The organism is Rhizobium vallis, assembly GCF_003985155.1.
Lineage (GTDB): Bacteria > Pseudomonadota > Alphaproteobacteria > Rhizobiales > Rhizobiaceae > Rhizobium > Rhizobium vallis.
The window spans coordinates 1-110,007 of the sequence record NZ_ML133687.1; the positions used below are offsets into that span (position 1 = coordinate 1).

General features: G+C 60.7%; 112 protein-coding genes, 2 tRNA genes and 2 pseudogenes (1 of these 116 only partly in view). 64 read left to right on the forward strand and 52 right to left on the reverse strand.

What is annotated here, in order from left to right; genetic code table 11:
- On the reverse strand, positions 1–278 hold a 278-nt coding region (locus tag EFQ99_RS05225), incomplete at its 3' end, for a helix-turn-helix domain-containing protein (RefSeq protein ID WP_164736334.1).
- 254 nt (positions 279–532) lie between these two features.
- On the opposite strand from EFQ99_RS05225, the gene EFQ99_RS05230 reads away from it, so the two are divergent.
- Positions 533–1,336 carry a hypothetical protein gene (locus tag EFQ99_RS05230; protein ID WP_245441440.1) on the forward strand — a complete coding sequence of 268 codons (804 nt, stop codon included), beginning with the start codon at positions 533–535 and terminating at the stop codon, positions 1,334–1,336.
- Here the strand turns inward: EFQ99_RS05230 and EFQ99_RS05235 are convergent.
- Positions 1,333–1,611: a hypothetical protein gene (locus tag EFQ99_RS05235; RefSeq protein WP_126919606.1), complete on the reverse strand. Its 279-nt coding sequence runs from the start codon at positions 1,609–1,611 to the stop codon at positions 1,333–1,335. The two genes, EFQ99_RS05230 and EFQ99_RS05235, sit on opposite strands and share 4 nt — an antisense overlap.
- Before the next feature lie 427 nt (positions 1,612–2,038).
- On the opposite strand from EFQ99_RS05235, the gene EFQ99_RS05240 reads away from it, so the two are divergent.
- Positions 2,039–2,419 carry a VOC family protein gene (locus EFQ99_RS05240; protein WP_126919607.1) on the forward strand — a complete coding sequence of 127 codons (381 nt, stop codon included), beginning with the start codon at positions 2,039–2,041 and terminating at the stop codon, positions 2,417–2,419.
- A 54-nt stretch (positions 2,420–2,473) separates the two neighbouring features.
- Here EFQ99_RS05240 and EFQ99_RS05245 read toward each other — a convergent pair whose 3' ends face one another.
- On the reverse strand, positions 2,474–4,480 hold the full coding sequence (locus tag EFQ99_RS05245; RefSeq protein WP_126919608.1) for a methyl-accepting chemotaxis protein: 2,007 nt from the start codon (positions 4,478–4,480) through the stop codon (positions 2,474–2,476).
- Positions 4,481–4,902: 422 nt separating this feature from the next.
- On the opposite strand from EFQ99_RS05245, the gene EFQ99_RS05250 reads away from it, so the two are divergent.
- A complete protein-coding gene (locus EFQ99_RS05250) occupies positions 4,903–5,778 on the forward strand; it encodes a transporter substrate-binding domain-containing protein (RefSeq protein WP_126919609.1) in 876 nt (291 codons plus the stop codon).
- Between the two features lie 14 nt (positions 5,779–5,792).
- On the opposite strand, the gene EFQ99_RS05255 is transcribed toward EFQ99_RS05250, so the two are convergent.
- The 5 genes from EFQ99_RS05255 to EFQ99_RS05275 all read right to left on the reverse strand — a co-directional run bounded on the left by EFQ99_RS05255 (position 5,793) and on the right by EFQ99_RS05275 (position 8,944).
- Positions 5,793–6,206, reverse strand: a complete 414-nt coding sequence (locus EFQ99_RS05255; protein WP_126919610.1) for a tellurite resistance TerB family protein — start codon at positions 6,204–6,206, stop codon at positions 5,793–5,795.
- 48 nt (positions 6,207–6,254) lie between these two features.
- Positions 6,255–7,010, reverse strand: a complete 756-nt coding sequence (locus EFQ99_RS05260) for a thermonuclease family protein (protein WP_126919611.1) — start codon at positions 7,008–7,010, stop codon at positions 6,255–6,257.
- 11 nt (positions 7,011–7,021) lie between these two features.
- The gene (locus EFQ99_RS05265) at positions 7,022–7,687 is read right to left on the reverse strand and encodes a S24 family peptidase (RefSeq protein ID WP_126920834.1); all 666 of its coding nucleotides are present in this window, start codon (positions 7,685–7,687) and stop codon (positions 7,022–7,024) included.
- A 123-nt stretch (positions 7,688–7,810) separates the two neighbouring features.
- Positions 7,811–8,458, reverse strand: coding sequence for a response regulator (locus EFQ99_RS05270; RefSeq protein ID WP_126919612.1), 648 nt, complete (start codon positions 8,456–8,458; stop codon positions 7,811–7,813).
- A 90-nt stretch (positions 8,459–8,548) separates the two neighbouring features.
- Positions 8,549–8,944 (reverse strand): hypothetical protein, encoded by a 396-nt coding sequence (locus tag EFQ99_RS05275; protein ID WP_126919613.1) that lies wholly within the window; start codon positions 8,942–8,944, stop codon positions 8,549–8,551.
- 117 nt (positions 8,945–9,061) lie between these two features.
- Here EFQ99_RS05275 and EFQ99_RS05280 point away from each other — a divergent pair, with 117 nt between their 5' ends.
- Positions 9,062–9,415, forward strand: a complete 354-nt coding sequence (locus EFQ99_RS05280; protein WP_126920835.1) for a DUF952 domain-containing protein — start codon at positions 9,062–9,064, stop codon at positions 9,413–9,415.
- A complete protein-coding gene (locus tag EFQ99_RS05285; RefSeq protein ID WP_126919614.1) occupies positions 9,412–10,500 on the forward strand; it encodes a quinone-dependent dihydroorotate dehydrogenase in 1,089 nt (362 codons plus the stop codon). The genes EFQ99_RS05280 and EFQ99_RS05285 overlap by 4 nt, the downstream gene beginning before the upstream one ends.
- Here EFQ99_RS05285 and EFQ99_RS05290 read toward each other — a convergent pair.
- Genes EFQ99_RS05290 through EFQ99_RS05300 form a run of 3 tightly spaced genes read right to left on the reverse strand, consistent with a single transcriptional unit; the run spans position 10,476 to position 12,616 of the window.
- Complete coding sequence (locus EFQ99_RS05290) at positions 10,476–11,822, reverse strand: MATE family efflux transporter (protein ID WP_126919615.1); 1,347 nt, start codon at positions 11,820–11,822, stop codon at positions 10,476–10,478. The two genes, EFQ99_RS05285 and EFQ99_RS05290, sit on opposite strands and share 25 nt — an antisense overlap.
- 7 nt (positions 11,823–11,829) lie before the next feature.
- The gene (locus tag EFQ99_RS05295) at positions 11,830–12,348 is read right to left on the reverse strand and encodes a CAP domain-containing protein (protein WP_126919616.1); all 519 of its coding nucleotides are present in this window, start codon (positions 12,346–12,348) and stop codon (positions 11,830–11,832) included.
- Between the two features lies 1 nt (position 12,349).
- Positions 12,350–12,616, reverse strand: a complete 267-nt coding sequence (locus EFQ99_RS05300; protein WP_126919617.1) for a DUF6460 domain-containing protein — start codon at positions 12,614–12,616, stop codon at positions 12,350–12,352.
- A 192-nt stretch (positions 12,617–12,808) separates the two neighbouring features.
- Here EFQ99_RS05300 and EFQ99_RS05305 point away from each other — a divergent pair, with 192 nt between their 5' ends.
- From EFQ99_RS05305 to EFQ99_RS05315, 4 genes are all read left to right on the forward strand, one after another.
- Positions 12,809–13,741 (forward strand): class I SAM-dependent DNA methyltransferase, encoded by a 933-nt coding sequence (locus EFQ99_RS05305; RefSeq protein ID WP_126919618.1) that lies wholly within the window; start codon positions 12,809–12,811, stop codon positions 13,739–13,741.
- Positions 13,742–13,951: 210 nt separating this feature from the next.
- Positions 13,952–14,587 (forward strand): YitT family protein, encoded by a 636-nt coding sequence (locus EFQ99_RS05310; protein WP_126919619.1) that lies wholly within the window; start codon positions 13,952–13,954, stop codon positions 14,585–14,587.
- A 98-nt stretch (positions 14,588–14,685) separates the two neighbouring features.
- Positions 14,686–14,853: a hypothetical protein gene (locus tag EFQ99_RS34910; protein ID WP_164736333.1), complete on the forward strand. Its 168-nt coding sequence runs from the start codon at positions 14,686–14,688 to the stop codon at positions 14,851–14,853.
- A gap of 235 nt (positions 14,854–15,088) precedes the next feature.
- Positions 15,089–15,820 carry a hypothetical protein gene (locus EFQ99_RS05315; protein WP_126919620.1) on the forward strand — a complete coding sequence of 244 codons (732 nt, stop codon included), beginning with the start codon at positions 15,089–15,091 and terminating at the stop codon, positions 15,818–15,820.
- A 24-nt stretch (positions 15,821–15,844) separates the two neighbouring features.
- On the opposite strand, the gene EFQ99_RS05320 is transcribed toward EFQ99_RS05315, so the two are convergent.
- Together EFQ99_RS05320 and EFQ99_RS05325 are read right to left on the reverse strand one after the other, a co-directional pair.
- Entirely contained in the window at positions 15,845–16,306 is a 462-nt protein-coding gene (locus tag EFQ99_RS05320) for a carboxymuconolactone decarboxylase family protein (protein ID WP_126919621.1), read from the reverse strand.
- A gap of 22 nt (positions 16,307–16,328) precedes the next feature.
- Positions 16,329–16,829, reverse strand: a complete 501-nt coding sequence (locus tag EFQ99_RS05325; protein WP_126919622.1) for an RrF2 family transcriptional regulator — start codon at positions 16,827–16,829, stop codon at positions 16,329–16,331.
- Between the two features lie 97 nt (positions 16,830–16,926).
- On the opposite strand from EFQ99_RS05325, the gene EFQ99_RS05330 reads away from it, so the two are divergent.
- On the forward strand, positions 16,927–19,437 hold the full coding sequence (locus tag EFQ99_RS05330; RefSeq protein WP_126919623.1) for a ligase-associated DNA damage response DEXH box helicase: 2,511 nt from the start codon (positions 16,927–16,929) through the stop codon (positions 19,435–19,437).
- A 21-nt stretch (positions 19,438–19,458) separates the two neighbouring features.
- Positions 19,459–20,187: a ligase-associated DNA damage response endonuclease PdeM gene (pdeM, locus tag EFQ99_RS05335; protein WP_208722722.1), complete on the forward strand. Its 729-nt coding sequence runs from the start codon at positions 19,459–19,461 to the stop codon at positions 20,185–20,187.
- 41 nt (positions 20,188–20,228) lie between these two features.
- Here the strand turns inward: pdeM and EFQ99_RS05340 are convergent, their stop codons facing one another.
- Positions 20,229–20,810: a transglycosylase SLT domain-containing protein gene (locus tag EFQ99_RS05340; protein ID WP_126919624.1), complete on the reverse strand. Its 582-nt coding sequence runs from the start codon at positions 20,808–20,810 to the stop codon at positions 20,229–20,231.
- Between the two features lie 158 nt (positions 20,811–20,968).
- A complete protein-coding gene (locus tag EFQ99_RS05345) occupies positions 20,969–21,526 on the reverse strand; it encodes a dihydrofolate reductase family protein (protein ID WP_126919625.1) in 558 nt (185 codons plus the stop codon).
- 218 nt (positions 21,527–21,744) lie between these two features.
- Here EFQ99_RS05345 and EFQ99_RS05350 point away from each other — a divergent pair, with 218 nt between their 5' ends.
- Positions 21,745–22,353: a TetR/AcrR family transcriptional regulator gene (locus tag EFQ99_RS05350; protein WP_126919626.1), complete on the forward strand. Its 609-nt coding sequence runs from the start codon at positions 21,745–21,747 to the stop codon at positions 22,351–22,353.
- Positions 22,354–22,364: 11 nt separating this feature from the next.
- A complete protein-coding gene (locus EFQ99_RS05355; protein WP_126919627.1) occupies positions 22,365–22,652 on the forward strand; it encodes a YciI family protein in 288 nt (95 codons plus the stop codon).
- Positions 22,653–22,673: 21 nt separating this feature from the next.
- Here the strand turns inward: EFQ99_RS05355 and EFQ99_RS05360 are convergent, their stop codons facing one another.
- From EFQ99_RS05360 to EFQ99_RS05385, 6 genes are all read right to left on the reverse strand, one after another.
- Entirely contained in the window at positions 22,674–23,474 is an 801-nt protein-coding gene (locus EFQ99_RS05360; RefSeq protein ID WP_126919628.1) for a TIGR02186 family protein, read from the reverse strand.
- Positions 23,474–24,397, reverse strand: a complete 924-nt coding sequence (locus EFQ99_RS05365; RefSeq protein WP_126919629.1) for a sulfite exporter TauE/SafE family protein — start codon at positions 24,395–24,397, stop codon at positions 23,474–23,476. Before EFQ99_RS05365 ends, EFQ99_RS05360 begins: the two co-directional genes overlap by 1 nt.
- A gap of 352 nt (positions 24,398–24,749) precedes the next feature.
- Positions 24,750–28,532 (reverse strand): peptidoglycan-binding protein, encoded by a 3,783-nt coding sequence (locus EFQ99_RS05370; RefSeq protein WP_126919630.1) that lies wholly within the window; start codon positions 28,530–28,532, stop codon positions 24,750–24,752.
- Between the two features lie 311 nt (positions 28,533–28,843).
- Positions 28,844–29,209, reverse strand: a complete 366-nt coding sequence (locus EFQ99_RS05375) for a VOC family protein (RefSeq protein WP_126919631.1) — start codon at positions 29,207–29,209, stop codon at positions 28,844–28,846.
- A gap of 97 nt (positions 29,210–29,306) precedes the next feature.
- Positions 29,307–30,008 (reverse strand): SDR family NAD(P)-dependent oxidoreductase, encoded by a 702-nt coding sequence (locus EFQ99_RS05380; protein WP_126919632.1) that lies wholly within the window; start codon positions 30,006–30,008, stop codon positions 29,307–29,309.
- A 73-nt stretch (positions 30,009–30,081) separates the two neighbouring features.
- A complete protein-coding gene (locus tag EFQ99_RS05385; RefSeq protein ID WP_126919633.1) occupies positions 30,082–30,765 on the reverse strand; it encodes a DNA-3-methyladenine glycosylase I in 684 nt (227 codons plus the stop codon).
- 254 nt (positions 30,766–31,019) lie between these two features.
- Here EFQ99_RS05385 and EFQ99_RS05390 point away from each other — a divergent pair, with 254 nt between their 5' ends.
- From EFQ99_RS05390 to EFQ99_RS05410, 5 genes are all read left to right on the forward strand, one after another.
- Positions 31,020–32,816, forward strand: coding sequence for an acyl-CoA dehydrogenase C-terminal domain-containing protein (locus EFQ99_RS05390; RefSeq protein ID WP_126919634.1), 1,797 nt, complete (start codon positions 31,020–31,022; stop codon positions 32,814–32,816).
- Between the two features lie 200 nt (positions 32,817–33,016).
- Positions 33,017–34,225 carry an acetyl-CoA C-acetyltransferase gene (locus tag EFQ99_RS05395; protein WP_126919635.1) on the forward strand — a complete coding sequence of 403 codons (1,209 nt, stop codon included), beginning with the start codon at positions 33,017–33,019 and terminating at the stop codon, positions 34,223–34,225.
- A 2-nt stretch (positions 34,226–34,227) separates the two neighbouring features.
- The gene (locus EFQ99_RS05400; protein ID WP_126919636.1) at positions 34,228–34,611 is read left to right on the forward strand and encodes a cupin domain-containing protein; all 384 of its coding nucleotides are present in this window, start codon (positions 34,228–34,230) and stop codon (positions 34,609–34,611) included.
- A gap of 15 nt (positions 34,612–34,626) precedes the next feature.
- Complete coding sequence (locus EFQ99_RS05405) at positions 34,627–36,840, forward strand: 3-hydroxyacyl-CoA dehydrogenase NAD-binding domain-containing protein (protein WP_126919637.1); 2,214 nt, start codon at positions 34,627–34,629, stop codon at positions 36,838–36,840.
- Between the two features lie 270 nt (positions 36,841–37,110).
- A complete protein-coding gene (locus EFQ99_RS05410; protein WP_003545273.1) occupies positions 37,111–37,320 on the forward strand; it encodes a cold-shock protein in 210 nt (69 codons plus the stop codon).
- Positions 37,321–37,501: 181 nt separating this feature from the next.
- Here EFQ99_RS05410 and EFQ99_RS05415 read toward each other — a convergent pair whose 3' ends face one another.
- Positions 37,502–38,002 carry a MarR family winged helix-turn-helix transcriptional regulator gene (locus tag EFQ99_RS05415; protein WP_126919638.1) on the reverse strand — a complete coding sequence of 167 codons (501 nt, stop codon included), beginning with the start codon at positions 38,000–38,002 and terminating at the stop codon, positions 37,502–37,504.
- 58 nt (positions 38,003–38,060) lie between these two features.
- On the opposite strand from EFQ99_RS05415, the gene EFQ99_RS05420 reads away from it, so the two are divergent.
- Together EFQ99_RS05420 and EFQ99_RS05425 are read left to right on the forward strand one after the other, a co-directional pair.
- Positions 38,061–38,465: a GFA family protein gene (locus EFQ99_RS05420; protein ID WP_126919639.1), complete on the forward strand. Its 405-nt coding sequence runs from the start codon at positions 38,061–38,063 to the stop codon at positions 38,463–38,465.
- Positions 38,466–38,620: 155 nt separating this feature from the next.
- Positions 38,621–39,016 (forward strand): YybH family protein, encoded by a 396-nt coding sequence (locus EFQ99_RS05425; RefSeq protein ID WP_425376268.1) that lies wholly within the window; start codon positions 38,621–38,623, stop codon positions 39,014–39,016.
- Between the two features lie 13 nt (positions 39,017–39,029).
- Here EFQ99_RS05425 and EFQ99_RS05430 read toward each other — a convergent pair whose 3' ends face one another.
- A complete protein-coding gene (locus EFQ99_RS05430; protein WP_126919641.1) occupies positions 39,030–40,232 on the reverse strand; it encodes an MFS transporter in 1,203 nt (400 codons plus the stop codon).
- A gap of 135 nt (positions 40,233–40,367) precedes the next feature.
- On the opposite strand from EFQ99_RS05430, the gene EFQ99_RS05435 reads away from it, so the two are divergent.
- Positions 40,368–40,925: a TetR/AcrR family transcriptional regulator gene (locus EFQ99_RS05435; protein WP_126919642.1), complete on the forward strand. Its 558-nt coding sequence runs from the start codon at positions 40,368–40,370 to the stop codon at positions 40,923–40,925.
- Positions 40,926–40,929: 4 nt separating this feature from the next.
- Here EFQ99_RS05435 and EFQ99_RS05440 read toward each other — a convergent pair whose 3' ends face one another.
- Positions 40,930–44,433, reverse strand: coding sequence for a PAS domain-containing hybrid sensor histidine kinase/response regulator (locus tag EFQ99_RS05440; protein ID WP_126919643.1), 3,504 nt, complete (start codon positions 44,431–44,433; stop codon positions 40,930–40,932).
- A gap of 302 nt (positions 44,434–44,735) precedes the next feature.
- Between EFQ99_RS05440 and mscL the strand changes: the two genes are divergently transcribed.
- The 5 genes from mscL to EFQ99_RS05470 all read left to right on the forward strand — a co-directional run bounded on the left by mscL (position 44,736) and on the right by EFQ99_RS05470 (position 51,153).
- On the forward strand, positions 44,736–45,173 hold the full coding sequence (mscL, locus tag EFQ99_RS05445) for a large conductance mechanosensitive channel protein MscL (protein WP_126919644.1): 438 nt from the start codon (positions 44,736–44,738) through the stop codon (positions 45,171–45,173).
- Between the two features lie 122 nt (positions 45,174–45,295).
- A complete protein-coding gene (locus EFQ99_RS05450; protein ID WP_126919645.1) occupies positions 45,296–46,462 on the forward strand; it encodes a pyridoxal phosphate-dependent aminotransferase in 1,167 nt (388 codons plus the stop codon).
- A 431-nt stretch (positions 46,463–46,893) separates the two neighbouring features.
- Complete coding sequence (galE, locus tag EFQ99_RS05460) at positions 46,894–47,928, forward strand: UDP-glucose 4-epimerase GalE (RefSeq protein ID WP_126919646.1); 1,035 nt, start codon at positions 46,894–46,896, stop codon at positions 47,926–47,928.
- A gap of 116 nt (positions 47,929–48,044) precedes the next feature.
- The gene (locus EFQ99_RS05465; RefSeq protein WP_126919647.1) at positions 48,045–50,006 is read left to right on the forward strand and encodes a putative bifunctional diguanylate cyclase/phosphodiesterase; all 1,962 of its coding nucleotides are present in this window, start codon (positions 48,045–48,047) and stop codon (positions 50,004–50,006) included.
- An 82-nt stretch (positions 50,007–50,088) separates the two neighbouring features.
- Entirely contained in the window at positions 50,089–51,153 is a 1,065-nt protein-coding gene (locus tag EFQ99_RS05470) for an enoyl-CoA hydratase/isomerase family protein (RefSeq protein ID WP_126919648.1), read from the forward strand.
- A gap of 11 nt (positions 51,154–51,164) precedes the next feature.
- Here EFQ99_RS05470 and EFQ99_RS05475 read toward each other — a convergent pair whose 3' ends face one another.
- Both EFQ99_RS05475 and EFQ99_RS05480 read right to left on the reverse strand, forming a co-directional pair.
- The gene (locus EFQ99_RS05475) at positions 51,165–53,225 is read right to left on the reverse strand and encodes an ATP-dependent helicase (protein ID WP_126919649.1); all 2,061 of its coding nucleotides are present in this window, start codon (positions 53,223–53,225) and stop codon (positions 51,165–51,167) included.
- 96 nt (positions 53,226–53,321) lie between these two features.
- Positions 53,322–53,588 (reverse strand): hypothetical protein, encoded by a 267-nt coding sequence (locus EFQ99_RS05480; protein WP_126919650.1) that lies wholly within the window; start codon positions 53,586–53,588, stop codon positions 53,322–53,324.
- 135 nt (positions 53,589–53,723) lie between these two features.
- On the opposite strand from EFQ99_RS05480, the pseudogene EFQ99_RS05485 reads away from it, so the two are divergent.
- Positions 53,724–53,985: pseudogene (locus EFQ99_RS05485) on the forward strand (BON domain-containing protein).
- 111 nt (positions 53,986–54,096) lie between these two features.
- Complete coding sequence (locus tag EFQ99_RS05490; protein WP_126919651.1) at positions 54,097–54,360, forward strand: hypothetical protein; 264 nt, start codon at positions 54,097–54,099, stop codon at positions 54,358–54,360.
- 239 nt (positions 54,361–54,599) lie between these two features.
- Here EFQ99_RS05490 and EFQ99_RS05495 read toward each other — a convergent pair whose 3' ends face one another.
- Complete coding sequence (locus tag EFQ99_RS05495; RefSeq protein ID WP_126919652.1) at positions 54,600–54,842, reverse strand: DUF982 domain-containing protein; 243 nt, start codon at positions 54,840–54,842, stop codon at positions 54,600–54,602.
- 123 nt (positions 54,843–54,965) lie between these two features.
- On the opposite strand from EFQ99_RS05495, the gene EFQ99_RS34915 reads away from it, so the two are divergent.
- Complete coding sequence (locus EFQ99_RS34915; protein WP_164736335.1) at positions 54,966–55,112, forward strand: hypothetical protein; 147 nt, start codon at positions 54,966–54,968, stop codon at positions 55,110–55,112.
- A gap of 60 nt (positions 55,113–55,172) precedes the next feature.
- On the opposite strand, the gene EFQ99_RS05500 is transcribed toward EFQ99_RS34915, so the two are convergent.
- Both EFQ99_RS05500 and EFQ99_RS05505 read right to left on the reverse strand, forming a co-directional pair.
- Entirely contained in the window at positions 55,173–56,270 is a 1,098-nt protein-coding gene (locus EFQ99_RS05500; RefSeq protein WP_126919653.1) for an acyltransferase family protein, read from the reverse strand.
- 324 nt (positions 56,271–56,594) lie between these two features.
- Positions 56,595–56,669: transfer RNA gene (locus tag EFQ99_RS05505), tRNA-Thr, on the reverse strand.
- Between the two features lie 156 nt (positions 56,670–56,825).
- On the opposite strand from EFQ99_RS05505, the gene EFQ99_RS05510 reads away from it, so the two are divergent.
- From EFQ99_RS05510 to EFQ99_RS05555, 10 genes are all read left to right on the forward strand, one after another.
- Positions 56,826–57,020, forward strand: a complete 195-nt coding sequence (locus EFQ99_RS05510) for a hypothetical protein (protein ID WP_126919654.1) — start codon at positions 56,826–56,828, stop codon at positions 57,018–57,020.
- Positions 57,021–57,126: 106 nt separating this feature from the next.
- Positions 57,127–58,419 (forward strand): UDP-N-acetylglucosamine 1-carboxyvinyltransferase, encoded by a 1,293-nt coding sequence (murA, locus tag EFQ99_RS05515; protein WP_126919655.1) that lies wholly within the window; start codon positions 57,127–57,129, stop codon positions 58,417–58,419.
- 97 nt (positions 58,420–58,516) lie between these two features.
- On the forward strand, positions 58,517–58,948 hold the full coding sequence (locus tag EFQ99_RS05520) for a DUF2948 family protein (protein WP_126919656.1): 432 nt from the start codon (positions 58,517–58,519) through the stop codon (positions 58,946–58,948).
- A 55-nt stretch (positions 58,949–59,003) separates the two neighbouring features.
- Complete coding sequence (hisD, locus tag EFQ99_RS05525) at positions 59,004–60,302, forward strand: histidinol dehydrogenase (protein ID WP_126919657.1); 1,299 nt, start codon at positions 59,004–59,006, stop codon at positions 60,300–60,302.
- 4 nt (positions 60,303–60,306) lie between these two features.
- Complete coding sequence (locus EFQ99_RS05530; RefSeq protein WP_126919658.1) at positions 60,307–60,780, forward strand: UPF0262 family protein; 474 nt, start codon at positions 60,307–60,309, stop codon at positions 60,778–60,780.
- A gap of 5 nt (positions 60,781–60,785) precedes the next feature.
- Positions 60,786–61,262, forward strand: a complete 477-nt coding sequence (locus EFQ99_RS05535; RefSeq protein WP_126919659.1) for an arsenate-mycothiol transferase ArsC — start codon at positions 60,786–60,788, stop codon at positions 61,260–61,262.
- Positions 61,263–61,385: 123 nt separating this feature from the next.
- Complete coding sequence (gene infA, locus EFQ99_RS05540) at positions 61,386–61,604, forward strand: translation initiation factor IF-1 (protein WP_003545338.1); 219 nt, start codon at positions 61,386–61,388, stop codon at positions 61,602–61,604.
- Positions 61,605–61,659: 55 nt separating this feature from the next.
- Positions 61,660–62,280: a Maf-like protein gene (locus tag EFQ99_RS05545; RefSeq protein WP_012755992.1), complete on the forward strand. Its 621-nt coding sequence runs from the start codon at positions 61,660–61,662 to the stop codon at positions 62,278–62,280.
- A gap of 141 nt (positions 62,281–62,421) precedes the next feature.
- Positions 62,422–62,634, forward strand: a complete 213-nt coding sequence (gene yacG / locus EFQ99_RS05550; RefSeq protein ID WP_126919660.1) for a DNA gyrase inhibitor YacG — start codon at positions 62,422–62,424, stop codon at positions 62,632–62,634.
- Between the two features lie 178 nt (positions 62,635–62,812).
- A tRNA-Phe gene (locus EFQ99_RS05555) sits at positions 62,813–62,888 on the forward strand.
- Between the two features lie 121 nt (positions 62,889–63,009).
- On the opposite strand, the gene EFQ99_RS05560 is transcribed toward EFQ99_RS05555, so the two are convergent.
- The 5 genes from EFQ99_RS05560 to EFQ99_RS05585 all read right to left on the reverse strand — a co-directional run bounded on the left by EFQ99_RS05560 (position 63,010) and on the right by EFQ99_RS05585 (position 67,828).
- On the reverse strand, positions 63,010–63,336 hold the full coding sequence (locus EFQ99_RS05560) for a YrdB family protein (protein ID WP_126919661.1): 327 nt from the start codon (positions 63,334–63,336) through the stop codon (positions 63,010–63,012).
- Between the two features lie 352 nt (positions 63,337–63,688).
- Positions 63,689–64,756 (reverse strand): cyclic nucleotide-gated ion channel, encoded by a 1,068-nt coding sequence (locus tag EFQ99_RS05570; RefSeq protein ID WP_126919662.1) that lies wholly within the window; start codon positions 64,754–64,756, stop codon positions 63,689–63,691.
- 197 nt (positions 64,757–64,953) lie between these two features.
- Entirely contained in the window at positions 64,954–65,940 is a 987-nt protein-coding gene (locus EFQ99_RS05575) for a PDR/VanB family oxidoreductase (RefSeq protein ID WP_126919663.1), read from the reverse strand.
- A gap of 80 nt (positions 65,941–66,020) precedes the next feature.
- Positions 66,021–66,761 (reverse strand): GntR family transcriptional regulator, encoded by a 741-nt coding sequence (locus EFQ99_RS05580; protein WP_245441441.1) that lies wholly within the window; start codon positions 66,759–66,761, stop codon positions 66,021–66,023.
- 5 nt (positions 66,762–66,766) lie between these two features.
- Positions 66,767–67,828, reverse strand: coding sequence for an aromatic ring-hydroxylating dioxygenase subunit alpha (locus EFQ99_RS05585; protein ID WP_126919665.1), 1,062 nt, complete (start codon positions 67,826–67,828; stop codon positions 66,767–66,769).
- 554 nt (positions 67,829–68,382) lie between these two features.
- Here EFQ99_RS05585 and EFQ99_RS05590 point away from each other — a divergent pair.
- Positions 68,383–70,680 carry a PBP1A family penicillin-binding protein gene (locus EFQ99_RS05590; RefSeq protein WP_126919666.1) on the forward strand — a complete coding sequence of 766 codons (2,298 nt, stop codon included), beginning with the start codon at positions 68,383–68,385 and terminating at the stop codon, positions 70,678–70,680.
- A 402-nt stretch (positions 70,681–71,082) separates the two neighbouring features.
- On the opposite strand, the pseudogene EFQ99_RS05595 reads toward EFQ99_RS05590, so the two are convergent.
- Positions 71,083–71,328 (reverse strand): annotated as a pseudogene (locus EFQ99_RS05595) (SOS response-associated peptidase family protein); the annotation flags it as partial.
- 304 nt (positions 71,329–71,632) lie between these two features.
- Here EFQ99_RS05595 and EFQ99_RS05600 point away from each other — a divergent pair.
- Genes EFQ99_RS05600 through EFQ99_RS05615 form a run of 4 tightly spaced genes read left to right on the forward strand, consistent with a single transcriptional unit; the run spans position 71,633 to position 74,472 of the window.
- Positions 71,633–71,899, forward strand: coding sequence for a PepSY domain-containing protein (locus tag EFQ99_RS05600; RefSeq protein ID WP_126919667.1), 267 nt, complete (start codon positions 71,633–71,635; stop codon positions 71,897–71,899).
- 2 nt (positions 71,900–71,901) lie between these two features.
- Complete coding sequence (locus tag EFQ99_RS05605) at positions 71,902–72,492, forward strand: cytochrome b/b6 domain-containing protein (RefSeq protein ID WP_126920838.1); 591 nt, start codon at positions 71,902–71,904, stop codon at positions 72,490–72,492.
- Positions 72,467–73,144, forward strand: coding sequence for a response regulator (locus tag EFQ99_RS05610; RefSeq protein ID WP_126919668.1), 678 nt, complete (start codon positions 72,467–72,469; stop codon positions 73,142–73,144). Before EFQ99_RS05605 ends, EFQ99_RS05610 begins: the two co-directional genes overlap by 26 nt.
- The gene (locus tag EFQ99_RS05615) at positions 73,141–74,472 is read left to right on the forward strand and encodes a sensor histidine kinase (protein ID WP_164736336.1); all 1,332 of its coding nucleotides are present in this window, start codon (positions 73,141–73,143) and stop codon (positions 74,470–74,472) included. Before EFQ99_RS05610 ends, EFQ99_RS05615 begins: the two co-directional genes overlap by 4 nt.
- Before the next feature lie 38 nt (positions 74,473–74,510).
- On the opposite strand, the gene EFQ99_RS05620 is transcribed toward EFQ99_RS05615, so the two are convergent.
- The 3 genes from EFQ99_RS05620 to adhP form a co-directional block, all read right to left on the reverse strand.
- Complete coding sequence (locus tag EFQ99_RS05620; RefSeq protein ID WP_126919669.1) at positions 74,511–75,476, reverse strand: ABC transporter transmembrane domain-containing protein; 966 nt, start codon at positions 75,474–75,476, stop codon at positions 74,511–74,513.
- Between the two features lie 92 nt (positions 75,477–75,568).
- Entirely contained in the window at positions 75,569–75,760 is a 192-nt protein-coding gene (locus EFQ99_RS05625) for an SPW repeat protein (RefSeq protein ID WP_245441443.1), read from the reverse strand.
- A 52-nt stretch (positions 75,761–75,812) separates the two neighbouring features.
- Entirely contained in the window at positions 75,813–76,886 is a 1,074-nt protein-coding gene (gene adhP / locus EFQ99_RS05630; protein WP_126919671.1) for an alcohol dehydrogenase AdhP, read from the reverse strand.
- Between the two features lie 230 nt (positions 76,887–77,116).
- On the opposite strand from adhP, the gene EFQ99_RS05635 reads away from it, so the two are divergent.
- From EFQ99_RS05635 to EFQ99_RS05650, 4 genes are all read left to right on the forward strand, one after another.
- Complete coding sequence (locus tag EFQ99_RS05635; protein WP_126919672.1) at positions 77,117–78,100, forward strand: zinc-dependent alcohol dehydrogenase family protein; 984 nt, start codon at positions 77,117–77,119, stop codon at positions 78,098–78,100.
- Between the two features lie 307 nt (positions 78,101–78,407).
- A complete protein-coding gene (locus EFQ99_RS05640) occupies positions 78,408–80,708 on the forward strand; it encodes a heavy metal translocating P-type ATPase (RefSeq protein WP_208722723.1) in 2,301 nt (766 codons plus the stop codon).
- A gap of 344 nt (positions 80,709–81,052) precedes the next feature.
- The gene (locus EFQ99_RS05645; RefSeq protein ID WP_126919673.1) at positions 81,053–81,355 is read left to right on the forward strand and encodes a hypothetical protein; all 303 of its coding nucleotides are present in this window, start codon (positions 81,053–81,055) and stop codon (positions 81,353–81,355) included.
- Between the two features lie 176 nt (positions 81,356–81,531).
- On the forward strand, positions 81,532–81,879 hold the full coding sequence (locus EFQ99_RS05650) for a TraR/DksA family transcriptional regulator (protein ID WP_126919674.1): 348 nt from the start codon (positions 81,532–81,534) through the stop codon (positions 81,877–81,879).
- Between the two features lie 186 nt (positions 81,880–82,065).
- Here the strand turns inward: EFQ99_RS05650 and EFQ99_RS05655 are convergent, their stop codons facing one another.
- Positions 82,066–82,791 carry a response regulator gene (locus EFQ99_RS05655; protein ID WP_126920841.1) on the reverse strand — a complete coding sequence of 242 codons (726 nt, stop codon included), beginning with the start codon at positions 82,789–82,791 and terminating at the stop codon, positions 82,066–82,068.
- 226 nt (positions 82,792–83,017) lie between these two features.
- Positions 83,018–83,344, reverse strand: coding sequence for a hypothetical protein (locus EFQ99_RS05660; protein WP_126919675.1), 327 nt, complete (start codon positions 83,342–83,344; stop codon positions 83,018–83,020).
- 242 nt (positions 83,345–83,586) lie between these two features.
- On the opposite strand from EFQ99_RS05660, the gene hemN reads away from it, so the two are divergent.
- The gene (gene hemN, locus EFQ99_RS05665) at positions 83,587–84,939 is read left to right on the forward strand and encodes an oxygen-independent coproporphyrinogen III oxidase (RefSeq protein WP_126919676.1); all 1,353 of its coding nucleotides are present in this window, start codon (positions 83,587–83,589) and stop codon (positions 84,937–84,939) included.
- A gap of 177 nt (positions 84,940–85,116) precedes the next feature.
- Positions 85,117–85,611 carry a hypothetical protein gene (locus EFQ99_RS05670; protein WP_126919678.1) on the forward strand — a complete coding sequence of 165 codons (495 nt, stop codon included), beginning with the start codon at positions 85,117–85,119 and terminating at the stop codon, positions 85,609–85,611.
- A 115-nt stretch (positions 85,612–85,726) separates the two neighbouring features.
- On the opposite strand, the gene EFQ99_RS05675 is transcribed toward EFQ99_RS05670, so the two are convergent.
- The 3 genes from EFQ99_RS05675 to EFQ99_RS05685 form a co-directional block, all read right to left on the reverse strand.
- Positions 85,727–86,170 (reverse strand): pseudoazurin, encoded by a 444-nt coding sequence (locus EFQ99_RS05675; protein ID WP_126919680.1) that lies wholly within the window; start codon positions 86,168–86,170, stop codon positions 85,727–85,729.
- Positions 86,171–86,408: 238 nt separating this feature from the next.
- Positions 86,409–88,334 carry a hybrid sensor histidine kinase/response regulator gene (locus tag EFQ99_RS05680; RefSeq protein ID WP_126919682.1) on the reverse strand — a complete coding sequence of 642 codons (1,926 nt, stop codon included), beginning with the start codon at positions 88,332–88,334 and terminating at the stop codon, positions 86,409–86,411.
- Positions 88,335–88,360: 26 nt separating this feature from the next.
- Complete coding sequence (locus EFQ99_RS05685; protein ID WP_126919684.1) at positions 88,361–89,092, reverse strand: Crp/Fnr family transcriptional regulator; 732 nt, start codon at positions 89,090–89,092, stop codon at positions 88,361–88,363.
- Between the two features lie 236 nt (positions 89,093–89,328).
- On the opposite strand from EFQ99_RS05685, the gene ccoN reads away from it, so the two are divergent.
- The 13 genes from ccoN (at position 89,329) to hemA (ending at position 101,113) form a co-directional block, all read left to right on the forward strand.
- Entirely contained in the window at positions 89,329–90,951 is a 1,623-nt protein-coding gene (gene ccoN, locus EFQ99_RS05690) for a cytochrome-c oxidase, cbb3-type subunit I (protein WP_126919686.1), read from the forward strand.
- An 8-nt stretch (positions 90,952–90,959) separates the two neighbouring features.
- Positions 90,960–91,694 carry a cytochrome-c oxidase, cbb3-type subunit II gene (gene ccoO, locus EFQ99_RS05695; protein WP_126919688.1) on the forward strand — a complete coding sequence of 245 codons (735 nt, stop codon included), beginning with the start codon at positions 90,960–90,962 and terminating at the stop codon, positions 91,692–91,694.
- Positions 91,695–91,702: 8 nt separating this feature from the next.
- Positions 91,703–91,855: a cbb3-type cytochrome c oxidase subunit 3 gene (locus tag EFQ99_RS05700; protein ID WP_088681566.1), complete on the forward strand. Its 153-nt coding sequence runs from the start codon at positions 91,703–91,705 to the stop codon at positions 91,853–91,855.
- A 1-nt stretch (position 91,856) separates the two neighbouring features.
- Positions 91,857–92,720 carry a cytochrome-c oxidase, cbb3-type subunit III gene (ccoP, locus tag EFQ99_RS05705; protein ID WP_126919690.1) on the forward strand — a complete coding sequence of 288 codons (864 nt, stop codon included), beginning with the start codon at positions 91,857–91,859 and terminating at the stop codon, positions 92,718–92,720.
- Between the two features lie 11 nt (positions 92,721–92,731).
- Positions 92,732–92,917 (forward strand): hypothetical protein, encoded by a 186-nt coding sequence (locus EFQ99_RS05710; protein ID WP_126919692.1) that lies wholly within the window; start codon positions 92,732–92,734, stop codon positions 92,915–92,917.
- Between the two features lie 191 nt (positions 92,918–93,108).
- Positions 93,109–94,677 carry a cytochrome c oxidase accessory protein CcoG gene (gene ccoG / locus EFQ99_RS05715; protein WP_126919694.1) on the forward strand — a complete coding sequence of 523 codons (1,569 nt, stop codon included), beginning with the start codon at positions 93,109–93,111 and terminating at the stop codon, positions 94,675–94,677.
- Positions 94,674–95,159: a FixH family protein gene (locus EFQ99_RS05720; RefSeq protein WP_126919696.1), complete on the forward strand. Its 486-nt coding sequence runs from the start codon at positions 94,674–94,676 to the stop codon at positions 95,157–95,159. The genes ccoG and EFQ99_RS05720 overlap by 4 nt, the downstream gene beginning before the upstream one ends.
- Positions 95,156–97,444, forward strand: coding sequence for a cation-translocating P-type ATPase (locus EFQ99_RS05725; protein WP_126919698.1), 2,289 nt, complete (start codon positions 95,156–95,158; stop codon positions 97,442–97,444). The genes EFQ99_RS05720 and EFQ99_RS05725 overlap by 4 nt, the downstream gene beginning before the upstream one ends.
- Positions 97,441–97,599 carry a cbb3-type cytochrome oxidase assembly protein CcoS gene (gene ccoS / locus EFQ99_RS05730; RefSeq protein WP_126919700.1) on the forward strand — a complete coding sequence of 53 codons (159 nt, stop codon included), beginning with the start codon at positions 97,441–97,443 and terminating at the stop codon, positions 97,597–97,599. Before EFQ99_RS05725 ends, ccoS begins: the two co-directional genes overlap by 4 nt.
- A 32-nt stretch (positions 97,600–97,631) precedes the next feature.
- The gene (locus EFQ99_RS05735) at positions 97,632–98,297 is read left to right on the forward strand and encodes a Crp/Fnr family transcriptional regulator (RefSeq protein WP_126919701.1); all 666 of its coding nucleotides are present in this window, start codon (positions 97,632–97,634) and stop codon (positions 98,295–98,297) included.
- A 29-nt stretch (positions 98,298–98,326) separates the two neighbouring features.
- A complete protein-coding gene (ccmE, locus tag EFQ99_RS05740) occupies positions 98,327–98,809 on the forward strand; it encodes a cytochrome c maturation protein CcmE (protein WP_126919703.1) in 483 nt (160 codons plus the stop codon).
- Positions 98,810–98,940: 131 nt separating this feature from the next.
- Entirely contained in the window at positions 98,941–99,618 is a 678-nt protein-coding gene (locus EFQ99_RS05745; RefSeq protein ID WP_126919705.1) for a CBS domain-containing protein, read from the forward strand.
- A 280-nt stretch (positions 99,619–99,898) separates the two neighbouring features.
- Complete coding sequence (gene hemA, locus EFQ99_RS05750; protein WP_126920842.1) at positions 99,899–101,113, forward strand: 5-aminolevulinate synthase; 1,215 nt, start codon at positions 99,899–99,901, stop codon at positions 101,111–101,113.
- Between the two features lie 54 nt (positions 101,114–101,167).
- Here the strand turns inward: hemA and EFQ99_RS05755 are convergent, their stop codons facing one another.
- Positions 101,168–101,386 carry a hypothetical protein gene (locus EFQ99_RS05755; protein WP_126919707.1) on the reverse strand — a complete coding sequence of 73 codons (219 nt, stop codon included), beginning with the start codon at positions 101,384–101,386 and terminating at the stop codon, positions 101,168–101,170.
- A 126-nt stretch (positions 101,387–101,512) separates the two neighbouring features.
- Here EFQ99_RS05755 and EFQ99_RS05760 point away from each other — a divergent pair, with 126 nt between their 5' ends.
- Positions 101,513–102,070, forward strand: coding sequence for a threonine transporter RhtB (locus EFQ99_RS05760; RefSeq protein ID WP_126919709.1), 558 nt, complete (start codon positions 101,513–101,515; stop codon positions 102,068–102,070).
- 104 nt (positions 102,071–102,174) lie between these two features.
- Here the strand turns inward: EFQ99_RS05760 and EFQ99_RS05765 are convergent, their stop codons facing one another.
- The 8 genes from EFQ99_RS05765 to EFQ99_RS05800 form a co-directional block, all read right to left on the reverse strand.
- Positions 102,175–102,588: a curlin gene (locus EFQ99_RS05765; protein WP_164736337.1), complete on the reverse strand. Its 414-nt coding sequence runs from the start codon at positions 102,586–102,588 to the stop codon at positions 102,175–102,177.
- A 173-nt stretch (positions 102,589–102,761) separates the two neighbouring features.
- Entirely contained in the window at positions 102,762–103,160 is a 399-nt protein-coding gene (gene csgH, locus EFQ99_RS05770) for a curli-like amyloid fiber formation chaperone CsgH (protein ID WP_126919711.1), read from the reverse strand.
- A 62-nt stretch (positions 103,161–103,222) separates the two neighbouring features.
- On the reverse strand, positions 103,223–103,660 hold the full coding sequence (locus EFQ99_RS05775) for a curlin (protein ID WP_126919713.1): 438 nt from the start codon (positions 103,658–103,660) through the stop codon (positions 103,223–103,225).
- Positions 103,661–103,911: 251 nt separating this feature from the next.
- The gene (locus EFQ99_RS05780) at positions 103,912–105,291 is read right to left on the reverse strand and encodes an aspartate aminotransferase family protein (RefSeq protein WP_126919715.1); all 1,380 of its coding nucleotides are present in this window, start codon (positions 105,289–105,291) and stop codon (positions 103,912–103,914) included.
- A 37-nt stretch (positions 105,292–105,328) separates the two neighbouring features.
- Positions 105,329–105,460: a capsid protein gene (locus tag EFQ99_RS05785; protein ID WP_245441445.1), complete on the reverse strand. Its 132-nt coding sequence runs from the start codon at positions 105,458–105,460 to the stop codon at positions 105,329–105,331.
- Positions 105,457–106,815, reverse strand: coding sequence for a glutamine synthetase family protein (locus EFQ99_RS05790; protein WP_126919717.1), 1,359 nt, complete (start codon positions 106,813–106,815; stop codon positions 105,457–105,459). The genes EFQ99_RS05785 and EFQ99_RS05790 overlap by 4 nt, the downstream gene beginning before the upstream one ends.
- A 149-nt stretch (positions 106,816–106,964) precedes the next feature.
- Positions 106,965–108,398, reverse strand: coding sequence for an aldehyde dehydrogenase family protein (locus tag EFQ99_RS05795; RefSeq protein WP_126920845.1), 1,434 nt, complete (start codon positions 108,396–108,398; stop codon positions 106,965–106,967).
- A gap of 50 nt (positions 108,399–108,448) precedes the next feature.
- On the reverse strand, positions 108,449–110,007 hold the 3' portion of the coding sequence (locus tag EFQ99_RS05800; RefSeq protein ID WP_126919719.1) for an amidohydrolase. 115 nt of this gene lie beyond the right edge of the window; the window shows 1,559 of its 1,674 coding nt (coding positions 116–1,674); its start codon lies off the right edge, out of view; the stop codon is at positions 108,449–108,451.

Sequence of the window (110,007 nt, forward strand, 5' to 3'; positions counted from 1 at the left end):
TCCCTGATCTTCCTGGCACCCCAATGCGGCTTCTCCTTCTTGAGCCGCACGATCATTGCCTCCACCGGCTCGGGCAACTGGTTGGCGTAGCGCACCGGCCGTCGAGACCGGTCCGTCAGTGCCTCCAGGCCGTCGTCCTTGTAGCGGTTGAAGATCTTGTAGCCGGTCTTGCGCGAGATGCCGAACTCCCGGCACACATCGCTCATCCCTTCGCCCTCCAGCAGTCGGGCGACAAATCGTAGACGTTCCTCCATCACCGAAGTCTCTTTCCACGGCATCAACACCTCCCGCCAAAAAGCGAAAAGTGTTACCCATGTCTCCGGTACGAAACGTCACCTATCTCTCAGGTCGAGCATCAATAGTTAAGCATCGTGACGTTTCACTTGTGTGCCTGCCGTTTCACTTGCGATCTGGGCGACGGTGGCGATTTTGCGACTAGCTTCCCGTCGATCACCACGCATTCGGTTAGTTGACGGTTGAACGTGATAAAATCATCTTCCAGCCAGTCGCGTAGCCAGCCTAGGTCAGATAAATGACAATGCTAGTTGCTTCCATGGACCATAGTCCACAGGAGATTCCGAATGATCGTGGGGGCTGGCATACGACCGCCCTCCTGGTGTCTGAGAGCGCCGAACAGTGGGGATGGGAGAGTACGCTAGGGCCGTTGTTGAACCGTCAGAGCAAGACGTTGAAGAAATGGGCCGCGAACCGCAATCACCGATACCGCGAAGAATTCCGCGGGCAGTTTCCCAAAATCCTTGCGAGCAGTGAGGTCTTCGGTCTGGCTTTTAGCGTCCAAGGTGGCACAGTTGCAGATTCACTCTCTGAGTTGATCGTCAATCTGGGCTTAAGCCAGCATATTTTGATTTCTGAGCGGGAAGTATCGGTGGTCGGCTTATCATCAGGCCGTGAGTTCGCGATTTCGATCGTTCAAGCTTCCTATGTTATCTACCTTCTATATTTTCTCTGTCGAATGCACGCTCTGATTCTTGATCAATTGCGAGACCAGGGTGGAAGCCCTCTTCCGTATTGTGATTGGCAGATTAGCCCTGATAACTTTCCTCTTGGGCTGACCGGGCCGATGGCCGAATTGTTTTCCATATCTGCCAATAGCGCTTCAGTCCTACGTCTCATACGCGGCAATTTCCGTGTATCGACACACCTCAGAGGTGACCCCGGGGCGGAGGTTTGCGATAATCTTGCTGGGATGCTTCGGCAAGATTTGCAACGAGGAGTCTGCAATTTTGACCTCGCCGCGAGACCTAAGAAGGGCGCGCTATACTGGGAAATCCATTCACCCACTCCACATATCTTTTCCACAGCGACGTCGATCTAATCCCCAAAGAACCGGATCGGCTTGTATTGGCGATGCGCGATGATCAGGCTTCGGTCGGGCTGGATGATGTAGGTTTCCTCCACCTGCCGGCCGTATTGGTCGATGAAATCATGCGGGAAGGCGGAACCGACGGGTGATTTGGTGAGCTTGGTGCGCGGCTGGCCACTATAGGTGATGCTTCCCGGGATGGGTTCGAGGCCGGGGCCGCTGTAGCTGACGGTGTTGCATCCCGCGAGAGCGAGTGTGCCGATAAGGCCGATGATTGCAGGTTTCATATCCATCCCCTCCCAATGTCATGATTGACATAACTCTACGCCTTGCCGGAGAGAGTTCACGACACAAGTGCCCATGCCGCTCTTCAATCCTTCGGGAAATGTCCCTGGGGACGTCGTGATCGCGCGGTCGGCGCAACGCGACATCTACCTATTGATATTAGGGCGAAAATTCCGTTCCGCCAGTCGTGTGGCAACCCATCCATTGCCGAAACCGATGCCGTCTGCTAGATCGGCATGGTCGAAAAAGGCAGGATCGGTTGAGGTAAGCCCGATCCCTTCCGCGAGAGCGTAAACAGCGCCCTCAAGAAGCTCTGCTCCGTGCCATGGCACGAGAACCCGCGACGTGGTCCGCATGAAGATGCGGGATCCCGGCGGCGTGCGGAGACAGCAAATGGCAGTCCCGGGATTTTTTCGAACGGAGACTGTTATGCGCCTGAACCATCTTGATTTCTACGTGCCCGATATCGCCGCTACGGCGGATTTCTTCATCCGTCATTTCGGCCTGAGGCTCAAGGATATGCGTGGCCTGAACGGCCTCGCCATCCTGGAGGATGATGCCGGGCTCGAAATCGTCCTTAGCCACGCGATCGCCAAGTTCGGCACTGCCGATCAGGTCGAACTGCAGCGCCAGACCTATCATATCGGCTTCATCCTGCCCGAAAGGGCGGATGTCGATGCTGTTCATGCCAGGCTCGTTGCAGCCGGTGCTGATCTGTCCGGACCGCCTGCCGCCATTCGCGGCGGCTGGCTGTTTTATTGCACGGCGCCCGGAAACATCCTCGTCGAGATTGGCTGGCGGCCGGGTTAGTGCAAAAACAAAGGGCGGCCGCAGCCGCCCTTTCCAATGCCTGATTGGACCGCCTCAGAACTCGGTCCAATCAGCGTCCTTGCTTGACGATGTGCTGTTGCCTGCACCAAAAGCGTTGGCGATCTTCTGGCCGAGCGCCCGGGCCGGCGACGCGGTCGGGCGGGCAGCGCCTTCCCGGGCGACGCGGATCGGTGCCTTGGCAGCCGGGCGCGCGGTAGCGCGCGGCGCCATCGCCGTTGGCCGGGCCGACGCGATCGGTGCGGCGGCGGCGAAGCCGCCGGTGCCCGTCAGCCTGAATTGGCCGAGCAGATTGTTGAGCGCTGCTGCCTCCGTGGCGAGGTTGTGGCTGGCGGCCGTCGATTCCTCGACCATTGCCGCATTCTGTTGCGTGCCCTGATCCATGGTGTTGACGGCGGTGTTGATCTCCTGCAGCCCGATCGACTGCTCGCGGGAGGCTTCGGCGATCGCGTGGACGTGCTGGTTGATCTCCTGCACCTCCTGGACGATCGCGTCGAGCGCCTTGCCGGTCTCGCCGACCAGCGAAACGCCGGTCTGCACATGCGTGCCGGAGTTGGTGATCAGCGCCTTGATCTCCTTGGCAGCATTGGCCGAGCGCTGGGCGAGTTCGCGCACTTCCTGGGCGACGACCGCAAAGCCTTTGCCCGCTTCGCCGGCGCGCGCCGCTTCGACACCGGCGTTCAGCGCAAGCAGGTTGGTCTGGAAGGCGATGTCGTCGATGACGCCGATGATATTGCCGATCGCGACCGAGGATTGTTCGATCTGCTGCATGGCGGAGACGGCCTTGCGGACGATCTCGCCGGATTTTTCGGCGCCGAGGCGGGTATGGGCAACGAGCTGGCTCGCTTCCTCTGCACGCTTGGCGGCGTCGCGCACCGTCGTGGTGATCTCTTCCAGCGCTGCCGCCGTCTCTTCGACGGAGGCCGATTGCTGCTCCGTCCGCTTGGAAAGCTCGTCGGCGGAAGAGCGGATCTCGTTGGCCCCGGCGCCGATCGCCCGGGCGTTGGCGCCGACCGTATGCATGGTCTCGTTGAGTTTCTCGACCGAATTGTTGAAATCCTCACGCAGTGCATCGAGATGCGCGACGAAGGGCTCATTGATATGCGAGGCGAGATCGCCAGCGGCAAGGCGGCGCAGGCCGTCGCCGAGTGCCGCGACGGCGCGTTCGAGTTCGGATGCCTCGCGGGCCTTCTGCGCCTCGCTTTCACGGCGCTCGTTGTCGCTGACGTTGCGGTCGGCTTCGGCACGCACCTCGATCTGGACGCGCTCGATTGCGTTGTCGCGGAAGGTCGAAACGGCCTTTGCCATCTGGCCGACTTCGTCACGGCGGTCGAGGCCACCGACATCGCTTGCGGTATCGCCCTCGGCAAGCCGGGTCATGCGCTGGCGCAGCTGCGTCATCGGACCGGCGATGCCGATCTGGGCCACAACAACGCTGAAGCCGACCGCGGCGAGCACGGCGATGCCGATCAGCACGAAACAGAAGACGATCCGCCCGTTGATCGAAGCCGAAAGCGCGTCGCCGCCATCGGTGAGCATCGCCATCATCGCATCATTGTTGGCGATCATTTTCGGCGTCAGCGCATTGAGCTTGGCATTGATCAGGGCAACGTTCGAAAGCGCGCCGGCGCTGTCCTTAGCCTTGCTCTGCTCGATGATCTTGTTCGCCACCGTTTCGATTTCATCGATGCCGGCCTGGATCTCATCGATCGCCGGCTTGCGGCTGGGCACCAGCGCCAGCGCCTGCTTCATGCGATCACGGGCCTGCGGCAGCTTGCTCGGCGTGGCGAGCGCCGTCTGGAATTCCGGCGTATCGGGTTTCATCTCGGCAAGCAGCGTTACCTGCAGCACCGAGGCAACCGCCGATGCGCTGGCGCGCGCGCTGAGCATCGAGGCCTGCGCCTCGTGATCGATGAAGGCGCTGTAGGCGGCGTCCGCGCGGTGGAACTCGGAGATGACATAGGTCAGCCCGGCCATCGTGATGAGCCCGAGCAGCGCCACGACCGAAATGATTTTCGTGCGGATTTTCAGATGCTTCAACATGGAAATGTCACCCGATTGACGGGCACGTCGCGCGCCCGGTGCTTTTGAAATCAATTGCTGCAGAAAAAAGCGCTGCTTCAATATCGCGGTTCAAGGATAGGTTTGGACTGACGCGTGCATCATGCGATCGGCTGGCGGGGTCCGATGTCGTCGCCACAAATAAAAGGCGATATTCTTTAATTCCGCGCTAACAGCGGGCGGCGGATGCCCGCAATTTTTAGGGGCTGAATTGTTAGCCCCGGACGGCGCCTCAAGTCTCTTCTCTCCTCGGGGAGAAGAGGGAAGCAAGGCATTGCCGCATATCCCTTTGAGGTCCGAAACCGAAGCCATCCGCACTCCCCCGCATATTCCCCGCCGGGCATGACTCTGATACATCTCGCCGGCGCGGCAACGCTTCCCGCTTAACCCGAGACCGGATCACAATGATGCAATCCAAGCTGGCATCCCTGGCCCTGAAGGGTTTTCTCGCGTGCGGGCTGTTTCTCGGAGCGCTCTTTTCGACTTTTACCGCATCCGCCCAGCAGGCAGCACCCTCGCTGCCGCTGCTCTTCGATGCACGCGAACGCCTGGCCAAACCGGATCTTTCCTCGCTGGTCCGCCTTCGCTTCCTGACCTCGGTCGATTTTCCGCCCTTCAATTTCACCGATCAGAACGGCAAGCTGTCCGGTTTCGACGTCGACCTTGCCCGCGAAATCTGCAGTGAGCTCGAGATATCGGACAAGTGCCAGATCCAGGCGATCCCCTTTGTCGATCTCAAGGATGCGCTCGCCGCCTCGCAGGGCGACGCCGTCATCGCCGGCCTTGCCGTAACCCCGGAACTACGCCGGCGGTTCGTCTTCTCCAGGCCCTATCTGATGCTGCCGGCGCGCTTCGTGCGCAATCTCGCGGCGCCGATCGATGGAAAGACGGCTGCGGCACTTTCGGGCCGGCCGGTCGGCGTCGTCAGGGGTACGGTGCACGAAGCGATGCTGGCCGCCTTCTTCCCGGCCCTCAAGGCAGAGCCGTTCGATACCAAGGAAGCTCTGCTTGCCGCACTCAAGGACCGCAAAGTCGATGCCGCCTTTGCCGATGCGTTGCAGCTTTCCTTCTGGGTCTCTTCGCCGGCTTCGGCCAAATGCTGTTCGCTCTTCGACGGTCCTTATCTCTCCGAACATTTCCTCGGCGAGGGCATGACGATCATGCTGCGGCAGAAAGACAGCGTGCTGACATCGGCCATCGATCACGCGCTCGCCGCGCTTTCGCGCAACGGCCGACTCCAGGAAATCTATCTGCGCTATTTCCCTTACGGACTCTATTGAGCCGCAACTGGACTTCAGCCCTTGCGGAAACGGGCAATCGCGCTGCGCTCGATTGCCGCGCAGGTGAGTTTGTCGAGGCCGAGCCGGTCGCGCAGCAGGCTGAGCAGCCGCAGTTCCTCCGCCTTGACCGAAAGATCGGCAGAGGCGACCTCGACGGCGAGTGCATAGGCCGTGTCGTAGAGTTTTGCCGGCAGGGTGTCGCGCACGGTTTCCAGAACGACGTCGAGGCCTTCCGGCCCGGCAAGCAGCGAGGCGCAGTCGCGCGCCACGGAAATCAGGTTGTCGTCATCGAAATCCCTGAAAACCGGCAGGAATCCGATCAGCTGGCCAATCCTCTCCATTTCCCTGTCGTTCATCGTGCTGTCGACGGCGGATGCCATCACCATCACGTATATCAGCGCATCATGGGCGGAAAGCGGCTTGTTCATTTCTGATTCCTTCTTCGATCAGCCCAGATTAGGAACTGGCGGCGGCCTTTACAAGGGATCGGCAGCATTGCGCAGCTGCCGGGCCGCCGGCTGTTTGCGGCGCGGATCGTCGCCGTAAAGGCCTTTTCCGGCCTGTCTGGCCTTCTCGGCGGCGGTTGCAAGCGGCGAGCCCGCCGCCGCTTCCGCCCAGCCGTTTTCAGCGAGCCATGCGCCGAGGTCCTCTGTGCCGAGCCGGCACGCAGCCGTCGCCGTTCCCTGCCCTTCCACTGTCTCGAGATCGCAGGTGATGCTGCGGTTGCGCAATAGCAGGCGCAATGCCGTCTTCGCCATCATGCCGCAGGGCCATTGCCGGCTTGCCGGTCCGCATATCCTGTCGACCGGCGTCGAGACGATACCGGCAAGCTGAAGCCTGCGCTCGCCGAAGGAAAGAATGCCGGCATTTTCAACCGCCGGCCGCGACAACTCCATCGTCTTTTTCGTGCCGAGACTGGCCGTTTCGTCCTTCAGCGTCCCCGCTTGGTGTTTGACATCGGCGGCTTTGGGCGCAGTGCCGCCAGATGCAGTCGGGGAGGGCGGGACCGGCGGTTCCGCCGAACGGGCGATCATTTCGGCGTGTTCGTCCGATATCGCCGCCGGCTGCCCGGCTGTCTCAGGAACAGCATCCGCCGTTGCGGTCGTTACCTCTTCTGCTGGTGCGATCTCTTCTCCGCCCGCGCCGCCGCCAAGCTTTGCTTCGCCCGCCATCAGCAGGCCGGCCACCACCGCAATCCCTGAAATACCCGTGAGCAAGGCGGCAGGGCGCATGGAATATCTTCCTATTGGCTGGCCCAGATGATGCGGGCAATCCAGTCAACGTCGGAAAGATCGAGGACGCGGTTGGGATGTTCGGGATTGAGCGACATGAGCTCGATCGACCGCGGGCTCTGACGCAGCAGCACCTTGGCCATCACCTCGCCCTCGCGTGTCCGTACGACGACGCGGTCGTTGCGGCGCACCTGCGCCCCCGGCTCGACGATCAGCACATCGCCGTCGCGGTAGAGCGGCATCATGCTCTCGCCCTGCACCTCCAGCGCATAGACGCCAGCCTTCTGTGATGGCGCCGCCGGAAATTCCACCACGTCCCAGCCTTGGCCGGCCGGAAAACCGCCATCGTCGAAGAAGCCGCCAGCGCCTGCCTGTGCAAAGCCGAGCAGGGGGATCGAGCTGCCTGGAGGCGCAAATGCTGCGTCCGGGAGCCCGGAAGGGCTGGTGCCCGGCCGCATGAAGGCGAGAAACTGTTCCATGCTCGCCCCTGTCGCCTCAAGCACCTTGGCGATCGATTCCGTCGAGGGCCAGCGCAACCGCCCGTCGGCGGAAAGCCGTTTCGATTTATTGAAGGAGGTCGGGTCCAACCCGGCGCGCCGCGCAAGACCGGACGGCGTCAGGTCATGCCGTTCGGCAAGCCTGTCGATCGCCCCCCAGATCTGCTCGTGTGACAGCATGATGCGCCCGATCCCGTGCGGCTCATCCAATGCCGCGCTTCAACCGAGCGGAATATTAACCGACCGCTCCGCCCGAGTAAAGACGGGAAAGGAATAAAATCCTGTCATCGGCGCGTGCCGGATTCAGGCGACCATTGCCATATTGATCTTGCCGAGCTGGATGACCGCCTGCGTCCGGCTGTCGACATCGAGTTTCAAGAGGATCGCTGAGACATGCGCCTTGATCGTCGCCTCGGAGACCCCGAGTTCGTAGGCGATCTGCTTGTTCAGCAGCCCTTCGGCAAGCATGGTCAACACCCGGCTCTGCTGTGGCGTCAGGGTATGCAGGCGGTGGATCAGGTCCGCGACATCGGGATCCTGTTCCTGGCCGTCGCGATAGCTGTCCGGCGTGGCGATATCGCCGGCAAGCACCGTCTGGATGCTGCGGCGAATGTCTTCGATACCGGAGGATTTGGAAATGAAGCCGGAAGCGCCGAGTTCCAGCGCGCGGCGGATCGTCGTCGCATCGTCGGTTGCCGAGACGATAATGATCGGCAGGCTGACAAATTCGGAGCGCAATGCCATCAGGCCGGAAAAGCCGCTGACCCCAGGCATGGCGAGGTCGAGCAGCATCAGGTCCGCGTCCGCATGGGCGCCTGCCGCCTTGCGCGCGGCGGCAAAATCGCCGGCTTCGACGATCGCCTGCCGGCCTTCCATGCCGATCACCGCCTGGCGCAGCGCATCCCGGAAAAGCGGATGATCGTCCGCGATGATGATGGTCTGTTCGTGCATCGAAAACTCCCTCCCAAGAGTCCGATCATGCCGCACGCGCCGCCATCCCCTCAGCGCCGCATGCATGCCTGCTGACGCGACTATACCAGATCAGGTCTTCTGCGGAAGGGGATTGGTGTTTTCCTCAGCCTGGAACTCCTTCACCATCCCCATGAAACTCTTCATCATCCGCTCCATGATGCTGATCGAACGGTCGACCTCGGCATCGCTCGGCAGCGCGCGCTGGGCGGTATTTTGCTCCAGCGCCGTCACCCGCTTTGCCAGCCGGTCGAGTTCGTCCTCATAGGCCGCCCGCTCGTCGGCCGCCATCCGGCAGACGAGGGCGCCGTCCTTGTCCTGGCAGATCGACATCGCCCCGGTCTGCCGGTCGAGCCGGACGAAATGGTCGCCGCTCTTCTCCAGCTGGAAGCGGCCCGCATCGGCTTCGGCGGCTGCGGCCGCAAACGGCAGGAGAAAAACGCCAAGCGTAATAACCAATGCCTTCATCGTCTCATCCTCCGGAATTTGTTTCCGCCAGTCCCGTTTTTCGCGCCGGGGCGTGGACATCGTCGCCTCTTTCCGGCAAAGCCCTCGTGACCGAGGACCAGCAATCGCGAGGCCATGATGAGCGTGACACCGACCCTTTACAAGATCGTGACGGAAACGCTCTGGCAGCAAGCCAGACAAACCGGCATTTTTCATGGCGCCGGTATCGATCTCAACGACGGTTTCATCCATTTCTCGACCGCAGGCCAGGTGAAGCAGACCGCCGCTCTGCATTTTGCCGGCCAGTCCGGCCTGCTGCTGATTGCCGTCAATGGCAGTGGCTTCGGCGACAAGCTTATCTTCGAGCCCTCGCGCGGCGGTGATCTCTTCCCGCATCTTTATGCCGATCTGCCGCTTTCCGCCGTACTCTGGGAGGCGCCGCTGCCGCTCGATGAGGCAGGAGCTCATGTCTTCCCGGAGCTGCAGCCATGATCGATCCCTTCAAGCGTATTGCCCGCAAGGGGCTCTTCCTGTTCGATCCGGAAACCGCGCACGGCATGTCGATCGCCGCACTGAAATCCGGCCTCGTGCCTGCCTGCCACATCGCTCCCGATCCGCGCCTGCGCCAGACCGTTGCCGGCCTCGTCTTCGAAAACCCGCTCGGCATGGCCGCCGGCTACGACAAGAATGCCGAGGTGCCGGAGCAGCTGTTGAAGCTCGGTTTCGGCTTTACCGAGATCGGCACGGTGACGCCGAAGCCGCAATCCGGCAATCCGCGCCCGCGCATCTTCCGCCTGGTAGAGGATGAGGGGGTCATCAATCGCCTCGGCTTCAACAATGAAGGCCATGACGCCGCCTTCGGGCGCCTCTCCGCACTGACGGGCAATGGGATCGTCGGCGTCAATATCGGCGCCAACAAGGACAGCGAGGATCGTATCGCCGACTATGTCGCCGGCATCCGCCGCTTTTATTCCGTCGCGCGCTATTTCACCGCCAACATCTCCTCGCCGAACACGCCTGGCCTGCGCGACCTGCAGGCGCGTGAAAGCCTTGCCGCGCTGCTGTCATCAGTGCTTGCCGCGCGGGACGAGGAAGCGAAGAAATCGGGCCGGAAAATCCCCGTCTTCCTGAAGATCGCTCCAGATCTCACCGAGGAGGGCATGGACGACATCGCCGCCGAGGCGCTCTCACATGCGCTTGATGGGCTGATCGTCTCCAACACCACGCTCTCCCGCGACGGGCTTAAGGATCAGCGCCAGGCGAAGGAAGCGGGCGGCCTCTCGGGCGTGCCGCTTTTCGAAAAATCGACGGCTGTGCTCGCGAAAATGCGCAAGCGTGTCGGCCCCGCCCTGCCGATCATCGGCGTCGGCGGCGTCTCTTCGGCTGAGACCGCGCTGGAGAAAATCAGGGCGGGCGCCGATCTCGTCCAGCTCTATTCCTGCATGGTCTATGAAGGCCCCGGCTTGGCTGGCGATATTGTTCGCGGCCTCTCCAAGCTCGTAGACCGAGAAAAGGCCGGTTCGATCCGCGAGCTGCGCGACACCAGGCTGGACTACTGGGCCGCGCGAAAGGTCTGATCGGCCCGCGGCTTCACCAGCATGGCCAGGAAGAAGCCGCGGAAGAGCAGGAAGGCGTTCATCGCCAGCCACAGGCCGTGATTGCCGAAGAGCGGCACGAAGACGGCGAGCATCGCCAGATAACCGGCAAAGGACATCAGCATCCGGTTGCGCATCTCGACCGACCATGTCGCGCCGATGAAGACCCCATCCATCAGGAAGGCGAGCGCGCCGGTCAGTCCCGTCACCGCAGCCCAGGGCAGATAGGTTTCGGCCGCCTGCCGAACCTCGGGCGAGGTCGTCAGCACCGAGATCAGCCAGGGACCGGCGAGGAAGAAGAAGGCGGAACCGATCGCCGCCAGTCCGAAGGACCAGAAGATCGTAAGTTTCAGCCCGCGGTCGAAGGCCGGCCGGTAGCGCGCGCCGATCGCCCGGCCGATGATCTGTTCGGCGGCATTGGCAAGCCCGTCGAGATAATAGCCTGACAGCAGGAAGAAATTCATCAATACGGCATTGGCGGCAAGCGTCACCGCACCGAAGCTGGTGCCGATCCGTGTCATGATGGTGAAGGCGCCGATCAGCACGAAGGTACGGATCAGGATATCGCGGTTGAGCGCGAAAAGCTCGGCCAGCCGGTGCCTGGAAAAGATCTCCGCCCATGCCGGCCGCTCTGCCTTGTCAAAGCCGCTGAACACGATGAAAAGCCCGACGAGCGCACCTGCCGTCTCGCCGGCCATCGTTCCCCAGGCAACGCCCGCGACACCCCAATCGAGCGTCAGGCCGAGATAGATGGAAAGCAGGATGTTGATGCCGTTGATGATCGCCTGCAGCAGCAGACCGATATTACCCTGTCCGCGCCCGAGCACGAATCCGAGAATGGCGTAATTCGCCAGCGCCGCCGGTGCGGCGAGAATGCGGATCGAGAAATAGGTGCTGGTCGCCTCGGCAATCGCCCCTTCCGCGCCCATCAGCTTCAACCCCGCCGCTATCAGCAGCGGCGAAAGACAGAGGAGCGCCAGCCCGCAGCCGAGCGCTGATATCAGCGCTCTGGAGAAAACGGCCTGCTGCTCGTGCCGGTCCCGCCTTCCATAAGCCTGCGCGGTCAGCCCGGTCGTCGAGGCGCGCAGGAAGTTGAAGCTGCCGAGGATGAGATCGAAGAGCATGGCGCCGATCGCCAGTCCTGCAAGCGCCTCCGCATTGCCCATCCGGCCGACGACGGCGGTGTTCGTCAGTCCAAGCAGCGGCGTCGTCATAAAGCCGAGCGTCATCGGAATGGCGATCGCGAGCACCAGCCGGTGCGTTACGTCGAAAGCCAGAGAGTTGTTGTTGCTGCGCGTATCCATGCCTGCCTCATATCGAGGCGGAATCGCCTCGGCTGGAAAGCACCATGGCCCAATAGGGCAGGTTCCGGGAAGATGTATTATGCGCGACGGCAACACCGAGCCCATCATAACGCCCGAGCATGTTTTCGAGGTGATGGGGCGAGTTGATCCAGGCTGTCACCACGGCGTCAACGCTCTGCTGGCCGGACGCGATATTCTCAGCCGCCGGCAGCCGGACACCACTTGCTTTCACACGTGCGCCAAAACTGTCGGTCATGCCCATGAGATGCGCCATCTTGCCGGCGCTCGCCATGCGTTTCGCCTGGAAGAGGGCGGCGGTCTGCGCTGCCGGATCGACGGCAAGCGGCGGTAGGCCGTTCTTCGCCCTCAGCTGGTTGACGAGCGGCAATACGCTCGACGTTTCGTCCTCGCCGTCAGACGGCGTGCCGGCGATCCGCGGGGTGCTGGTGCAGCCGGCAATGCCGGCGGCGAACGCAAATCCGGAGAGACGCAACAGACTGCGCCTGGAAAGAACGATCGATGTCATGTTACCTGTGATAGCTGAAAAGGCGGAGGATGACGAAGAGCGGGATGACGATCGTCGCCCCGAGGATGAGATAGTCGCCGACGCGTCCGAGTGCGGAGAAGCCCCGATGCCAGATCTCCAGGATGAAGTCGCGGACCCCATCGATGATGCTCCACGGCGTCAGGCCGAAAACGGTCATGACGAAACCGACGATCAGCGACACCACAATAAGCTTTACCAGTGTGCGGCCGAGTGAATCGCCGAGGAACCTGTTCACCTGATCGGACATGCGCCATCTCCTGTTTGCCCTTGGAATAAGGTTGCGGCGCGCCGCCCGCAAGCCCTTTCCGGAATTGGCCCCTAAGCCCCTTGCGGGCTTGGCCGCTTCGCTCCCTTTGTGGCTGGGCCGCTTCGCCTCTGAAATAGGACTTGAGTTTTTTTGTGGCCGCCGCCAAATGCGGGCCAACCAATAGGTCCATTCATGCAGCCCCATCAGCTTTCCTCAGGCGACGTCATCGCCGACCGCCGCGCCGATTATGCCAGGATGCTCGAAGAAGGCGGAGAGCCGGAAGCGGCCGCCGAACTGATGGAGCAGGCGCTCGAACTCGTGCCCGCCTGGGCTGCCGGCTGGTATCGCCTCGCCGCCTATCTGGAAAAGGCGGGCAAGGGCGAAGCCGCGATCGAGGCCTATCGCAGGACGCTCGTCCTCGATCCCGAGGATATTTTCGGCGCAGCCCTCAAACTCGCCCTTCTCGGCGATGTCGCCACACCCGACCGGCCACCGAGTCGCTATGTCGAGCGCCTCTTCGACGATTATGCCGACCGTTTCGAAGCAGCACTTGTCGAAAAACTAGACTACAGCGTCCCGCAGAAGCTCGCAGCGCTTGTTGCCTCCACCGGCAGGCGCTACGAACGCGCCGTCGATCTCGGCTGCGGCACTGGTCTGCTCGGTCCGGAAATCCGCTCCGCTGTCGGCCGCCTCGAAGGCTTCGACCTCTCGCAGAACATGCTGGCGAAGGCCGCCGAGAAACAGGTTTATGATACTCTCGCCCAAGCCGATCTCTCGCTCGCGCCGGAGCTCTCCGGTCTCTTTGCGGATGCCGCGCACCATCGCGCCGACCTGGTAACGGCAGCCGACGTGCTGATGTATCTCGGTAACCTCGAGAGTGTGTTTGCCATCATCGGAGAACTCGCTGCATCAGGCGCGGATATCGCCTTTTCCGTCGAGGATGCCGGCGATGGGGATGGCTTTCATCTCGCTCCGTCGCTGCGCTACGCCCATTCTGAAACGTATGTAAGGATGCTTCTTGCCCGTCATGGGCTGGAAGTCCTTGCGACCGTCAAGTCGGTCATTCGCAAAGATGGCGGAAAACCGGTCTCCGGCATTCTGTTCCTTACGCGCAAGCCGGCCTGAGCGAATATTTCTTGCGATTTTCAAATAGGTCAACATTGCTTACCTATTCCGCTTGATCGAACCGCAAAAAGCCTGATATTGCACAGATATCCGCAGCGAGCGCGGCGATAAAACGCCGAGCGCTCCAGCTCATTTCATAATGAAAAATATCGTCGCGTCGGGGTCTTGCCCGGACGTTCCTGAACTCGTCTGCCGTTGGAGACTGGCGACATGACACAGCTCATCAATGCCCTTGGCGTCTGGAACACAAGCGCGACGCGTCACTCCACCGTTGAGGATGTGCAGGGCATATTCTCCGGGAGCCTCGTCGCAGCCCTCGGCCTCTACGTGCTCGCCAGCGCCGGTCTTCTCACAGGCAGCACGGCCGGTGTCGCTTTCCTCCTGCATTATGCCTTCGGCGTCAATTTCGGCCTCGCCTTCTTCCTGCTCAACCTGCCGTTCTTCTATCTCTCGTGGAAGCGCCTCGGCATGGCCTTCACGATCAAGACCTTCATCGCGATCGGCCTGACATCGGTGCTATCAGATGCGCAGTCGCGCTTCTTTTCCATTTCGAGCATCCATCCGGCCTGGGCGGCCCTTCTCGGCGGCCTGCTGCTCGGCTTCGGCCTGCTGGCGCTCTATCGCCACCGCGCCAGTCTCGGCGGCGTCGGCATTCTCGGCATCTACCTGCAGGAGCGTTTCGGCATCCGCGCCGGCCTCGTCCAGCTTGCCATCGACATGTGCGTGCTCGCCGTCGCCGTCTTCGTCACCACCCCGCCTGTCGTCTTTTATTCCGTGCTCGGCGCGGTCGTGCTCAACCTCTTCGTCGCCATCAATCACCGCGCTGATCGCTACATCGCGCTCTAACCTTACAAATCGGTAAGCCATTCTAAACAAAACGTAACTTGCCTGCGGTCAGCCTCGGCGCGACACTCCTCCTCGCGCCGGATTTGATGAGGTGAGCCATGTCAGATTTGGAAAAACTTGTGAGACGCCGCATGCAGGAAGAATATGCCAAGGGCGCTTCCGCAGAGGAAGTCGCGAAAGTCGTCCGCGACCTGTTCAACAGCATCGACCTCTCGGGCAATAGGTTTGACGCCGTTGCCGTACGGGACATCACCGATCGCGAGTGACCAGATATTCAACCGACCCGAACTTTTCGGGTCGGTTGCCGGAATGAATTCTTTAAGTAGATATCCATCTCGCCGCCTTCTGCGGCGCATCGCTTGGAAGCCGGATTCTCTAAATCGTCATAGTATTGCATCCTACAATGAATACATCGCCACGGCGAATTTTCGATTGTATTTCGATTGTCATTTGCGACCTAACCGATTATTTTACTGACGGGCGATGTTGGGATGTTTTACCATGTCTTATGGTGATGGCGCGGTCGAGACAGACGAAGAAATCATCGAGAACAGATCATCAAGCGAACGGTCCTATCTGCGAAGCCTCAAGTCGATTGTGCAAGGCTTCAGTCGGTTTTTCAGGCTGATTGCGGTCGTGTACGCGCTGGCCGCTCTCGTAAGCATATTTGGGACGCTCATCTTGATGTCGCGGATCGAGGACGGCAGTGGGGCGCTTGGTTTGTTGACCATGCTCTTCACCATCTTCAATATCTGTTTGACCGTGTGGTTCGCTGGCCTGTGCGCGAGCCTCGCAAACCTGCATATCAAGAAAATTGAAGACGACGTGCGATATCGCCTGGTTTTTGACAAGGAAACACGCGGGATGACAGCCGATATTCTGGACAAGGTACGCAAGCGAGCAGAGCAGATATCGCAGACATTGACAGTCTACGGTGATTTTGTCGGCAATCAGACCGCAGTCGTGGGAAACGACAACGAGATCACCCAAACGGTGCAGAAGGCAGACCGCGACGAGGTTGCGAGCGCGTTGGGTCTGCTTATTGCATATTGCGAAGAGAGCGGCAGACAGGACGCTCAGGAGTTGGCAAGGAAAATTGCAGGCGAGGCTGAAAAGCCGACGCCCGACAGGAATATTATTTTCGATGCATGGACACGGCTTGTGTCGATTATTCCGACAGTGGGAACGGTCGTCGGAATAATCAACGGCATCCGGACTCTTATGGGAACCTGAAAGCCATCGGCGTGAAGCTGTGCATCACGCGGCCTTCGTTACCTTGTCGATCGGATGCTGCGAACGGAAACCGACGGCAAGCCGGTTCCAGATGTTGATCGCGCCGATCGCCACCGTAATCTCAGTCATCTCCTTCTCGGAGAAATGCACCTTCAGCGCTTCGTAGTCGGCATCCGGCGCGCCGGTTTTGGCGATATTCGTGACGGCGTCGACCCAGCCGAGCAGGGCGCGTTCGCGGGCGTCATAGACCGGCGATTCCCGCCAGACGCACATCAGGTTGATCCATTGTTCGCTGAGCCCATCATGGCGGGCTTCCTTCACATGCATGTCGACGCAATAGGCGCAGCCGTTGATTTGCGAAGCGCGAAGTTTGATCAGGTGGATGAAGCGGCGCTCCAGCCCGGAGGACTGGACATATTGCTCGAGTGCGGCGACCGCCTTGTAGGCGTCAGGGGCGGCTTTGGCGAAGTTGAAACGTGGTTGCATCATCTTTCTCCTTGGTTAGGGCTCAGCGAGCCGTCTTACGTTCGTGGATTTCGAGGAAAGCGCAGCCTCGGGCTGCGATCGATCCGTCGTCGAGAGCATTCAGTTCGATGCCGAGATCGGCGATGCTCGTCTTGGCGAGTTCCGCCCGGTACACCCGTTCGGCTCGGAGCATCGCCGCGCTGATGTTGCAGGGCTTGGCGAAGAAGTGATCGGAGACCGGATTCGGCCCGCGCTGGCGTATTTCGGCGCAGCGGAAAGCCGGTGCCGGCCCCTCGACTGCGAGCAGGATGTCGAGCAGCGAAATCTCCCCCGACGCCTTCGCAAGCCGATAGCCGCCCTTCGGCCCTGGCACGGTATCGAGGATGCCGGCGCCCGAGAGCGCCTGTAGATGCTTGAGCAGGTAGCTTGTCGAGACGCCGTGGAATTCTGCCAGTGCCGCTGCCGAAAGCACGCCGCCTTCAGAGAGGCCGGCAAGCATCGCGACGCTGTGAATGGCCTGCTCGACCCCATCGCTCATTTTCATCGAAGACACCTCCTCAATTCGTGGATAAAAAATATCTACGATTATCGCTTCTGTCAACCACTCTTCTTTTTCTCCCGCATTTCACTACTTTCAAGGCGTGGACCAGATCGATTCCGAAGCCCGCGCCTTGCTGCCTGCCGCCTTTGCCCGCTGGTTTGCGGAAAAGGGGTGGCGCCCGCGCGCCCATCAGCTGGAACTGCTCGCCCGCGCCGAAGCCGGCGAAAGCACGCTGCTGATTGCGCCGACCGGCGCCGGCAAGACGCTCGCTGGCTTCCTGCCCTCTCTGACTGATCTTACCCGCCGCGGGCGGATTCCGCCCGGCTCCGCCTTCACCGGCATCCACACGCTCTACGTGTCGCCGCTGAAAGCGCTTGCCATCGATATCGAGCGCAATCTGATGAAACCGGTCGAGGAGATGGGCCTGCCCGTCACCGTCGAAAACCGTACCGGCGACACACCGAATGCCAAGCGCCAGCGTCAGAAACTCAACCCGCCGGATATTCTGCTGACGACGCCTGAGCAGGTCGCGCTGCTTCTGGCGAACCGCGAGGCCGAGCGCTTCTTCAAGGATTTGAAATATGTCGTCCTCGACGAGTTGCATTCGCTCGTCACCTCCAAGCGCGGCCATATGCTTTCGCTCGGCCTTGCCCGCCTGCGCCGCCTTGCCCCTGGCCTGAAGACCATCGGCCTGTCGGCGACCGTCGCTGAGCCGATGGACCTGCAGAAATGGCTGGTCGAACAGGAGGAGGGGAGTGAACATCACGCCGGCCTCGTCGTCGTCGAAGGCGGCGCCAAGCCCGAGATTTCAATCCTTTCAACCGAAGAGCACATTCCCTGGGCTGGCCATGCCGCCCGATACGCCATTCCCGATGTTTACAGGCAGCTCCTCGAACACCGCACGACGCTGCTCTTCGTCAACACCCGCAGCCAGGCCGAAATGCTCTTTCAGGCGCTCTGGACGATCAATGACGACAACCTGCCGATTGCGCTCCACCATGGCTCGCTCGATGTCGCCCAGCGCCGCAAGGTCGAGGCGGCGATGGCCGAAAACCGGCTACGTGCGGTCGTCGCCACATCCACGCTCGATCTCGGCATCGACTGGGGCGATGTCGATCTCGTCATTCATGTCGGCGCGCCGAAGGGCGCCTCGCGGCTTGCCCAGCGCATCGGCCGCGCCAACCACCGCATGGACGAGCCGTCGAAGGCGATCCTCGTGCCGGCCAACCGTTTCGAGGTCATGGAGTGCCAGGCGGCCCTCGACGCCAACTATATCGGCGCGCAGGACACCCCGCCGGTTGGTCGCGGGGCGCTCGACGTGCTTGCCCAGCATGTGCTCGGCATGGCCTGCGCCGAGCCTTTCGACATGCTCGAACTCTACGACGAGGTGACCAGTGCCTTGCCCTATGCCGATCTCACCTGGGAGACCTTCGAGCGCATCGTCGATTTCGTCGCGACCGGCGGTTATGCGCTCAGGACCTACGAGCGTTATGCCCGCATCCGCAAGACCAAGGAGGGCCGCTGGCGCGTCTCCAATCCTGCGGTCGCCCAGCAATATCGCCTCAACCTCGGCACCATCGTCGAAAGCCCGATGTTGAATATCCGCATGGTCAAGCGCGGTGAGGGCGGCAGGATCGGCCGTGGCGGCGCCACGCTTGGAAAGGTCGAGGAATATTTCCTCGAGCAGATGTCGCCGGGCGATACCTTCGTCTTCTCCGGCAAGGTGCTGCGCTTCGAGGGCATTCGTGAAAACGAATGTCTCGCCTCTCAGGCCTTTTCGCTCGATCCGAAAATCCCATCCTATGCCGGCGGCAAGTTTCCGCTCTCGACCTATCTGGCCGAGCAGGTGCGGGCGATGATCGCCGATCCCGACCGCCGGCGCCGCCTACCGGATCAGGTGCGCGACTGGCTGTCGCTGCAGAACGACAAGTCGATGCTGCCAAAGCGCGACGAATTCCTGATCGAAACCTTCCCGCGCGGCAGCCGCGGCTATATGGTCGCCTATCCCTTCGAAGGCCGTCTCGCCCACCAGACGCTCGGCATGCTGCTGACCCGCCGGCTGGAGCGGACGGGCGCCAAGCCGCTCGGTTTTGTCGCCACGGACTATTCGCTGGCCATCTGGGGCCTTGAGGATATGGGGCTAATGATCGGCAACGGCCGCCTCAGCCTCTCCGAACTCTTCGACGAAGACATGCTCGGTGACGATCTCGAAGCCTGGCTCGACGAATCCTTCCTGCTGAAGCGCACTTTCCGCAATTGCGCCGTGATTGCAGGCTTGATCGAGCGCCGCCATCCGGGCAAGGAAAAGAGCGGCCGCCAGATCACCGTCTCCGCCGACCTGATCTATGACGTGCTGCGCAGCCACGAGCCGGATCACATCCTCCTGCAGGCAACCCGGCAGGATGCGGCGACGGGACTTTTGGATATTGGCCGTCTTGGCGATATGCTGAAGCGAATCAAGGGCCACATCACCCACCGCGCTCTCGACCATATTTCCCCGCTCGCCGTGCCGGTGATGCTGGAAATCGGACGCGAGGCGGTGCCGGGCGAGGCCCATGATGCGCTGCTTGCCGAAGCGGCGGACGATCTGATCGCCGAAGCTCTGGCATGAGACGACTGGGAAAAGACGACAGTGATAAACCGCCTGGCGCTGGCGCGCGATATTTCAGGACCTGACGCGATACCGGGCATCGAGACATCGGTGAACGGTATTGCCGCCGTCTGCGATCCGCTCGGCGCTCTCTATCTGCCGGATGCCGGCCTGCTCGTCGTCTCCGACCTGCATCTGGAAAAGGGCGCGGCCTTTGCCCGCCGCGGCATGATGCTGCCGCCTTACGATACGCTGGCGACGCTGACCGTCCTTGACGCTGTCATCTCACGCTATGATCCGAAGCTCGTCGTCTCGCTCGGTGACAATTTCCACGACCGCGTCGGTTCGAAGCATCTGCCGGAGAATTTCCGCGCACTGATCATCGCGATGGCGCGCGGCCGGGAATGGATCTGGATCAACGGCAACCATGACCCTGACGGCATCGTCGACCTGCCGGGCGCTTCTGCCGACGAAATGCACTATGCCGGCCTGACTTTCCGCCACGAGCCGAAGAACGGCTTACAGAGCGGCGAAATCGCCGGCCACCTGCACCCGTCGGCGACCGTGCGCCGGCGCGAAAGATCCATCCGCCGCCCCTGCTTTGCCACCGACGGCGCCCGCCTTCTCATGCCGGCCTTCGGCGTCATGAGCGGTGGTCTGGATCTTGGCCATCAGGCGATGAAGGGCCTGTTCGACAAATCTTCGCTGGTGGCGCATCTTTTGGGGCGGGATCGGATCTATTCAGTCCGGTACGGGAATTTGCGCGGATAGCGCCTGCCAATTCGAGGGCACGCCTGGCACGCCCTTGAACCTCAATTACACCCCTGCAACTGCTGCTGATAGGTCCCCGCCATCCGCGCGAACCGTTGTGCCGTCTGCTGCAACTGGCCATTCGAGCGCCAGTCGCCACGCTTGTATCCGGTCGGCCCGGAATAATAGGCAAGATAGAGATTATAGGCATCGTTCAGCGGAATGCCGGTCTCGGCGCTGTTCTGGTAGTGATACCAGCCGATGAAATCGATCGCGTCGGAAAAGTTCGTCCGTCGCGCGGCCCAATTCCCCGTCTGCGACTGATAGTGATCCCAGGTCCCGTCGAGCGCCTGTGAATAACCGTAGGCCGTCGAGGGCCGGGTCCAGGGAATGAAGCCGAACAGCCTGGTGCGCGGCGGCCGCGCATAGGGCTGGAAGCCGGATTCGGTGTACATCGTCGCCATCAGGATCGGCACCGGCACGCCATACTTCTTCTCTGTCCGCTCGGCGGCACGCTGCCAGCTGGAGAAGAGCCCGTCGCGCTCATCAAAGACGGCGCAAATGTTCCGCGTCTGCTTCGGCGCCGTCGCGCAGCCGGCAAGTAGCGCCAGCCCCACGGCCGTCAAAACGATACGAGTACGCATGACAAAACCTCTCGTTTCCGAGAGATTACTAACTCGTAAATGTTAAAAACCGGTTTTTAGTCGAATGCGAACCATCCCTCGGATGTTTCCTTGTGCGGAGAGGGGATGATGCAGGGCGGCCATGGACGTGGCCACGGATCATTCCATGATCTCAGATGCTATGTCCTGACGGGCTCGTAGCGCAGGATTACCGCGCCGCTTCCCGTTGCCGAGGATTCGATGAGCTTCAGCGGCACCTGGCGCTCTCCGGACTTGAAGAGCGGGTTGCCGCCGCCGAGGATTACCGGCACGACGCAGACCCTGATTTCATCGATGAGGCCTGCTTTCAGCAGGCTGTCGGCAAGCTCGGCGCTGCCGAAGATGAAGATCGTCTTGCCGCTTTCCTGCTTCAGCTTCATCAATTCGGGGATCGGATCGCTGACGATGCGAGCATTATTCCAGCCGGGATCGGTCATCGTTCGCGATACGGCAATCTTGGCGATGCCGTTCATATAGCCCTTGATCTTATCTTCGCTCTCGGCCGTCGGCCAGTAGGATGCCATGCCCTCATAGGTCTTGCGGCCGAAGACCAGCAGATCGCCTTCCTCGCCGAATTGCTCGGCATAGCGGTGCAGCTCCGGTCCCCAGGCATAATTGTGGAAGTCGATATCCCAGGGCTTCATCCCTTCGAAATAGCCGTCGAGCGTCATCAGATTCCAGACAACAAGCTTTCTCATTCCGTCCTCCTCCAGCGTCTTGTGTTAACTGATTGCATCAAGAAACCGGTTCTGCCTATTCAATCCGATAGCAATATGCAAGCGGTTTTGGCGGCTTGTGTGTCTAAAGTCCAGTACGCGCCCTTGACCGTTCTAGGTCGATTGTCCTAATGAGTTCTTAGGTCAAATGTCCTACGTGCTTGCCGCTGGCGCTTGGCGAACAGACAAGGAGGAATGAATTGGTTGCTGCAACCACGCGACTGCAGATTGTCGAAGCCGCCGACAGGCTTTTCTACGAGAGAGGCTTTGAGGCGACGTCCTTTGCCGACATTGCTGCCGTGGTCGAATTGTCTCGAGGTAACTTTTACTACCACTTCCGGACGAAGGACGAGCTTCTCGATGCAGTGATCACGCATCGTCTTGCTAGGACCAAATCAATGCTCGATGTATGGGAGGCCAAATCCGAGGCTCCTGCGGAGCGAATTCTCAGTTTCGTCCAGCTCCTCATCGTGAACCAGGCAAAAATCATGGCTTATGGTTGCCCGGTTGGTACCCTCTGTAACGAGCTCGCTAAGCTTGATCACATCGCCAGGGGTCGGGCCGCCGAGATTTTCAATCTGTTTCGCCATTGGCTCTCGCATCAATTCGTTGCGGTCGGCCGAGAGGCTGATGCCGATGGGCTGGCCATGCATGTTCTGATGTGGAGTCAGGGCGTTGCTGCACTCGCCGCCGCATATCGCGACGAAACCTTCATTCACCGCGAGGTGGAAAACATCTCCGCTTGGCTGGCAGCACAGCAGCCCGAACCGCCCGCTTTTCCCGAAATCGTTCCTGTTCAGCAATCCTAAGGAGCTCCTGGATGTTTTTCGTTACCCTGAAGTTCTCGGCCGGCAAGGCCAAAGCGCCTGTCCTGATGGAAGGACATAATGCTTGGATCAAGCGTGGCTTTGATGACGGAGTGTTTCTCCTCGTCGGCGGCCTTCAGCCGAGTGCGGGCGGAGCCGTCGTCGCCCACAATACCTCGCGTGCCGATCTGGAAATTCGGGTTCAGGAAGATCCTTTCGTGGCAGAAGGCGTGGTCACCGCCGATATTCATGAAGTTGCGCCGGCTCGCATCGATGAGCGTCTCGCCTTCCTGAGGACATGAGACGATACCTGTGATGGCAGATCAGTCCTTGCGGAAGATCAGGCTGGCGGTCCAGCCGGTGATGACGGCGAGCAGCACAGCCACGCCGCCGTAAAGGATCGGCTGCCCATGCGCCGCATCGGTGATCGTCTGCTCGATGCCGGTTTTGATAACCCGCAGCGGCAACGATTTTTCGGTGACGAAATTGCCGCTCTTGAAGAGATAGGCGCGCACCGTGTGCACCCCGTTCGGAATGTTCGCCGGCAGGCGCAGGCTCGCCTTGAAGAGATTGGAGGAGACGAACCGCACGCCGGTCGGATTGCGGTCGTAAAGCGCGTCTGCCTGCTGCAGCCGCAGGAAAGCCTGGCGGAATTCGGCGAGATTGCTGCCGTCACCGACGAAGCCGACCGGGGTCAGCGGAATGTGATCGATGCCGATCCCCCGATCGGTCAGGTCAAGCGGGGTCGTCAGGTCGTCGATCCCGCGCGAACTCGACATCGAATAGGAATGTGGCACTGCTTCGAAGGTCATCGAGCGCCTGTTCACCCAGATGCCGAAGACACGTTCTTTCTTCCGCACCGTCGCATCCTCGCGCGGCCCTTCCAGCACCACGACCACATCATACTGGCCGATGGCGAGCAGCAGCTGATCGGTGTTCGACAGCGCCCCGAAGATCGTCAGGTCTGCGCCGCGGAAATCCGATGTGATGGCAATTTCGCTCGTCGATGTGCCGATCTCCAATCCTTCGCGGACGACTTCCGTCGCCTGTCCGGGCAGCCACTGCGCTCCGGCAGCCACCGGCAGCAGGCAGAGGAATGCAATGGCGGCGGCGAGCAGGCGCATCAGTTCCCCGCTCCCATCACCACCGAATAGACGTCGGCCGGCGTCACCACCAGTGCGATCGCAAGACGCAGGCCGACGGCGAGCACCAGCAGGCCGAGGAGCGCGCGCAGCTGCTCGCCGCGCAGCTTCTGCCCGACGCGTACGCCGTATTGTGCCCCGATCACGCCCGCCACCATCAGGATGAAGGCGAGCACGATATCGACGGAAAAATTCGTCGCTGCCTGCACGATCGTCGTATAGGCGGTCACGAAGATGATCTGGAACAGCGAGGTGCCGACGACGACATTGGTCGGAATGCGCAAGAGATAGATCATCGCCGGCACCATGATAAAGCCGCCGCCGACACCCATGATCGAAGTCAGGATGCCGATCGCAAAGCCGAGCGCGACGATCGGAATGACGCTGAGAAAGATCTTCGATTTCTTGAAGCGCACCTTGAGCGGCAGCTTGTGCACCCAGTGCTGGTGGCCGGGCTTGCGCGGCGCCGGCGGCTCGTTGCGCGCCGCCCGCCGCATGGCATTGATGCTTTCAAGCAGCATCAGCCCGCCGACAGTGCCGAGGAAGATGACATACATCAGCGAGATGATCAGATCGAGCTGGCCGATGGCGCGCAGCAGCGAAAAGATCCAGATGCCGACCGTGGCGCCCGAGAGGCCGCCGATCAGCAGCACGGTGCCGAGCTTGACGTCGAGCGTGCCGCGTCGGAAATGGGTGATCGCGCCCGATATCGACGACGCCACTACCTGGTTGGCGCCGGTTGCGACCGCGACGACGGGAGGGACATTGTAGAAGATCAACAGCGGGGTGATAAGAAAGCCGCCGCCGACGCCGAACATTCCTGACAGGAATCCGACGGCCGCTCCCATGCCGAGAATGATGAAGATGTTCACCGACAATTCTGCGATGGGCAGATAGATTGTCACAACCGACCCCGAATGATGACCGCGCCTGTCGGGCGGTTTTTGTCACGTCCCCGTTCGAATGCGCACCATACTGTGAAATCGTTGCCAGAGGCTTTCGATCGGCCTCTGATGAGCGATGGAGGTTCCGGCAGAGGATTCGCCGGATGCGCGGATCGATATGTCCCGCATAATCCGGCTTTTTTCAGGTATTGTGACAGGCGGCGACAAAATCGGAAAAAGCCTGCGGCCCACCACACAATTTATCCTTAAATCGATTCCAGTCTAAGGATAAATTATGCAGCAATTCAGGGTGTTGCAGCGTCATTTGCGCATCTGAAAAGACGCGCGGCGCTGCAATGCCGCGAAGCCTTTTCTAGATTGCCTTGCTGCCCTGCTTGTTGCGTTCGAGCAGCGCCTTCACGGTCGCGTCGGTCACCTTGCCGTCCGGCTCCTGGCCGACCGTTTTCTGGAAGCTCTTGATCGCGGCAACGGTCTTCGCACCCATTTCGCCGTCCGGCACTCCAGCATCGAAGCCATTGTTGTTGAGGATCGCCTGGATGTTACGGATCGCCTTCTTCATGTCGACGGTGGCCGTCTTCGCGCCCGTGCCCGCCCATTCGTCGGGGATGTCGATCGCGTTCGTGCGGTGGTCGAGCGGCTCGGGCTTCCAGAGATCGGCCTTGGCACGCGCCCGTTCCAGCTGGTCGGGTTTCATGGCATTGGCCACTTCGTCGCGCTTCTGCGCTGCGTCTTTGTCGCCAGCCTTGGCGGCAATCGCGAACCACTTGTAGGATTCTTCGAGATCCGCCGGGACCCCGTTGCCCCTAGCGCAGAGGATCGCCAGGTTGAACTGGCTGTCGGTGATGCCGAGGTTTGCAGCTTTGGTGAACCAAGAGGCGGCAGTTGCATAGTCCTGCTGGCCGAGTGCGCCGGAGGCGTAGAGAACCGCGAGATTGTGCATCGCGCTGGCATTGCCCTGGTTTGCCGCCTGTTCGTAGAAGCCCTTTGCCTTGTTGATGTCGCGTTCGACGCCGTTGCCTTTCTCGTACATGCTGCCGAGCCGGTATTGCGCCGGCGCAAAGCCCTTGTCGGCCGAAAGCTGATACCAGCTTGCCGCCTGCTTCTGGTCGACCGTCACGCCGTTTCGGCCGTCCGAATAGCGCGCACCGATCTCGAACAGCGCCAGCGTATCGCCGCTGCGCGCCGCATCGGCAAGCGATTTCGGCTGCACCGTCTCGGGAATGGTGATTGCGGCCTGAGGCTGAGATGCTGCCGTCGCCGGGGCGTTCGAAACGAAGCCCGATGGCTCCTGCGTTGCACCGGCCGAACCGGACGGGGCAAACGTCGCAGCACCCTCGCCGTCGAGCGGCATCGCATCGGTTAGGTGATCGCCGGCAACTGGCGGGGCTGCGTCCGGCTGCACCTGTTCGGCGGCGGGAGGCGTTGCTTCCGCTGCGGGCGCGGCCGTTTCCGCAGCGCCGGCATCCTGCTGGGCGGGCGTTGCCTCGGGCAATGCCGGTGAAGGGTTTTCCATTGCTCCCGTCAGCGCCGAAACTTCCGCTGGCGGTTGCGGCGCGCGCTCGCCGCTCGTCAGCGTGCGGGCGAGCGGAAAGGCCATGATGGCGAGCAGCACGGCGCCGACCGCCAGAAGGATTGGCCGCCGGTAGCGCGAAAAGGCGCTGGTCTTGCCCGTCTTGTCAGAAGTCTTGCCAGCCTTGTCGGTATTGACGCTCTTCTTCTCAGGCCTGACGGCCGCCTGCTTCGGATTGGCGTCCACTTCCATGGCGGCCGCCTGCGCCGCGCGGCGGGCGGCGGCGATGTAGTCGGCGCGATCGGTTTCGCCGGCAGGTTTGCCGCGCGCCGCACTCTGGCTGGCGCGCACCCGCTCGAGGATCTTCTTCACGTCAGGCGTGCCCGAGCCCGGTTCGAGCAGTTCGTTTGCCGCGTCCGTCGGTACCACATCCGTGGGGTCGATCGACGGCGCCGGGTCGATGACCGCGCGTTCGATCCCCTTGGTCTCGGCCTTCTTGCCCGGCAGCAGCCGTTTGCCGAGGCTGGCGAGCAGGCTGACCTTTGCAGATACCGGCGTCGCGGTCTCCGCCGACCGGGTCGCAGCTTCAATGGCGATGGCGCTCGTTCCGCTCATGGCCGTGGCCTGCGCCGGGACGGCAGATTCCGCTGCGATCTCTGCGGTGCGAATGACAGGAGAGGCCTTTGCCGTCGGGGCAGCGGCAAGGGGCCGGCCCGCTTCGGCTTCGGCCACCATCAGCGCATAGGGATCAACATCGACATCGAAATCGACGTCGGCCACCGGCATCTGGGCGCTCGGCCGCCCCCGCTCTTCCATGCCGTCGAGGCGGTCGGCAATATGCACCAGCGTCTCGTGCAGCGCCTTGAAGGTCTTGTGCGTGCGCTCCTCGCTGTCGCGGCTGATATCCTCGAGATGGCGCAGGTCTTCGGCCAGTGCTGTTAACGCCGACATGTCGGCGGCGGGCACGGCGCCCTGCATGCTGCCATTGCGCGAATAGGCGTCAACGACGGCTTCTGCCGCCTGGCGCGCCGCCTCGATGATATATTCGTCGCTCGTCGCCATATAATCTTCGATCGCGCCCATGCGCCGGTCGAGATCGGCAGGGATCGCAGCGCTTTCGCGCGGCGCGTTCATCAGTGCCGAAAGATTGGCAATCTGGTCTTCGAGGTTCTTCAGGGCGTGCGGATCGGTCGGCGGCGCCGATGTGCTCTCCTCCAGCCGGGCGGCAATGTCGCTCAGCCGGCCTTCGAGGCGCCGGAAGGCGCCGTCGTCGACCGTCGCGGCGGGTGCAGTCTGCTGATAGGCCATGTCGTCGATGCGTCGGGCGAGATAATCGAGCCGCTGCGCCAGCACGTCGTTGACGGCACCGCTTTCCAGCGCGTCGATCTTGCGGGAAATGTCGGAAAGCGCGCCGGAGAGATCGGGCTGGGGTGCCGCCTTCTGCGTCCGCTCCAGGAGATAGGAGAGATGTTCCAACCGCTCGTCGAGCCGCGACGTTGCTTCCGCTTTCGTCAACTCCTCGACGCGCGATGTCAACGCCTCCAGCCGCAGCGCCAGCTCGTCGGCCGGGTTCACGCGGCTGGCCGCGTCATGGCTCATCAGGTCGATCTGGTCGGCGAGTGCCGAAAGCCGGCTTTCCAGCCGCTGCATCAGTGCCGGGTCGTTGGCGGCGGCGGCGCGTCCGCTTGCCGCGATTGCGCGGCTGATCTCGTCAAGCCGCATATCCATCGCGGCGAACTGCTCGGACATGACCCTGTCGTGCGGCTGGATCAGATTGCCGAACTGCTCCATTGCCGTGGCGATGGAAATAAGCTTGTCTTCCAGCGCCCGCACGGCCGGGCTTTCGCCCATGCCGCCGATATGGCGCTTGATGTCGTCGAGCCGATAGGCGAGCGAAACGAGCTCTTCCTGCAGCCCCTCCGTATCGAGTGCTGCAAGTCGGCTCTCGAAGCCGTCCCAGCGGTTTTCCATATGGCGCAGCGAATCCTCGCGCGCCAACCCATCCATCAGCGAGCGCAGATCTTCGAAATCCTCGCGCAGGCCGGCGGCCTCAGGCCCGGCGGAGCGGCCGGTCAGCTGGGTAATGCTCTGGGCAAGGCGGCCCATGTCTGCGCGCATGTCGTCGGCGAAACGGCCGTCTCCGGCATTTGCCTTGATCTCGCGCAGCTCGGCGCGCAGCGCGTTCATCTCGCGGGTGACGCCCTCGGAAATGTCACGCTTCAGGTCCTGTCTGAGGTTGACGAGCGCCTGGGCGATTTCCGTCATCGTGTCGTCGCCTGCGCGGAAGGCGGGCGCCGGCGCGGGGGCGGGGCGCGGTGCGGGTTCGCGAAGCTGCGGCGCCTGTTCGCGCGTGTAGGGCCGTTCGCGGCCGGCTTCCAGCGCGCGCTGGCGCTGGCGAATTTCGGCAAGCGGATCCGGCCGCGGCTCGGGCGGGGCTTTTACTGGCCGAGGAGCGTAGGAGCCGGCATAAGGATCGCGCTCGGCCGTTGCCGTGCGCGGCCGCTGTTCGCGCCCGCTGCCCATCAGACCTTCGATGCGCGCCTCGAGCCCTTCGATCGTGCGGTTCAGCGCATCGAGCGAAGTCCTGTCGGACTGTCTGGAAGGATTTGATCGCGATCCGTTCATCTTCTTGCTCGCTTCGACTGCTCGACCCCTCGTCAGAGCTCGATCCTTGGCTTTTGCGTCTGCTGCCGCGCCTTCGCGCGGACCGGAGCGCACCATTCATGAGAAGCTAGTCAATTAGACTTTCCTCAAGCTGAACGGCGTAGCGGCATCCCTGGGAAACGCGAGACTGAGAAAAATGAATGCGGATCACTACTGCTCAATCCGCACCTTTCACGAAACGTGGTAAACAAGCCGTTAATGTCGATGAGAATTTTTTAACGTTTGTGTTCCGGAAGCCGTTTTTAGCGGCAATTGCCGTTGAATTCGTCGCCTCAAGCCGGCCGCGGATATTGCAGCTCGATCTTCACGCCCTCCGGGCCGTAGACAAAGATCTGGCCGAGATCGGTGTCGGGAATGTCGTAATATTCATAGCGATATCCGCTCGCCTTGATGCGCTCCAGCGCCGGTCCGAATTCGTAAAGGCTGAAGGCGACATGGTTGAAGATGCCGGACGGAAAATCGGTGTTGCGCGATGTCAGGCTGAGATGGATGACCGGGCGTTCGTCCAGGTAGAGCCAGTGGCCGGGGGAGGCGAAGGGTGGCCGGTAGCCTTCCTTGACGCCAAGCAAGGTTTCCAGGAATGCGATCATGACAGGCGCATCGCGGGTATCGATCGTGACATGGTCCAGACGCGGCATCGGTTCCTCCCAGCCAGCTCAGACGGCGAAACATAGTCTGATTGACGTCACCGCGAAAGTTGCCTTCTCTCGGCGGCGGGACGCCACTGGCGGACGCTTAGAAGTTCTCCGTCCACGGCCGGACTTCCACTTCCAGCGACCATGCGCTGCGGTGCTGGCGAAGCACGTCGATATAGGTCTGCGCGATTGCATCCGGCGAGAGCGTACCGTCAGGCTTATCCGCCTGGTCCGGCCGGATCTGCGAGCGCACCGCGCCGTCGATGACGAAATGCGCGACATGGATGCCCATCGGCCCGAGTTCGCGGGCAGCACTCTGGGCAAGGCCACGTAGCGCGAACTTGCCCATCGCGAACGGGGCCGATTGCGCAAAACCTTTCACGCTTGCCGATGCGCCGGTGATGAGGATCGCACCGCGGCCGCGCGGGATCATCTGCCGCGCCGCCTGCTGCACCACCAGGAAGCCGCCAAACGCGGTTGTCGCAATCGCCTTCTCCACATCGGCTGGATCGAGTTCGGAAAGCGGACCGCGCACGCGAGCACTCGCATTGAAGATCACCACGTCAGGCCCGCCGATTGCGGCCGCGGCTTCTTCGAACAGCGCCGCCACACTCGCCGGCTGCGAGACGTCTGTTGTAAAGGCGCTGGCGCCGGTCTCCTCGATGAGCCCGTGCAGTTTGTCGATATTACGGGCGGCCAGCCCGACCTTGACGCCCTGCGCCGACAATTGCCGGGCGAGCGATGCGCTGATGCCGGAGCCCGCGCCGACAATCAGGGCGCTCTCATAGGGAAAATCGGTCATGATATCGTCCTCGATGAATTGTCCTGATGACGTAGGAAGTGCGAACGGTTTGCGCCACCACTCGACGGGAATTTCAGTGCGCGGAATCGATCGAATAAGCGCAGATGCGTGACAGATGGACGAAGGAAAGGCCCGTCTCCTCGGCCCATTCATTGAAGGCCTGCTGGATCAGCTGCTGGTCCTTCTTGGTCGTACCGGAGGAGGAGAGCGGGACCCCGGCGAACCGGAGACAGGCGAGCACATCCATCGTTCCGATGAAGCTGTCGCGGCCGATGCCGCGCAGGAAATATTGTCCGGTCATTCCGCCGAGCCGGCTGCCGCGTTTGCTCAGCAGGTCGAGAAGGCCGATTTGGTCGTCGCGCGGCCAGTCGGCGAAGAAGACGCCGGCGCTGCCATATTCCCTGGCCAATTCCCTGAGGAAGGCGGCATTGACGCGAACCGACATGATCTTGGCGCCGTTGCGGATGATCCGCTCATCCGATGTCAGATCGTGCCAATAATCGTCGGGCGCGATATTCAACATTGACGGATCGAAACCGGAAAATGCCGCCTCGAAACCCGGCCACTTCGCATCGATCACCTTCTGGACGAAACCGCTGTAGAAGATGCGCCGGGTCATATCCGCCAGGATGCGGTCGTCGGGCATGGCGCGCAGCCGCTCGTGATCCGGCCGGTGCTTCTCGAGCATTGCCTGCAGCGCGGCCGCTCCGCCTTTTCGCTCCTCCGCTCGCTGCCTTATCGCCTCGAAGCTGATCATGTCGGCGGCCCTCCTGAAGCATTGCCCGAATTGCGGATTGTAAGACGCTTCGGCTTATAAGCCATTCCCAGATGGACAAGGAAGATGAGGTGACGTCTTCCTGGCGCTTCATGGCCTGTGAATCCATGCTCCCGAATTTTTTCACGAAAGACGGCCAAGGTGCAGAATTTGACGTTTACGCAAACGTCAATATTTTGTAAGACAGTGCCCAAGGCCGGGGCGATCCGGTCAGCCGAATGGGAGGAATTTGAGAGATGCCAGTCTACAAGGCCCCGGTGAACGATACGCTCTTCGTCCTGAACGACGTGCTGGGCCTCGAACGCTACAACAATCTGCCGGGTTTTGCCGAGGCGACGCCCGATATGATCGAAGCGATCCTCGGCGAGGCCGGAAAGGTTGCCGAGGAAGCTCTCTTTCCGCTGAATTATTCCGGCGATCAGGAGGGTTGCACCCGCCACGACGATGCCAGCGTCTCGACGCCGAAGGGCTTCAAGGGCGCTTATAAAGCCTATCGCGAAGGCGGCTGGATCGGCCTTGCCGTGCCGGAAGAATTCGGCGGGCAGGGGCTTCCCTATACGCTCCACACCGCTGTCGGCGAATATACTTCCGCCGCCAACATGTCGCTGATGATGTATCCTGGCCTGACGCAGGGCGCGATCGCCGCGATCCTCGTTCACGGCTCCGAGGAGCAGAAGAAAACCTATCTGCCGAAGATGGTCGACGGCTCGTGGTCCGGCACCATGAACCTGACCGAGCCGCATTGCGGCACCGATCTCGGCATGCTGCGCACCAAGGCGGTGCCGCAGGCTGACGGCAGCTACAAGATATCGGGCCAGAAGATCTTCATCTCCGCCGGTGAGCACGACCTGACCGACAATATCGTCCACCTGGTGCTTGCCCGCATCGAGGGCGCGCCCGAGGGCACCAAGGGCATCTCGCTGTTTATCGTTCCGAAATACCTGGTCGGCGATGACGGCGCGCTCGGCACCCGCAATGCCGTCTCCTGTGGTGCGATCGAGCACAAGATGGGCATTCACGGCAACGCCACCTGCGTCATGAACTACGACGAGGCGACCGGCTTCCTGATCGACGCCGAAAACCGCGGCCTCAATGCCATGTTCGTGATGATGAACGAGGCCCGCCTGATGGTCGGCCTGCAGGGCATCGCCATTTCCGAGATCGCTTATCAGAACGCCGCCAACTACGCCCGCGACCGTATCCAGGGCCGCTCGCTGTCCGGCCCCAAGGCCCCGGACAAGAAAGCCGATCCGATCATCGTCCATCCCGATATCCGCCGCTCGCTGATGACCATCCGTGCCTTCAACGAGGCCGGCCGCGCCTTCCTGCTCTGGACGGCGCTGAAATCTGACATCGCCCATCGCGCCACCGACGAGAAGGAACGGCAGACGGCCGACGATATTCTCGGCCTCGTCACCCCGATCCTCAAGGGCGTGATGACCGACAAGGGCTTCGATCATGCCGTCATGGCCCAGCAGGTCTTTGGCGGTCACGGCTATATCGAAGAACATGGCATGAGCCAGTATGTGCGCGATGCCCGTATCGCCATGATCTATGAAGGCGCCAACGGCATTCAGGCGCTCGATCTCGTCGGTCGGAAGCTCGCCCTGAACGGCGGCCGCGCCGCCATGGCCCTCTTCAAGGAGATCGGTGATTTCTGCGAGGAGAACCGCGGCGACGAAAAGCTCTCCTTCTTCACCAAGCATCTGAAAAAGGGCTTGAACGACGTCCAGGGCGCGACCATGTGGTTCATGCAGAATGCCATGGCCAAGCCCGACAATGCCGGCGCCGGCTCGACCGACTACATGCACCTCTTCGGCCTCGTCATTCTCGGCTATATGTGGGCGAAGATGGCAAAAGCCGCCGAGGATGGCCTTGCATCGGGCCATGCGGCGCGTGAGGATTTCCTGAAGAACAAGCTGATCACCGCGAAATTCTTCATGGAGCGGATCATGCCGGAAACCACGCTGCGCAAGGCGCGCATCGAGGCCGGCGCCGACACGATGATGGAACTGGCCGCCGAAGCGTTTTGATTGTGTCCTCTTCTCCCCAGCGGGGAGAAGGTGGCCCAAAGGGCCGGATGAGGGGGCGCGCCGCAGGCGCGTCTTTCTTCTGGCTCCGGCTTCGCCGGAGACCCCCTCATCGCCTCGCTTTGCTCGGCACTTCTCCCCGCTGGGGAGAAGAGGAAGAACGAAATTCACCGGCGCCGCCGCGCCGCCAGGGAGATGAGACAATGACCGAGGTTTTCATTTACGATCACGTCCGCACGCCGCGCGGCCGCGGCAAGAAGGACGGCGCCCTGCATGAGGTGCCCTCCGTCCGTCTCGCGGCGAAGACGCTGGAAGCGATCCGCGACCGCAACGGGCTCGATACGCAAACGGTCGACGACATCATCATGGGCTGCGTCGATCCGGTCATGGATGCCGGCGCCGTCATCGCAAAGGCCGCCGCGTTCGAAGCCGGTTACTCCACCAGGGCGCCCGGCATGCAGATTTCCCGCTTCTGCGCTTCCGGCCTCGATGCCGTCAATTTCGGTGCCGGCAAGATCGCCCAAGGCGCAGACGATATCGTCATTGCAGGCGGCGTCGAAAGCATGTCCCGCGTCGGCCTCGGCATGTCGGGTGGCGCATGGTTCATGGACCCATCGGTGAATTTCCCGGCCTATTTCATGCCGCAGGGCGTCTCGGCCGATCTCATCGCCACCAAATACGGCTTCAGCCGGACTGATGTTGATGCTTACGCCGTCGAGAGCCAGAAGCGTGCCGCCCATGCCTGGGAAAACGGCTGGTTCGACAAGTCGGTCATCCCGGTCAAGGATCAGAACGGCCTGACGATCCTTGACAAGGACGAGCACATGCGCCCCGGCACGGATATGCAGGCGCTCGCCTCCCTCAATCCGTCCTTCCAGATGCCCGGCGAGATGGGCGGCTTCGAAGCCGTTGGCATCCAGGCCCATCCAGAGATCGAGCGCATCAACTATGTCCATCATGCCGGCAATTCCTCCGGCATCGTCGATGGCGCCGGCGTCGTTCTGCTCGGCTCCAAGGCCGGTGGTCAGAGCATGGGGCTGAAGCCGCGTGCCCGCATCAAGGCTTTCGCCAATATCGGCTCAGATCCGGCCCTGATGCTGACCGGCCCCGTTGATGTCACCGAAAAGCTGTTGAAGCGCACAGGCATGAGCCTTGCCGACATCGACCTCTTCGAGCTGAACGAAGCCTTCGCCGCCGTGGTGCTGCGTTACATGCAGGCGTTCGAGATCGACCACGACAGGATCAACGTCAATGGCGGCGCCATCGCCATGGGCCATCCGCTCGGCGCCACCGGCGCGATGATCCTCGGCACCGTGCTGGATGAACTTGAACGCTGCAACCTCAACACCGCGCTGGTAACCCTCTGCATCGGCGCCGGCATGGGCACGGCAACGGTTATCGAAAGGGTCTGACGATGAGCTTCAACACCGGCACGATCGAAACCGAATATGCCGAGGTCACCGAGCACTGGTCGCCCCGCGTCATCGCCGATCTCAACGGCCAGAGCGTCAAGCTCGCCAAGGTCCAGGGCCAGCTCACCTGGCATTCCCACCGCGACGAGGACGAGCTTTTCCTCATCTGGAAGGGCGCGCTCACTATCGAATATCGCGACCGCCCGCATGTCCATCTGAAGGCCGGTGACTTTCATGTGGTGCCCAAGGGCGTCGAGCATAACCCGGTGGCGCAGCAGGAATGCTGGATCGTGCTTTTCGAGCCGTCGCAGACCAAACATACCGGCGATGTCGTCACTGAAAAGACGAAGACCGTCGACGCGCAGCGCAGCCATTTGCCGGCCTGATCGGGGAGGAACCCAATGACCTACACCAATTTCACGCTCGAAATCGACGCCGACGGCATCGCTCTCGTCACCTGGGATATGCCCGGCAAATCGATGAACGTCTTCACCGCCGAGGTGATGGCCGAACTCAACGCCATCATCGATGCGACGACCGTTGACGCCGCCGTCAAGGGTGTCGTCTTCACCTCAGGCAAATCCTCCTTCTCCGGCGGCGCCGACCTCTCGATGATCAAATCGATGTTCAGTTCCTATCAGGAGGAGAAGGCAAAGAGCCCGGAGATGGCGGTGCAGACCCTCTTCGGTCTGGTCGGGCGCATGAGCGGTCTGTTTCGCAAGCTCGAAACATCGGGCAAGCCTTGGGTTTCGGCCATCAACGGCACCTGCATGGGCGGCGCTTTCGAACTTTCGCTCGCCTGCCACGGCCGCGTCGCCTCCAATGCCAAGAGCGTCAAGATCGCGCTGCCCGAGGTGAAGGTTGGCATCTTCCCCGGCGCCGGCGGCACGCAGCGTGTGCCGCGGCTGGCGAACGCCCAGGACGCGTTGCAGATGATGACCACGGGCCAGTCGCTGACCGGCTCTCGCGCCAAGGCGATGAACCTCGTGCATCAGGTGGTCGAGCCGGATCAGCTGATCCCCGCGGCCAAGCAAATGATCAAGGATGGCCTGAAGCCGGTCGCCCCCTGGGACGAGAAGGGCTTCAAGGCGCCAGGCGGCGGCATCTGGACGCCGGCCTCCGCCCAGCTCTGGCCGGCCGCCCCGGCCATCCTGCGCCGCGAGACGTCAGGCAATTATCCGGCAGCACTCGCCATCCTGAAATGCGTCTATGAAGGCCTGCAGGTGCCGTTCGACACCGGCCTGAAGATCGAGCAGCGTTATTTCACCGAAGTGCTGCAGACCCGCGAAGCCTTCTCGATGATCCGCTCGCTGTTCATCTCCATGCAGGAACTCGGCAAGGGCGCCCGCCGCCCTGCAGGCCACCCCAAGACCGAGCTGAAACATGTCGGCGTCGTCGGCGCCGGCTTCATGGGCGCCTCGATCGCATACGTCACCGCTGCCGCCGGCATTCCCGTGACGCTGATCGACCGCGACATTGAAGCGGCGACCAAGGGCAAGACCGTTTCCGAAGGGCTGGTCAAGGATTCCATCAGTAAGGGACGTCTTACGCAAGATGATGCAGCCGCACTGCTCTCCCGCATCACGCCCTCGGCCGATTACGCCGATCTCGCCAATGCCGATCTCGTCATCGAGGCGGTGTTCGAGGATCGCGAGGTGAAGAAAACTGTCATGGAGGCTGTCGAAGCCGTGCTGCCGGAAGGCGCGATCTTTGCCTCCAATACCTCGACCCTGCCGATCTCGGGTCTTGCTAAGAATTCGAAACGGCCTACCGATTTCATCGGCATCCATTTCTTCTCGCCCGTCGAAAAGATGATGCTGACCGAGGTCATCCTCGGAAGCGAAACCGGCGACCGGGCGCTGGCCGTCGCTCTCGACTATGTCGCAGCCATCAAGAAGACGCCGATCGTCGTCAACGACACCCGCGGCTTCTTCGTCAATCGCTGCGTGCTGCGCTACATGTCGGAAAGCTACGACATGCTGATCGAAGGCGTGCCGCCTGCGATGATCGAGAATGCCGCCAAGATGGCCGGCATGCCTGTGGGACCCTTGGCGCTCAACGACGAGGTGGCTATCGACCTCTCGCTGAAGATCCTCAAGGCCACCGTCGCCGATCTCGGCGAAAAGGCCATCGACCCCCGGCATATGGACCTCATCTCCCGCATGGTGGAAAAGGAGGGCCGCTTCGGCCGCAAGAATTCCAAGGGTTTTTACGACTATCCGCCGAAACCGGCGAAAAAGTCCCTCTGGCCCGACCTCAAGACCCTCTACCCGCAGAAGCGGACCGACGAGGTTGACGTGATCGTCCTCAAGCAACGCTTCCTCGTCACCATCGCGCTGGAAGCCGCCCGCACGGTGGAGGAAGGCATCGTCACTGACCCGCGCGAGGCGGATGTCGGTTCGATCCTCGGCTTCGGCTTCGCGCCTTATACCGGCGGAGCGCTGAGCTATATCGACGGGATGGGCGCGAAAGCTTTCGTGGAATTGGCTGAAAGGTTGGCTGACACTTACGGATCTCACTTCAAGCCGACGCCGCTGCTGAAGGACATGGCCGCCAAGGGCGAGACCTTTTACGGGCGGTTCGATCCCTATCCGACGATAGGGGAAGCGGCGTAAGTCGCCTTTTGACGTCGTGCCGCCGCCGCGGCACGACGTCAAAGAACTCGCCGGATGTATCTCCACCAGGCCGAATTCGACTTTTCCTTGCGAACGCCTTGTCACGGACACAATTCCCGGTTAAACGTTCAAGCATCGATCTTGCTAGATGAACTTTGAAACGGCGCTCGCGTCGTTCCTGGCGAACTTCCTCCAAAATCGGTTTTCATCGCCGCTCGGGCCTTTGTCCGGGCAGCAATCTTCTATGAACGATTCGAAAAGGATATCGTCATGAGCACTGGTACCGTAAAGTGGTTCAACGCAACCAAGGGCTTCGGCTTCATTCAGCCGGATGACGGCGCAGCCGACGTTTTCGTCCACATCTCCGCCGTTGAACGCGCTGGCATGCGCGATCTCAAGGATGGCCAGAAGCTGTCTTACGAGCTCGTCCGCGACAACAAGTCCGGCAAGATGTCGGCAGACCGCCTCCAGGCGGCCTAAGCCTTACGGCGCGTCCTTCTGGACGCGCGGGCTTTGAATATCATCTCCGGATCGTGACCACGGATGTACTGGCACGGTTCGTCGAGATGGCAGGGAAGGTCGGGTTAGCCCGGCCTTTTTTCATTTTCGGCCGGCCGATGCCGCGCCCTGTCCGCCCGTTTTCCCAAGAAATGTGAATTGCTCAGTCGTCGGCCGCCTCGTCGGCCGCCAGCATTTTCATCGCCCGCGCCATCACCGCGCATGCTGAATTGAGCTCGGCTGATGTAAATGCGGCGCCCAATTCGTTTGCCCATCTCGCTTGAGCGATCTCGATCGCGCCGAGCCGAGCCGCCCCTTCCGCCGTCAGCTGCACCAGCTTGGCGCGTTGGTGATGCGGATTGTCGGCATAGGAGATCAGCCCTTCGCTCTCCAGCACGTCAGCAAGCCGCTGCACGCCCTGGCGGGCGAGGCCGAGTGCGCGGGCGATCTGCGCCACAGACATGTTGCTGCGCCTTGCCGCGGCCAGCACCTGCCAGCGCGCGCTCGTTTGTCCCGCAGGCTTTGCCAACTGGTCGCCGGCCGCGGTCAAATGGCCTGCGAGGCGAAGCGCGGTGATTGCGAAAGCGGAAAAGGCATCCCCCTCCATCGTTCGTTCCAGTCGATTTCGTTTGACAACATGTTGTCGATTTTGTATCTCATTCATAATGACAACATATTGTCATATATGTGTGTGGGACGCAACGCTGAAGGAGGAGGACGCCATGAAGAAGACCCATAAGGGAAGCTGCCATTGCGGCAAGGTCCGCTACGAGGTCGATATCGATCTTGAAGCGGGAACCGGCCGTTGCAATTGTTCGATCTGCTCCAAGCAGCGTTACTGGGGTGCCATCGCAAAGCCGGAAGATTTTCGGCTGCTATGTGACGAGGCCGAGACGGCCGACTACCAGTTCAATACGATGAGCGGCCATCATCGCTTCTGCCGCATCTGCGGTGTGGCCGCTTACGGCGACGGTTATATCGAAGCGATCGGTGGTGCCTATGTCTCGATCAACGTCGCCTGCCTCGATGATATTACGCCGGAGGAACTCGCAGCATTGCCGGTCCGTTACTCCGACGGCAGGCACGATGCTTGGTGGAACGAACCGGCGGTGACGAGTTATCTCTAGGGCATGATGCCAAAAAGTGAGGGCGACATCATGGTCCGTCCTCACGTTGTTGTCGGATTGTCGCCCTCCCATTCGTCCTCTGCCCAGGACAGCAAAGGAGAACGGCCGTGAGCAACGATACCAATACCAATATCGAAGAAGAGGCGATCATCGCCATGCTGATGATGCGGGCCAAGGCGCTCGGCGAAAAGAATGCCAAGGACGCGCTTTCCTATGAGGCTGCGGATTCCATCGAGTTTTCGCTGGCGCCGCCGCTCGTTTATAAGGGCAAGGATGAGGCGGGTCTTCAGTCCTGGTTCGACACTTGGGAAGGTCCGATCGGCGGCGATGTGCGCGATGCCAAGCTGACGATCGGTGGGGACGTTGCTTTCTGGAGCGGCCTCCTGCGCATGACGGGAACCAAGACCGACGGCACCGAAGTCGATCTCTGGTTCCGCCAGACCCTCGGCCTCGTCAAGCAAGGTGGTCGATGGCTGGTCGCCCATCAGCACGCCTCGGTACCCTTTTCGATGGATGGCAGCGGCCGCGCACTGTTCGATCTCCAGCCGTGAACCCCTCGGGATATCAGGCCGTCTTCTCCGCCGTCTTCCCCCTGCCGGCTCGAACAGCCATGATCCCGACGCCCATCAAAAGCAGGATCGCGCTCGCATAAATATCCGTCGTCAATGCGTAGCCGGCGGATTTCGCCAGGAAGCCGGCAAGGATCGCCGGCAGGCTGAAGGCGAGGTAGCTCTGGATGTAGAAGGCGGAAAGCAGCCCGGCGCGTTCGTCCGCCTTGGCAAGCGGCATGATCGTGCCGATCGAGCCAAGGAAATTGGTGCCGAAACCGGCGCCGGTGAAGACGGTGCCGATGAGCAGCAGCGGCACATTGGCGAGATGCACGCCGGCAACGACCGTCAGAATACCGAGCGTCTTGGCCGATACGCCAAAGCCGAGATTGGCCGTTGCCGTCTTGTGGCGCCTGAAGTAGACGGCAATCGCCCCGCTCGCAGTCAGCGCGGCCACGACGGCCCCGCCTGTCAGCGGCGCTCCGCTACCCGTCGTGCTGGCGACCAATGACGGGACCAGCGAAAGATAGAAGCCGCCGAGCGTCCAATTGGCGATATTGATCGGCGTCACCAGCGTGAGCGGTCGTTTCGCCTGCGGCGGAATGGCGACCCGCGGCACCAGCGAGCTGAGCGCTCCGGGCCGCGTGCCGCCGGTCTCACGCGTCAGCCAGATGGCGGCCGCCAGCAGCACGAAGGCAGCGAGCAGCAGCGCATAGACCAGATGCATCGGGAAGGGGCCGTATTGGATCAGTGCGCTGGTGCCGACCGCGCCAACTGCCATGCCGGAAAGCGGTGCGATCGAATTGACGATCTGTCCCTTCGCCCGGTCGATATCGACGAGCGCCGCTCCGAGCGAGGCGCCGGCAATTCCGGTGGCGACACCTTGGACGATCCGCGCCGCGATCAGCCAGCCGGGGCCGCTGGCAACGACGAAGAGCGCCATGGCCGCAATTTCGAGCAGCAGGGCAAAGAAGATCACTGGCTTGCGGCCGAGATGATCGGAGATCGAGCCAGCAGTCAGCAGCGCCGCCAGCAGCGCGAAGGCATAGACCGCAAAGATAACGGTGATCAGCACTGGCGAGATGGAGAAATTCGCCTGATAGATCCGATAGAGCGGCGTCGGTACAGAGGAGGCTCCGAAGAACGTGGCGAGCGTCAGCGCATGGAAGCCGATCGAGGGTCGCGGCGAATTCGAGGTGGATTTGGCTGCTGCGAACATATATAAAAGCTCTCTAAAAGCTAAGCCATTGCTTTAGCCTATGTAGAGCGGGCATTTCGTAAAAGCAAATTATTTGCATTAATGGTTCTATCAAAGATTTTGAACCATGGCGTCAGGGGGCGAAAGTCGGATCGCATGGCAGTGAAAGAGAATCTCCGTCCGGGCGGCAGAAGTGCTCGGGTTCAGGCATCGGTGCACAAGGCGGCTCGCGATTTGTTGGGCGAGATGAACCGCGCCGAGGTGACGATCCCGCTGATCGCCGGCAAGGCGGGCGTGACGCCGTCGACGATCTATCGCCGTTGGGGTGACCTGCAGGAGCTTCTGGCCGACGTCGCCGTGGAGCGGTTGCGACCGGATATGCAGCCGATCGATGCCGGCAGCGGCAAGGCCGATCTCGAAGCCTGGGCGGAACAATATGCCGAGGAGATGTCCTCGGGGCCGGGACGCGAAATGATCCGCGACGTCCTGGCGGCGCAAACCGGTGCAAATGCCTGCAAATGCTGCGAATATACGCGCCAGCAGATCGTCGTCATCGCCGATAGGGCGAAGGCGCGAGGTGCGACCTTTCCAGACGTTGATCTCGTGATGGACCAGGTCGTAGCGCCGATCATGTACCGTATACTGTTCGGGGACGTGCCCGATGCAGCGCGCGTGCGCGATCTCGTCTCGCGGGTCATGAGCATGGCCGGCTGAGCGCCTATTCCGCCGCCGCGCGCTTGAGGCCGGAAATCTGGGTGATATAGGCGCGCAGCGCCGCCGGTCGCACCGGTTTGTGCTGCACGGCGATGCCGTACCGCTCGGCCTCGCTGCGCACTTCGGGCGTGCGGTCGGCGGTGACCAGCAGGGCAGGGATATCGGCGCCGAACTGCCGGCGCAGATGCAGGATTGCGGCAATGCCGGTGCCGTCGCCGAGATGATAATCGGCGATGGCGAGGTCCGGCGGCCCGTTGCGCCCGTCGATAGCCATGACGTCGGCGAGGCAATCGAGCGCCTCCACCTCGCAGCCCCAGCCGCTGATCAAAAGCCGCATGCCTTCGAGGATGTTCGGTTCATTGTCGATGCAGAGGATCTTCAGCCCCTTCAGCGGCTGTCCCGGCCGGTCGGCGGGTGGGACCGCCGCTGCCGCTACGGCGGGGCGCGAAACATCGAGCGGCATCGCAATGCGGAACTCCGTGCCCTTGCCATGCGTCGAGTGCAGTTCGACCGGATGATTAAGCACGCGGGCAATGCGGTCGACGATCGACAGGCCGAGCCCGAGGCCGGAAGCGGTTTTCGCCCCTTCGTCCAGACGCGCGAATTCCTTGAACACGGTGCGGAATTTCGATGGTGGAATGCCGATGCCGGAATCGATCACCTGGATGATCACCTGATTGCCGCGCCGCCGCGCGCCGACGAGCACCTTGCCTGTGATCGTATATTTGATGGCATTGGAAACGAGATTCTGCACCAGTCGCCGCAACAAATTGGGGTCGGAGCGCACGCGCAGCGACGTCGGCATAACCACCAGCTTCAGCTGTTTCTCGCGGGCGATCGGGGCAAAATCGGTCTCGATGCGCTCCAACAGGTCGGACAGCGCGACTGAGGCAAGCCGCGGCCGCATGGCGCCGGTATCCAGCCTCGAAATATCGAGTACTGCGCCGAGAATGGTTTCGACCGATTCCAGCGCGGAATCGATGTTGCGCACGATCGGGCTGTTGTCAGATTGTCCCATGCGCTCGACCAACGCGGAGGAATAAAGCCTGGCGGCATTGAGCGGCTGCAGGATATCGTGGCCGGCAGCGGCGAAGAAACGCGTCTTGCCGATATTCGCCTCGTCGGCGGCGGCCCGCGCTTCGGCAAGCTCATGGTTGACGTGGGTAAGTTCGGCCGTACGTTCGGCCACACGCTGCTCCAGCGTCTCATTCGCCTGTTTCAGCGCCTGGTCGGCACTCACCCGCTGCGTAATGTCGGTGAAGGTCGCGACGATGCCCTTGTCAGGCATGGCGTTGGAGCGCACCTCGATGATCCGCTCGCCGCCGCCAAGCACCAGCGCGAAGGGTTTGTCGAGCGTCAGGAAATGCCGCACCGTCTGATTGAGGTCGCCGGGCGCAATGTCGCCGCGCCGGCTGAGGATGGTGACGATGTCAGACAGGGGAAAACCGACCTGGCCGGCATTTTCCGGCAGATCCAGCAGCTGTCGGAAGCGCCGGTTCCAGATCGTCAGCCGGTTTGAACTGTCGAAGACGGCGATGCCTTGGTCCATCTGCGACAGCGCCGTCTGCAGCATGTCCTGGTTATATTGCAGCGCCTCGCTTGCCTGGTCCAGCAGCCAGGCGGTGTCCGACGAAGCATCCTCGATCTTCTGCAGGATCAATGACAGCACTAGCCGGGCCGAGGACGATCCGATGGCGCTGCCGAGCAGCTGCTCGCTGAAATGGATGAGCGCCATGTCGGCCGGCTGCTCGTCCTCCAGCTTGCGGCCGGAACTTTGCTCGTAGGTCGTGAACGAGCGCTGCATGCGCTCCTCGCCGAGATAGCGTGAGATCGCCGCCTTGAGATCGCCGACGCTGATGCGGGTCTTCCAGCCGCGCGTGGCGAATTGCGAGCGCGAATGGCGCTTGACGAAGATGCCGGCCTGGATGCGTTCCAGCGGTCTGGCATTGCGGGTGAGCGAGCCGACGGCGAAGAAGGCTGTATTGACGAGCAGGCTCATCAAAGTTGCATTGACCAGCGGATCGGCGTCGGGCGCGGTAAACAGCGTCGTGCCGGGAAAGATGAAGCCGAGCACGGCGCTTGCCACATACGAATAATCGGGACCGCCGAGCGAGGGCAGGAACAGGAGGTAGACCCAGATAATGAAGCCCGAGGTCAGCCCGAGGATCGCGCCGCGTGCATTCGCCCGCCGCCAGATGAGTCCGCCGATCAGCGCAGGGGCGATCTGCGCGATCGCGGCAAAAGAGAGAAGGCCGATCGAGGCCAGGCCGGCAGTGCTGTCGGTCGAGCGGTAATAGGCGTAGCCGAAAAGCAGCACGGCGAAGATGGCGCTACGACGGATATTGAGCAGGGTCTTGGCGAAATCGTCGCGCTGGCTGGCGCGGCCGGCAAGTTTGCGCCTGAGGAATATCGGCATGATGATGTCGTTCGACACCATGATCGACAGCGCCACGGAATCGACGATGACCATTGCCGTTGCAGCCGAGAAGCCGCCGATAAATGTGATCAAGGAAACCACGGGCATCTGGCCAGCCAGCGGCAGCGACAACATGTAAAAATCGGCATTGCCGGTGCCGCCGAAGGTCAGGAGACCGCCGATCGCCACCGGCAGCACGAAGAGATTGATGGCGACGAGGTAGGTCGGAAAGAGAAAGCCCGCGAGCTTCAGCTGTTTCGGCGTCCGGTTTTCGACCACCGTCACGTGGAATTGCCGCGGCAGCATGATGATTGCGAAGGCCGAGAGGACGATCAGGGTGATCCAGCGGCTGATCGGGGTATGGTAACTCAGCGCCGACATGACCAGCTCGTTGTCGAGGGTCTTCTGCCAGAGATCGGTCGGCCCGTCGAAGAGAAACCAGATGACGCAGATGCCGGCTGTCAGGAAAGCGACGAGCTTGACGACGGATTCCATCGAGACCGCGAGGATGAGGCCGTCCTGATGTTCGGTCGCATCCGTATGCCTGGTACCGAACATGATGGCGAAGCAGGCAAGCACCAGGGTCGCGATGAGCGGCAGGTCGAGGAAATAGAGATTGCCGCTGCCGATGCCGTAATCGGAGGGGTTGACCATGGCGCTGACGGTGCTCGAGATCGCCTTGAGCTGCAGCGCGATATAGGGAATGGTTCCGATCAGCGAGATCAGCGCCACGATCGTCGCGACCGTCGGGTTCTTGCCGTAGCGCGCCGCGACGAAATCGGCAACCGAGGTGAGCTTCTCCGCCTTGGCGAGCTCGATAATGCGGCGAAGCAGCGGCATGCCGAGCGTGAAGACGAGGATGGGGCCGATGTAAATGCCGGCAAATTCGAGCCCGCGCTGCGCAGCCAGCCCGACGCTGCCGAAATAGGTCCAGGAGGTGCAGTAGATCGCAAGGCTCAGCGCATAGACCACCGGCCATCCGCCTTCCAGCGTGCCCCGGCCGCGATTCTTGCGGTCGCCATAGCTTGCCACGGCGAAAAGCAGGAGCAGATAGCCGAAGGCAGACGCGAATATGACCCAGCCTGGAAGCATTGACCCTCCGCCGGCGGAAAACCGCTGGAACCTCCCTCAACATGGGCAGCTTAAGTCATTTCAGGGGCGTTGAAAATTCCCGGCGATCTAGGCCTTAAGTCAAAGGCCGCGGAGCGCAACTCCAAATAATTGCGATTACCGATTGATTAATTGCAATGAAGATGCAGCTACTGCATAATTCCTGAGGTCGACATCAATTTATGAATAAATTATGCAGCAATTCAAAGTGTTACAACGTCCTTTGCGTCTGTGAAAGACGCGCGGCGCTGTGATGAACAATTGTATCGAAGGGAGAGGATACGATGCTCAACGAGTTCAAGGCCTTTATCGCCCGCGGCAATGTCATGGATCTTGCGGTCGGCGTCATCATCGGCGGCGCCTTCGGCGGCATCGTCAAATCGCTGGTCGATGACCTCATTATGCCGATCGTTGGCGCCATTTTCGGCGGCTTCGATTTTTCCAATTATTTCATTCCGCTTTCTTCCAAGGTCACGGAGCCGAGCCTTGCTGCCGCCCGCGCCCAGGGAGCGGTCTTTGCCTATGGCAGCTTCTTCACCGTTCTCATCAATTTCCTGATTCTTGCCTGGATCATCTTCTTGATGGTCAAGGCCGTGAACATCCTGCGTGCCCAGGTCGAGCGCCAGGAAAAGGCCGCACCGGAAGAGCTGCCCCCGCCGCCGGCAGATGTTCAGCTCCTGACGGAAATCCGCGATCTTCTCGCCAAGCGCCCGACGGCTTGATCCGGGCTGGAGCCCGTCCGTTCCGGCCGGGCTCATTCATCACCAAAATCGATATGCCATCACGCGAAGTCATGGGATTTGCCGACGCAAATCCTCTATGAAGGCGGAAACCGGAGATATGCATGTCGATCGTCAGCAGCCTCAGCCCGCGCGCCGTAGCGGCGCCCGAAAGCGGGATCGTCGAAGTCGTCAATTATGCCCGTGGCCGCGAAGGTCTGCTGCCGCTCTGGGTGGGTGAAGGCGATCTGCCGACGCCCGATTTCATCAGCAAGGCGGCGATGGATGCGCTTGCGGCCGGCGAGACCTTTTATACCTGGCAGCGTGGCATTCCGGAGCTTCGCCGGGCGCTTTCCGATTATTACTCCAGGCATTTCGCCGTCCGGCTGCCGGTCGAGCATTTCTATGTCACCGGCTCCGGCATGCAGGCGATCCAGATCGCCGTGCAGGCGCTGACCGCGCCGGGCGACGAATTCGTCTACCTCACGCCCGCCTGGCCGAATATTGCGGCAGCCCTCGAAATCGCAGGCGCGCGCTCGATGGGCGTGCAGTTGCAGTTCGAAGGCGGTCGATGGACGGTCGATCTCAACCGCATCGAAGCCGCGATCACAGAAAAGACCCGGGGCATCTTCATCAACACGCCGTCGAACCCGACGGGCTGGACCGCCACCAAGAAGGACCTCGCCGACATCCTGGCGCTCGCCCGCAAGCACGATCTCTGGATCATGGCGGATGAGATCTACGCCCTCTATTACTTTGCCGGCGGCCGCGCGCCCTCCTTTCTCGACGTGATGGAGCCGGGCGACAAGATCGTCTTCGTCAATTCCTTCTCGAAGAACTGGTCGATGACCGGCTGGCGCGTCGGCTGGATCGTGGCACCTCCCGAGATGGGCCAGGTGCTCGAAAACCTCGTCCAGTATTCGACATCTGGAGTGGCGCAGTTCATGCAGAAGGGCGCCGTCGCAGCCCTCGATGACGGCGATGATTTCGTACGCGCCAATATCGCCAAGGCGGCGCGGTCCCGCGATATTCTCTGCGATGCGCTTGTCGCCACCAATCGTGTCGAGACGCTAAAGCCGGACGGCGCCCTTTACGCTTTCCTGAAGATCGACGGCGTCACCGATAGCCGCAGCGCTGCCATCGACATCGTCGACAAGACAGGCGTAGGCCTTGCCCCTGGAACCGCCTTCGGCGCTGGCGGTGAACTCTTCCTGCGCGCCTGTTTCCTGCGCGACCCCGCGCAGGTGGCAATCGCGGCCGAGCGTCTCTGCGACTATATCCTCAAGCGCTGACGGCGATCGGCCTGCAGTGAAAAGGAGAAGAAGTCATGGCTGTTTCCGTAGGAGATCGCCGAGGGCTGCCCCTTCCGGCTGTGTGAAAGACCCCTCCCCAACCCCTCCCCACAAGGGGGAGGGACTAATCCGGAGCGCTCGCCTCGTTCCACTCGAAACGTCGCAGATATGGAAAACGGGTGCGGCAGGTTAAGCCCCTCCCCCTTGTGGGGAGGGGTTGGGGAGGGGTCTTGGACGGGGCACGATGCCTCGATTCCGCGCCGGAATCGGGAGATCGATAAAACTCTAGCAAAGCCCGAAATCGGCCTCTAACCACGACTCCAAACATACCCGTTCAAAGGCCTGCGAACGGCCCTTCGATAAGAAAATTGGAAAGAAAAGCCGGCGCCTGATGCCCCTGTCTTGAAAAAGCTAAAGCAGGGACGCGGGACATGGCGGTTTTGGTGACGGGCGGGGCCGGATATATCGGCAGTCACATGGTTTGGGCGCTGCTCGATGCGGGCGAGGATGTGGTCGTGCTCGATCGCCTCTCCACTGGCTTTCGCTGGGCCGTGGCGCCGGCGGCGCGTTTCTATCTCGGCGACATTGCCGACCCGGATCTGTTGAAGAAGATCTTCATCGAGAACGACATCGAGGCGATCATCCATTTCGCCGGCTCCGCCGTCGTCCCGGTCTCGGTCGCCGATCCGCTCTCCTATTACGACAACAATTCAGGCAAGACCCGGGCGCTTCTCTCCGCCTCGATCAAGGCCGGCATCCGCAACTTCGTCTTCTCCTCGACCGCGGCCGTCTATGGCCAGCAGAAGACGGACCTGCCGGTAAAAGAGACCGCGTCCCCCAATCCGGAAAATCCTTACGGTCAATCGAAGCTGATGACCGAATTCATGCTGCGCGATGCCGCCGCCGCCTATGATTTCAACTATGTCGCGCTTCGCTACTTCAACGTCGCCGGCGCCGACCCGCACCACCGTACCGGCCAGTCGACGTCAGGCGCCACACATCTCATCAAGGTTGCCTGCGAGGCAGCGCTGGGCATGCGCGATAGCGTCCATGTCTATGGCATCGACTATCCCACGCATGACGGCACCGGCGTGCGTGATTACATCCATGTCACCGATCTTGTCGATGCACATCTGAAAGCACTGCAGCACCTGCGTAAGGACAAGGGCTCGCTCGTCGCCAATTGCGGCTATGGGAGCGGTTATTCCGTGCTCGACGTGCTCAACATGGTCACCCGCCTGCACGGACATTCCTTCAAGATCCACATGGCGCCACGTCGCGCCGGGGATTCGGCGAGCGTCGTCGCGGACGCTTCGCTCGCCCGGCAGGTGCTCGACTGGAAACCTCGCTACGACTCGCTCGAAACCATCGTCCAGAGTTCGCTCGATTGGGAACTGTTCCTCTCGAATAAGAACGTCGACGATCTGCACAGCATCCATCGCGCCCTCGCCGCCGCTTCCTTCTGAGCGGCGTTTCGACGTAACAGCCTGTTTATCATCCCCGTCCCGGCGGGGTCCGCATGACGTAAATAAGGAAACATCAAGCTTTCTCTGGCTGGCTCGGGGCCGACGGAAAAGAGAACATGAAGAACTTTCTAGCCGCACTGCGGCTGCAAAAAGACAATCCGACGTTTCTGATGGCGCAGTTCCAGGCCCTGTCGTCCCAGATCCCCATTCTGTATGTCCTTCTGGTCATCAACGCCCTTGCGGTGGCGGTCACTCACCTCAAATCCGCTCCTCTCTGGCTTTCGCTCTACATCCCTGTCGGCCTCAGCATCGTCTGCGTTTTCCGTCTCTGCTGGTGGGAGATCAGGGGCAGGGAAAACGTCACCGCCGAGCGGGCCTACAGGCTGATGAAGGTCACCATATCAGGCGCCTGCCTCCTGGCTGCAGCCTTTGGTGGCTGGGCCATCGCGCTTTACCAATATGGCGATGCCTCTCAGCAGGGCCAGATTGCCTATTTCCTTGTCGTGACGGGCATTTCCTGCATCTTCTGCCTGATGCATCTGCCGATGGCGGCGGCGATCACCACGGTCATCACCTTCTCGGCCATGATCGCGACCTTCATGTTCTCGGGCAATCCCGTTTTCGTGGCGACCGCCGTCAGCGGGGCTTTCCTGATCCTGCCCTTTCTCAGGGTGATCAACAGCTATTTCCAGAATTTCGTCGGGCTCGTGCAATTGACCGAGGAGCTCGAGCAGAAGCGCGCGGAAGCCGAAGAGCTGAACCTCGTCAACAGCCGCAACGCCCTGCAGGACCAGCTGACCGGTCTTGCCAACCGCCGCAGCTTCTTTCTCTCGCTGGAAAAACGGCTTCAGAAGAACCCGCCCGTGCCGCCCGTCATCGGCATTATCGATCTCGACGGCTTCAAGCCCGTCAACGACGTCTTCGGCCATGCCGCGGGCGATCTCGTGCTTAAGGAGACGGCCCGCCGGTTCGCCGCGCTGATCGGCGAGGGGGGTGTCGTCTCCCGCCTCGGCGGCGATGAATTCGGCATCATCTTCCCTTGTTCGATGACGCGCAACGCGATTGCCGATCTCGGCCAGGCGCTCTGTGCGGCCGTCCGCGATCCTTACGAAATCCCCGACGGCTCGGTTCGCGTTTTCGGTTCCTGCGGCATCGTCTATCCCGATATCGGCCAATACACCGCCGAGGATCTCTACGAGAAGGCGGATTTCGCTCTCTACCAGGTCAAGAGCAAGCGCAGCAGCGGCGTCGAATTCTTCTCTTCCGACCACGAGAAGATCCTGACGCAGCGCCACCTGATCGAACTCGAACTGCAGGCGAACGACTTCGCCAGCGAGCTGAAGCTCGATTATCAGCCGATCATCGAGTTGAAGAGCGGCCGCGTCGTCGGCTACGAGGCGCTCGCCCGCTGGGACAGCGCCCGCTTCGGCCGCATCAGCCCCGAAGCCTTTATTCCCGCCGCCGAACGCACGGCCGTCATCGGCCGAATGACGCGCATCCTTTTCGCCCAGGCGCTTGAAGCGCTCGCGATCATGCCGAAACATCTCAGGCTGTCCTTCAACCTCTCGGCGCGCGATATCTGCGATCACGAGACCTCGATGGCACTGCTCGCCATGATCACCCGCTCCGGCGTCGATCCCAGGCGCATCGAGTTCGAGATTACCGAAACGGCGCTGCTTTCCGATTTCGACACCGCCGACCAGGTGATATCAATGCTGCGCGCCGCTGGTATCTCGATCGCGCTCGATGATTTCGGCACCGGCTTTTCGAGCCTTAGCCATATCCATCGCCTCGCCTTCGACAAGCTGAAGATCGACAAGGGTTTCGTGATGAATTTCGATCGCGACGCCCGTTGCATGAGCATCACCCGGTCGGTCGCCAATCTCTGCCAGAATCTCGGTATCGCCTCCGTCGCCGAAGGCGTCGAAAGTGAGGAGATCGCCGACGGACTGAAGGCGATAGGCGTTCGTCTGGCCCAAGGCTATTATTTCTCGCGGCCGCTGCCGTTGGAACTCGCCATCGATTACGCAGCAAGGTGTGAGAGCGCAGTATCTGCGCGCAACTCGCTGTCTGCCTGAAGCGATGGTCTTGACCGGTCGCAAATCGACTGGAGCGAAGCCACATCCTCGTCTATTCATGGTTCAACAGATGAGGTGAACCATGCAGGACGGCGAACGGCCAAGCGAAGTCATCATCGAGCGGCAAGGCACCGCCGGCATCATCCGGCTCAACCGGCCACGGGCACTGAACAGCCTGACGCTGCCGATGATCCGCACGATCACCGAAGCTCTTCAGGCCTTTGCCGATGATCCCGAGGTAGCGAGCGTCGTGATGACGGGCGAGGGCGACCGCGGCCTCTGCGCCGGCGGCGATATCCGCGCCCTGCATGAAAGCGCCCGCGCCGGCGATGGCCTGGCAGGTGCCTTCTGGCGCGAGGAATTCCGCCTCAACCACATGATCGCCTCCTATCCCAAACCCTATGTCGCGCTGATGGACGGTATCACCATGGGCGGCGGCGTCGGCCTGTCGTCGCACGGCCGCCACCGCGTTGTAACCGAGCGCACGCGGCTTGCCATGCCCGAAACCGGTATCGGCTATGTCCCGGATGTCGGCGCCACCTGGCTGCTGCCGCGTGGCCACGGCGAGTCCGGAACATGGCTCGGCCTGACCGGGCTCGATATCGGTGCTGCAGACGCGATCTACGCTGGGCTTGCCGACCTTCAGATCGGTACGGCACGGCTTGGTGAGGTGATCGATGCTTTGTCTCGCCTGCCGCGAGGCAGTTCATCGAACGATGTCGATGCCGTGTTGCAGACGTTTTCCGAACCTTCGGGAGAAAGCCGGCTCAAACAGAACGCGGCGACGATCGATCGCACCTTCCGTTTCGACAGCGTCGAGGAGATCATGGCCGCCCTCGCAGCGGAGGAGGGCGAATTCGCCGCCGAGACCCGCCGCATACTGCTGACGCGTTCACCGACCAGCCTGAAGCTCGCTTTGCGGCTGTTGCGGGCCGGACGTCGCAGCACCTCACTTGCCGAATGCCTCCGCCGCGAACTCGGCGCCTGCCTGCAGATGCTCGATAATCCTGACTTCTTCGAGGGCATCCGCGCTGCCGTCGTCGACAAGGATCGCAATCCGAAATGGTTGCCGTCGTCAGTCGAAGCCGTTGAGGCGTCCGCGGTCGAACGTTTCCTGAAACCGGCTGAACCGCCGCTTTCGCTCTAAACCATATCCGGCTATCGCCACATGCCGCGCATGCGGGCGCCGACATCGATGCGCACCTGCCGTGCATGCGCCTGAGCGGCGGCGTCCGATTTTACCTGAGGCCAGCTGCAGGCCTCGAAGAACTGCAGCAGCGTCGCCGGGATGAAGCGGCTGCGCGAGGCATAGACGTGCCGATCGCCCTGCGAATTCTGCCCATAGGTGAAGAAGCGCTGCGGCACGACGAGGTCGAGGCCGTCCCGGGCGCGTGTCATCGCGACATAGAGCAGGCGGCGTTCCTCTTCGATTTCGGCGGTGGTGCCGACGGCGAGATCGTTCGGAATGCAGCCGTCGACGACATTCAGCATGAAGACCCTCGTCCATTCCTGGCCCTTGGCGGAATGGATTGTGGAAAGGATGAGATAGTCCTCGTCGAGCAGCGGCACGCCCGCCTGGTCGCTGGTCGCATCCGGCGGATCGAGGGTGAGTTCGGTGAGGAAACGCTCGCGCGAGGCATAACCGCCGCCGATCTGCTCGAGCTGCAGCAGATCGGCCTGCCGCGTCGCTGCATCCTCATGAAGCCGTTCCAGATGCGGCGCATACCATTGCCGCGCCAAGCCGATTTCCGCCGGCCAGCCGGCTTTGCCGGATTTCATCTCCTGCAGCATCGAAACGAAATCAGTCCAGTCCTCGCCGGAGCGCGGTGGCGCGGGCATCGCGGCAAGAGCCGACAGCGGGCTCGCATCCTCGGCCATCAGGTCGAGCGCCTTCTGCGCCGTCGACGGCCCGACGCCCGGCAGGATCTGCATCAGCCGGAAGCCCGCCACCCGGTCGCGCGGGTTTTGCGCAAAGCGCAGGGCGGCCAGCATGTCTTTGACATGGGCGCTGTCGAGAAACTTCAGCCCGCCGAATTTGACGAAGGGAATGTTGCGCCGGGTCAATTCGACTTCCAGCGGCCCGCTGTGATGCGAGGCGCGGAAGAGCACGGCCTGCTGCTTGAGCTTGAGGCCTTCTTCGCGATTGTCGAGCACCTTGTCGGCGATGTAGCGCGCCTGCTCGGCCTCATCTCGAACCGTCACGAGGCGCGGCCGTTCGGCGGATTGCCGCTCGGTCCAGAGGTTCTTTGTGAAGCGCTCCGAGGCGAGATCGATGACGGCGTTGGCCGCGGCAAGGATCGGTTGCGTCGAGCGGTAGTTGCGGTCGAGTGTCACGATATTGGCCGCCGGGCTGAAGGCGGCGGGAAAATCGAGGATGTTGCGCACGGTCGCGGCGCGGAAGGAATAGATCGACTGCGCATCGTCGCCGACAACGGTCAACCCCCGGCCTTCTGGCTTCAGCGCCAGCAGGATCGATGCCTGCAGCCGGTTCGTGTCCTGGTATTCGTCGACGAGCACATGGTCGAAGCGGCTGCCGATGTCCTCGGCAATGACAGTCTCTCCGACCATCTGCGCCCAGTAGAGCAGTAGATCGTCGTAATCGAGCACATTCTGGCTCTGCTTCGCCTCGACATAACAGGCGAAAAGCTCGCGTAGCTGTTTTTCCCATGCCGCGCACCAGGGAAAGGCGTCGCGCAGCACGAGATCCAGCGCAGTCTCGGAGTTCACCGCCCTGGAGTAAATGGCAAGGCAAGTGCCCTTGGCCGGAAAGCGGCTGTCCGTCTTGGAGAAGCCGAGGTCGTGCCGAATGAGGTTCATCAGGTCGGCGCTGTCTTCGCGGTCATGGATGGTAAAGTCAGGGTCGAGACCGATCTGCTGCGCATAATCGCGCAGCAGCCGCGCGCCGATGCCGTGGAAAGTGCCGGACCAGGAAAGCGCGTCGGCCATGACGCCTGCATTGGTGCCGAGCACGTCGCGGCAGATGCGCTCGACGCGCCGCGCCATCTCGGCCGCCGCCCGGCGCGAGAAGGTCATCAGCAGGATACGGCGGGGATCGGCGCCCTTGACGATGAGATGGGCGACCCGATGCGCCAGCGTATTGGTCTTGCCGGAGCCGGCGCCGGCAATCACCAGCAGCGGCCCGGCAATATGGTTGCCGTCGATGAGCGTGCCATGCTCGACGGCCATACGTTGCTGGGGATTGAGCTTTTCGAGATACATCCAGCCGTCCGGTCGGGCTTCCGCAGAATCACTGGGAAAGATTAGATGTTCCTTGAATGTTCGCGATTGCCGCCGCTGTCAAGCGGCGAGGGAAGCTCAATCGGGGAAATCCGGGCCGACCACGCGCCGCACCAGTTTCAGGCTGCGGTCCGGCTGAAGAATATAGGTTTCCTCCACGCGCTGGCCGGTCTCGTTGTAGAACTGATTGTAGACGGCGCTGCCGACCGGCGATTTGGTGAGCTTCGTTCGCGGCTGGCCGCCATAGGTGATGCTGCCGGGAATGGGTTCCAGCGCCGGCGTATCGGCCGAGGAGCAGCCGGCCAGCAATGCCCCGGCAAGCAAGATGGGCGGAAGCGCTTTCATCGTCGTCATCCCTCTTTCGACTGCAGCCAGATATGGAAACCGCAGCACCTTTCGCCAAGGGCTGGCGTGCTCAACCGCAACGAAATGCCCGGCACGGCGTTAACCCACATCTACCAACATCAGGAGACGGTCACGGTGCTCGGGTTTCCAGCATTTAACGACCATGACGAGCCCGGCCGGCAGGGCCACAGCGATGCGGCGACGCGCGCCTCGGTGGAAAGCGCCCTTCATGCGGCCGGCGATATTGAAGCCGGGGAAATCATCGTGAGGCATATCGGGCTCCTACGTGATCCTGGAAGGTTTCGTGCGCCGGCGGGGTGATGTCGAGCGGGCGATCGAGATCGCCGAGAGCATCGTCGGAAAAGGCCATGTGCGCAGCCGCCTGCTGCGACGCTAATGCATGTCGCCCACTGGCCGGCCCTTTGTTCACCTGTATCTGCAATGCCAGAAGGGAACCAAAATGCCCTCCTGCGGGTTGAAATGCCGGATAGAAACGCTGGAGACGCTCATGCCGTTGCTTCTTCGCCTTTGGGCTGCGACGTTGATAGCAGGTTGCGGCGTCTTTGCCGGCTCCGCCTATGCTGCGCTGGAAACCGGCACGAATTATTCCGCTTTGCCGAAGGACCAGATCGCCCTCAACGAATATACCGGGACCGCGGCCTGTAAGCCCGCGGAGCCTCTCTATCTCCCGTCCTTCATCCGCGCGGCTGACGGCACGATCATCGGCGTCGGTTATGTCGAGGTGGAGAGTGAAGGGGGAGAAGCCTGCTGAAAATATCGGGGCTTGTTCGGACGAGGCTCGCCTGCGTTCCCGCAGAGGTGACGAGCCTCTGACCATCATCATGATGGCTGGGCATCTTCTATGAATACACCTGTACCATTCGCAACGCCCGTTGCGCCAAAACCCGGCACGAGTTCGATGCAGGGTTAAGCAGGATTAAAGCATTGTTCCATTCCGGCGCGATCCGTTCATCGAAAAGCCGGAAGCGGGCGAAAATCCAGGCCGAAGTGTTAATGCAGCTTCAGCTTTGCCTCTTCGGCCGCCGCCAGGAACTCGGCTCTCGCTTCTTCCACGCTCTTGCGCCCGTCGAGCGCTGCCCGGCAGGTGCTGCGCGCCTTGATGTAGCGAAGCCCGCGCGAACTCGGCCAGAGATCCGCCAGGCATTTCAGCGCATCGAACGGCCCATTGACCGTTCGCGCGTCGACGCCTTCGAAACCGACCGTGACCGGGCTGTTCCATCGTTCAGTTGCCATCGATGCTCCTCCAGGGTTTTCGATAGACCACGAGCAGTATCTCCCACTCCTCCGGGGAGACTCCACGATAGTTAATATTCTAGCGCGATTTTCACCGGCAGCAATGGTGGCTGGCGATGCGAAATGTCTGCCTGCGAAAGACCGATCGCGGAAATCGACGATAAAGCAAAGCGAGCCGCCATCACTCTGACCGGCATTTTGCGATCGCGTGAAGGAAACAAGCCGACTGAGCAGGTCTCCGCTACCAGTGGTCTTTTCAATCTGGAATGACGGCAATTTCGAAGATGAATGCGATGACGGCGGTTCTGCAACCGCTATGTCAACGGGATTTCATTCAGCCGCTTGCGGCCGTGTCGCGAGATTTCGGCCCAGCCGCTGAAATGGAACTTCGATGAAGTTATAAGAGGCTATCGATATGATGAGCGTGCCAGCCAATGTAATGATCAGCAACAGGGCCGCATGAAGATAGGGCGATGTGATCCCGGCCTTTTCAAGAGCCAGCATCCCCAAAACGATCACAGCCATGTGCGAGAGGTAGACGGAATAGGACATCAGCCCCAACGTCTGGATCGGCTTCCATCTGAGGAATCCAGCTATCGCTGAAAGGCCAAATTGGCCTGAGGCCAGAATAGAAGCGGTTGCGATAATCCAGATCGAGATTGGCAGTACCGCCGGTAATTCAAGCAATACCAATGCCGTAACGATGAGCAGCGCAATTGCCGCGATAGCAATCTTACGATGAGCTAAATAGGGGATGCCAACGTTCAGTAGGAAATATGTAGCAATGCCGATGGCAAAGAACGCGGAATATCGGCCGATGAAGCTATACGGGAATCGAGGGCTGACATACGAAAGCACAAACAGCCCGATAATGAGGATGAGGCAGGCTTTGAAACTGCCCGCGGCGCGCGCGCCCAAGCCGATCACCAAAGGCGCAATCAAATAAAACTGCCATTCAAGCGAAATGCTCCATGCCTGACCGAGAAAGGCATACTCCCCATTTGGGACCATGTTTCTTGGGACGACACCATGCAAGGCGACAATGTGGCTGATGACGTTTGGCCAGAAATTATCGAGCGCGGCAATTGAGATCTGCAGCCGGTTGGCCGCTGCTTCGCCGCCTGCTGCATTGGTCCAAACGTCGACGCTGACCCACGCCAAGGCTATGGAGATGGCGAGATAGAACCAATACACAGGGAATATCCGCAATACGCGACGAATAATGTAAATACCGTAAGTCTCGCGCTTTCGCTCGACGAGTGTTGCAATAGCAAATCCGCTCAAGATGACGAAAACATCGACCGCGTAGGCATTTCCCAGGTTTGCGGGCCACGGAAACTGCAGGTAGATTGTTGCGGCCCAATGTCCGATCAACACCCAGAGGGCCATCAGTCCTCGCAAGCCGTCATATTCCTTGATGTGACGCAAGATCTATTCCCCGGCTGGATTTGGATGCAAATATCACTAACCGGCGTGGGTTTTAAGTTAGGGTGCAGCTCAGGTCAACTTCAGCGATAGGGAAACCTACTGCCAACGAGCGCCCTCGGGCGGCGTTTGATACCTAACAATCGGAAAACATAATAGACCTCTCCGGTGGCTTAGGCCGGTTTTGCGGGTGATCGGGTTGCGCTACCTCGGAGCGTTCGTGGAGTGGGCTGCCTGTATTTTGATGGATATTTGTGAAATCCATGCATTGTCTGCATTAGGCAGCGATGCTGGGCCAGCAACCATTATTGCGTCTTGAAAGAAAACTGGTGCTGCCGAGTGGGATTGAACCACCGACCTCACCCTTACCAAGGGTGTGCTCTACCACTGAGCTACGGCAGCAGGACCAGTACCCGTGCGAGCCGGGCGGCTCAATCGCGGGAACGGGGCGGCTATTGCCACAGCTTGACGGCAAGCGCAAGCAGCAAATTCCAACTTCGCGTGGATTGGGATGCAGGGGCCTTTTGGATCGGCGCGAATTCGGTTAATCCTGTTCCCATGAACGACAAGACCGAAACCGGCCAAATGAGCCGCAAAGAGGCGATCGAGGCCCAGGCGAAATTGCGCCGGGAGCGCGCCGCCGAAAAGCTCAGGGAAAATCTGGGGCGACGCAAACAGCAGGTGCGCGCCCGCCGTTCGGGCCAGGCCGACGAGACAAATGGACTGCCCGCCGCAAAAATGGACGAATCGTAATGTTCCGTCCGTGGCGAATTGAAGCGCCTGCAGATTTCCCCTAAACACTCCACTCCTTCTTCAAGGCAGAACTTTCAGGAAAGGCGGGCGCGGCCCGTAAGCGCACATGGATCGTATCAGAATCGTCGGCGGTAATGAGCTGAATGGCATCATTCCGATTTCCGGGGCCAAGAATGCCGCACTGCCGCTGATGATCGCTTCGCTTCTGACCAGCGATACGCTGACGCTCGAAAACGTGCCGCATCTCGCTGATGTCGAACTTTTGATGCGCATCCTCGGCAATCACGGCGTCGACGTCGCCGTCAACGGCCGCCGCGAGCGCCAGGAAGATTCCTACGCCCGCACGATCCATTTCACCTGCCGCACCATCGTCGATACCACGGCATCCTATGAACTGGTCTCGAAGATGCGCGCCTCCTTCTGGGTCATCGGCCCGTTGCTCGCGCGCGAAGGCCATTGCCGCGTGTCGCTGCCGGGCGGCTGCGCCATCGGCACACGCCCTGTCGATCTCTTCATCGAGAGCCTGACGGCGCTCGGCGCGACCATGGAGATCGATGCCGGTTATATCAACGCCAAGGCGCCCGCCGGCGGACTGATCGGTGCGCGCTATACCTTCCCGAAGGTCTCCGTCGGCGCCACCCATGTGATGATGATGGCGGCAACCCTTGCCCGCGGCACGACTGTCATCGGCAATGCCGCCCGCGAGCCTGAGGTCGTCGATCTCGCCAACTGCCTGAATGCCATGGGTGCCAAAATCACTGGCGCCGGCACGGCGACCATCACCATCGAAGGCGTCACCTCGCTCTCCGGCGCCCGTCACCGCGTCCTGCCGGATCGCATCGAGACCGGCACCTACGCCATGGCCGTCGCGATGGCCGGCGGCGACGTCGTGCTCGAGAATACCGACACGTCGCTGCTCGAGACAGCCTTGGAAACGCTGCGCCGCGCCGGCGCGGAAATCTCGCCGACCAACAACGGCATACGCGTCAAGCGCAACGGCGCCGGCATCAAGCCGGTCGATATCGTCACCGATCCCTTCCCCGGCTTCCCCACAGATCTGCAGGCACAGTTCATGGCTCTGATGACCCGCTCGTCAGGCATTTCGCACGTCACCGAGACCATCTTCGAAAATCGTTTCATGCACGTGCAGGAGCTTGCCCGCCTCGGCGCCAGGATCTCGCTCTCCGGCCAGACGGCGAAGATCGAGGGTGTCCAGCGCCTGCGCGGCGCGCCCGTCATGGCGACCGACCTGCGCGCCTCCGTTTCGCTTGTTATCGCCGGCCTTGTCGCCGAGGGCGAAACCACGGTGTCCCGCGTCTATCACCTCGACCGCGGTTTCGAGCGGCTCGAGGAGAAGCTGACTCGCTGCGGCGCGGTCGTCGAGCGCATCAGCGAGTAAGCACCGTTCATCGCCGGTTGCGTAATTGGACGCAGCGTCTTATTTCCCTTGTCTGACGCATCGCCATTCCGGCGGTGCCTGCTGGGGATGAGGCTGAATGACCGACCTGAAGCTTGTTGCGCTTGATGACGAGGATCTTGCGATCATATCAGCGCATATGCAGGACAGCGTCTTCAAGGTCGGCGATATCGACTGGTCGCCGCGCGACGCGCAATTCGCCCTTGCCGTCAATCGTTTCGTCTGGGAAAGTGCCGCGCGCAAGCGCAGGGGTTTCGAGCGCCGCCGTGCGGCACTGGTCTTCAAGCGGGTACTCGCCGTCCGTTCGCTCGGCATCGATCGTAGCAAGCGCGACGAGGTTCTGTCGCTGCTGGCGCTGCGCTTCGAGAAAAAGGGCGAGGGGCCCGATGGTACGATCGAGCTGTCGCTGTCGGGCACGGCCTCAATTGCGCTCGACGTCGAATGCATCGAGGTTCAGCTGGCAGATATCGGCGGCGCCTGGGAGGCGGCTTCCAAGCCTCGCCACCCCTGAAGCTGAATAGCTAAGTTTGAACGTCGCGGTTTCGAGTTGAGAAGGAATATCGGCCTTGGCAATCTGGCTGAATCAGGCATCGGAAGGTTTCGAGCAGCATTTTGCGGCCTTTCTGACGACGAAGCGTGAAGTTTCCGAGGATGTGAACGTCGTCGTTCGCGCCATCATCGATGATGTGCGTTCGCGTGGCGACGCGGCGCTGGCCGAATATTCACTGAAATTCGACGGCATCGATTTCGCCACCGTTCCCATGCGCGTTACGCCCGAAGAGTTCGACGCGGCCATCGAGGCGGTGCCTGCCGAGGTGCTGGGCGCGCTGAAACTTGCGGCACTCCGGATCGAATCCCATCATCGCCGGCAACTGCCGAAGGACGATATCTACGAGGACGACATGGGGGTCGGTCTCGGCTCGCGCTGGACGGCGATCGAGGCAGTTGGGCTTTATGTTCCGGGCGGCACGGCGAGTTATCCGAGCTCGGTGCTGATGAATGCCGTGCCGGCTAAGGTCGCCGGCGTCGAGCGCATCGTCATCGCGGTTCCCGCCACCGGCGGCGCCGTCAATCCGGCGGTGCTGGCCGCCGCAAAACTGGTGGGTGTCACCGAGATCTATCGTGTCGGCGGCGCCCAGGCGATTGCGGCTCTGGCTTATGGCACCGAAACGATTGCGCCGGTTGCCAAGATCACCGGCCCCGGCAATGCCTATGTCGCCGCCGCCAAACGTCATGTCTTCGGCACCGTCGGCATCGACATGATCGCCGGTCCTTCCGAAGTGCTTGTTATCGCCGACAAGGACAACAATCCGGATTGGATCGCCGCCGACCTCCTTGCGCAGGCCGAACACGATGTCAGCGCCCAGGCGATCCTGATCACCGACGATGCCGAATTCGGCAAGGCTGTGGAGCAAGCGGTCGAACGCCAGCTGAAGACGCTGAACCGCGCGGACACCGCTGCGGCAAGCTGGCGCGATTTCGGCGCGATCATCCTCGTTTCTGATCTGAAGCAGGCCATTCCGCTCGCCAACCGCATCGCCGCCGAGCATCTGGAGCTTGCCGTCGCCGATCCGGATCGCCTGCTCGACGGCATCCGCAATGCCGGTGCGATTTTCATCGGCGCTCATACACCTGAAGTGATTGGCGATTATGTCGGCGGCTCCAACCACGTGCTGCCGACAGCGCGTTCGGCGCGCTTCTCCTCCGGTCTTTCGGTGCTTGATTTCGTCAAGCGCACCTCGATTCTTCGCCTTGGCCCGCAGCAGCTGCGCACCCTCGGCCCGGCGGCAATCGCGCTTGCAGTTTCCGAAGGGCTCGATGCCCATGCGCGATCGGTTGCGATCCGCCTCAACCTCGAAGGGTGAGGGCATGGGTGCGGGCGACTTTCGGCTTTGCGATGTCGTCCTGGACGATACGATCGGCCGTTCGACGCCCGATGTCGAGCATGAGCGCGCCGTCGCCATCTTCGACCTGATCGAGGAGAACCGGTTCGAGCCGCTCGGCCATGCCGGCGGGCCCTACCGGCTGAGTATCTCGCTGGTCGATTCGAAACTGGTCTTCGCCATCACCACGGAAGAGGGCGGCCAGGTCGCCACCCATATCCTCTCGCTGACGCCCTTCCGGCGGATCGTCAAGGATTACTTCATGATCTGCGAGAGCTATTACGAAGCGATCCGTTCGGCCACCCCGAGCCGCATCGAGGCGATCGACATGGGGCGGCGCGGTATCCATAATGAAGGTTCGCAGACGTTGAAGGACAGGCTGACCGGCAAGATAGAGGTCGATTTCGACACCGCCCGGCGCCTTTTCACGCTGGTCTGCGTGCTCTACTGGCGCGGGTGACGGCCATGGAGCTCGCCGCCGATGTCGAGGATGGAAAAAGGCCGGGCGCCATTCTCTTCATGTGCGGGCTCAATGCCATCCGCTCGCCGATGGCCGAAGCGATCGCCCGTAGCATTCTGCCGGCCAATACCTATATACGCTCCGTCGGCGTTCGCGCCGGCGAGCGCGATCCCTTCGTCGACGTCGTGCTCGATGAGATCGGGCTTTCCCTCGGGCGCCGCCAGCCACAGACGCTGGACGATCTCGATGAAGACTATTTCGACTTGATCATTACGCTTTCGCCGCAGGCCCACCATGCGGCGCTCGAGCTGACCCGGTCGAACGCGGTCGATGTCGTCTATTGGCCGACCATGGATCCGACGGTCGTCAGCGGAACGCGCGAGCAGATTCTGGAGAGCTATCGCGAGGTCCGCAATCACCTGATTGGCCTCATCGAAAGCCGGCTACTCAAAAGGAAGGGCATTGCCGCGCAATCGGCATGAAAACAAATAAAGGAAAGCCCGATCAACAAGGTTCACAAACCTGCGTTGATTGTGTAGTTTCCGCCCAAATTTTAAAGGCGCGCGCTGCGCTGCCTCCTCAACCCACAGGAAGAAAACCACTATATGCCGAAAGAAGAAGTCCTCGAATTCCCGGGAATCGTCACCGAACTTCTGCCGAATGCGACGTTCCGCGTGAAGCTCGAAAACGAACACGAGATCATCGCTCACACCGCCGGCCGCATGCGCAAGAACCGCATCCGCGTTCTGGCCGGCGACAAGGTGCTTGTCGAAATGACGCCCTATGACCTGACCAAGGGCCGTATTACCTACCGTTTCAAGTAAGCTTGCCCAAGGTCCTGCAAGGGGTTTTCTCCCGTCTGCCGATGGTCGAGGTTTCATGGCGCTGAAATACAAGCTCATTCTGGCCTCGGGCTCGCCCCGTCGCGTCGACCTGCTCAACCAGGCCGGCATCGAGCCCTCGCGCCTGATGCCGATGGATATCGACGAGGCGCCGAAGAAGTCGGAGCATCCGCGTTCGCTTGCTCGTAGGCTTTCGGCGGAAAAGGCCGAAGCTGCCCTTGCGGCCATCAAGGGTGATATCACCTGGAAGGGCAGCTATATCCTGTCTGCCGATACGGTGGTCGCCGTCGGCCGGCGCATTCTCGGCAAGGCGGAATTCGCCGACGAGGCGCTGAGCTCGCTGCATCTGTTGTCGGGACGCAACCATATGGTCTACACCGGCGTTTGCCTGGTGACGCCGGATCGCAAGATCCGCCAGAAGATCGTCGAGACCAAGGTCCGCTTCAAGCGGCTCTCCGGCTTCGAGATCGAGAACTACCTGGCCTCCGGCCAGTGGCGCGGCAAGGCAGGCGCCTACGGCATCCAGGGTCTTGCCGGCACCTTCGTACAGAAAATGGTGGGCTCCTACACCAATGTCGTCGGCCTGCCGCTTTATGAAACCATTCTGCTTTTGACCGGCGAAGGCTTCGACGTGCATAGCCGGTGGCCCGAGGGCTGAGCCCTGAAGCATGATGCCGAAAAGTGTAAGCGGTTTTCGGGCGACATCATGCTCTAGCTATTTAATTTGGAACAGGATGATATTAGGCCAGCTCGGCCTAATATCATCCTGTTCTAGAGTCGATCGATAGGACGAACCGCTATGCCTGAAGAAAAGAAAGCAGCCGCCAAGGTCGAACCGCTGCGCAAGACACGCCCTTGCCCGGAATGCGGCAAACCCTCCAGCCGCGAACATTACCCCTTCTGCTCCAACCGCTGCCGCGAGGTTGATCTCTCCCGCTGGCTGACCGGCGCCTATGCCATTCCCGTTGCCGACGACGAGACCAAGGCCGAATATCAGGACGAGGAAAACTAGAGAGTTTCATCCACGAAGCTCTTATTTTTCCTCATGAATCCGTAAAACTGGCAAGACCGTCAAAAAAGAGTCATTTGACGCTTGCCATGGCCGAACAAGATGCTATAACCCCGCTCGCTTCCGGGGCGAACCAAGGCCCCACGGTTCTTTTTCGAAAAGGATCATTGGAAGCAGGTTAGCCCAGGTAGCTCAGTTGGTAGAGCAGCGGATTGAAAATCCGCGTGTCACTGGTTCGATTCCGGTCCTGGGCACCATTCAGTTTACCCAAACTAGTCTCATATAGGCGCAATTAGAATAGCCGCGCAAATTCGTAGACTTATGGGGTGCGGGTAGCTCGCCTGTCGCCATTTTCTATTAGGTTCTGTTCAGCGTCGATCATGGAATGAGCGCAAGGGCAATCCGATTGGCTGCGGCGACGAGGAGCAGCGCGATCGCCAGGTTCGACGAACCGAGGTAGTTGAGAATCAAAGCCGTGCTCATGAAAATGCCGGCTTCGAGAACGAGCCTTCCAGCCGCGCCAATCTCGTATCTCCGCTTCGGGGAAAGGAACGTACCCCAAACGGCAGCAGTTGCTGCGCAAAACGCAAGCCCTAACAGCACTTGTGTCGGTATCGGTACGGCAAGGTGTGCAGCCAACGCGACAAGCGAAGCGAGTATGCAAAGTTCGAGTGCAAATCTGATGCCGAGTGCTATCGCTTTCATCTTCCATCCCCGCCATGGAGCTATGGTTCATTCATTTTTGAGAAGTCCACCAAGAAGCCGAATACACGCTGTGTCGAAGGTATCACCCGCGAACCCCCTCCGTAGGAGTCCTAGGAGGTTTGCGACGGCTCGATCATGCATTCGCTAATCGACAGCATAAGGCCGCTCAGGTTAAACTTGTGCCCATCATCCTCGGCGGCGGCAACCCGCATTTCAAACCGGCGGGCCGACAGCTTCCACTGAAGCTACTCGACAACACGACGACCGCGACCGGCGCAGCTATCCTGGGCTATAAGTCGGTCAATGCGTACCCCCCACCGGCTGCGGCAATGCCGGAGCCGTCAGGGTTGGATTATTCCTTCGGCGGCCCGCCCCGCCGCTCCAGCGCCGTCTTGCGGATGGTCTCCGCGATCTCCGGACTACTGCTCGACAACATCTGGAAATCCACGGCGTAGAGCGACAGCAGCGATACCTCGGTTGCTGCGGTGACCGTCGCTGAGCGCGGTTCGCCACTGATCAGCGACATCTCGCCAAAGAAGTTTCCGGCACCGAGTTCCACTGGATGGTCGGGTGTCGCCACGGTGACCCGCCCCTCGACAATGAAGAACATCTGATCGCCAACATCGCCCTTGCGGCAGATCACGGCACCTGCGGGGACAATGCGCGGTCGCAGCGCCCGAACGATCTCGATCAGCGCAGCGGAACCAAGCTTCTGGAACAGGGGTACGGCAGCGACCAATTGCCAGTTGCGAACGAAGTCTTGGCGGCGAACCTCTTCGTAGAAGCCGGTGGCGAGGATGCCGGCCCAAAGTGCAAAAATACCGATCCCGCTCATCATCACCAATCCGGCGAGAACTCGACCTGCAAGGCTCTGCGGGATCTCGTCACCGTAGCCGGTTGTCGACAGTGTCACGACCGCCCACCACATCGCCTGCGGGATGCTGCCGAACTTATCCGGCTGGACGTCTCGCTCGATGACATAACCGGCCAACGCAGCGCCAAAAAGAACGATGCCGAACACCGATGTCACGCCAAGCAGATTGCGCGATTCATTCGCGACCACCTTTGCCAGCAGCCTGAAGAAGGTCGATTCGCGCAACGGCTTGAGAAGCCAAATGGCGCAATACAGGTTTCGATCACGGGACCCAACGAACAAGAATGCAGCAACCGGAACCAGAACCGCGAGCAAATCGATCACGAGGGCCGGCATCCCGCCCGACAAGCGGTGTCGCCGTGAAAGCAATGTGCCGCTCAATTGGAGGACATAGGCCAGCCAAATTGCCGCAAGTAGCAGCTCAAAGACAAGCCTCTCCTGTCCAGTAAGGCCCTGCGTCGTCAGTGCGGCAACGACCAAGAGACCGATTGTAGCGAACAGCGCGTTGAGCGGCGTCGAAATCTTTGAGAACGGCACTGCCGACATTACATACTCCCAACCGCCCGGCATTTGTCGACAATAGATACCTTCGGGCCACACGCAAGGGAACGGGAGACTGATGCAATGTGTCTTCGCACCAAAGAATTTGGCAGCCGGAATAGCGTTACAACACCCCCGAAGCTCTCGACTGGCGCTTGATCGGCTGGAGCCACGCCGCTGACCATCTTTCCGAAATGCGCAGGTTACCTTGCCGCGGCAAGGTTACGGCGATAGCCGGTATCGATGACGATCCGTCCACCACAGGCCCGCGAAACGCAGGCGCACATACGTGAATTTTCCTGCCGCTCGGCTTCGGAAAAGAAAACATCGCGGTGGTCGATCACCCCATCCGCGTCCACGATGTTGACGGCACAGAGTCCACATTCTCCACGGCGGCAATCGAAAACCATGTCGACGCCGGCCTCCATCAACACGTCGAGCATGGACTGATCGGCCTGGACCCGAACACGGGCGCCGAGCTCAGCCACTTCGACATCGAAGGCCTGCTCGGCGAACCGACCGTTATCACCGAAGACCTCGTAGCGCAGCCGGCTTATCGACCGGCCGCCTTTCTGCCAGGCTTGCCGCGCTGCCTCCAGAAGTCCGAGCGGGCCGCAGATATACGCCTCGCCATCCGACGGCAGGGCTGCAAATTCGGAGTCGAGATCGAGAGCTTCTCCGTCATCCTGAGCAAAGACCTGCAACCTTTCGCCAAGCAGCGCGGCAAGCTCGTCGAGGAAGGCCATTTGCTGACGGCTCTTCGCGGCATAGGCCAGCCGGAGTTTTTGCCGGCGCGAGGCGAGTGTTTTCGCCATGCCATAGATCGGGGTAATGCCGATGCCGCCAGCAATCAGGAGATAGCGGGAGGCGCGCCAGGAAAGCTCGAAGCGGTTCTCGGGCTCGGTCAGTTCTATGTCGTCACCCGGTTGTAGCTGCCAGATGAACACCGAGCCCCCGCGGCTGTTTGGGTGAAGCTTTGCGGCGATGGAGAGCGTGCCCGGCGATCCGGGCAGAACGGTATAGGTTCGGATCGCCGGTTCGCCGTTGATCCGAACCTTGATATTGGTGTGCGAACCAGGATCGAAACCAGCGGACAAGCCTTCGACGGCGAAGGTCACGGTCCGCACATCCTCGGCGATTGTCCGAGCCTCAACGACCCGCGCCTTGCGCCACTCCAGTCTGGACCGCATATTTCCCTCCCTTTGATGAATCTCGATGATCTGCCGGTTATCCGCTGCAAAGGCCTGCGTCCCACGGGGCCTCTTCTGCTTCAGCCGGACATCAGCGCCAGCGCTAGCACCTTGCTGCGCAGGTCTGGTTGTTCTTCCGTGACGAAATCCAGGTTTTGCCGCGCCAGCCGTGCATGTTCACGCGCCAGCGCTTCGGCGCGCGCGCCCTCGCGCAGCTCGATCGCGGCAATGATCGCCCTGTGCTGCGTTTGCGCGACCACCAGCGTGCGTTGAAAGGCCGGCACGTCCGCTTCCGTGTTGACGAATGCATTGGGGCTGGCAAATGGCAGGCTGGTGATCCGCTCGATCTCTCGGCTCAGGACATCGCTGCCACTCAGTGTTGCGAGTTGGCGGTGAAACCGTTCGTTCAGCATTTCATAAAGCCCGAAATCCATAGCGCCCGGTCCCGGCGCGACCACAGCGTCGAGACTTGCAACCACGTCCGAAATCGCCTTCAGCTTTACTGGGGGCACGCCGCGTTCTGCTGCCAGGCGTGCGGCTGTACCTTCGAGAACGCCGCGAAGTTCTATGGCGTCGATCACGTCTTGGCGGCTGAAGCTGCGGACCGCATAACCGCCCGAGGGGATCATGACGACCAGCCCTTCCTGTTCCAGCTTCTGCAGCGCGGCACGTAACGGCGTACGAGACACTTTCAAGCGGTCGGCGAGCGCCACTTCTGAAAGGCGCTCGCCGGGAAGCACCTCGCCTTTGAGCACGAGATCACGAAGGCCGGTCAGGGCCTTTGCCGTCTGCTGTTTGGGGGCGCTGTCCTGTTCTGTCACATGTTCTATTCCGCTGCCACCGCTGTGGTGTTTTCTTCTGGGTTGATTTCCCGGTCGATCATCCGGTCGATAAGCTTACGGGCCCACATCGTGCCGGCATCAATATTGAGATTGTAGAATTGATGATCGGGATTGGCTTCGATTGCGATCTGCTGTGCTTCAAGCACCGCTTCATCCTCGCGGAAGACGCCAGCGACCCCCTCGCGCAGTTCGTGCGTACGTGCCTGGTTGTGCAGGTCGTAGTTCCGGGCGAAGGCCCAGAAATACAGGCAGCTATTGTCCGTCGACGGCGTGATCGTGTTCAGGACGTAGCCGTTCACGCCTTGCGAGCGGTCGCCTTCCGGCGCGCCGGTGCCAGCCGCAGCGACACCGACATCGATGGTAACCGTGCAGGGAGCCTCGAAGCGAATGATCTGCCAACGGTCCACCTTGCCGGGCTTGCCGTACTGCTTGCGCCAGAAGGGCGGCGGATCGATGTTATGCATCCACCTGGTCACATAGGCGAAGCGATCGGAATGGCTGGCTTCGAAAGGAGATTCAGCCACGGCGCGGTCGCCAATCGACGAGCTGTGCACGAAGGTTTCATGGGTGAGATCCATGAGATTGTCGACGACCAGGCGATAGTCGCATCTTACCTCAATCAACTTGCCGTCGGCCGCCCAGTCGGGGTCATCGTTCCAGTGCATGTCGGGGATCATCGCCGGGTCTGCCAGCGCCGGATCGCCCGGCCAGATCCAGATGAAGCGGTGCTTCTCGGCCACCGGATAGGATTTGACGCAGGCCGAGGGATTGATGGTGTCCTGTGACGGCATGTATACACAGCGACCGGTCTCGTCATATTCGAGGCCGTGATAGCCGCACACCACGTTGTCGCCATTGAGCCGACCGAACGAGAGCGGCACCAGCCTGTGCCAACAGGCATCCGCCAAGGCTACCGGCGTGCCATTTTCCCTGCGATACAGCACGATTGGTTTGTGGCAGATCGTGCGCGGCAACAGCGCGTGCTTCAGCTCCACATCATAGGCGGCGGCATACCAGGCATTCAGGGGAAAGGTTGGTCGCTTCATCAAATCCGTCCTCCTCAGATGCCTTAAGAAGGGCATGATGTATACATCATGTCAATATGGACGATAAAAAATGCCATAACATTGCGTTTGCGGCGGTACTCTATCTGAATAGTGTATACAATGATTGAAATTCATGTGCCTCGCTGACCGCGGTCGACGGCGGCACTGTCAAATGCGATGGGCAGAACATGCGGCCGCTTGAGCGTTCCGTTCCTCTCTCGTGGAGCACAAGCACCGAACTTGCGTTCAAGTCGCCGCTCTCCAGAATATGCACCTGATATTTGTCGATATGATAGATCTTGCCAATCCGGGGCTGGAATGCCTGCTGCTTCAACATGATCCAACAAACGCCCGCAGCGCCTTCTCGGTTCCGCCACGCTCATGCCGGGCTCAACGGAGCTGCTCCACCCGGAGCGTGCCGCCGGTAAGCGGCTGCAATCGGTCATAAGGGCATACGGCAAATTCCTCGGAGCGATTGAGACCTTTTGCCGTAGAACACTCAGCTTCAGCCGGCTATAAAGTGTTACGCTACGTTGGCTTTCTATCGGTAACCGATGCCTAGTCCTCCCGACTCCTCTGACGAAAATGCCGGCAACTCGGCCACGGGTCGCAATCAGCCAGCAGATTCGGCAACTCAAAGAACCGCTTCGAATTCGACGGGAACCACGCAATGCGATGATCCACGACTTCCCCACGGATCCTTCGGCCAAACTCGGCAGGCGGCCAGCAATCTATTACGGGCGCTGCTCCAAGATTTGCAGGCGAGTCCTGGATTGGCGAGGACCAAGACAGCCACTTCGTTTTTGAGGCGGAAGCTAGGGAGGTCGATGCGGCTGGTAGCCTCACCAATCCCAACAAAATTGGTGACCGCTACTCTAGCCAAAGCCGGGCGCGTTATTCGCGATCGGGATGCCAATCCTCGTGAAAGCCGCCCGCGCCGATCGCTTCGGGCGGGCTGGTGGAAGTTCGCTGTGGGGGCGGTTTTGCTTGTCTGCCTCCTCGTAGCCACTATGCTGGTGTGGGCACTAAAAGATGTCCCCTGGAGCGAGATACGTGACGGAACGTTAAAGCCTATCGTGGTGCTGGAAACCGCTGACGGCGGGCCGTTGGTAAGGCAAGGCCCCTATCAAGGGCCATACGCCCAATACGACCAGTTCCCGTCCCATCTGATCGATGCCGTCCTTTCGATTGAGGACCGCCGGTTCATGGATCATTTCGGCATTGACCCCAGGGGGATCGGCAGGGCGTTCCTCCGGAACTTGGAGGCTGGCTCGGTGGTAGAGGGTGGAAGCACAATCACCCAGCAACTCATCAAGTTGCAATACCTCGACAGCGATCGAACGATAAAGCGAAAGATCCAGGAGGTTGTCATCGCCGTCTGGCTGGAGTGGAAGCTCGGCAAGCGAGAAATCCTGACGCGGTATCTCAACAGCGTCTATCTTGGCGCGGGCGCAACCGGCATGCCCGCCGCCGCGCGAATCTATTTCAACAAGGATATCGGTGCCCTTGACCTGCCGGAGTCGGCGATGCTGGCGGGGTTGCTGCGGGCGCCCAGCCAATGGAATCCCATCGACAATTTTGAAGGCGCCCGTCAGCGCACCATGGTCGTGCTCGACGCGATGGCGACCAATGGCAAGATAACCGCGCCAGAGGCGGTGGAGGCCAAGGCGAGCTTTGCCAAGCTACATCCAACGACGCCGACGCCACGCTCCGGAAGCTGGTTTGCTGATTGGATTTCGCCGCAGGCGAGCGAGATCGCCGGCGCCTCGCCAGGTTCGACCACGGTGCGCACGACGCTGGTGCCGCAGTTGCAGCAGATCGCAGAAAAAGTCGTGAAGAGCGCCTTGGATGGTGAAGGACACGCAGTCGGAGCGTCGCAGGCCGCTTTGGTTGCGATGACGCCGGACGGGGCGGTCGTTGCCATGGTTGGCGGGCGAGACTACAAGGCAAGCCAGTTCAACCGGGCCGTCACCGCGATGCGCCAGCCGGGCTCAACCTTCAAGCTATTCGTCTATTACGCAGCACTGAAGGCAGGGTTCACCTTGTCTGACCAAGTTTTGGACGCGCCAATTGACATCGATGGCTGGTCGCCAGAAAATTCCGGCGGCAACTATCGTGGTTGGGTAACGCTTGCCGAGGCATTCGCACGATCACTCAATGCCGCTTCAGTGGCGCTTGCCGAAGAGGTTGGGTTGGACAATGTGATTGCTGCGGCGCGTGAACTCGGCATCGATGCGCCACTTGCCAACACTCCGTCTTTGGCGCTCGGGACATCCGAAGTAAATCTGCTTAACCTCACCAGCGCCTATGCGTCCGTCCAACTTGGCAGGTCACCTGTCAAGCCTTGGGGCATCATCGACTTCCAAGCGGCAGGGCAGCCCAAGGCCTTTCGAGTTGGCTCACAATCAAAGCCGAGTGTCGATCTTTCGCCCTACCAGTCCAATCTCCTCGAGCTCCTGCAGTTGGTGGTCGAGCGCGGCACCGGACGTGGAGCAGATCCCGGCACCTTTGCAGCCGGCAAGACCGGTACCAGCCAGAACAATCGCGACGCCTGGTTCGTCGGCTTCACGGAATCGCTCGTCGTCGGGGTCTGGGTTGGCAATGATGACGACGGGCCGATGAAGGGGGTCACCGGCGGCGCCCTGCCAGCGCATATCTGGCGGGACTTCATGCGCCAGGCGACGGCCGAACCGACGCTGAATGGAGTCCGATCGAGAGAAGCAGCAAGCGATGGTCAAGGCGCACCGCAGTCCTGTAATATCACCGCCTGCTCGCGCAGTTACCGCTCCTTCCGGCCGTCGGATTGTTCCTATCAGCCGTACGCTGGCGGTCGGCGGCTCTGTGAAAAGTGATGTGGGGCGGTCGGATACAGCGAGCGATTTCCGTTACTCAGTCGACGGCGACCATGACGCCGGAAGCCTTGACGACCGCGTAGCGCACGGTATTCCAGATGACCGAAGCGGAAATGGCTGCCGCCGATGTTTGCGAAGTCTCCGACTATAAGTCTATGTGAAAGCGTGAGGCAGCTTCGGCTGGCGTAGAGATCGCTAGTAGCATTCCTTGGTAGTTTGGTTTGTTCTTGCAGTTTTGTTGATCGGGCAAATGCTGTCTCGCCTGATGGCTTCTAGACATCGGGATTTCCGACGCATCGGGCTCCCGGCTCGCGCACGCAGAAGAGACGGCTGCGGCAACTAACGCGATGAAACGAAGACGATTCTTTGTGATGATTTACTCTCCAATCGGAGTGTCCCAGGTCAGCCGACTTGCTCCACCATCAACGTGCCTGGTGATTGCGGCTGAATCAACGACTTTGGAGGAACGGCCGAATCCAGCCAATCTGCCCAAACGCCGCGTTCCGGGATCACGATCTGCCGATCGTGACAGGGCGCGATGTCCCGTCCCGGCTCCATGGTGAGTATGGTGAGCATGGTGAAGGCCCGGCCTACCTCCGGCGTCTCACGCCAGATGCCGGCAATGCAGAAAATCGGCTCGTCTCTCCTGATCGTGGTCCGCCGAGGCCCAGATAATGGCGATGATATTGGCTACGATGTTATCCGCTCACGATAATCCGTCAGCCCAATTCGTTGTGAGACTCGATCGCGCCATGCGAAAAAGTTCCTGATCAAGCCATCAAATTGAATCTGCTTATGGATTCATTCGGTGAGTACCCCACGCTCAACTTGCGCGCCGGGTGCGCATGATAGGTCCACGAACTTGAGTGATGTCGCGGACAGCAAACTGACAGCTTCGCGCCTCTATCCAGCACTTGTCGCCTCACGGAAGGCAGAAGCAAAGGATCGAACCATGAAGTTGAAACTGATTGTCGCTCTTGTAATCCTGGCCGCGAGCCCCGCGCTGGCACTCGCCAGTCCGCGCTGCACCAACGAGCCGAAATCCAAATGGCTACCCGAGAACGCCATGAAGGCGAAGATTGAAGCAATGGGTTACAAGGTCAAGACCTTCGAGATCACAGGAAACTGCTACGAGATCTACGGAAAGGATAGGAACGGCGATCGCGCCGAGGTCTACTTCAATCCGGTGTCAGGCGAAATCGTACAGAAGGGCGAATGACCATGACCTCGGCTCTGTTGCAGAAGCAGGAGGGCCGAGAGCCCTCTCAGACCGCAAGCGGCACCGTCAAGGTTTGGGATCCGGCTGTCAGGCTATTTCACTGGACCGTCGTGTCAGCCTGCATTCTCAACCTCTTCATTCTCGAAGAAGGAAAGTATTGGCACCGCTTAACCGGCTATGTCGTCGCAGCCGCAATCGCGATGCGCATCATCTGGGGCTTCGTTGGCACCAAGCACGCTCGGTTCGCCGATTTTTTTCCGACGCCAAGCAGGGTCAGAGCGCAGATCGCCGGTATCATTAAGGGCACAGAACAGCGGTACATTGGCCATAATCCGCTGGCATCGATCATGATGCTTGGTCTGATGACGCTTCTGGCGGCCACTGCGCTAACAGGCTGGATGACTACACTCGACGCCTTCTGGGGAGACAAATGGCTTGAGGAAGTGCATGGAGCCATAGCCAATGGCATCATGCTCCTTGCCTTCATCCATGCCGGCGCGGCAGTGGTCGAGAGTTGGAGACATAGGGAAAATCTAGTTTGGTCGATGATTACGGGCCGAAAGAAGTATGAGAATTCTTCTCATCGAAGATAGCGGCAGGCTTCGCGAGCTTCTATCCGAAGCCATCCGAGAAGCCGGTTGGCGCATCGACGCCTTCGCAAGCGCAAGCGAAGGTCGACTTGCGCTTGAAGAGATCAGCTACGATCTCCTTCTTCTCGATCTCGGTCTGCCCGACGAGGACGGCTTAGACATTCTGAAATCCCTGCGGGTTGCGAAGCAGCATATCCCCGTACTCGTGCTGACGGCACGCGGAGCCGTTGACGAGCGAATCGCGGGCCTAGATGCGGGAGCGGACGACTATCTGGTTAAACCTTTCAACAACGGCGAGCTGATTGCGCGGGTCCGCGCCTTGATGCGCCGTTCGCCGGTGACGACGATGCCGACGCTTGAATTCGCCGGGATCCGTTTTGACTTGGCGACCCGCCAAGTCACTGGCGACGGCATTGAAATGGCGCTCGCCCCCTCCGAAAAATCGCTGCTTGAGCTGCTGATGCGTAACGGCGGCAAGGTCGTTTCCAAGAGAAAGATGGAGCATGCTTTCTCCGAATTCGGTGACGAACGCAGCAGTAATGCCGTCGAGCTGGCCATATCCAGGCTCCGGCGGAAATTGGAAGGGCATCGCGCCAATGCTGTAATTGAAACCGTGCGTGGCGTCGGATACATGTTACACGAGGCGAACGTTTGATCCGATCGAACCCCACGCTGACCACCATTCTAACCCGCAGGATCGCGTTCTTCGCCATGCTGGCGATGCTGGTCCAACTCGTCGTTGTCTTTTCTGACTATTACTGGAACGTGGGCGAACTTTCACGCCTGTACGTCGAGCAGGAGACCGAACGGCTGGCTTCGGCAGTTGAAGTCAGCGGCGGGATAATTGCTTTTCGAATGCCTGAGGCGCTAAGCCCGCGTTATGCCAACCGGCAGACCGGGTATGTTGCCCGCATTCGAGACAGTCAGGGCAACCTGATCTTCGAATCCTGTGACGATGCCTGCGAAAGCCGGTTCCTACCCGCCGAGGTCAACCCTCCTGACTTTTGGCTTCGGATCGTCACGCCCGGAAAACCGCTTACGCTGGTCGGCGGGCGGGCGTTTAATATCGGCGGACACCGGATTTTAGTCGATGTCGCCACCATGAACGATCCCCAAAACCTTGTGTCGGATGTTTTCTGGAACGAGGTCCTGGAGCACATGATCGTGCCGATGAGTATTTTGCTTGGGCTTGTCCTCGGGGCAACAATTTTGTCGGTGCGGCGTGCCCTCAAACCCGTGAAGGCGGCGGCCGATGCCGCCGACCTCATCGATCCCCTGGACTCGAGGTCTCATCTACCCATCGAAGGAATGCCACGCGAAATCGCGCATCTAGCCGTGGCTGTAAATCGGGCTTTTCAGCGTGTCGGCGAACTCATGCGGTCGCAAAGGATACTGACCTCGGCCATTGCGCACGAGGTGCGCACGCCGCTTGCGGCAATCAAGCTCGAACTCGGCCGCATCGACCATCCAAGGGCGCGCAAGGCAGATGCGGATCTCGACGACCTCGTGCATTTTGTGAGCCAGCTGACTGCGCTTGCGCGGTTGGACACGTTCGACCACGGAATGTTCGAGGATGTTGATCTCATCGTTCTTTGCGCAGGGGTGGCAGAACAGCTTGCACCATGGGTTTACGAGAACAAGCATTCTCTTGAGATGTCTGCGCGTGTCGACATTGCCATTGTAAGAGCGGTGCCGGCGCTGCTGAAAGATGCTCTTCGCAATCTTATCGAAAACGCGGTCCGTCATACGCCAGAATCGACGAGCATCATTATCAGGGTTGCGGAATCAGGTATCCAGGTTGAAGACAGGCTGCATGTCGAGCGCGGAGGGTCCGGCCACCAAACCCACAATTCAGAGGGCCTCGGCATAGGCTTGAAAATCGTCGAAAGAATCGCGGAACTTCACGGTGGATCGTTGCAGCGCTCTGCTTCACCTCATGGCCAGACCTTCGAATTGCTTTTGCCGGTTAGCAAGTCACAATAGGTCAGGTCCTTGGCCAAATGGATGCCGCCCGCACCCTCTCAGGAAAGCGACAGCCGTTCCACTGAGGCAAATGTATCGGCTTCCGATCCTGCGGTCGCGCTGGCATCTCGGATCATGGCATACTTGACCTGCGTGACCCTCAGGTCGCGATACCAATCGACCAGTTCCCCCCACGGATCTCTGACCTTGGATAGTCCTGAGATGAACGCGACGACGGTTCCAATTTCGGTCTTGCCTGTCACCACGTAATAGCCACCGAGCGCGAAGATGCCGGCATAACCCAGCTGCGTCATCAGGTTCATCATGAAATTCATGGTGAATTTGATCCTGTAAATGCTCATGTTGAGCGAAAAAAGCCCTTCCACCCGATTGCCTTGGGCTTCGAACGCATCATTGGTGACCACATGCTGGACCATGCTCTGGCTGACATGGCGCATGATGGTGATCTTCGTCTCAACCCTGCGGTTGATTGCCGACTGCATCAGCGGCACGAAGCCGATCTGCGGAAGAAAGACGATAGCGACGGCCAACGCCATCAGCGGTTCCAGGTAGATCATGTAACCGCCGACGGCGACGAGGATGCCAGCCTGCAAAAGCGGTTCCGAGATGCTCGTGCCGACAAAGCCGCCGACTGATTCGGCCTCAGCAATGATGATCGACAGCTGTACGCCCTCGGCAAGCGCATCGACGGGTCCTTCGCTCGATCGCTCCGAGGCGGCAAGCGCCGACTTCCGCAGCCAGCGGACCGCGATCTCGCCGATCCAACCACGATAGATGTTCAGCAACAGCTTGGTTAGGCCCTCAAGCAGGACGAGGCCGAGATAGGCAAGAACGAGGATCAGGATCGCCTGGTAGGGAGCGCCCGCTGTGGCGGCATTGATGATGCGCCTCTGGACCTCAAGCGGTGCAGTGCCGGCAAGAAAGAGAACAACGGAAAGAGCCGCGATCGCTATCTGGTGATGGCGGCCGATGAGCAACACGAAACCGAACAGACTTTTCGGCATTTTATCGTCATGGCCTCATATTCGTTCTTAGAAAATTCTGCTGCGCCTGGCGATCTTTGCCTCGTTCGTCCGCATTGGCCAGCCTGAGCGGATCAGAACGGCCGACGCCATTGTGAGCCGCGGGAACGAACCTCTATCCTTTGAGGCGTTTCCTCCAGGCAGGCCATCCAGGCTGCAGGAACGAAGAGCAATACTGCGCAGGCGATCGTCATCCACAGGCTCGTCGCGACGTGCTCGAAACCCAGCAGCCAGGGCGAGGCGGCGAGCCATGTTGCGATCGCCACCTGCTCCCACCGGCGCGTCCCAGCGTCAGCAGGAGACGCGCAGCGCGGCCAGCTATGCTGCGGACTGATTCCGCGCTGCGAGGTTGCTCACTTCTCCTGCGATATCGAGCACTGTACGACCCTCAATCGTTCCCGCCTTGAGGCCGGCAAAAATATCATTGACGTCGTCGAGCGGCGCCTTAGCGATTTCCGCCCGGACCCGCCCTTCGGCGGCGAAAGCGAGTGCCTCGTCGAGGTCGCGGCGCGTGCCGACGATCGAGCCGCGTACGGTGATGCGCTTCAGCACGACATCGAAGATCGGCATCGAGAAGTTGCCCGGAGGAAGGCCAACGAGGCTGACGGTGCCTTTGCGACGCACCATGCCGAGCGCCTGCGAGAAGGCAGGTGGCGAGACGGCGGTGACGAGCACGCCATGCGCTCCCCCGCTCGTTGCCTTCAGCACCTTTTCAACCGTGTCTTCGGAGCGTGCGTCGAGCGCGAGATCGGCGCCAACCTGACGGGCAAGGTCGAGTTTAGCGGCGGCGACATCGAGGGCGATCACCTTAAGGCCCATCGCTTTGGCATATTGGATCGCGACATGGCCGAGGCCGCCGACGCCCGATATCGCCACCCATTCTCCGGGCCGCGCTTCGGTTTCCTTCAGTCCCTTATAGGTCGTGACACCGGCGCAGAGGATCGGCGCGATCTCAGCGAAATCGACACCGGCAGGAAGGCGGGCGGCGAAGGCGGCCGAGGCGATGACGTATTCGGCAAAGCCGCCATTGCAGCTGTAACCGGTATTGTGCTGGTGTTCGCAGAGGGTTTCCCAACCGGTTTCGCAATATTCGCAGCGCAGGCAGGCGTCATGCAGCCAGGCGACGCCGACGGCATCGCCTTCCTTGAATTCGGTAACGCCGGGACCGAGAGCCGCGACGATCCCGGCCACCTCGTGACCAGGAATGAAGGGCGGCAGCGGCTTGACGGGCCAGTCGCCCTCGGCGGCGTGCAGATCGGTATGGCATACCCCGCAGGCAACAACTTTCACCAGGATTTCACCTGGACCCGGAACAGGCACTGGCGCACATTCGATTGCGAGCGGCTTGCCGAACTCGCGAACCACCGCCGCCTTCATCATCTTGCTCGTCATGATTTTCGTTCCTTCATGATGATTGTCCGGGGCCGATAATGCAGGCGGTGTCCCTCCCGCACATTGACCCATCGCAAAGAACCGCGCCTTCCGACCGGATCGCGCGTGAATCTTGATGACAATCAACGCACGCTTCTCACGTTGGGTTAGTCTTGGCTTCATCCGGTCGGGAGAAGAGGGTAACCTGCGCATCTGCGGGAGCACGGTACCGCGGAGACAAGGAAGAGCTCATGAAAGCGATGATCCTCGAAGGTGTGGGATTTCCGTTGCGTCCGGTCGAATGGCCCGATCCCGTCCCCCAAAAGGGTCAACTTATGTTGAGGGTAGAAGCTTGCGCCGTCTGCAGGACGGATCTTCACGTTTGTGATGGCGATCTCGCCGACCCAAAGCTCCCGCTCATTCCTGGCCACGAGATCGTCGGCATCGTCGAGGCGGTGGGAGACGGCGTGGCCTCATCGCGAATCGGAGAACGGGTTGGTGTTCCCTGGCTCGGCCACACCTGCGGCTGCTGCGCCTTTTGCCTGAACAGAGAGGAAAATCTCTGCGATCGGCCGCAATTTACCGGCTATACGCGTGACGGCGGTTTCGCCACGCACGTCGTTGCGGATGCCGATTACGCCTTTGCGCTGGATATGCAGGCTGACCCGGTTGCGCTTGCGCCGCTGCTCTGTGCCGGTCTGATAGGATGGCGTTCGCTGAAGAAGGCCGGTGACGGCGCCAGGATCGGGTTATATGGATTTGGCGCTGCCGCCCATATCATCGCGCAGGTCTGCGGTTGGCAGGGCCGCGAAGTCTATGCTTTTTCGCGCCGGGGCGACGTTGCGGCGCAACGTTTCGCGCTCGACCTCGGCGCCGTCTGGGCGGGGGATTCGAACGAACCTCCGCCTGTCATGCTCGACGCGGCGATCATTTTTGCTCCGGTCGGCGAACTCGTACCGGCGGCTTTGAAAGCCGTGCGGAAAGGGGGCAGGGTCGTCTGTGGCGGCATCCACATGAGCGATCTTCCGGCAATGCCCTACGCGCTCATCTGGGGCGAACGCAGCGTTGTATCGGTCGCAAATCTCACACGCGAGGATGCGGCGGAATTCTTTCCAGTCGCTCGCCGGGCAGGCGTCAGAACTCATACGACCATCTATCCGCTGATTGACGCCAATAGGGCGCTTGACGATCTCAGGGCCGGCCGGTTGAGCGGGGCAGCCGTGCTGACGCCGTGAGCGATTGCTTGGATGCCCACTGGGGCCGACGCGCCGGTGAGGGAATGCCACGCGAAAGCGCTTAAGTAACCTTTCCCGGTAGCAGGGCACCTCGGTGCACCGGAACGGATCATCTTGCGGGCGGCGTTTTTGATTAGCGTCAACGCGCCGCCCTCCGCAGGATGATCATACTCAACACGCAAGCTGATCGGCATCGGCTGGGGGCGTATAATTGCCTTGAACGCCGGTACGCCGAAGACGTTTTGCAGGCCGCATTCGCCGCTTTGGTCTCAGGAGGACCTTGTTTAAAGAACGGAGAGACGCTCACATGCTGATGCGCGGCTGGCGTGGCGCCAAGACATGGATGCTGCCGTTGGTGACATTGGCGCTGGTCGCTGGCGGACTAGCCTGGTTTGCAGGCCAGGAGGACCTTGCCGCGCAATTGTGGACGACTGCGACGGCAGCCGTCTTCGCGGTGCTCCTCGTCGATATAGGTATCGGTCTGCACAGGAAGGATTTCGGCCTCGATCTGATCGCAGCGCTGGCTATGGGTGGAGCTATCACGTTCGGCGAACATCTGGCTGGAATTGTCGTAGCGCTCATGTTTACCGGCGGGCAGTTCCTGGAGACTTTCGCCCAGAATAGGGCCGGTCGCGAGATGACGGCGCTGCTCAGCCGGGTTCCAAGTCGCGCGGCCCGTTATCAGAGTGGCCGCATCGAAGATGTTGCCGTGTCGGGCATCGCCCCTGGTGATCTCATTCTGGTCCGTCGCGGCGAAGTGGTACCCGTCGACGGCATCGTCGCGGGCAACGCTGCGGTCCTCGATGAATCCGCGCTGACGGGCGAGGCTCTGCCTATCCGGCGAACCTCGGGCCAGGCCGTGATGAGCGGCACCACAAATGCCGGCGATGCCTTCGATCTCCAGGCGACAAGCGCGGCTGCTGATAGCACCTATGCTGGTGTCGTCCGACTGGTCGAAGCGGCGCAACGGACCAAAGCGCCGATGGTGCGATTGGCGGCGAGGTTCGGTCTCGCTTTCCTTGCTCTCACCTTAACGATTGCGACCTCGGCCTGGGCGCTCAGCGGTGACGCAACGCGAGCCCTTGCCGTCATCGTCGTGGCGACACCCTGTCCGCTGATACTTGCCGTACCCGTCGCCGTCGTGTCCGGCATTTCCCGCTGTGCAAAGAAGGGCGTTCTGGTGAAGGACGGAGGTGCTCTTGAGGCCCTTGCAGCCGCAAGGACAGTTCTCCTCGACAAGACGGGAACGGTAACCGATGGTCGTGCCCGCCTGATCGAGATCAAGGCACGAGGCGATCTCGACGCGCTCGAGCTACTGAGGCTGGCGGCATCGCTGGATCAGAGCTCGCCTCACGTGGTGGCCCAGGCCCTCGTGGCCGCTGCCCACGAGAGGGGCCTGCTGCTTGATGTACCTAGTGACGTTCGCGAGACTCCTGGCTCTGGGTTGACGGGCCGCGTCGGCAGCCAAAACCTCGTAATCGGTGGCTGGGCTTTCGTGAGCACAGGGATAGAAGACTCGCATTTTCGTCGTGAGATCGAGGCATGGATAAGGCGCGACGGAACGGTCGCGGTCGTCGTGGCAATCGACGGCGCCCTTGCTGGGGCAATGCTACTGGCGGACCAGATTCGTCCGGAAGCGGGTTTCGTGCTGCGGCATCTGCGTCAGGCTGGCATCACACGCATTGTCCTCGCCACCGGCGACCGCGCAGATCTCGCGGCGGGCGTTGCCGCATTCGTTGGGGTGGACGACGTCATCAGTGAAATGAAGCCGGAGGACAAGACAAACGCCGTCAAGATGGAGCAGGCGAGAAACCGCCCCGTCGTGATGATCGGTGATGGGGTCAATGATGCGCCGGCGCTTGCGGCCGCCGATGTCGGCATAGCAATGGGAGCGCGCGGCGCCGCTGCCTCGTCTGAAGCGGCAGATGTTGTGATCCTGCTCGATCGACTTGATAAATTGGTCGATGCCCTCCAAATAGCCCGACGCTCACGCCGGATTGCATTGCAGAGCGTCTATGCCGGCATGGGCTTGTCGATCGCAGGCATGATCGCAGCCGCGTTCGGCTATCTGACGCCAGTAGAAGGGGCGCTATTTCAGGAGGCGATTGATGTCGCCGTCATTCTGAACGCGCTACGCGCCCTTGGGCCACCAATCTCGATCGGCGTGGCTTCACCTCGCTTGAGCAAAGAAGACCTGCTGGCTCTGGAGGCTGAACATAGGGCGTTGGCTGACGTGGTCGACGACATTGGCATTACCGCGGACCGGATCGCACGCCTGCCGGGAAAGAAGGCAAAAGACGAGCTCGAAAGACTGGATCGTGGGCTGCGTGACCGGCTGCTTCCCCACGAGAAGAGAGACGAGCAGGTTTACGCGCGCCTTCGCCGAAGGAATACATCGCCGGACGTTCTGGCCGGAATGAGCCGAACCCACATGGAAATTCAACGACAGATCCATAACCTCACCGTCATGCGAAAGGCGTTCGACAGCGAAATGCCGACAGAGACGCAGCTTAGTGAGGTCCAGCGACTGCTGCACGGGCTGGAAGCGATTACGCGTCTTCATTTTGCGCAGGAGGAAGAGATCTACCGTTCGCTGGAGGCCGAGTGAATGATTTGTTCGCCCATCCGACACGACCCCGGGATTTCGAGCGCAGCGACGGGGCGTTACCGCTGCGGGCAACCATTGCCTTCATGGCATTTTCAAACTTGCACAAGGCGATAGTCTAAAACCGCCCACGAAGAGGCATTGCGCAGGATCGAATGGCTGCGGTGCTGACGCCTGCGTTTGACGCTGGTCAAATTCCAAATGTCCGATTTGTGTCAATGATAGTGAAGCAGCCTGCGAGGCGACGCCGTGACCCCTTCGGGAGACCGGAATGCCGCGAGGATGAGACGGAAGCGCCAGCGCCATTCGGGAGTTGGGTCGCACCGATTGCAAGAAGGGAGAAGGACATGAGCCACGTTCTTTCGCGGAAGGCAGATGTGTTGTTGGTTGATGCGGCGGCGAACTCCGATCCGTCTTGCTCCGGAGTCGATTTTCGTCTTGAGCGAACGAGCAATGATGACTGGCAAATCGCCGCGGTTTCGCCGCGCGCCCGCGCCTGGGTGCGTGACGAACTTTGCTGTCCTTTTGCGCAATGCTTCAACGACGTCATACGGGCAGACGCACTCAGCGCAAATTCCTTTGTGAAGGAAGCGCATGCGAAGGGATTCTGGACTGAATTCGTTGGCAGAAACGGCAAGGACCTGTTCTAGCCGCGGGCCTGGTAGGGTCGATAAAATCGATGCCGATATCATGCGGGACAGCGGTTCGAGTACGAGCTTCGAGGACCCTTTATGCGGCTCTTGTTATTGATCACGATCAAAGCCTTAAAACGAAGTTGAGGTAAGAATCCACTTACAATCTGCACTTTATCAAGGACGAACCGACCATGCAGAAAGCGCCTGCACAAGCCACTCAGGACTACGAGAAATACCGCTCGGTACTGGTAAGACGCCAAGAAGAGCTGCGACAACGCCTATATGCGATCGAGCAGGACCTGGAACGACCTCGCGATCCGGATGACGATGATCGCGCGATAGAGCGCAACAACGACGAGGTACTGGAAGAACTCGGCACTGCCGGGCAGAGCGAACTTGCGGCTATCGATGCCGCGCTCGACCGTTTGAACCATGGAACCTTCGGGCGCTGCTCGAAGTGTGGCGACGTGATTGATGAGCGAAGGCTGGACGCGGTTCCGTATACCGCAATCTGCCAGGATTGTGCGCGGTCGGTTTGACATGCCGTTAACCGGACGGGTTCCTGTGTTTCGGCCTGCAAATTTTGGTCGCCGGTTTGAAAACGATGCGGCGCAACGTTTTGCGCACGGCCTTGGCGCGGCATGGGGTGGGCCGGCATCCGGACCTACACGACCGCGGGGCTGCCATACTCAGGTCTTGAATGGTGATGTCATCTCAGCAGATCGTCAATCGAGCCGGGCGGTGAAGACATAACCGACGCCGCGCACCGCCTTGATGAATTGCGGCTTCTTCGGGTCGGTTTCGATCTTGCGGCGAAGCCGGACGATTTGGGCGTCAATCGTCCTGTCGAAAGCTTCGAGGCTTCGACCTCTCGTCAAATCCATCAACACGTCGCGGGTGAGCACCCGGCCGGCATGCCGCACGAAAGTGGTCAGCATATCGAACTCGCCGGTTGTCAGCTCGACCTCGATGCCTTCCGGATCGAGAAGCTGGCGGCGGCTGAGATTGAGTTTCCACTCTTCGAAGCCGATGATCTCCTCGCCGACCGCTTCGCCGTTGCGCGGCGGGGATTGCCGGCGGCGCAGGATCGACTTCAGACGCGCATGGACTTCCCGGAGATGAAATGGCTTGGCAATGTAGTCGTCGGCACCGATTTCCAGGCCGACAATCCGGTCGACGACATCGTCCCGACCTGTCAGCATCATGATAGGGACATCCGAACTGGCGCGGATTTCGCGTGCGAGATCGAGGCCGTCGACGCCGCCAGGAAGGACGAGATCGAGCAGGATTGCGTCGAAGTTCTGCTGGCGCAGCCGTAGCCGCATTTCGGTACCATCGGACGCGGCGGAAACCGAATAACCCTCACCCTCGAAATAGCGCGTCAACATCTGGCGAATGCGTGGGTCGTCGTCGACTATGAGAAGATGCGCATCATTCTGAGCTGTTGCCATCATCCATCCGTCAAGCCGTTGCCCGTTCCAGATCGTTCGCGATGGCATCGTCCTTAACATGCTCGCCGTCGCGATGTCATCAACAACCCAACGGTTGTCCTCATCGGTGGGGGAGAAAATGATGCCGAAAGGCTGACGGCTTTCGGATGGCGTCTTGCTCTATTTTCTTGATTCAGATCGGGTTTCTGACTTTAGCGAATTGGCCAAAGATTCTCTGGGTCCAGCGTCAAACCAGCACGAGGCGGGGTGTCGCGTGCGCCTCGGCCGCCACATCGGATGATTGCCAGGCGTGGCGCCATTGCCAGACGTCATTTGCGGTGATCAGAACCGTGCCGCCGCTCATCTCCTGCGAACCGAAGCGGCTTGTTGCAATTTCGCAGAATGCATCGATGTGCTGAAGGAGACGGTCTTCGGTCGCGCGAGGCGGCGAGGCGATGGATAGCAATGCGCGGCGTGAGACGACGATGGTCTTTGTCTCCGCGCCGGAACGCACCTCGATGCGTCCGGACTTGTCTTGCGCGTTCAGGCTTGCACTGACGATATCATACGACATTCCATCGCTCCGGGCATTGGCTGGTCGCCGTGGTTGCTTCCAGATTTTCTCCAAACTTACGCCATCAGCCCAAAGACACTTTGACCTCGATCAATGCGATACTGGTATCTCTGCCAGTTCGCTCAGGATAGCGGACAAATAAGCCGACGCTTTCCCGTCAACACCTCCTCATTGATTTGGGACAAGGAAGATCGTTCCGCCGGAGGTCATAAAGCGTCATGCTTTTGACGGAGAATGCGAAAATGTCCGATAGTTTGGTCGCCAAATATGGTGACGAGCGGCTCCCGCGTTACACCAGTTATCCGACGGCCCCGGCCTTTTCAGCCGCAGTGGGGCCGAGTGAATACGCCGGGGGCCTCGCGACCATCGGAAAAGCCGAACCGATTTCGGTCTATCTTCACGTACCGTTCTGCCGCTCGATGTGCTGGTATTGCGGTTGTCATACGAGCATCACCCGGCAGGACGCTCCCGTTGTTGAATATCTCGACGCGATGAGCCAGGAGATCGAACTCGTCTCCTTTGCCGCCGGCAACGACGTGCCTGTCAAGAACGTTCATTTCGGTGGCGGCACGCCGACGATCATGAAGCCGCAGGAATTTACGGCGCTGATGGCGAAGCTGCGGAGCGCCTTCGCTTTCGAGGCGGGCGCGAGCGTCGCGGTTGAAATCGATCCTCGTACACTGACCCTTCCGATGATCGAAGCGCTGGGCGAAAGCGGCGTCGACCGCGCGAGTCTCGGCGTCCAGAGTTTCGATCCCGTCGTGCAGACTGCAATCAATCGGATGCAGTCCTTCGAGCAGACGGAGGCGGCAGTCGTCGGGTTGCGATCGGCAGGTATCAACAACGTCAATTTCGACCTGATATACGGTCTGCCGAAACAGACTGTGGAATCCTGCATCGAAACCGTCCGTCTGGCCGTTCAGCTGCGGCCGGAACGCTTAGCCGTTTTCGGTTATGCCCATATTCCGGCCTTCAAGAAGCATCAGCGCCTCATCGACGAAGCATCGCTTCCGGGCGCAAAACAGCGCAACGAACAGGCCGAAGCCATCGCCCAAGAGCTCGAAAGAGCCGGATATGCGCGCATCGGGCTCGATCATTTCGCTCTGCCGGAGGATCAGCTTGCGGTCGCCGCGCGCAATGGAACGATGAGGAGAAATTTTCAGGGCTACACCACAGATGACTGCGAAAGCCTCATCGGCCTCGGCGCTTCGGCGATCGGCCGGTTGCCAGGCGGTTATATGCAAAATCACGTGCCAATGGGTCTCTATGCCGAGCGGGTCGCATCCGGTGTGTTGCCGACGGCCAAGGGATATCTTCTGAGCGAAGAGGACAAGCTTCGGGCGAGAGTCATCGAGCGGCTCATGTGCGATTTCGAAGCCGATCTCGGACGGCTAAGCAGGGAATCGGGTTTCGACACCGGTTTCCTTATCGAGCGTAATGAACGCCTGAGCCAACTCGCAGCCGATGGCGTCGCGACGATCCGTGACGACCGTGTCGTCGTGTCAAAAGACGCTCGCTTCATGGTCCGCGCCGTCGCAGCGGCATTCGACGCCTACTTCGGCTCCCACGGGCGCACGCACAGCAAGGCGGCGTGATTGCGAAAAGCGGTGTAGGTCAGGTGCCGAGATAGGCTTATCGATCGCAATGCCAGTGATCATCGTGTTCGCAATCGCTCTCTATCAGATGGGTGTCCTACAGCGAACCGGCGTCGTCTCCGCGGTTCTCGCGGCACTAACAGTCACCGTAAGCTTGTTTCTGCAGAGGTAATATTGATGAAGAATCCAGCTCCGATCGATTTCGCCGAACTCGAAAGCTGCTATGGCCAGATCATGTCGTGGTGCGACATTCTCCAGGCGATTGCCGACTTCCTGCCTTGCCACATCGACGAAGGCCTTTGCAGCCGGATTTCGCATGGGCTGATCCCTCTCCTGGTGACGACACACCAGCTCGAAGAGCGTCTGATCTCGTCGGGACTCGACCTTATCATGGAAGCCGGGGAAATGGCTGAGGCACAGGAACGCCGACGCGCAGGCCGCCTGTTCGATCTTGCCGCCGCGCAAGAGCTTGTCGCCACGCTGGAAGCTCTGGGCGAGGGGTGCTGCCGGCTGTCGTGGGAGGCGGTCGGATATCAGCTGCGTTCGTTCTTCTGCTCGATGCGCAGACATATCAAATCGGAACGCGAGATGATGCGGTTGATGCAGCGGGCGATGGAGGCTGAACGGGCGCCGGCCTTGACGGGCGCGATCAATCAAACCGAAGCAGCTTGAGCGACGCGAATTCGCATGGCGGCCGTCATTCTGACAGGCCGCCTTCGATATGCACCGAATCGAAGGCGCAGTGCGGGATGGCGCGCAAGCGCGGCCATCCACACCGGTCGGTTGACTATTGGGTGATCTGCGCGAGGTCGGCATCCAGACGCTTGCGCACCATATTCGGCACCTTGGCGGTCTTGATCGCATCAAGATTTGCCGGGCTGTCGCCGACCTGGATCAGGGCAACCATGCCCATGCCCGCATGCGGCGCGCACTTCAGGACATAGGCGCCGGGAACGTCGAACTTCGTCTGGTACTGCTCGCTCGGCTTGGACTTGAACTCGGCGGCGCCGTCGGGAATGAGGCCCTTGAAGGTCTCGACATTGTGGCTTTTATCCGTGGGAATGAAGGTCACCGTGTCGCCGGGAGCGATTTTCAGGAAGCCCGGCTCGAACACCATTGCGCCGTCCGTACCCTTGTTGAGCATCTGAATCTGATGGTCGGCAGCCATCGACGGCGCGGCCGAAACCATCAGGGCTGCCGTTGCAGCGATCAGACCGAATATCAAACGCATTTGCATATCTCCTGTTTCGCGAGGTCGATTTGGCCTCGTGAACGCCTTCTAAGACATGCTGGCGCCGGCTTCTTTGATACTCGTCAAACAGAGAAAAAACTAGCAAATTTGCTTTGAAAACATATGCATAGCGTTGGTCAGGCGACGATCGCCGCCTGACGAAACGTGCCGCTCTCGCCGAAGCACTGTCCTCCGCCAAGGATCGGTTTCAGAGGAAAGAGGATAGTCGCCGCGGACGTTATTTCGCGTCGAGAAGTCCGCGGATCTTCAGCGCGAGTTCCCTCGCGGTATAGGGTTTGCGTAGCCATTGCGCGCCGGGAACGATGCCTTTGCCCGCGAGACCTGGCTCGGAATATCCCGATGTAAAGAGCACGGCGATATCTGGCCGCAGAATGCGCACCTCTCGCGCCAGCTCGTCGCCGGTCATCCCTCCCGGCATCACGATGTCGGTGAAGAGGAGCGCGATATCACTATTTTCCTGGAGAAGATCGAGCGCGCGGTGACCGTTTTCGGCCTCGCGCACGGTATAACCCATCGACGCCAGCCTGGCGACGGCGACACGGCGAACGCGAGCGTCATCCTCGACCACCAGCACCGTTTCATCGCCGCGCGGCAGCTGGTTCTCGCCGGTGTCTTGATCAGACGCAGATTCCTGAGGCCTCTTTTCGTTGATAGCAGGCAGGTATATCCGCACCGTCGTGCCTCGTCCGACCTCGCTGTAAAGCTGAAGATGCCCGCCCGATTGCTTCACGAAGCCATAGACCATGCTGAGCCCGAGGCCGGTGCCTGAGCCCACTTCCTTGGTCGTGAAGAACGGTTCGATCGCGTGCTGCCGAACGTCCTCGGTCATGCCGGCGCCGGTGTCCGTCATGGCAATGAGCACGAAATTGCCGCTGCGCACCTCCGGGTACATCTTGGCATAATCGGCATCGAGATGGACCCGCGAGATCGTCGTCGTCAGACTGCCGCCCTTCGGCATGGCGTCCCTCGCGTTCAAGGCGATGTTGAGGATGGCGTTTTGAAGCTGCGAACTGTCGACAAGGACGTCGAGGCCCGATCCTTCAATGACGGTCGACAGCTTGATATCTTCGCTGAGCGTCCGCCGGAGCAGGTCCGAGAAGCCGCTGACCAGCTGGCCGAGATCCGCATGTTTCGGGTTCAATGGCTGGCGCCGGCCGAAAGCCAGCAGCTGACCCGTGAGGACCGCCCCGTCCTGCGCTGCGGACTGAGCCTCCTTGAGGATTTCACGAAGGGTGCCGGGCGCTAGCTTATCCTCGATCATTTCGAGGTTGCCGCTGATGACGGTCAGCAGGTTGTTGAAATCGTGCGCGATGCCTCCCGTCAGCTGGCCGATCGCTTCCATCTTCTGCGCTTGGCGAAGATCTTCTTCGATCTTGAAGCGGCTTGTGAGATCGCGGATGAAACCGGTGAATGTCCGCTCTCCGTTGACCGTCGCTTCGCCGACGTGAAGTTCCATCGGAAACTGCGATCCGTCGGACCGCTGGCCGGTAACGACGCGCCCGTAGCCGATGATGCGTTTCTCGCCGGTCTCGAGATAGTGATCGATATAGCCGTCGTGAGCAGCACGATAGGGGGCCGGCATGAGGTTGCTGACGTTGCGGCCGCAAATCTGGTCGGAAGCCATTCCGAACAGTTTTTCGGCGGCCTTGCTGAAGGACAGCACCGTACCCTTATGGTCGATCACCACCATGGCGTCGGGCACGGTGTCGAGGATCGAACTCAGATGCGCCTCGCGGGCCTTGACCGCCTCTTGGGCGCGCCTCAAAGCGCTGACGTCGCTGTTCGTCTGAATGACGGCAAGGTCTCCGTCCGGCAGATTGACGAGCACGCAGCGGGACGCGACGTGAATGTCGTGACCACTTTTATGGCAATGAATAATTTCACCCTGCCAGAAGCCGCGCGACTTCAACTGGTCCCGGACATTTTCCGCAGGCTCGGGAAATTTCGTCGACAGCAGTTCGTGGACCTTCTCGCCGACGGCTTCCTCTTTCGCCCAGCCGTACATGTTCTCGCAACCGATGGACCAGTGCGTAATGGTTCCGTCGAAACGATGGACCAAAATGTCTGCCCCGTCCAACACATGCACCATCGCATCCAGCTCCTGGGACGATGCTGTTCTGGGTGACACGAGGCGATGGGGCATGAACGTTGATCCTGCAGCTTGGTGCGTCAATGCAGCTTGACCCTATGACAGGAATTGCCGGAAAAATCATCAGCGTCGCCGGACAACTGTACCAGGCGGGCGGGATTTACGATCCGCAGGTCGTGCCGGCCCTCGGGGACGACGATGTTTCGCGATGCGAGTTTCGAGATCGTCCGGGATACGGTTTCGATGGTCAGGCCGAGATGATCTGCAATATCCTGCCGGTTCATCGGAACACGCACCAGGCCCTGCCGCGCCTGCGGGTGGCGGCGGGTTGCAAGCTTGACGATGAAGCTGCAGAGACGCTCCTCGGCGTTCTTCTTCGACAGGAGCACCATCTGTTCGTGCGCTGCGGCCGCCTCCTCGCAGAGAAGGGAGATGAATGCGGGACCGAGTGCGTTCGAACGGGCGACTTCCTCGTGGAAGCTTTTCCGGGAGATACGGCGAATCTTGCAGTCGGTAACGGCCTCGGCCGTGAACAGGAAATCGCTTTGCAGCGAGGCGCCGATGAGATCGCCGGCAAAATGAAACGCGGTTATCACCCGGCGGCCTTCGCCGATGATGCGATGAAGACGAACCACACCTTCTTCCACCTGGAAAAGATGTTTCGCCTTGTCGCCCTCCCAGCAGATCGCCTTGCCGGCAGCGACGGGTTCTGCCGCCGACATCAGGAAAAGCGATGAAAACGACTGAGCGGCATGGATCGCATCATTCGCCATCTCCGCATTTTCGAACGCCTGGTTGTTCTGCATCAGCATCGTCTTGTCCCTCGTGGTCGGTAGATCCACTAGAACCTTGCTGAGTCACACGGGAATGAGCGGACGGTGCCAAAGGGTGAAAGAGTGTAACAGATTGTAACAACGGCCGCGGTTTCCGTCTGACCGCTTTTTGGTTGATGTAGATCAAGGAGCGATTGCCGGCTTCATGACAGTCCTGCCTCAATTGACGAGAAAGCCGGCCGCGAGGCGGTCGTCTTTGCACTGGGGACGACATCATGAACTACACGACGGAAACCATGGTGGTCGCGGTCGCAGCGTTTCTAGCGTTGTTGGGGGCCGCATTCGCGCACGATCATCTCTTTGCGGTCCATATGGGCATACTCTGCTTCTGCCTCGTGGTGGGAACGGTGCTTCTGGTCAGGAACGTCGACTTCGCACCGGCGGTCCAACGCCGGAAGGTCGATGTGTCAGGCTATTTTGACGAGGTGATACGCTATGGCCTGATCGCCACGGTATTCTGGGGCGTGGTCGGCTTCCTCGTCGGGGTTGTCATCGCCCTGCAACTGGCCTTTCCCGACCTCAATATCGCACCCTATCTCAATTTCGGAAGGCTGCGGCCCGTCCACACCTCGGCGGTCATCTTCGCCTTCGGCGGCAACGCCCTCATCATGACGTCGTTCTACGTGGTGCAGCGAACCTGTCGCGCCCGGCTCTTCGGCGGCAATCTCGCCTGGTTCGTGTTCTGGGGCTATCAGCTCTTCATCGTGATGGCTGCTACCGGATATGTCCTCGGCATCACGCAGGCCCGCGAATATGCCGAACCTGAATGGTATGTCGACCTCTGGCTCACCATCGTCTGGGTCGCCTATCTCGCCGTGTACCTCGGCACCATCCTGAAGCGTAAAGAGCCGCATATCTACGTGGCGAACTGGTTCTATCTCGGCTTCATCGTCACCATCGCGATGCTGCATGTGGTCAACAACCTGGCGGTTCCGGCCTCGTTCCTCGGCTCCAAGAGCTATTCGCTCTTCTCGGGCGTCCAGGACGCGCTGACCCAGTGGTGGTATGGCCACAACGCCGTCGGCTTCTTCCTTACCGCCGGCTTCCTGGGCATGATGTACTACTTCGTGCCGAAGCAGGCCAATCGACCCGTCTATTCCTACCGGCTCTCGATCATCCACTTCTGGGCACTGATCTTCATGTATATCTGGGCAGGCCCGCATCACCTTCACTATACGGCGCTGCCCGACTGGGCCCAGACGCTCGGCATGGTCTTCTCGGTGATGCTCTGGATGCCTTCCTGGGGCGGCATGATCAACGGCCTCATGACCCTTTCGGGCGCATGGGACAAGATCCGCACCGACCCGATTATCCGCATGATGATCGTCGCCATCGCCTTCTACGGGATGTCGACCTTCGAAGGCCCGATGATGTCGGTCAAAACGGTCAATTCGCTCAGCCACTACACCGAATGGACGATCGGCCATGTGCATTCGGGCGCCCTCGGCTGGGTGGGGATGATCACCTTCGGCGCGATCTACTACCTGACGCCGAAACTGTGGGGACGCGAGCGCCTCTACAGCCTGCGGATGGTCAACTGGCACTTCTGGCTGGCAACACTCGGAATCGTCATCTACGCCGCCGTGCTCTGGGTTGCCGGCATCCAGCAGGGGCTCATGTGGCGCGAGTACAACTCCCAGGGCTTCCTCGTCTACTCCTTCGCGGAAACCGTTGCGGCGATGATCCCCTACTACGTGCTGCGCGCCGTCGGCGGAGCGCTCTACCTCGCGGGCGGCCTCGTCATGGCCTGGAACGTGTTCATGACGATCCGCGGCCGGGTGCGCGACGAAGCTCAGATTCCAACCACTTTCGTGCCCGAAGCACAGCCTGCCGAATGAGGTGAGACATGGCATCGATACTTGATAAACATCAGATCCTCGAGAAGAACGCGACGCTTCTTCTCGTCGGTTCGCTGCTCGTCGTCAGCATCGGCGGCATCGTCGAAATCGCCCCGCTGTTCTACCTGCAGAATACGATCGAGAAGGTGGAAGGCATGCGGCCCTATACGCCGCTGGAGCTGGCGGGGCGGAACATCTACATCCGCGAAGGCTGCTATCTCTGCCACAGCCAGATGATCAGACCGTTCCGCGACGAGGTAGAGCGTTACGGTCACTACTCGCTCGCAGCCGAGTCCATGTACGACCATCCGTTCCAGTGGGGGTCCAAGCGGACCGGGCCGGATCTCGCCCGCGTCGGCGGACGCTATTCGAACGAATGGCACGTCCAGCATCTCGCAAACCCACGGGCGGTCGTGCCGGAATCGATTATGCCGAGCTACGCCTTCCTCAAGGAGCAGGAGGTGACGGTCAAGGATATCGGCATGGACCTCAAGGCCAATGAGGACGTGGGCGTGCCCTACAACGACGACATGCTGGCGAATGCGGAAGCCGACATGAAAGCCCAGGCTGATCCAAATGCGGACACGACGGCGCTGCTTGCGCGCTATCCGAAGGCGAAGGTCGGCGACTTCGACGGCGATCCGGCCAGGCTGACCGAGATGGACGCCCTGGTGTCCTATCTGCAGATGCTCGGCACGCTGGTCGATTTCTCGACCTACGACGACGCAACCGGCTACCGCTGAGGTGATCCATGGAAACCTACACTGCAATGAGACACTTCGCCGACAGCTGGGGCCTTCTGGCAATGGCGGCATTCTTCGTCGGCGCCGTCGTGTTCACGCTTCGCCCGGGCAGCAGGCAGGCGGCGAAAGAAGCCGCCGATATTCCCTTGAAGGATGATTGATATGTCGGAAAAACATATTGATGAAATCAGCGGCGTCGAAACAACCGGACATGAATGGGACGGCATCCGCGAACTCAACAATCCCATGCCGCGCTGGTGGGTCTGGACGTTCTATGTGACGATCCTGTGGGCGATCGGTTATGCCATCGCCTATCCGGCCATCCCGATGATCACTTCCGCCACGAAAGGCTATTTCGGCTACTCGACGCGCGCCGAACTGCAGCAGGACCTCGATCTGGCAAAAGCATCCCAGACGAAGTTCCATGACCTGATCGCTGCCAAGACCGTGCAAGAGATCGACGCCGATCCCGCTCTTCGTGAATTCTCAATCGCCGGCGGTGCTTCCGCATTCAAGGTGAACTGTGCGCCGTGCCATGGCTCGGGCGCCAGCGGCGGCCCGGGATTTCCGAACCTCAACGACGACGACTGGCTGTGGGGTGGAGACCTCGACGCGATCCGGACGACGATCGCGCACGGGATACGCTTCGATTCGGATGCCGAAACGCATGCTTCCGAGATGCCGCCCTTTACCGATGTCCTGGAGCCTGTCCAGATGAAGCAGGTCGCCGCCTACGTCTGGGGATTGACCAACAAGCCTTCCGATCCCGCTCTTGCGGAGGCGGGAAAACAGGTCTTCCTCGATAATTGTGCTGCATGCCATGGCGAGGACGCGAAAGGAAAATTGGAAATGGGCGCGCCGGATCTCGCCGACGCAATCTGGCTGAAGGCACGGGGCGAAGACGCCATCGCTCGCCAGGTGGCCTCTCCCAAGCATGGCGTCATGCCGGCCTGGGCAGGGCGTCTCGGCGATACGACGGTCAAGGAGCTGACCATTTTCGTTCATTCGCTCGGCGGCGGAACTTAAGGAGACAAACCATGACAAGTCATGGCCACAATCCCATCCTCAGTCTCTACGGCACGCCCCGCGCCGCCATCCGTTCACGCGTGTCGGCCCGCGCCCAAGTGACGGCGCCATCTTGCGAGCAGGACGATCCGGCAAAAATCGGCAATTCAATCGTCAATTTGACCTGCCTCAAGGATCACAAGCAGACGAGCCGCTAGTTCTGGATCGGTCGAGGACGTCCCAGCGGTGTTCCCCCCGCAGTTCCTCCAGGCCACGCCCTCTCTCCAGGGCGTGGCCTTTTTCTTCTCTGAAGGGAGCGCGTCCGCGGGAAGGCGTTCTTTCTTGATCTGCATCAAGGAACGGATGCGCTGCAGGTGGGAGAAGAACAGGCGAAACCGGACAGAGTCCCATGAATCTCTACACTGCACCAGATCCCAATGACGTCGAGCGGGTCAATGTCGAGCCGGTCAATGCGCGCCGCAACCGGCAGCCTCTCTACGCACCCCGGAAGAAGATTTTTCCCAAGCGCGCCGAGGGGCCATTCCGCCGGTTCAAGTGGATCGTGATGCTGATCACGCTCGGCATCTACTACCTTGCGCCGTGGATCCGGTGGGACCGCGGTCCCTTCGCGCCTGACCAGGCGATCCTCATCGATCTCTCCTCGCGGCGTTTCTTCTTTTTCTTCATCGAAATCTGGCCCCAGGAATTCTACTACGTCGCGGGCCTGCTGGTGATGGCGGGCTTCGGCCTGTTTCTCGTCACTTCGGCGGTCGGCCGCGCATGGTGCGGCTACGCCTGTCCGCAGACCGTGTGGGTCGATCTCTTCCTCGTCGTCGAACGCGCGATCGAAGGCGACCGGAACGCGCGAATGAAACTTGATGCCGCTCCTTTCAGCTTCGAAAAGCTGAGGAAACGGGTAATCAAGCATTCGATCTGGCTCCTGATCGGTATTGCCACCGGCGGCGCGTGGATCTTCTATTTTGCCGATGCGCCGACTCTGGCGGTTTCGCTGTTCACCGGGGCAGCTCCCGCAGTTGCCTATGCCACGGTCGCCATCCTGACCGGGACGACCTATGTGCTCGGCGGTCTCATGCGCGAGCAAGTGTGCACCTATATGTGCCCTTGGCCGCGCATTCAGGGCGCCATGCTCGACGAGAATTCCCTGGTCGTCACCTACAACGACTGGCGGGGCGAGCAGCGGTCGCGCCATGCCAAGAAAGCACAGGCACAAGGCCTCCCGATCGGTGACTGCGTGGATTGCAACGCCTGCGTGGCCGTCTGTCCGATGGGAATCGACATTCGAGACGGTCAGCAGATGGAGTGCATCACATGCGCTCTCTGCATCGATGCCTGTGACGGCGTGATGGACAAGCTCGGCAAGCCCCGCGGCCTGATCGCTTATGCGACACTCAGCGAATATTCGAGCAATATGTCGCTTGCGACAGACGGGGGGACAACGCCGATCCAACCGTCCAGGGTCCGCAACGAGGATGGAAGTTTCGTTTCGCCGATCCGGCACTTCGACTGGCGTATCATCTTTCGTCCGAGAATCGTCTTTTACGCCGTCGTCTGGGCATTGATCGGCATTGCCATGGTCGTCCATCTCGCCTTCCGCGGGCGCCTCGAACTTAATGTCGTCCACGACCGGAACCCGCAATATGTCCTGGAAAGCGACGGCTCGATCCGCAACGGCTACACGTTGCGCGTCCTGAACATGGTGCCGACGCCGAGAGATGTGAACATTACCCTGGTCGGGCTGGAGGGCGCGACGATGCGCATTTCCGAGCTCGGCAAGGAAGACGGCCGCAGCTTTACCGTCCATGCCGAACCCGACGCGGCTACGACGCTCAAGGTCTTCGTGACGCGCAAGCCTGACGGAGCCGAAATCAACGAATTCCTCTTCGTCATCGAAGATACCGACCGTTCCGGCCGGGCGACCTATCGGGCGGCGTTCAATGCACCGGGAGACGTGAAATGAAGGTTTCCGCTCAAGGGTTTACAGGCTTGCACATGCTGCTCGTGACCTCGGCATTCTTCGCCGTGGTGATCGCCGTAAACGTGACCATGGCCGTCTACGCCTCCTCCAGCTGGAGCGGCCTCGTTGTGGAAAACACCTATGTCGCCAGCCAGGAATTCAACCGCAACGCGGCAGCGATGAAAGCGATGAGCGCCTCAGGGATTGAGGGCGACCTTTCCATCAAGGGGCGTGAGATCCGCTACGACATTCACGACAAGGGCGGGTCGCCCGCGATCGTCGACGATCTCGTTCTGAATTTCAAACGGCCGGTCGGAGACCATGAGGACTTCCATCTCACGCTTGGGAAGACAGGCGAGGGGCGTTTCGAAGCCGAGCACGTGGTCGCCGAGGGCGATTGGATCGTCGAGATCATCTCGCGAAAGGATGGCGTCGTCGTCATGCACGAAGCCAAACGCTTCGATACCGCGGAGTTCGGCCAATGAGCTGCTGTTCCATGGACACGGAAAGCGTACTTGCGCTGAGCGCGACATCATCCAGCGCCGAAGAAGCCCGCCTTGCCAGCCACCCGCTCGGCGCCGGGTTGCGCCAGCTTGATCTCAGCGTTCCCGACGTCCACTGCGGCGCCTGCATCACGACCATCGAAAGGGCGCTGTCGGCGCTTGCCTTCGTCCGGAAAGCGCGGGTCAATCTGACCGCGCGAAGGGTAACCTGCATCTATCAGGAGGCGCTCGACGAGCGCGCGACCGATCCGTCCGAAATCCTCGCGGCGATCAACGCGGCGGGATATCGCGCGCACCTGTTCACGCCCTCGGCCCTCGAGACCGACAGAACCAGAAACCAGCTTCTGCTGGCGGTCGGCGTTTCCGGTTTCGCGGCCGCCAATATCATGCTGCTTTCGGTATCGGTCTGGTCGGGCGCGGATGCTGCGACGCGCGATATGTTTCACTGGATTTCGGCGATGATCGCGGCACCTGCGCTGGTCTATGCAGGGCGCTTCTTTTTCAAGTCGGCCTGGAACGTGCTGAAGCGCGGACGCACCAACATGGACGTTCCGATCTCGCTTGCCGTGACACTCTCCTATGTCGTCTCCTTGTGGGAGACGGCTCACCACGGCGAACATGCGTGGTTCGATGCCACGGTTTCCCTGCTGTTCTTTCTGCTGATCGGCCGCACTCTCGATCATGTCATGCGGGAAAAGGCGCGCGCGGCGATCAACGGGCTGGCGAGACTGGCCCCGCGCGGGGCGCTGCTGATGATGCCGGACGGATCGCGGCGCTACATCGCGGTGGAAGAAATCGCGGTGGGCGACGAGATTTCGATTGCGGCGGGTGAACGTGTTCCTGTCGACGGCGTCGTTGTCGGCGGAGAAAGCGATGTGGATCTCTCTATCGTCACAGGCGAGAGCAGCCCGGTCGCCGTTGCCGCCGGCAGCGAGGTGACTTCGGGCGCGATGAATCTGACCGGCTCGCTTGTCTTCAAGGCGACGAGACTTGCCAGGAATTCGCTCCTCTCGGAAATCATCGCTCTCATGGAAGCCGCAGAAGGCGGACGAGCGCGCTACCGCCGGATCGCGGATCGCGCCGCCGCGCTCTATTCCCCGGTCGTGCATCTCTTGGCGCTGGTTTCTTTTCTTGCTTGGGGCTTTCTCGGCGGCGACTGGAAACATGCCATGCTGGTCGCGGTGGCGGTTCTGATCATCACCTGCCCATGCGCGCTGGGCCTCGCCGTTCCCGTTGTCCAAGTCGTCGCCGCAGGCGAGCTTTTCCGCAAGGGCATCATGGTCAAGGACGGCTCGGCGCTCGAAAGACTGGCCGAGGCGGATACTGTCGCTTTCGACAAGACCGGCACCCTGACGATGGGAAGGCCGCGGCTCGTCGAAGTCGAGATGATCGAAGAGGGTAGCGCGGCCATCGCCCGCGGGCTGGCCGCGCATTCGCGCCATCCGCTTTCCCAGGCGCTGTTGCGCGATACCGACGTCGCTCCCGCACCGTTCTTCGACAGCATCGCGGAAATTCCCGGCGGCGGACTGGAGGCAAAGAGCGGATCTGATGTGTACCGGCTGGGCAGCGCGGTATTTGCCTGCAGAGACCGTTTCGCGCCGCGCGCCGGCGACAGTCCTTTCTCGGAAGTGGTCCTGTCGAAGAACGGCGTCGATCTCGCCCGCTTCTTCTTCGACGATACGCTTCGCCCGGGTGCTGCCGAGACCATCTGCCAGCTCGCTGCGGCGGGTCTTGAAATGCTGATGGTTTCGGGCGACAGGCAGACTGTCGTCGACAATGCCGCGAAGGGTCTTGGTATCGACACGGCCTTGGGCGCGCTGACGCCAAAGCAGAAGGTGGAGGAATGCCAGAGGCTAAGCGGCGAGGGTCATCGCGTGCTCATGGTCGGCGACGGCATCAATGACGCGCCGGCGCTTGCTGCGGCGCATGTCTCAATGGCACCGGCCACGGCCTCCGATATCGGCCGGCAGGCCGCCGACCTGGTCTTCTTCAACGACCGGCTGGACGCCGTTCCGGAAGCGATCGCCGTAGCGCGAAGATCCGCCAGCCTCATCCGCCAGAACTTTGCGCTCGCCATCGGCTACAACGTGCTGGCAGTGCCGATCGCGATCGCCGGACTGGCAACGCCGCTCATCGCCGCAGTCGCCATGTCGACATCGTCGATCATCGTCGTCACGAATGCGCTGCGCCTGAATGCCTTTGGAAAACGTCCCGGCGCCCGGATCGAACAAAGAACCGCCGGAAGCACGGAGGCGACAAGCGCATGAACATGCTGATCTATCTCATACCGATTGCGCTGCTGATGGGAGGCATGGGACTTCTGGCGTTCCTCTGGTCGCTGAAGAGCGGCCAATATGACGACCTTCAGGGGGCCGCATGGCGAATCCTTCTCGAAGACGACACTGACCGTAAGAAACCCTGACCGCAGCCGGCCCAACACGAAAGGAAAGATCGATGCCTGCGAAAAATCCCGCACTTGTGGAGTCTGACCTGTTCGACGGCCTGGACCGGGCGACGGTGGAGCACCTTGCTGCCAAGGCTCGGCTTCAAAGCTTCGTCGCCGATGAGCAGATCATCGCCGAGGGTCACCAGGCATCCTTCGTCTATTGTGTCGTCAGCGGTTTCGTGCGGCTTTCCAAATCGGAATCCACCGGGCGCGAAGCGGATATTTTCGTATGCGAGCCCGGCGATACCTTTGGCGAGTATCTGCTTTCGGGAGGCGGCTCCTATGCCTATAGCGCTCGGTCTGCCGACGGAGCCGAGGTCGCCTTGTTCGAACTTGCGGATCTGCGGGCGTTCGCCGACCGGCACCCGATCATGCATCGGAACGTCATGCGCATCATGACGCGTCATTTGCTCGGCGCGATGGATTGCATCGCAGGCGACCGGCTGCATACGGCGGCGCAACGCGTCGCGAATTACCTCATGAGCCGGTGCCCGGCGTCGGCCTCGCAGGTCACTTTTCGCCTCCCTTACCGGAAGAGGATCCTGGCCGGTAAGCTGGGGCTCGCCCCGGAAGCACTCTCGCGCGCGTTTGCCGCGCTCGTCCCCGCAGGGGTCGAAGTCAGAGGCAAGGTCGTTCTCGTTGACAGCGTCGATCAGCTTCGGAAGGCGTGCTGACCTTACATCGCAGGCACAGGAGATATGAAATGACGCGCAAGCAGAAGCGCTTGGCGGTGATCGCGGGCGGCATGGGCTTCATTGCCGCCGCCGTGCTGCTTGTCATGTTCGCCTTCAGTCAGTCGGTCGCCTATTTCTACATGCCGGCGGATCTGGCAAAGACGCCGGTGGCGCCGGAAACACGCATCCGGCTTGGCGGTCTGGTCGGTGAGGGCAGCGTCGTGCGCGGCACTGGCTCGACGGTGGAGTTTTCCGTCACCGACGGCAGCGCCAATGCCGTGAAGGTCAGATATACCGGCATCCTTCCGGATCTTTTCCGCGAGGGACAGGGCGTCGTCACCGAAGGCATGTTTACCTCGGGTACGAACGTCTTCATCGCCGACACCGTGCTTGCCAAGCATGACGAGACCTACATGCCGAAGGATGTGGCCGACCGGTTGAAGCAGCAGGGGCTGTGGAAGGAAGGCCAGGGGGCAGAGGGCAAAGCGGAGGAGGCGAAGGCGACGCAGTGATCATCGGGATCGACGCCATGTCGTGGTGTTTGCGCTCACAGCCGATCGACACTTTGACGAAGATCAAGGCGTTGCGGTCGATCGGCCTCTAGCCTGTTCCTGACAATGACCGCGATCAGGAGGCAGCGACCATGCAGGCACGGGATATAATGACCACGAAGGTGGTTTCGATCAGCCCGGCGGTCAGCGTTCGTCATGCGGTTGCGATGATGCTGCAGAACCATGTCAGCGGCCTACCCGTCGTCGACGACCAGGAACGCGTTTGCGGCCTGGTCACGGAGGGCGATCTGCTGTTGCGCCGCGAGGTTCGGCTGGCGCCTCGTTCCGCACGGGCACCGGAACTCATCTCCGAGATCGATCTCGAGCGCTATATCTGCAGCAACGGATGGTGCGTCGGCGATGTCATGTCCCGGGACGTGATCGTCGCGCGGCCGGACAGCGAAGTCTCCGATATCGCCGAGAGCCTACAGGTGCATCGCATCAAGCGACTGCCAATCGTCGAAGAGGAACGTCTGGTCGGTATCGTCAGTCGAAGGGATATCCTGCGCGTTATTGCCGAAGCGCCGGCCGCGATATTGCCGAGAGGGGATGAGGCCATCAGGTTGGCGGTGCGCACGCGGCTGAGATCGGATCTCGGGCTTACGTCTCAAAGGGTGCAGGTATCGGTCAGGAACGGGCAGGTGACCGTCGACGGTCAGGTGGAATCCGAGCTCAAGCGCAAGGCCATCAAGGTTCTCGTCGAAGGTCTGGGCGGAATCGCCGGCTACCGGGATCGGCTGCTCCTGACGCCTGCTCACGACCAGGATTAAGAATCAGTGCGCCGTCATCGCGCCGATGCAACGAGGAGGCTTGCTCGATCCTTGAGGGGTCGAGCAAGCCATCTGTCAACTTCCCTGCTTGACACGGAAACGCCCGACTCGCGAACCGACCTTAGCCCGGCGGTGAGGCTTCTTCTTTGATTGAAAGCAATGAGAGCGAGCGTGGTCGAAGCACGCTTTCCGTCTCATGGGCTTGCGTCGAACTTGACAGAGATCAATTACGCGGACGGCGACCCCGATGTATCGCTTGGGCATGCAGCAGGAGCATATGATGGATTTCGAAGCATTTTTCAAAAACGAGCTGGACGGGCTTCGTGTCGAGGGCCGTTACCGCGTTTTTGCCGATCTCGAACGTCACCGCGGCAACTTCCCGCGTGCGACGCGCCATACGGCCGATGGTGAAAAGGAAGTCACGGTCTGGTGCTCCAACGACTATCTCGGCATGGGTCAGAACCCGAAAGTGATCGAGGCGATGAAGAACGCCATCGATCACTGTGGCGCGGGTGCGGGAGGCACCCGGAATATTTCTGGCACCAACCACCATCACGTCATGCTCGAGCGTGAACTCGCCGATCTGCATGGCAAAGAATCAGCGCTGATCTTCACGTCGGGCTATGTGTCCAACTGGGCCGCACTCGGCACGCTCGGCGTCAGAATTCCCGGCCTCATCATCTTCTCCGATGCGCTGAACCATGCCTCGATGATCGAGGGCATTCGTTATGCCAAGTGCGACAAGGTGATCTGGAAGCACAATGACGTCGCCGATCTCGAAGCCAAGCTCAAGGCCGCCGATCCGAAGGCGCCGAAGCTGATCGCTTTCGAGAGCGTCTATTCGATGGATGGCGATATCGCCCCGATCAAGGAGATCTGCGATCTCGCCGACAAATACGGCGCGATGACCTATCTCGACGAAGTGCATGGCGTCGGCATGTACGGCTCGCGCGGCGGCGGCATTGCCGAGCGCGAAGGGCTGATGGACCGGCTGACGATCATCGAAGGCACGCTCGGCAAGGCTTTCGGGGTGATGGGCGGCTATATCGCTGCTTCGTCAGCGCTTTGCGATTTCATCCGTTCGTTCGCCTCCGGCTTCATCTTCACCACCGCATTGCCGCCGGCGCTTGCCGCTGGTGCGGTCGCCTCGATCCAGCATCTGAAGGTCAGCCAGTTCGAGCGCGCCCGCCATCAGGACCGGGTCCGCAAGCTCAGGGCGCTGCTCGATCAGAACGGCATTCCGCATATGCCCAATCCGAGCCATATCGTGCCGGTGCTGGTCGGCGATGCGGCGAAATGCAAGTGGATCTCCGACCTGCTGCTCGACAATTGCGGCGTCTACGTTCAGCCGATCAACTACCCCACCGTGCCGAAGAAGACCGAGCGGCTGCGCATCACGCCGACACCGCTGCATTCCGATGCCGATATCGCCCATCTGGTCGAGGCCCTGCATTCGCTCTGGTCGCGCTGCGCGCTGGCACGGATGGTTGCCTGAACATAGGCCGGATGGCCCCGACTTTCGACCGTCTTTCGGGATGATCGCGCCCGGCTATTCTGCTTCCAACAGAAGGGCGGTCGCCAGATAACCCATGCCTATCGTGCTGGCGAAGAGGTAGATAAACAGTCCTTGAGCGATGTAATTCTCGATTGTCCCTGCGGCAGATCCGGAGGGCAGAAAATCGTTTTGAAAAACGAAGAAACCCACGGCGCACCCGATTGCGAAGCCCGTGGCCAAACGACTGAGCATAAACCTGATCATGCGAGGCATGGCGACACCTCAAATCTGACCGATTGAACAGACAGACACCGAAAATGTTCCGGCCGGAGGATGATATTTGTCAACGACCGCGCAGGCGGGCCATGCGAAAGGGGAGGGAACTGAAGGACCAGGACCGTGAATCTTCTTCCCTTTGCTGCGGGCGTTTTCGCGCTTCTCATTTTGCCGGGACCGACCAATGCGATATTAGCAATGGCATCTCAGGGCTTGACCGTTCCACGTGCGATCACGCTGCTTTCTACGGTCGTCTTCGCCTATCTTACGGTTGTTCTTCCGACTTCCGGCCTGGCCGGTCCGTTTCTGCGCGCCCATCCTGCGGTCGCGCAAGGCGTCAAACTCGCCTCGGCGACATGGGTATTCTACCTCGCGCTTCGGCTCTGGGGCGTCGGATCTGCTCCTGTCGCGGCTGTGGGAGTGCGGCAGCTTGCGGTAACGACATTGCTGAATCCCAAGGCGCTGATCATCGGACTGACGATGGTTCCCCCAGCGCCGCAGGCATCTGCGATAGCCACCATCGCTACCCTCATATCCGCGGTGCTGGCAGCCTCCTCGATTTGGCTGTCGATAGGCAGGATCGTGTTGGGAGACGAAAAACAGATGCCATTGTTGGCCCGGCGATGCGGTTCGGCAACTCTCGTCGTGTTCTCTGCCGTGCTGACCTTCAGCGCATTCTGATGGACGGTACCTTCGCGAGACCGGTTCGCAGTCTCATGGTGGCAACCCGTCGATCAGGCCCCTGCCGCGAAGTGACATCGGCCTCGGGGCTGGGGTGAACTGCCTTACCAGCCATAGCTGAAGGTAGCGCCGCTGCCGTTATCGCCATCTTGCACCACGTCGGTTTCTGTATTTCGCCCATACTGGAAAATGCCATAGGCATTGTTGCTGCCATTCTGCCGCAAGGTTGCAGAATGACCACTGCCGCGCTGCCGGATGAAGCCGAGATTGCTATGGCCAGCCTGGGCGATGCCGGCCGCATTACCTCGGCCCAGTTGCCGGATGTCGGCGTCTTTCAGGCCGCGATAAAGCGAATAGGCGCGCAGTCCGGTTGAGAAAAGATCCGCATCCTCGGCATTGCCCGGCGCGAGGTTGAACGAGATCCGGCCGCCGGCATAGGCGGGTACAGACAAGGCTGCTTGCCCAAGGCTCCCGGTAAGAAGAGCGATGGTAAGGATCTTAAACACATTGCGGGTCATTCCGATCTCCATTTGCCGGCTGCCTTGGCCGATGATCAACCTTCGCATCTTTCAGCTGAACCCAGTCGGAATTGCCCGTTCAGTTGTTGTTCAGTCGTTTCAGCCTGATTGAAAGCAAAAGGGCGCCTGAAGCTGGCGCCCTTTCGGAGGGATTTGCGAAGTGTGGAGGCCGTTCAGTTACCACCGACCTGCTTCGCGCAGCTGAAACTCTTGCCCGCGATCACGACATCCAGTGTCGCCTTGTATTTCGCTCCCTTGGTGTCGAGCGAGACGGAGCTGAGAATCGCCGAATGTCCCGCTGTGGCATCAAAGTCACCACTCTGGTTGATCGTGGAGCTTCCAGCGTCTCCCGATTTCTCGACATGGAAGGTGTAAGTCCCGCCGACATGCGTGTCGGCGTGGACCAGCGCATCCAGTCTCACCATACCTGCTCCGGGAGTTGCTTTGATTTCGCAAAGCTGCGTCTCGTCAGACTGGTTGGCAGTCTTCATGGCCGCAACCGCACCGACGGGAAGCAGGACCAGCGCAAGAATGAACATCAGGCGGCGTGGATGTTTGACGCTATTTGGCATGGGTCATCTCCCCTAACGGTCTGCTGCTGCGATCTTGACCTTTCAGGTCATCGCGCAGCTGCTTACGGGCAAGCCTGGACGAACGCCGCGACATTGCCGTTGCCGCCCTGGCTGACATTGGCGCTGCAACCACGACCGACCTGGACGCCGGCTGCGATGTTGCCATTGCCGTCCTGAGTAAGGATGGTCGTGTGGTTGGAGCCAAACTGCCCGATGCCGGCTACGTTGCGGTCGCCGTGCTGATAGGTGGCACCGTAGTTGTCATTGCCTTCCTGACCGACAGCCGAAAGGTTATGGCGACCGTATTGGCGGCCGACGATTCGGTTGTAGCCTCCGTTCTGATAGGTCCTGATCCGGTTTGCGTACCCTTCCTGCGCGCCACCGGCAGAGTTCGACCAGCCATATTGTTCGATGCGCACATCGTTGGCCATGGCGGGGGCTGCGGCGGTGAGGCCAACCAGAGCGACGAGTGCGGTTGCAATGAAAGATGAGCGGATCATGAACTGTGTCTCCTCAAGCGGATAGGACCGCGGTTGAACGACTTTCTTCTAGACGCTCTCGTTGGAACGGATGCTGAAGGCATCATTCAGTCGGGGTTCATTCGCAGAATTCCGCGCCCCGCCTCCTTGCGATTAAACCGGGTTTCCTGACGGCATTGTTGCGCTGGCGGAAGGGCCTTGTTGTCCACTGCTCGCTAGAAAACTGGCGATGGGCATGGCCCCTTGCGCCTCCGCAACGGGCCATGCCGCATTCACTTTCCGCTAAGATCGTCGAGAGCAAGATCGAGCGCAGTTCCAAGCCGATCCATGGCGAGGTCGATCGTCTCGCGAGTCCAGATCAGCGGCGGAGACATGATGATCGTATCACCCGTCGCGCGAACCATGAGGCCGTTTGCGATCGCATGATCCCTGACCTTTGTTGCTGCATGCCCGCTCGGTTCGAACCGCAGCCGTGACGCCTTGTCGCGCACGATCTCCACGGCACCCATCAGACCGACCGAGCGGGTTTCTCCGACAAGCGGGTGACCGCTGAGCTTCTGGTAGAGCTGCTCAGAAAGGTAGGGGCCAGTATCGTCGCGTACGCGGTTGATCAGCGCTTCGCGGTCGATGATGTCCAGGTTGGCGAGCGCCACCGCGCAACAGACCGGATGTCCGGAATACGTATAGCCGTGATAGAACTCTCCACCCTTTTCCACCAGCGTCGATGCGATGCGGTCGCCCACCAGAAGCGCCGAGAGCGGCTGGTAGCCCGATGTCAACGCCTTGGCTGTCGTAATCGTGTCGGGCGTGATGCCGAACGTCTTGGCGGCAAACCACTCGCCCGTCCTGCCATAGGCGGTAATGACCTCGTCGAGCATCAAGAGGACGTCGTACTGGCGGCAGATGCGCTGCACCTCGGGCCAATAGCTCGCCGGCGGGATGCGGACACCGCCAGCACCCATAATCGGTTCGCCGATGAAGGCCGCAACCTTGTCAGGACCGGCTGCAAGGATTGCTTCCTCAATCGCACGCGCGGCACGCAGGCCGAAGGCCTCGTCGCTTTCGTTGGGTTCGGCACCCTCGAAAGCGTAAGGCGCGATGACATGCACGATATTTGGAACTGCACCTCCGAGCTGCTTATGCATCGGCTTCATACCGCCGAGCGAGGCGCCGGCGATGGTCGAGCCGTGATAGGCATTCTCACGCGAGATGACGATATTCTTCTCCGGCTTGCCTTCCAGCGCCCAATAATGACGGACGAGCCGGAGCGCCGTATCATTGGATTCCGAGCCCGATGAACCGAAGAAGACCTGGTTGATATTGTCGGGTGCGAGTTCGACGAGCCGTGCAGCGAGCTTCACGGATGCCGGAACCGTGCATTTGAAGAAGGAATTGTAGTAAGGCAACTCGCGAATTTGCGCTGCTGCGGCATCGGCAAGCTCATGCCGGCCATAGCCGATATTGACGCACCAGAGCCCGGCCATAGCGTCGAGGATCTCGTTGCCCTCGCTGTCATAGACGAAGGGGCCATCACCTCGTACGACTATCCGGGAGCCGGCCGCACGCAGTTCCTTGTGGTCGGTGAAGGGATGGAGATGATGGGCGGCATCGAGTTGCTGAAGCCGCGAATAGTCCTTGCTGGAAATGTTCATGAGGATGTCCTTGTGTCTGATCGTTGCATTGCAAGGTTCAGACGGACGTGTGCGGCGAATAGCCGATGCGGGCACAGAGCAGAAGAAGCTCGGCATGCAGCGTGCGTAAGGAGGGCGTGGAGGCGAAGTGGCGCGGATCGGCGGTGAATCTCGCGAGCATGGTCGTCATACCGTCCTGATATAGGCGTCGTACTCAACATCGGTGACGCGGAGCGAAAATTCAGACAGTTCCTGCAGCTTGCAACTGGCATAGAGCGACCGGAAAGCCGGTCCGAAAGCGCTGTAGGTGAAGCCGGATTTGGCAAAGCGCTGCAGGGAATAGTCCCAATTGGTCGGCAGCGGCTCGTGGTCGACCGCATGGTCATCGCCGGTGATCTCGCCACCGGGGCTCATTTTGGCGTTCATGCCCATCAGCGCCGCATCGAGGATCAGGGCCAGAACGAGATAGGGATTGCTATCGGCGCCCGCGACGCGATGCTCGATGCGGGTTGCAGGCTTGCTTGCCGTGATCACGCGGACTGCTGCTGAACGGTTATCATAGCCCCAGGACGCATAGGTCGGGGCGTGCTCGCTTGGTCGCACGCGTCGGTAGGAGTTCGCATGCGGCGCGAATACGGCCATGCTGTCACCCATATTCTGCAAAAGCCCGCCCACTGAATATAAAAGGGTTTCCGCTGGTTGATCGCCGCCGACAAAAATATTGCGTCCCTGCTCGTCCAAAATCGAGAAATGCACATGCATGCCACTGCCGGCTTGGGTGCCATATGGCTTGGCCATGAAGGTGGCGTCGAGATCATGCTTGCGCGCCACGCCCTTGACGATGCGTTTCAGCAGCACGGCATAGTCGGCAGCCTTCAGGGCATCAGGTACATGATTGAGGTTGATCTCGTACTGGCCGGGACCATTCTCGCGAAGAGTGGTATCCGTCGGCACGGCCTGGGCGCGGCAGGTCGCGGAAATCTCATGGAACACATCCTCGAAATCCTGCAATTCCGCGATCGACAAGACCTGGGTCTGACCCGTATGCCAACGGCCCTCGCGCGTATTGGGTGGGCGGACGGGATCGAGCGCCGAGCGCACCGGGTCGATGAGATAGAATTCGAGCTCGGTTGCGACGACCGGCGTGAGGCCCCGTTTCCGGTAGCGTTCAAGAACGGCCGCCAGGACCTGGCGCGGGTCTCCGTAAAAGTCGGTCCCATCAGTATTGCGCATGGAGAGAAGCACCTGCGCTGTCGGCCTTTTCAGCCAGCTGACGCGGGCGAGCGACCCCTGAACGGGAAAGCACATTCCATCCGGATCCCCCGTCCCCTCGGCAAGACCTGCCGTATTGACGTCCCGGCCCCAGATATCGAGGGCGTAGACGGAGCGCGGAATCGCCATGCCCTTCGTCAGCACGTCGACGGCGCGTTCCCGTGGGATCCATTTACCCCTCGGGACGCCATTGACATCGATCACGAAGGCCTCGAGCACTTCGATATCGGGGTTATTGCGAAAAAATTCTACGGCTTCGTGTTCGTCAATCATGATCCACCAGGATCCTCAAAATCGCTGCATCACTTGCAGAAAACGCATGCGGGTCCGCCGGCGTCGCGGGGCACCCACGCTCCGTTCATCGATTGGGCGGCGGCGGGTGGTCGCGGCGGCTCCAGGCCATTTCGGTGAAACGAACGAAGTCAGGCGCCATAGCCGATAACGCCTTTTATCTCGAGAAAATCGTCCAGCCCGAACTCTGCATATTCGCGGCCGTTACCGGATTGCTTGAAGCCACCGAAAGGCGCGCCGGTATCCCAGTCAGGATAATTGATGTGGACATTGCCGACGCGCAGGCGACGGGATAGGCGGCGGGCGCGTTCGAGATCGCCGGACTGGATATAGGCAGCCAGCCCGTAGGGGGTGTCATTGGCAATCTCCACAGCGCGATCCTCATGGGAATATCCGATGATGCAAAGCACCGGCCCGAATATTTCTTCCCGTGCGACAGTCATGCCGGGCATCACGCGCCCGAAGATCGTGGGCCGGACGAAATAGCCTTCACTCAATCCCTCCGGACGGCCCGGACCGCCGGCCACGAGAACCGCTCCCTCGTCGAGACCCGTCCGGATCAGGGTCTGGATCTTGTCGAACTGGATTTTACTGATGACGGGCCCGAGATCCACCTCAGCCTGGTCTGCAGGGCCAACGGTCAGGTGTTTGACCGCCTGCCGCGCGTATTCCATGGCCTCATCCATCCGATCCGCTGGCACCAGCATGCGGGTGGGAGCGTTGCAGGACTGCCCTGAATTATCGAAACATTCGTGAACGCCTTGCTGCACTGCCGCTTTGAGATCAGCGTCGTCGAGAATGATGTTGGCGGACTTCCCGCCGAGTTCCTGGTGAACACGCTTGACCGTATCGGCCGCCGCCTTGGCAACGAGGACACCGGCTCGTGTCGAGCCGGTGATGGAGACCATGTCGACGTCGGGGTGACGCGCCAGTGCCTCTCCAACGGTCGGCCCGTCGCCATTGATCATGTTGAACACCCCTGCGGGAACGCCGGCCTCATGCATGATTTCCGCGAAGATCATGGCGCTGATCGGCGCGATCTCACTCGGCTTCAAAACCATGCTGCACCCCGCTGCCAAAGCCGGCGCGACCTTGCACGCTATCTGGTTGAGAGGCCAGTTCCACGGAGTGATCATTGCGACAACGCCGACCGGCTCCTTTGCGATCAGCGTCGAGCCCTTCAACCTCTCGAAGGAATAATGTTTGATCGTATCGATCATCGTGCGCAGATGGGCGGCGCCGCTTCCAACCTGGTTGGCTCGCGCCATGCCGATCGGTGCTCCCATTTCATGGGAAATCGCTTGCGCCAGATCCTCGGTACGCTTCTCATAGGCTGCCAACACGCCCTCGAGCAGTTCCTGCCGCTCCCGCGGCGTGGTCATGGAGAAGGACGTGAACGCGGCGCGCGCGGCAGCGACGGCCCTGTCGACATCGCCGGGGCCGCCCATCGAGATCCGTGCGAAAGCTTGCGCCGTGGACGGATCGATCACGTCCATCGTGCCTGTTGCAAGCGGTGTGACCCAACCGCCGCCAATGTAGAACTGCAGGTAATCGTTGAAGGGCATGGTCTTGACCGAAAAGATGGAGTTGGAGTCCGGAAGGCCGATCCGCACGATCAGGCCTCGTAGGTGATGCGGCCATCGCAGATCGTCATGATGGGACGCAGCGTTGCGAACTGGTCGAAAGGTACCGCTTCGACGTCGCCGTTCAACACGACGATGTCGGCGAGATAGCCAGGCTTCAGCACACCCTTCCGGTCTTCCATGAATTCGACCCAGGCACTGGTCCGCGTGTAGGCGGCGAGCGTTTCCATGAGCGAAAGGCGCTGGTCAGGCAGCCCCTCTTTCCAGGTCTCGCGGGTCATCGCGCACTGGATGCAGTGCATCGGGTCGAGTGGCGAAACCGGCCAGTCTGTTGCGAAGACGATCTTCACGCCAAGGTCAGCGAGCCTGCGCCATGCGAAGGCGTGCGGCCAGCGTCCTTCACCTATTCGGCTCAAATAGGGTTCGAGCGGCAGGCCGGCGGAGCCGGGTGGATGGGTCGGCTGCATGGAGGCTACGACGCCGAGTTCCGCAAAACGCTGAAAATCGGTTGGAAGCGCCGTCTCTATATGTTCCACGCGATGGCGACTGTCGCGCCGGCCATTGGCTTCCGATGCGGCCTGATAGCCATTCAGGATCATATGCACGGCACCGTCGCCTATGGCGTGCACAGCGACCTGCAGACCGAGGCGATCGGCTTCGGTGACAATCTCGTTGAGATGGTCCTGCGTGAAAAGCGGTTCGCCCCGCCAGCCCGGCTCGTCGGCATAGTCTTCCATGTAGAACGCGGTTCCCGATTCCGCGACCCCATCGGCAAACATCTTGACGAAGTCCGATCGCAACCGATCGCCGTTGAAACGGGCGCGCCAGGATGCAGCCTTTTCCTCGATCTCCGTGAGCGCCATGAAGTTCTTCATGTGAAACGGAACGCGTATCCGAACCGGCAGGCCGCCGTCGCGCTCGATCTCCTCCAGCATTTCAAGTTGATAGAGATTGCCGTCCATGTTCTGGATCGAGGTAATGCCGAGCGAGGCGCAGTAGTCGAGCCCCTTGCGAATGACCGCGATATCGGTCTGCCTTTCCTCCGACGTGACAGAGTCGGGATCTCTGCCGGTCACCACGCCGAGGCTTTCGCGCCCTCCCGTCTGGCTGAGGCGGGCGACTGGGCTGATCGCGTTGGCTTCCTTCAATTCACCGCTGGCGAGGCCGTCTGCTCCCATGACGATCTCGTTGCCGACACCGACGTCGCGGCCCTCCAGAATGCCTGCCGCTTTCAGCGCCGCCGTATTCGCCCAGGCGGTGTGATGATCAGGCGCATACATGAGGAACGGCCGGTCCGGGAGAACCCGGTCGAGATGATGGCGCGTCACCGGTCCGTCCCGGCCGAGAATCGAGTAGTCCGCCTGTTGGGCGACGAGCAATGCCAGGTCCGGCTTGCTTGCAGCATAGGCCCGCACCGTGCGCGCAAATGTCTCGAAGCCCTGCACGCCGAAGAGCGAAAGTTCGGTCAACCCGACCGAGCCGCTGAAAATGTGCATATGGGCTTCGTTGAACCCTGGAAGAACCGTTGCGCCGCGAGCATCGACCAGACGTGTCGCCACGCCCGCCAATTTCAGGATATCGTCATTGGCGC

What these genes read in the sequence shown, in the direction of transcription:
- EFQ99_RS05290 (WP_126919615.1), bottom strand. Translation starts at nt 11,822, where the DNA reads ATGGATACGCGCAGCAACAACAACTCTCTGGCTTTCGACGTAACGCAC.
- galE (WP_126919646.1), top strand. Translation starts at nt 46,894, where the DNA reads ATGGCGGTTTTGGTGACGGGCGGGGCCGGATATATCGGCAGTCACATG.
- EFQ99_RS05610 (WP_126919668.1), top strand. Translation starts at nt 72,467, where the DNA reads ATGAGAATTCTTCTCATCGAAGATAGCGGCAGGCTTCGCGAGCTTCTA.
- EFQ99_RS34915 (WP_164736335.1), top strand. Translation starts at nt 54,966, where the DNA reads ATGTCTGCCTGCGAAAGACCGATCGCGGAAATCGACGATAAAGCAAAG.
- EFQ99_RS05235 (WP_126919606.1), bottom strand. Translation starts at nt 1,611, where the DNA reads ATGAAACCTGCAATCATCGGCCTTATCGGCACACTCGCTCTCGCGGGA.
- EFQ99_RS05360 (WP_126919628.1), bottom strand. Translation starts at nt 23,474, where the DNA reads ATGCGCCTGCTCGCCGCCGCCATTGCATTCCTCTGCCTGCTGCCGGTG.
- ccoS (WP_126919700.1), top strand. Translation starts at nt 97,441, where the DNA reads ATGAACATGCTGATCTATCTCATACCGATTGCGCTGCTGATGGGAGGC.
- EFQ99_RS05545 (WP_012755992.1), top strand. Translation starts at nt 61,660, where the DNA reads ATGGCGCTGAAATACAAGCTCATTCTGGCCTCGGGCTCGCCCCGTCGC.
- EFQ99_RS05375 (WP_126919631.1), bottom strand. Translation starts at nt 29,209, where the DNA reads ATGCCGCGTCTGGACCATGTCACGATCGATACCCGCGATGCGCCTGTC.
- ccoG (WP_126919694.1), top strand. Translation starts at nt 93,109, where the DNA reads ATGAATCTCTACACTGCACCAGATCCCAATGACGTCGAGCGGGTCAAT.
- murA (WP_126919655.1), top strand. Translation starts at nt 57,127, where the DNA reads ATGGATCGTATCAGAATCGTCGGCGGTAATGAGCTGAATGGCATCATT.
- EFQ99_RS05660 (WP_126919675.1), bottom strand. Translation starts at nt 83,344, where the DNA reads ATGTCGTATGATATCGTCAGTGCAAGCCTGAACGCGCAAGACAAGTCC.
- EFQ99_RS05790 (WP_126919717.1), bottom strand. Translation starts at nt 106,815, where the DNA reads ATGATTGACGAACACGAAGCCGTAGAATTTTTTCGCAATAACCCCGAT.
- EFQ99_RS05640 (WP_208722723.1), top strand. Translation starts at nt 78,408, where the DNA reads ATGCTGATGCGCGGCTGGCGTGGCGCCAAGACATGGATGCTGCCGTTG.
- EFQ99_RS05725 (WP_126919698.1), top strand. Translation starts at nt 95,156, where the DNA reads ATGAGCTGCTGTTCCATGGACACGGAAAGCGTACTTGCGCTGAGCGCG.
- EFQ99_RS05775 (WP_126919713.1), bottom strand. Translation starts at nt 103,660, where the DNA reads ATGATCCGCTCATCTTTCATTGCAACCGCACTCGTCGCTCTGGTTGGC.
- EFQ99_RS05745 (WP_126919705.1), top strand. Translation starts at nt 98,941, where the DNA reads ATGCAGGCACGGGATATAATGACCACGAAGGTGGTTTCGATCAGCCCG.
- EFQ99_RS05385 (WP_126919633.1), bottom strand. Translation starts at nt 30,765, where the DNA reads ATGATCAGCTTCGAGGCGATAAGGCAGCGAGCGGAGGAGCGAAAAGGC.
- EFQ99_RS05240 (WP_126919607.1), top strand. Translation starts at nt 2,039, where the DNA reads ATGCGCCTGAACCATCTTGATTTCTACGTGCCCGATATCGCCGCTACG.
- EFQ99_RS05670 (WP_126919678.1), top strand. Translation starts at nt 85,117, where the DNA reads ATGAAGAATCCAGCTCCGATCGATTTCGCCGAACTCGAAAGCTGCTAT.
- EFQ99_RS05280 (WP_126920835.1), top strand. Translation starts at nt 9,062, where the DNA reads ATGAGCGTGACACCGACCCTTTACAAGATCGTGACGGAAACGCTCTGG.
- adhP (WP_126919671.1), bottom strand. Translation starts at nt 76,886, where the DNA reads ATGACGAGCAAGATGATGAAGGCGGCGGTGGTTCGCGAGTTCGGCAAG.
- EFQ99_RS05425 (WP_425376268.1), top strand. Translation starts at nt 38,621, where the DNA reads ATGCTGATGATGCGGGCCAAGGCGCTCGGCGAAAAGAATGCCAAGGAC.
- EFQ99_RS05370 (WP_126919630.1), bottom strand. Translation starts at nt 28,532, where the DNA reads ATGAACGGATCGCGATCAAATCCTTCCAGACAGTCCGACAGGACTTCG.
- EFQ99_RS05605 (WP_126920838.1), top strand. Translation starts at nt 71,902, where the DNA reads ATGACCTCGGCTCTGTTGCAGAAGCAGGAGGGCCGAGAGCCCTCTCAG.
- EFQ99_RS05680 (WP_126919682.1), bottom strand. Translation starts at nt 88,334, where the DNA reads ATGCCCCATCGCCTCGTGTCACCCAGAACAGCATCGTCCCAGGAGCTG.
- hemN (WP_126919676.1), top strand. Translation starts at nt 83,587, where the DNA reads ATGTCCGATAGTTTGGTCGCCAAATATGGTGACGAGCGGCTCCCGCGT.
- yacG (WP_126919660.1), top strand. Translation starts at nt 62,422, where the DNA reads ATGCCTGAAGAAAAGAAAGCAGCCGCCAAGGTCGAACCGCTGCGCAAG.
- EFQ99_RS05400 (WP_126919636.1), top strand. Translation starts at nt 34,228, where the DNA reads ATGAGCTTCAACACCGGCACGATCGAAACCGAATATGCCGAGGTCACC.
- EFQ99_RS05415 (WP_126919638.1), bottom strand. Translation starts at nt 38,002, where the DNA reads ATGAATGAGATACAAAATCGACAACATGTTGTCAAACGAAATCGACTG.
- EFQ99_RS05570 (WP_126919662.1), bottom strand. Translation starts at nt 64,756, where the DNA reads ATGTCGGCAGTGCCGTTCTCAAAGATTTCGACGCCGCTCAACGCGCTG.
- EFQ99_RS05265 (WP_126920834.1), bottom strand. Translation starts at nt 7,687, where the DNA reads ATGCTGTCACACGAGCAGATCTGGGGGGCGATCGACAGGCTTGCCGAA.
- EFQ99_RS05520 (WP_126919656.1), top strand. Translation starts at nt 58,517, where the DNA reads ATGACCGACCTGAAGCTTGTTGCGCTTGATGACGAGGATCTTGCGATC.
- EFQ99_RS05340 (WP_126919624.1), bottom strand. Translation starts at nt 20,810, where the DNA reads ATGCGTACTCGTATCGTTTTGACGGCCGTGGGGCTGGCGCTACTTGCC.
- EFQ99_RS05310 (WP_126919619.1), top strand. Translation starts at nt 13,952, where the DNA reads ATGACACAGCTCATCAATGCCCTTGGCGTCTGGAACACAAGCGCGACG.
- EFQ99_RS05535 (WP_126919659.1), top strand. Translation starts at nt 60,786, where the DNA reads ATGGAGCTCGCCGCCGATGTCGAGGATGGAAAAAGGCCGGGCGCCATT.
- EFQ99_RS05470 (WP_126919648.1), top strand. Translation starts at nt 50,089, where the DNA reads ATGCAGGACGGCGAACGGCCAAGCGAAGTCATCATCGAGCGGCAAGGC.
- EFQ99_RS05390 (WP_126919634.1), top strand. Translation starts at nt 31,020, where the DNA reads ATGCCAGTCTACAAGGCCCCGGTGAACGATACGCTCTTCGTCCTGAAC.
- EFQ99_RS05590 (WP_126919666.1), top strand. Translation starts at nt 68,383, where the DNA reads ATGCCTAGTCCTCCCGACTCCTCTGACGAAAATGCCGGCAACTCGGCC.
- EFQ99_RS05255 (WP_126919610.1), bottom strand. Translation starts at nt 6,206, where the DNA reads ATGAACAAGCCGCTTTCCGCCCATGATGCGCTGATATACGTGATGGTG.
- EFQ99_RS05710 (WP_126919692.1), top strand. Translation starts at nt 92,732, where the DNA reads ATGACAAGTCATGGCCACAATCCCATCCTCAGTCTCTACGGCACGCCC.
- EFQ99_RS05510 (WP_126919654.1), top strand. Translation starts at nt 56,826, where the DNA reads ATGAACGACAAGACCGAAACCGGCCAAATGAGCCGCAAAGAGGCGATC.
- EFQ99_RS05675 (WP_126919680.1), bottom strand. Translation starts at nt 86,170, where the DNA reads ATGCGTTTGATATTCGGTCTGATCGCTGCAACGGCAGCCCTGATGGTT.
- EFQ99_RS05620 (WP_126919669.1), bottom strand. Translation starts at nt 75,476, where the DNA reads ATGCCGAAAAGTCTGTTCGGTTTCGTGTTGCTCATCGGCCGCCATCAC.
- EFQ99_RS05685 (WP_126919684.1), bottom strand. Translation starts at nt 89,092, where the DNA reads ATGCTGATGCAGAACAACCAGGCGTTCGAAAATGCGGAGATGGCGAAT.
- EFQ99_RS05260 (WP_126919611.1), bottom strand. Translation starts at nt 7,010, where the DNA reads ATGCGCCCTGCCGCCTTGCTCACGGGTATTTCAGGGATTGCGGTGGTG.
- ccmE (WP_126919703.1), top strand. Translation starts at nt 98,327, where the DNA reads ATGACGCGCAAGCAGAAGCGCTTGGCGGTGATCGCGGGCGGCATGGGC.
- EFQ99_RS05395 (WP_126919635.1), top strand. Translation starts at nt 33,017, where the DNA reads ATGACCGAGGTTTTCATTTACGATCACGTCCGCACGCCGCGCGGCCGC.
- EFQ99_RS05250 (WP_126919609.1), top strand. Translation starts at nt 4,903, where the DNA reads ATGATGCAATCCAAGCTGGCATCCCTGGCCCTGAAGGGTTTTCTCGCG.
- EFQ99_RS05735 (WP_126919701.1), top strand. Translation starts at nt 97,632, where the DNA reads ATGCCTGCGAAAAATCCCGCACTTGTGGAGTCTGACCTGTTCGACGGC.
- EFQ99_RS05325 (WP_126919622.1), bottom strand. Translation starts at nt 16,829, where the DNA reads ATGAAAATGAGCGATGGGGTCGAGCAGGCCATTCACAGCGTCGCGATG.
- EFQ99_RS05575 (WP_126919663.1), bottom strand. Translation starts at nt 65,940, where the DNA reads ATGCGGTCCAGACTGGAGTGGCGCAAGGCGCGGGTCGTTGAGGCTCGG.
- EFQ99_RS05465 (WP_126919647.1), top strand. Translation starts at nt 48,045, where the DNA reads ATGAAGAACTTTCTAGCCGCACTGCGGCTGCAAAAAGACAATCCGACG.
- EFQ99_RS05435 (WP_126919642.1), top strand. Translation starts at nt 40,368, where the DNA reads ATGGCAGTGAAAGAGAATCTCCGTCCGGGCGGCAGAAGTGCTCGGGTT.
- EFQ99_RS05490 (WP_126919651.1), top strand. Translation starts at nt 54,097, where the DNA reads ATGCCGTTGCTTCTTCGCCTTTGGGCTGCGACGTTGATAGCAGGTTGC.
- csgH (WP_126919711.1), bottom strand. Translation starts at nt 103,160, where the DNA reads ATGCCAAATAGCGTCAAACATCCACGCCGCCTGATGTTCATTCTTGCG.
- EFQ99_RS05480 (WP_126919650.1), bottom strand. Translation starts at nt 53,588, where the DNA reads ATGAAAGCGCTTCCGCCCATCTTGCTTGCCGGGGCATTGCTGGCCGGC.
- EFQ99_RS05560 (WP_126919661.1), bottom strand. Translation starts at nt 63,336, where the DNA reads ATGAAAGCGATAGCACTCGGCATCAGATTTGCACTCGAACTTTGCATA.
- EFQ99_RS05410 (WP_003545273.1), top strand. Translation starts at nt 37,111, where the DNA reads ATGAGCACTGGTACCGTAAAGTGGTTCAACGCAACCAAGGGCTTCGGC.
- EFQ99_RS05720 (WP_126919696.1), top strand. Translation starts at nt 94,674, where the DNA reads ATGAAGGTTTCCGCTCAAGGGTTTACAGGCTTGCACATGCTGCTCGTG.
- EFQ99_RS05475 (WP_126919649.1), bottom strand. Translation starts at nt 53,225, where the DNA reads ATGTATCTCGAAAAGCTCAATCCCCAGCAACGTATGGCCGTCGAGCAT.
- EFQ99_RS05600 (WP_126919667.1), top strand. Translation starts at nt 71,633, where the DNA reads ATGAAGTTGAAACTGATTGTCGCTCTTGTAATCCTGGCCGCGAGCCCC.
- mscL (WP_126919644.1), top strand. Translation starts at nt 44,736, where the DNA reads ATGCTCAACGAGTTCAAGGCCTTTATCGCCCGCGGCAATGTCATGGAT.
- EFQ99_RS05245 (WP_126919608.1), bottom strand. Translation starts at nt 4,480, where the DNA reads ATGTTGAAGCATCTGAAAATCCGCACGAAAATCATTTCGGTCGTGGCG.
- EFQ99_RS05405 (WP_126919637.1), top strand. Translation starts at nt 34,627, where the DNA reads ATGACCTACACCAATTTCACGCTCGAAATCGACGCCGACGGCATCGCT.
- EFQ99_RS05355 (WP_126919627.1), top strand. Translation starts at nt 22,365, where the DNA reads ATGTTTTTCGTTACCCTGAAGTTCTCGGCCGGCAAGGCCAAAGCGCCT.
- EFQ99_RS05320 (WP_126919621.1), bottom strand. Translation starts at nt 16,306, where the DNA reads ATGCAACCACGTTTCAACTTCGCCAAAGCCGCCCCTGACGCCTACAAG.
- EFQ99_RS05780 (WP_126919715.1), bottom strand. Translation starts at nt 105,291, where the DNA reads ATGAACATTTCCAGCAAGGACTATTCGCGGCTTCAGCAACTCGATGCC.
- ccoP (WP_126919690.1), top strand. Translation starts at nt 91,857, where the DNA reads ATGTCGGAAAAACATATTGATGAAATCAGCGGCGTCGAAACAACCGGA.
- EFQ99_RS05655 (WP_126920841.1), bottom strand. Translation starts at nt 82,791, where the DNA reads ATGGCAACAGCTCAGAATGATGCGCATCTTCTCATAGTCGACGACGAC.
- EFQ99_RS05585 (WP_126919665.1), bottom strand. Translation starts at nt 67,828, where the DNA reads ATGAAGCGACCAACCTTTCCCCTGAATGCCTGGTATGCCGCCGCCTAT.
- EFQ99_RS05495 (WP_126919652.1), bottom strand. Translation starts at nt 54,842, where the DNA reads ATGGCAACTGAACGATGGAACAGCCCGGTCACGGTCGGTTTCGAAGGC.
- EFQ99_RS05755 (WP_126919707.1), bottom strand. Translation starts at nt 101,386, where the DNA reads ATGCCTCGCATGATCAGGTTTATGCTCAGTCGTTTGGCCACGGGCTTC.
- EFQ99_RS05430 (WP_126919641.1), bottom strand. Translation starts at nt 40,232, where the DNA reads ATGTTCGCAGCAGCCAAATCCACCTCGAATTCGCCGCGACCCTCGATC.
- ccoO (WP_126919688.1), top strand. Translation starts at nt 90,960, where the DNA reads ATGGCATCGATACTTGATAAACATCAGATCCTCGAGAAGAACGCGACG.
- EFQ99_RS05530 (WP_126919658.1), top strand. Translation starts at nt 60,307, where the DNA reads ATGGGTGCGGGCGACTTTCGGCTTTGCGATGTCGTCCTGGACGATACG.
- EFQ99_RS05285 (WP_126919614.1), top strand. Translation starts at nt 9,412, where the DNA reads ATGATCGATCCCTTCAAGCGTATTGCCCGCAAGGGGCTCTTCCTGTTC.
- EFQ99_RS05305 (WP_126919618.1), top strand. Translation starts at nt 12,809, where the DNA reads ATGCAGCCCCATCAGCTTTCCTCAGGCGACGTCATCGCCGACCGCCGC.
- EFQ99_RS05765 (WP_164736337.1), bottom strand. Translation starts at nt 102,588, where the DNA reads ATGACCCGCAATGTGTTTAAGATCCTTACCATCGCTCTTCTTACCGGG.
- ccoN (WP_126919686.1), top strand. Translation starts at nt 89,329, where the DNA reads ATGAACTACACGACGGAAACCATGGTGGTCGCGGTCGCAGCGTTTCTA.
- EFQ99_RS05635 (WP_126919672.1), top strand. Translation starts at nt 77,117, where the DNA reads ATGAAAGCGATGATCCTCGAAGGTGTGGGATTTCCGTTGCGTCCGGTC.
- EFQ99_RS05795 (WP_126920845.1), bottom strand. Translation starts at nt 108,398, where the DNA reads ATGCCCTTCAACGATTACCTGCAGTTCTACATTGGCGGCGGTTGGGTC.
- EFQ99_RS05275 (WP_126919613.1), bottom strand. Translation starts at nt 8,944, where the DNA reads ATGAAGGCATTGGTTATTACGCTTGGCGTTTTTCTCCTGCCGTTTGCG.
- EFQ99_RS05450 (WP_126919645.1), top strand. Translation starts at nt 45,296, where the DNA reads ATGTCGATCGTCAGCAGCCTCAGCCCGCGCGCCGTAGCGGCGCCCGAA.
- EFQ99_RS05380 (WP_126919632.1), bottom strand. Translation starts at nt 30,008, where the DNA reads ATGACCGATTTTCCCTATGAGAGCGCCCTGATTGTCGGCGCGGGCTCC.
- infA (WP_003545338.1), top strand. Translation starts at nt 61,386, where the DNA reads ATGCCGAAAGAAGAAGTCCTCGAATTCCCGGGAATCGTCACCGAACTT.
- EFQ99_RS05270 (WP_126919612.1), bottom strand. Translation starts at nt 8,458, where the DNA reads ATGCACGAACAGACCATCATCATCGCGGACGATCATCCGCTTTTCCGG.
- EFQ99_RS05345 (WP_126919625.1), bottom strand. Translation starts at nt 21,526, where the DNA reads ATGAGAAAGCTTGTTGTCTGGAATCTGATGACGCTCGACGGCTATTTC.
- EFQ99_RS05650 (WP_126919674.1), top strand. Translation starts at nt 81,532, where the DNA reads ATGCAGAAAGCGCCTGCACAAGCCACTCAGGACTACGAGAAATACCGC.
- EFQ99_RS05440 (WP_126919643.1), bottom strand. Translation starts at nt 44,433, where the DNA reads ATGCTTCCAGGCTGGGTCATATTCGCGTCTGCCTTCGGCTATCTGCTC.
- EFQ99_RS05420 (WP_126919639.1), top strand. Translation starts at nt 38,061, where the DNA reads ATGAAGAAGACCCATAAGGGAAGCTGCCATTGCGGCAAGGTCCGCTAC.
- EFQ99_RS05645 (WP_126919673.1), top strand. Translation starts at nt 81,053, where the DNA reads ATGAGCCACGTTCTTTCGCGGAAGGCAGATGTGTTGTTGGTTGATGCG.
- hemA (WP_126920842.1), top strand. Translation starts at nt 99,899, where the DNA reads ATGGATTTCGAAGCATTTTTCAAAAACGAGCTGGACGGGCTTCGTGTC.
- EFQ99_RS05315 (WP_126919620.1), top strand. Translation starts at nt 15,089, where the DNA reads ATGTCTTATGGTGATGGCGCGGTCGAGACAGACGAAGAAATCATCGAG.
- EFQ99_RS05295 (WP_126919616.1), bottom strand. Translation starts at nt 12,348, where the DNA reads ATGACATCGATCGTTCTTTCCAGGCGCAGTCTGTTGCGTCTCTCCGGA.
- EFQ99_RS34910 (WP_164736333.1), top strand. Translation starts at nt 14,686, where the DNA reads ATGTCAGATTTGGAAAAACTTGTGAGACGCCGCATGCAGGAAGAATAT.
- EFQ99_RS05700 (WP_088681566.1), top strand. Translation starts at nt 91,703, where the DNA reads ATGGAAACCTACACTGCAATGAGACACTTCGCCGACAGCTGGGGCCTT.
- EFQ99_RS05785 (WP_245441445.1), bottom strand. Translation starts at nt 105,460, where the DNA reads ATGACGACCATGCTCGCGAGATTCACCGCCGATCCGCGCCACTTCGCC.
- EFQ99_RS05230 (WP_245441440.1), top strand. Translation starts at nt 533, where the DNA reads ATGACAATGCTAGTTGCTTCCATGGACCATAGTCCACAGGAGATTCCG.
- EFQ99_RS05300 (WP_126919617.1), bottom strand. Translation starts at nt 12,616, where the DNA reads ATGTCCGATCAGGTGAACAGGTTCCTCGGCGATTCACTCGGCCGCACA.